The 115,343-nt window shown below is 53.9% G+C and carries 97 protein-coding genes, 1 tRNA gene and 2 pseudogenes (2 of these 100 cut by a window edge); 39 read left to right on the top strand and 61 right to left on the bottom strand.

Going from position 1 to position 115,343, the window contains the following annotated elements:
- A protein-coding gene (locus MUU46_RS16710; protein ID WP_258966101.1) for an MBL fold metallo-hydrolase crosses the window boundary here: on the bottom strand, nucleotides 1–410 show its beginning. The gene continues 691 nt to the left of window position 1, outside the view; 410 of the gene's 1,101 nt are visible here — the first part of the coding sequence; its start codon is at nucleotides 408–410; its stop codon lies off the left edge, out of view.
- A gap of 193 nt (nucleotides 411–603) precedes the next feature.
- Between MUU46_RS16710 and MUU46_RS16705 the strand changes: the two genes are divergently transcribed.
- The 3 genes from MUU46_RS16705 (at nucleotide 604) to nfsB (ending at nucleotide 2,324) form a co-directional block, all read left to right on the top strand.
- Entirely contained in the window at nucleotides 604–1,185 is a 582-nt protein-coding gene (locus tag MUU46_RS16705; protein ID WP_159754684.1) for a TetR/AcrR family transcriptional regulator, read from the top strand.
- On the top strand, nucleotides 1,182–1,550 hold the full coding sequence (locus MUU46_RS16700; RefSeq protein ID WP_159754687.1) for an MmcQ/YjbR family DNA-binding protein: 369 nt from the start codon (nucleotides 1,182–1,184) through the stop codon (nucleotides 1,548–1,550). The genes MUU46_RS16705 and MUU46_RS16700 overlap by 4 nt, the downstream gene beginning before the upstream one ends.
- Nucleotides 1,551–1,670: 120 nt before the next feature.
- Nucleotides 1,671–2,324, top strand: coding sequence for an oxygen-insensitive NAD(P)H nitroreductase (gene nfsB, locus MUU46_RS16695; protein ID WP_258966100.1), 654 nt, complete (start codon nucleotides 1,671–1,673; stop codon nucleotides 2,322–2,324).
- 37 nt (nucleotides 2,325–2,361) lie between these two features.
- On the opposite strand, the gene MUU46_RS16690 is transcribed toward nfsB, so the two are convergent.
- From MUU46_RS16690 to MUU46_RS16680, 3 genes are all read right to left on the bottom strand, one after another.
- Nucleotides 2,362–2,649: a helix-turn-helix domain-containing protein gene (locus MUU46_RS16690; protein WP_159754693.1), complete on the bottom strand. Its 288-nt coding sequence runs from the start codon at nucleotides 2,647–2,649 to the stop codon at nucleotides 2,362–2,364.
- The gene (locus MUU46_RS16685) at nucleotides 2,630–2,959 is read right to left on the bottom strand and encodes a type II toxin-antitoxin system RelE/ParE family toxin (protein WP_159754696.1); all 330 of its coding nucleotides are present in this window, start codon (nucleotides 2,957–2,959) and stop codon (nucleotides 2,630–2,632) included. The genes MUU46_RS16690 and MUU46_RS16685 overlap by 20 nt, the downstream gene beginning before the upstream one ends.
- A 258-nt stretch (nucleotides 2,960–3,217) precedes the next feature.
- On the bottom strand, nucleotides 3,218–4,087 hold the full coding sequence (locus tag MUU46_RS16680) for a helix-turn-helix transcriptional regulator (RefSeq protein ID WP_258966099.1): 870 nt from the start codon (nucleotides 4,085–4,087) through the stop codon (nucleotides 3,218–3,220).
- Nucleotides 4,088–4,195: 108 nt separating this feature from the next.
- On the opposite strand from MUU46_RS16680, the gene MUU46_RS16675 reads away from it, so the two are divergent.
- On the top strand, nucleotides 4,196–5,614 hold the full coding sequence (locus MUU46_RS16675) for an MFS transporter (RefSeq protein ID WP_258966098.1): 1,419 nt from the start codon (nucleotides 4,196–4,198) through the stop codon (nucleotides 5,612–5,614).
- Nucleotides 5,615–5,737: 123 nt separating this feature from the next.
- Nucleotides 5,738–6,979 carry a mechanosensitive ion channel family protein gene (locus tag MUU46_RS16670; RefSeq protein WP_159754705.1) on the top strand — a complete coding sequence of 414 codons (1,242 nt, stop codon included), beginning with the start codon at nucleotides 5,738–5,740 and terminating at the stop codon, nucleotides 6,977–6,979.
- An 87-nt stretch (nucleotides 6,980–7,066) separates the two neighbouring features.
- Here the strand turns inward: MUU46_RS16670 and pheP are convergent, their stop codons facing one another.
- The 10 genes from pheP to MUU46_RS16620 all read right to left on the bottom strand — a co-directional run bounded on the left by pheP (nucleotide 7,067) and on the right by MUU46_RS16620 (nucleotide 29,295).
- A complete protein-coding gene (gene pheP / locus MUU46_RS16665) occupies nucleotides 7,067–8,458 on the bottom strand; it encodes a phenylalanine transporter (protein ID WP_258966097.1) in 1,392 nt (463 codons plus the stop codon).
- A 105-nt stretch (nucleotides 8,459–8,563) separates the two neighbouring features.
- Nucleotides 8,564–10,759 (bottom strand): TonB-dependent receptor, encoded by a 2,196-nt coding sequence (locus MUU46_RS16660; protein WP_258966096.1) that lies wholly within the window; start codon nucleotides 10,757–10,759, stop codon nucleotides 8,564–8,566.
- Nucleotides 10,760–10,817: 58 nt separating this feature from the next.
- On the bottom strand, nucleotides 10,818–11,891 hold the full coding sequence (locus tag MUU46_RS16655) for a YncE family protein (RefSeq protein ID WP_159754714.1): 1,074 nt from the start codon (nucleotides 11,889–11,891) through the stop codon (nucleotides 10,818–10,820).
- Nucleotides 11,892–12,064: 173 nt separating this feature from the next.
- Nucleotides 12,065–13,237: an OmpP1/FadL family transporter gene (locus MUU46_RS16650; protein WP_159754717.1), complete on the bottom strand. Its 1,173-nt coding sequence runs from the start codon at nucleotides 13,235–13,237 to the stop codon at nucleotides 12,065–12,067.
- A gap of 196 nt (nucleotides 13,238–13,433) precedes the next feature.
- A complete protein-coding gene (locus tag MUU46_RS16645) occupies nucleotides 13,434–14,546 on the bottom strand; it encodes a DUF4056 domain-containing protein (RefSeq protein ID WP_159754720.1) in 1,113 nt (370 codons plus the stop codon).
- Entirely contained in the window at nucleotides 14,546–15,676 is a 1,131-nt protein-coding gene (locus MUU46_RS16640; RefSeq protein WP_258966095.1) for a BamA/TamA family outer membrane protein, read from the bottom strand. Before MUU46_RS16640 ends, MUU46_RS16645 begins: the two co-directional genes overlap by 1 nt.
- Nucleotides 15,676–16,677, bottom strand: coding sequence for a hypothetical protein (locus MUU46_RS16635; protein ID WP_159755264.1), 1,002 nt, complete (start codon nucleotides 16,675–16,677; stop codon nucleotides 15,676–15,678). The genes MUU46_RS16640 and MUU46_RS16635 overlap by 1 nt, the downstream gene beginning before the upstream one ends.
- A 30-nt stretch (nucleotides 16,678–16,707) precedes the next feature.
- Nucleotides 16,708–17,829, bottom strand: coding sequence for a BamA/TamA family outer membrane protein (locus MUU46_RS16630; RefSeq protein WP_159754726.1), 1,122 nt, complete (start codon nucleotides 17,827–17,829; stop codon nucleotides 16,708–16,710).
- Nucleotides 17,826–19,436, bottom strand: a complete 1,611-nt coding sequence (locus MUU46_RS16625; RefSeq protein WP_159755267.1) for a mechanosensitive ion channel family protein — start codon at nucleotides 19,434–19,436, stop codon at nucleotides 17,826–17,828. The genes MUU46_RS16630 and MUU46_RS16625 overlap by 4 nt, the downstream gene beginning before the upstream one ends.
- 118 nt (nucleotides 19,437–19,554) lie before the next feature.
- On the bottom strand, nucleotides 19,555–29,295 hold the full coding sequence (locus tag MUU46_RS16620; protein ID WP_258966094.1) for an autotransporter-associated beta strand repeat-containing protein: 9,741 nt from the start codon (nucleotides 29,293–29,295) through the stop codon (nucleotides 19,555–19,557).
- Between the two features lie 282 nt (nucleotides 29,296–29,577).
- Between MUU46_RS16620 and MUU46_RS16615 the strand changes: the two genes are divergently transcribed.
- The 11 genes and pseudogenes from MUU46_RS16615 to MUU46_RS16565 all read left to right on the top strand — a co-directional run bounded on the left by MUU46_RS16615 (nucleotide 29,578) and on the right by MUU46_RS16565 (nucleotide 41,507).
- Entirely contained in the window at nucleotides 29,578–30,678 is a 1,101-nt protein-coding gene (locus tag MUU46_RS16615) for a GGDEF domain-containing protein (RefSeq protein ID WP_258966093.1), read from the top strand.
- A 476-nt stretch (nucleotides 30,679–31,154) separates the two neighbouring features.
- Nucleotides 31,155–31,491, top strand: a pseudogene (locus MUU46_RS16610) (fumarate hydratase); the annotation flags it as partial.
- A 193-nt stretch (nucleotides 31,492–31,684) separates the two neighbouring features.
- The gene (locus MUU46_RS16605) at nucleotides 31,685–33,262 is read left to right on the top strand and encodes an arylsulfatase (protein WP_159754735.1); all 1,578 of its coding nucleotides are present in this window, start codon (nucleotides 31,685–31,687) and stop codon (nucleotides 33,260–33,262) included.
- Nucleotides 33,263–33,381: 119 nt separating this feature from the next.
- Nucleotides 33,382–34,677: an anaerobic sulfatase maturase gene (locus tag MUU46_RS16600; protein WP_159754738.1), complete on the top strand. Its 1,296-nt coding sequence runs from the start codon at nucleotides 33,382–33,384 to the stop codon at nucleotides 34,675–34,677.
- A complete protein-coding gene (locus MUU46_RS16595; RefSeq protein WP_159754741.1) occupies nucleotides 34,674–35,672 on the top strand; it encodes an AAA family ATPase in 999 nt (332 codons plus the stop codon). Before MUU46_RS16600 ends, MUU46_RS16595 begins: the two co-directional genes overlap by 4 nt.
- Nucleotides 35,672–36,577 (top strand): DUF58 domain-containing protein, encoded by a 906-nt coding sequence (locus MUU46_RS16590; RefSeq protein WP_159754744.1) that lies wholly within the window; start codon nucleotides 35,672–35,674, stop codon nucleotides 36,575–36,577. Before MUU46_RS16595 ends, MUU46_RS16590 begins: the two co-directional genes overlap by 1 nt.
- Complete coding sequence (locus MUU46_RS16585; protein ID WP_159754781.1) at nucleotides 36,578–37,018, top strand: DUF4381 family protein; 441 nt, start codon at nucleotides 36,578–36,580, stop codon at nucleotides 37,016–37,018.
- The gene (locus tag MUU46_RS16580; RefSeq protein WP_159754784.1) at nucleotides 37,011–37,988 is read left to right on the top strand and encodes a VWA domain-containing protein; all 978 of its coding nucleotides are present in this window, start codon (nucleotides 37,011–37,013) and stop codon (nucleotides 37,986–37,988) included. Before MUU46_RS16585 ends, MUU46_RS16580 begins: the two co-directional genes overlap by 8 nt.
- Nucleotides 37,985–39,502, top strand: coding sequence for a tetratricopeptide repeat protein (locus MUU46_RS16575; protein ID WP_258966092.1), 1,518 nt, complete (start codon nucleotides 37,985–37,987; stop codon nucleotides 39,500–39,502). Before MUU46_RS16580 ends, MUU46_RS16575 begins: the two co-directional genes overlap by 4 nt.
- Nucleotides 39,499–40,515: a BatD family protein gene (locus MUU46_RS16570; RefSeq protein WP_159754790.1), complete on the top strand. Its 1,017-nt coding sequence runs from the start codon at nucleotides 39,499–39,501 to the stop codon at nucleotides 40,513–40,515. The genes MUU46_RS16575 and MUU46_RS16570 overlap by 4 nt, the downstream gene beginning before the upstream one ends.
- Nucleotides 40,512–41,507, top strand: coding sequence for an HAD family hydrolase (locus MUU46_RS16565; RefSeq protein ID WP_258966091.1), 996 nt, complete (start codon nucleotides 40,512–40,514; stop codon nucleotides 41,505–41,507). Before MUU46_RS16570 ends, MUU46_RS16565 begins: the two co-directional genes overlap by 4 nt.
- 455 nt (nucleotides 41,508–41,962) lie before the next feature.
- Here MUU46_RS16565 and MUU46_RS16560 read toward each other — a convergent pair whose 3' ends face one another.
- The 3 genes from MUU46_RS16560 to MUU46_RS16550 form a co-directional block, all read right to left on the bottom strand.
- Nucleotides 41,963–43,504 carry a DHA2 family efflux MFS transporter permease subunit gene (locus tag MUU46_RS16560; protein WP_258966090.1) on the bottom strand — a complete coding sequence of 514 codons (1,542 nt, stop codon included), beginning with the start codon at nucleotides 43,502–43,504 and terminating at the stop codon, nucleotides 41,963–41,965.
- An 11-nt stretch (nucleotides 43,505–43,515) separates the two neighbouring features.
- Complete coding sequence (locus MUU46_RS16555) at nucleotides 43,516–44,532, bottom strand: HlyD family secretion protein (protein ID WP_258966089.1); 1,017 nt, start codon at nucleotides 44,530–44,532, stop codon at nucleotides 43,516–43,518.
- Between the two features lie 186 nt (nucleotides 44,533–44,718).
- Nucleotides 44,719–45,732, bottom strand: a complete 1,014-nt coding sequence (locus MUU46_RS16550; protein WP_258966088.1) for a LacI family DNA-binding transcriptional regulator — start codon at nucleotides 45,730–45,732, stop codon at nucleotides 44,719–44,721.
- A 202-nt stretch (nucleotides 45,733–45,934) separates the two neighbouring features.
- Here MUU46_RS16550 and MUU46_RS16545 point away from each other — a divergent pair, with 202 nt between their 5' ends.
- Nucleotides 45,935–47,023 (top strand): cellulase family glycosylhydrolase, encoded by a 1,089-nt coding sequence (locus MUU46_RS16545; protein WP_159754805.1) that lies wholly within the window; start codon nucleotides 45,935–45,937, stop codon nucleotides 47,021–47,023.
- Between the two features lie 58 nt (nucleotides 47,024–47,081).
- The gene (locus tag MUU46_RS16540) at nucleotides 47,082–48,476 is read left to right on the top strand and encodes an MFS transporter (RefSeq protein ID WP_159754808.1); all 1,395 of its coding nucleotides are present in this window, start codon (nucleotides 47,082–47,084) and stop codon (nucleotides 48,474–48,476) included.
- A gap of 54 nt (nucleotides 48,477–48,530) precedes the next feature.
- Here the strand turns inward: MUU46_RS16540 and MUU46_RS16535 are convergent, their stop codons facing one another.
- Nucleotides 48,531–49,652 carry a ribosomal protein uL16 3-hydroxylase gene (locus MUU46_RS16535; protein ID WP_159754811.1) on the bottom strand — a complete coding sequence of 374 codons (1,122 nt, stop codon included), beginning with the start codon at nucleotides 49,650–49,652 and terminating at the stop codon, nucleotides 48,531–48,533.
- A gap of 184 nt (nucleotides 49,653–49,836) precedes the next feature.
- Between MUU46_RS16535 and MUU46_RS16530 the strand changes: the two genes are divergently transcribed.
- From MUU46_RS16530 to MUU46_RS16520, 3 genes and pseudogenes are all read left to right on the top strand, one after another.
- Nucleotides 49,837–50,235 carry a DUF1090 domain-containing protein gene (locus tag MUU46_RS16530; protein WP_258966087.1) on the top strand — a complete coding sequence of 133 codons (399 nt, stop codon included), beginning with the start codon at nucleotides 49,837–49,839 and terminating at the stop codon, nucleotides 50,233–50,235.
- A gap of 350 nt (nucleotides 50,236–50,585) precedes the next feature.
- On the top strand, nucleotides 50,586–52,223 hold the full coding sequence (locus MUU46_RS16525) for a GGDEF domain-containing protein (RefSeq protein WP_258966086.1): 1,638 nt from the start codon (nucleotides 50,586–50,588) through the stop codon (nucleotides 52,221–52,223).
- A 75-nt stretch (nucleotides 52,224–52,298) separates the two neighbouring features.
- Nucleotides 52,299–52,397, top strand: a pseudogene (locus tag MUU46_RS16520) (DUF6016 domain-containing protein); the annotation flags it as partial.
- Between the two features lie 108 nt (nucleotides 52,398–52,505).
- On the opposite strand, the gene lafU reads toward MUU46_RS16520, so the two are convergent.
- The 9 genes from lafU to lafA all read right to left on the bottom strand — a co-directional run bounded on the left by lafU (nucleotide 52,506) and on the right by lafA (nucleotide 59,900).
- A complete protein-coding gene (gene lafU / locus MUU46_RS16515; protein WP_258966085.1) occupies nucleotides 52,506–53,513 on the bottom strand; it encodes a putative lateral flagellar export/assembly protein LafU in 1,008 nt (335 codons plus the stop codon).
- The gene (gene motA / locus MUU46_RS16510) at nucleotides 53,510–54,373 is read right to left on the bottom strand and encodes a flagellar motor stator protein MotA (protein WP_159754840.1); all 864 of its coding nucleotides are present in this window, start codon (nucleotides 54,371–54,373) and stop codon (nucleotides 53,510–53,512) included. The genes lafU and motA overlap by 4 nt, the downstream gene beginning before the upstream one ends.
- A gap of 43 nt (nucleotides 54,374–54,416) precedes the next feature.
- Complete coding sequence (locus tag MUU46_RS16505) at nucleotides 54,417–55,130, bottom strand: FliA/WhiG family RNA polymerase sigma factor (RefSeq protein WP_159754843.1); 714 nt, start codon at nucleotides 55,128–55,130, stop codon at nucleotides 54,417–54,419.
- A gap of 32 nt (nucleotides 55,131–55,162) precedes the next feature.
- Nucleotides 55,163–55,624 (bottom strand): flagellar basal body-associated FliL family protein, encoded by a 462-nt coding sequence (locus MUU46_RS16500; RefSeq protein ID WP_159754846.1) that lies wholly within the window; start codon nucleotides 55,622–55,624, stop codon nucleotides 55,163–55,165.
- 8 nt (nucleotides 55,625–55,632) lie between these two features.
- Nucleotides 55,633–56,748, bottom strand: a complete 1,116-nt coding sequence (locus MUU46_RS16495) for a flagellar hook-length control protein FliK (RefSeq protein ID WP_258966084.1) — start codon at nucleotides 56,746–56,748, stop codon at nucleotides 55,633–55,635.
- Nucleotides 56,745–57,062, bottom strand: a complete 318-nt coding sequence (locus tag MUU46_RS16490) for a flagellar protein FliT (RefSeq protein ID WP_159754852.1) — start codon at nucleotides 57,060–57,062, stop codon at nucleotides 56,745–56,747. The genes MUU46_RS16495 and MUU46_RS16490 overlap by 4 nt, the downstream gene beginning before the upstream one ends.
- Nucleotides 57,063–57,068: 6 nt before the next feature.
- The gene (gene fliS / locus MUU46_RS16485) at nucleotides 57,069–57,461 is read right to left on the bottom strand and encodes a flagellar export chaperone FliS (protein WP_159754855.1); all 393 of its coding nucleotides are present in this window, start codon (nucleotides 57,459–57,461) and stop codon (nucleotides 57,069–57,071) included.
- Nucleotides 57,462–57,490: 29 nt separating this feature from the next.
- Nucleotides 57,491–58,792 carry a flagellar filament capping protein FliD gene (fliD, locus tag MUU46_RS16480; RefSeq protein WP_258966083.1) on the bottom strand — a complete coding sequence of 434 codons (1,302 nt, stop codon included), beginning with the start codon at nucleotides 58,790–58,792 and terminating at the stop codon, nucleotides 57,491–57,493.
- Nucleotides 58,793–58,994: 202 nt separating this feature from the next.
- Nucleotides 58,995–59,900: a lateral flagellin LafA gene (gene lafA, locus MUU46_RS16475; RefSeq protein WP_258966082.1), complete on the bottom strand. Its 906-nt coding sequence runs from the start codon at nucleotides 59,898–59,900 to the stop codon at nucleotides 58,995–58,997.
- A 348-nt stretch (nucleotides 59,901–60,248) separates the two neighbouring features.
- On the opposite strand from lafA, the gene MUU46_RS16470 reads away from it, so the two are divergent.
- A complete protein-coding gene (locus MUU46_RS16470; RefSeq protein ID WP_258966081.1) occupies nucleotides 60,249–61,070 on the top strand; it encodes a C40 family peptidase in 822 nt (273 codons plus the stop codon).
- Here MUU46_RS16470 and MUU46_RS16465 read toward each other — a convergent pair.
- From MUU46_RS16465 to MUU46_RS16430, 8 genes are all read right to left on the bottom strand, one after another.
- Complete coding sequence (locus tag MUU46_RS16465) at nucleotides 61,067–62,038, bottom strand: hypothetical protein (protein WP_258966080.1); 972 nt, start codon at nucleotides 62,036–62,038, stop codon at nucleotides 61,067–61,069. The two genes, MUU46_RS16470 and MUU46_RS16465, sit on opposite strands and share 4 nt — an antisense overlap.
- A 62-nt stretch (nucleotides 62,039–62,100) precedes the next feature.
- On the bottom strand, nucleotides 62,101–64,194 hold the full coding sequence (locus tag MUU46_RS16460; protein ID WP_159754870.1) for a flagellar biosynthesis protein FlhA: 2,094 nt from the start codon (nucleotides 64,192–64,194) through the stop codon (nucleotides 62,101–62,103).
- Nucleotides 64,184–65,317 (bottom strand): flagellar biosynthesis protein FlhB, encoded by a 1,134-nt coding sequence (flhB, locus tag MUU46_RS16455; RefSeq protein ID WP_159754873.1) that lies wholly within the window; start codon nucleotides 65,315–65,317, stop codon nucleotides 64,184–64,186. Before flhB ends, MUU46_RS16460 begins: the two co-directional genes overlap by 11 nt.
- Nucleotides 65,310–66,083, bottom strand: a complete 774-nt coding sequence (gene fliR / locus MUU46_RS16450) for a flagellar biosynthetic protein FliR (RefSeq protein WP_159754876.1) — start codon at nucleotides 66,081–66,083, stop codon at nucleotides 65,310–65,312. Before fliR ends, flhB begins: the two co-directional genes overlap by 8 nt.
- 1 nt (nucleotide 66,084) lies before the next feature.
- Nucleotides 66,085–66,357: a flagellar biosynthetic protein FliQ gene (locus tag MUU46_RS16445; protein WP_159754879.1), complete on the bottom strand. Its 273-nt coding sequence runs from the start codon at nucleotides 66,355–66,357 to the stop codon at nucleotides 66,085–66,087.
- 16 nt (nucleotides 66,358–66,373) lie between these two features.
- The gene (gene fliP / locus MUU46_RS16440) at nucleotides 66,374–67,087 is read right to left on the bottom strand and encodes a flagellar type III secretion system pore protein FliP (RefSeq protein WP_374685020.1); all 714 of its coding nucleotides are present in this window, start codon (nucleotides 67,085–67,087) and stop codon (nucleotides 66,374–66,376) included.
- 41 nt (nucleotides 67,088–67,128) lie between these two features.
- A complete protein-coding gene (locus MUU46_RS16435) occupies nucleotides 67,129–67,491 on the bottom strand; it encodes a FliM/FliN family flagellar motor switch protein (protein ID WP_258966078.1) in 363 nt (120 codons plus the stop codon).
- Nucleotides 67,484–68,353, bottom strand: coding sequence for a FliM/FliN family flagellar motor switch protein (locus MUU46_RS16430; protein ID WP_159754888.1), 870 nt, complete (start codon nucleotides 68,351–68,353; stop codon nucleotides 67,484–67,486). Before MUU46_RS16430 ends, MUU46_RS16435 begins: the two co-directional genes overlap by 8 nt.
- A 398-nt stretch (nucleotides 68,354–68,751) precedes the next feature.
- Here MUU46_RS16430 and MUU46_RS16425 point away from each other — a divergent pair, with 398 nt between their 5' ends.
- The 10 genes from MUU46_RS16425 (at nucleotide 68,752) to MUU46_RS16380 (ending at nucleotide 77,402) form a co-directional block, all read left to right on the top strand.
- Nucleotides 68,752–69,759: a sigma-54 interaction domain-containing protein gene (locus tag MUU46_RS16425; protein ID WP_159754891.1), complete on the top strand. Its 1,008-nt coding sequence runs from the start codon at nucleotides 68,752–68,754 to the stop codon at nucleotides 69,757–69,759.
- Between the two features lie 41 nt (nucleotides 69,760–69,800).
- Nucleotides 69,801–70,163 carry a flagellar hook-basal body complex protein FliE gene (gene fliE, locus MUU46_RS16420; RefSeq protein WP_159754894.1) on the top strand — a complete coding sequence of 121 codons (363 nt, stop codon included), beginning with the start codon at nucleotides 69,801–69,803 and terminating at the stop codon, nucleotides 70,161–70,163.
- A 5-nt stretch (nucleotides 70,164–70,168) separates the two neighbouring features.
- Nucleotides 70,169–71,830, top strand: coding sequence for a flagellar basal-body MS-ring/collar protein FliF (fliF, locus tag MUU46_RS16415; RefSeq protein ID WP_374685012.1), 1,662 nt, complete (start codon nucleotides 70,169–70,171; stop codon nucleotides 71,828–71,830).
- The gene (locus tag MUU46_RS16410; RefSeq protein WP_159754900.1) at nucleotides 71,808–72,815 is read left to right on the top strand and encodes a FliG C-terminal domain-containing protein; all 1,008 of its coding nucleotides are present in this window, start codon (nucleotides 71,808–71,810) and stop codon (nucleotides 72,813–72,815) included. The genes fliF and MUU46_RS16410 overlap by 23 nt, the downstream gene beginning before the upstream one ends.
- Before the next feature lie 5 nt (nucleotides 72,816–72,820).
- A complete protein-coding gene (gene fliH / locus MUU46_RS16405; RefSeq protein WP_258966077.1) occupies nucleotides 72,821–73,540 on the top strand; it encodes a flagellar assembly protein FliH in 720 nt (239 codons plus the stop codon).
- Complete coding sequence (gene fliI, locus MUU46_RS16400; RefSeq protein WP_159754906.1) at nucleotides 73,533–74,879, top strand: flagellar protein export ATPase FliI; 1,347 nt, start codon at nucleotides 73,533–73,535, stop codon at nucleotides 74,877–74,879. Before fliH ends, fliI begins: the two co-directional genes overlap by 8 nt.
- Nucleotides 74,876–75,316: a flagellar FliJ family protein gene (locus MUU46_RS16395; protein WP_159754909.1), complete on the top strand. Its 441-nt coding sequence runs from the start codon at nucleotides 74,876–74,878 to the stop codon at nucleotides 75,314–75,316. The genes fliI and MUU46_RS16395 overlap by 4 nt, the downstream gene beginning before the upstream one ends.
- Nucleotides 75,317–75,320: 4 nt before the next feature.
- Nucleotides 75,321–75,716 (top strand): FAD synthase family protein, encoded by a 396-nt coding sequence (locus MUU46_RS16390; RefSeq protein ID WP_159754912.1) that lies wholly within the window; start codon nucleotides 75,321–75,323, stop codon nucleotides 75,714–75,716.
- A gap of 305 nt (nucleotides 75,717–76,021) precedes the next feature.
- Nucleotides 76,022–76,921, top strand: a complete 900-nt coding sequence (locus MUU46_RS16385; protein ID WP_258966076.1) for a winged helix-turn-helix domain-containing protein — start codon at nucleotides 76,022–76,024, stop codon at nucleotides 76,919–76,921.
- Nucleotides 76,899–77,402 (top strand): hypothetical protein, encoded by a 504-nt coding sequence (locus MUU46_RS16380; protein ID WP_159754918.1) that lies wholly within the window; start codon nucleotides 76,899–76,901, stop codon nucleotides 77,400–77,402. Before MUU46_RS16385 ends, MUU46_RS16380 begins: the two co-directional genes overlap by 23 nt.
- On the opposite strand, the gene MUU46_RS16375 is transcribed toward MUU46_RS16380, so the two are convergent.
- The 12 genes from MUU46_RS16375 to MUU46_RS16320 all read right to left on the bottom strand — a co-directional run bounded on the left by MUU46_RS16375 (nucleotide 77,394) and on the right by MUU46_RS16320 (nucleotide 87,464).
- Nucleotides 77,394–78,404: a flagellar hook-associated protein gene (locus MUU46_RS16375; RefSeq protein ID WP_258966075.1), complete on the bottom strand. Its 1,011-nt coding sequence runs from the start codon at nucleotides 78,402–78,404 to the stop codon at nucleotides 77,394–77,396. The two genes, MUU46_RS16380 and MUU46_RS16375, sit on opposite strands and share 9 nt — an antisense overlap.
- A 50-nt stretch (nucleotides 78,405–78,454) precedes the next feature.
- Complete coding sequence (gene flgL, locus MUU46_RS16370; protein ID WP_159754924.1) at nucleotides 78,455–79,384, bottom strand: flagellar hook-associated protein FlgL; 930 nt, start codon at nucleotides 79,382–79,384, stop codon at nucleotides 78,455–78,457.
- A gap of 15 nt (nucleotides 79,385–79,399) precedes the next feature.
- Nucleotides 79,400–80,776 (bottom strand): flagellar hook-associated protein FlgK, encoded by a 1,377-nt coding sequence (gene flgK / locus MUU46_RS16365; protein WP_258966074.1) that lies wholly within the window; start codon nucleotides 80,774–80,776, stop codon nucleotides 79,400–79,402.
- A gap of 99 nt (nucleotides 80,777–80,875) precedes the next feature.
- A complete protein-coding gene (locus MUU46_RS16360) occupies nucleotides 80,876–81,187 on the bottom strand; it encodes a rod-binding protein (protein ID WP_159754929.1) in 312 nt (103 codons plus the stop codon).
- Nucleotides 81,187–82,245: a flagellar basal body P-ring protein FlgI gene (locus MUU46_RS16355; protein ID WP_258966375.1), complete on the bottom strand. Its 1,059-nt coding sequence runs from the start codon at nucleotides 82,243–82,245 to the stop codon at nucleotides 81,187–81,189. Before MUU46_RS16355 ends, MUU46_RS16360 begins: the two co-directional genes overlap by 1 nt.
- Nucleotides 82,246–82,324: 79 nt before the next feature.
- Nucleotides 82,325–82,990: a flagellar basal body L-ring protein FlgH gene (gene flgH, locus MUU46_RS16350; RefSeq protein ID WP_159754935.1), complete on the bottom strand. Its 666-nt coding sequence runs from the start codon at nucleotides 82,988–82,990 to the stop codon at nucleotides 82,325–82,327.
- Nucleotides 82,991–83,054: 64 nt separating this feature from the next.
- A complete protein-coding gene (flgG, locus tag MUU46_RS16345; protein WP_159754938.1) occupies nucleotides 83,055–83,840 on the bottom strand; it encodes a flagellar basal-body rod protein FlgG in 786 nt (261 codons plus the stop codon).
- 33 nt (nucleotides 83,841–83,873) lie between these two features.
- On the bottom strand, nucleotides 83,874–84,608 hold the full coding sequence (locus tag MUU46_RS16340) for a flagellar basal body rod protein FlgF (protein ID WP_159754941.1): 735 nt from the start codon (nucleotides 84,606–84,608) through the stop codon (nucleotides 83,874–83,876).
- Nucleotides 84,609–84,617: 9 nt separating this feature from the next.
- Nucleotides 84,618–85,814 (bottom strand): flagellar hook protein FlgE, encoded by a 1,197-nt coding sequence (gene flgE / locus MUU46_RS16335; RefSeq protein ID WP_159754944.1) that lies wholly within the window; start codon nucleotides 85,812–85,814, stop codon nucleotides 84,618–84,620.
- 35 nt (nucleotides 85,815–85,849) lie between these two features.
- Entirely contained in the window at nucleotides 85,850–86,686 is an 837-nt protein-coding gene (locus MUU46_RS16330) for a flagellar hook capping FlgD N-terminal domain-containing protein (RefSeq protein WP_258966073.1), read from the bottom strand.
- A complete protein-coding gene (flgC, locus tag MUU46_RS16325; RefSeq protein WP_159754946.1) occupies nucleotides 86,683–87,114 on the bottom strand; it encodes a flagellar basal body rod protein FlgC in 432 nt (143 codons plus the stop codon). Before flgC ends, MUU46_RS16330 begins: the two co-directional genes overlap by 4 nt.
- A 2-nt stretch (nucleotides 87,115–87,116) precedes the next feature.
- Nucleotides 87,117–87,464: a flagellar basal body protein gene (locus MUU46_RS16320; protein ID WP_159754949.1), complete on the bottom strand. Its 348-nt coding sequence runs from the start codon at nucleotides 87,462–87,464 to the stop codon at nucleotides 87,117–87,119.
- Between the two features lie 88 nt (nucleotides 87,465–87,552).
- Between MUU46_RS16320 and flgA the strand changes: the two genes are divergently transcribed.
- The 5 genes from flgA (at nucleotide 87,553) to MUU46_RS16295 (ending at nucleotide 92,851) form a co-directional block, all read left to right on the top strand.
- Nucleotides 87,553–88,308, top strand: a complete 756-nt coding sequence (gene flgA, locus MUU46_RS16315) for a flagellar basal body P-ring formation chaperone FlgA (protein WP_258966072.1) — start codon at nucleotides 87,553–87,555, stop codon at nucleotides 88,306–88,308.
- Between the two features lie 85 nt (nucleotides 88,309–88,393).
- Nucleotides 88,394–88,702 carry a flagellar biosynthesis anti-sigma factor FlgM gene (flgM, locus tag MUU46_RS16310; protein WP_258966071.1) on the top strand — a complete coding sequence of 103 codons (309 nt, stop codon included), beginning with the start codon at nucleotides 88,394–88,396 and terminating at the stop codon, nucleotides 88,700–88,702.
- Nucleotides 88,703–88,717: 15 nt separating this feature from the next.
- A complete protein-coding gene (locus MUU46_RS16305) occupies nucleotides 88,718–89,146 on the top strand; it encodes a flagella synthesis protein FlgN (protein ID WP_159754954.1) in 429 nt (142 codons plus the stop codon).
- 147 nt (nucleotides 89,147–89,293) lie between these two features.
- The gene (locus MUU46_RS16300; protein WP_258966070.1) at nucleotides 89,294–90,241 is read left to right on the top strand and encodes a lysine-N-methylase; all 948 of its coding nucleotides are present in this window, start codon (nucleotides 89,294–89,296) and stop codon (nucleotides 90,239–90,241) included.
- A gap of 60 nt (nucleotides 90,242–90,301) precedes the next feature.
- Nucleotides 90,302–92,851, top strand: coding sequence for a glycosyltransferase (locus MUU46_RS16295; RefSeq protein WP_258966069.1), 2,550 nt, complete (start codon nucleotides 90,302–90,304; stop codon nucleotides 92,849–92,851).
- A gap of 38 nt (nucleotides 92,852–92,889) precedes the next feature.
- Here MUU46_RS16295 and MUU46_RS16290 read toward each other — a convergent pair whose 3' ends face one another.
- From MUU46_RS16290 to MUU46_RS16240, 11 genes are all read right to left on the bottom strand, one after another.
- Entirely contained in the window at nucleotides 92,890–93,708 is an 819-nt protein-coding gene (locus tag MUU46_RS16290) for an EAL domain-containing protein (protein WP_258966068.1), read from the bottom strand.
- A gap of 267 nt (nucleotides 93,709–93,975) precedes the next feature.
- Nucleotides 93,976–95,085, bottom strand: a complete 1,110-nt coding sequence (locus MUU46_RS16285; RefSeq protein WP_309582943.1) for an AI-2E family transporter — start codon at nucleotides 95,083–95,085, stop codon at nucleotides 93,976–93,978.
- A gap of 242 nt (nucleotides 95,086–95,327) precedes the next feature.
- On the bottom strand, nucleotides 95,328–95,627 hold the full coding sequence (locus MUU46_RS16280) for a hypothetical protein (protein ID WP_159754969.1): 300 nt from the start codon (nucleotides 95,625–95,627) through the stop codon (nucleotides 95,328–95,330).
- A 562-nt stretch (nucleotides 95,628–96,189) separates the two neighbouring features.
- The gene (cobA, locus tag MUU46_RS16275; RefSeq protein WP_258966066.1) at nucleotides 96,190–97,044 is read right to left on the bottom strand and encodes a uroporphyrinogen-III C-methyltransferase; all 855 of its coding nucleotides are present in this window, start codon (nucleotides 97,042–97,044) and stop codon (nucleotides 96,190–96,192) included.
- Nucleotides 97,041–99,707: a nitrate reductase gene (locus MUU46_RS16270; RefSeq protein ID WP_258966065.1), complete on the bottom strand. Its 2,667-nt coding sequence runs from the start codon at nucleotides 99,705–99,707 to the stop codon at nucleotides 97,041–97,043. Before MUU46_RS16270 ends, cobA begins: the two co-directional genes overlap by 4 nt.
- Nucleotides 99,704–103,903, bottom strand: a complete 4,200-nt coding sequence (gene nirB / locus MUU46_RS16265) for a nitrite reductase large subunit NirB (RefSeq protein ID WP_258966064.1) — start codon at nucleotides 103,901–103,903, stop codon at nucleotides 99,704–99,706. Before nirB ends, MUU46_RS16270 begins: the two co-directional genes overlap by 4 nt.
- A gap of 21 nt (nucleotides 103,904–103,924) precedes the next feature.
- Nucleotides 103,925–104,722: an ABC transporter ATP-binding protein gene (locus MUU46_RS16260; RefSeq protein ID WP_258966063.1), complete on the bottom strand. Its 798-nt coding sequence runs from the start codon at nucleotides 104,720–104,722 to the stop codon at nucleotides 103,925–103,927.
- Between the two features lies 1 nt (nucleotide 104,723).
- Complete coding sequence (gene ntrB, locus MUU46_RS16255; RefSeq protein ID WP_258966062.1) at nucleotides 104,724–105,626, bottom strand: nitrate ABC transporter permease; 903 nt, start codon at nucleotides 105,624–105,626, stop codon at nucleotides 104,724–104,726.
- A gap of 12 nt (nucleotides 105,627–105,638) precedes the next feature.
- Entirely contained in the window at nucleotides 105,639–106,901 is a 1,263-nt protein-coding gene (locus MUU46_RS16250) for a CmpA/NrtA family ABC transporter substrate-binding protein (protein ID WP_258966061.1), read from the bottom strand.
- Between the two features lie 267 nt (nucleotides 106,902–107,168).
- Nucleotides 107,169–108,398: a nitrate regulatory protein gene (locus MUU46_RS16245; RefSeq protein ID WP_258966060.1), complete on the bottom strand. Its 1,230-nt coding sequence runs from the start codon at nucleotides 108,396–108,398 to the stop codon at nucleotides 107,169–107,171.
- A 387-nt stretch (nucleotides 108,399–108,785) separates the two neighbouring features.
- Nucleotides 108,786–108,862: transfer RNA gene (locus tag MUU46_RS16240), tRNA-Arg, on the bottom strand.
- Between the two features lie 409 nt (nucleotides 108,863–109,271).
- On the opposite strand from MUU46_RS16240, the gene MUU46_RS16235 reads away from it, so the two are divergent.
- On the top strand, nucleotides 109,272–109,946 hold the full coding sequence (locus MUU46_RS16235; protein ID WP_258966059.1) for a response regulator transcription factor: 675 nt from the start codon (nucleotides 109,272–109,274) through the stop codon (nucleotides 109,944–109,946).
- An 897-nt stretch (nucleotides 109,947–110,843) separates the two neighbouring features.
- Entirely contained in the window at nucleotides 110,844–111,476 is a 633-nt protein-coding gene (fimZ, locus tag MUU46_RS16230; protein WP_258966058.1) for a fimbria biosynthesis transcriptional regulator FimZ, read from the top strand.
- A gap of 48 nt (nucleotides 111,477–111,524) precedes the next feature.
- Here the strand turns inward: fimZ and sfmF are convergent, their stop codons facing one another.
- The 3 genes in view from sfmF to MUU46_RS16215 are tightly spaced (at most 37 nt apart) and all read right to left on the bottom strand, a layout consistent with a single transcriptional unit that may run on beyond the window.
- Entirely contained in the window at nucleotides 111,525–112,022 is a 498-nt protein-coding gene (sfmF, locus tag MUU46_RS16225) for a fimbria assembly protein (protein ID WP_374685019.1), read from the bottom strand.
- 37 nt (nucleotides 112,023–112,059) lie between these two features.
- Nucleotides 112,060–113,025, bottom strand: a complete 966-nt coding sequence (gene fimH / locus MUU46_RS16220; RefSeq protein WP_258966374.1) for a type 1 fimbria D-mannose specific adhesin FimH — start codon at nucleotides 113,023–113,025, stop codon at nucleotides 112,060–112,062.
- 31 nt (nucleotides 113,026–113,056) lie between these two features.
- Nucleotides 113,057–115,343: the 3' portion of a fimbrial biogenesis usher protein gene (locus MUU46_RS16215; protein WP_258966056.1), read on the bottom strand. Its footprint extends 305 nt past the window's final position; only the last 2,287 of its 2,592 coding nucleotides appear in the window; its start codon lies off the right edge, out of view; the stop codon is at nucleotides 113,057–113,059.

Below are 115,343 nucleotides of genomic sequence, written 5' to 3'. Positions count from 1 at the left end.
AGGAATGAGAACGGCGCGGCGTAGCTGCTGAACACCGGGTCAATCAGGATGCGCTTCCCGGCGAGCTGCAAATACCAGGACGAATGGCCGAGCCAAATCATCACATCCTGCTGCACCGGCAGGTTCGCGAGATCGGTTTTGACCATCGGCAATGGCTGCTCTGGTCGAGCGTTCGGACGTTTAGTGGTCAGAAACTCCCAAATTGCGCGCGGCATACTTTTCTGCCCGGACCAGCTTGGCGTCGGCTGCTGGTTATGAAACTGACCGTCGTGATAGTGCGCGGAGCTTTCCACAGCATTCAACTGTGCGCCCTGCGGCGCCTTGCCGAAACCGGCATTCAACACGAACGGTAAACTCGCTGCACTGGCAATTAACATAATGACAACCACACTTAAAAGAGGACGCTGCATATCCTGGCCCGATGACACGCTCCATCCGGCTGGAGACAATTAGGAGAAAACTTGATTATGAGTGAGTAAGCACTCATTATAGGAAGGACGCGAAAGTCGTCAAGCCGATTTTCAATTTTTGACATTCAACATTGAAGTGCTGTCAGGGGCATGTTTCAATCGGTGTCTTTTCTAACCTGAGAGGTAAGGTGTAGTGGCTCGTCCTAAGAGTGAAGACAAAAAACAAGCGTTACTGGAAGCCGCGACGGCCGCTATTGCTCAGCAAGGTATCGCCGCCTCAACGGCCCTGATCGCCCGCAATGCGGGGGTTGCCGAGGGAACGCTGTTTCGTTATTTCGCCACCAAAGACGACCTGCTCAACACCCTTTACCTGCATCTGAAAAGCTCGCTGTGTGAGACCATGCTGACGGGCATTACCGATGCCGTCACGCCGAAAGATTTCACGCGCTGCATCTGGAACAGCTACATTTCCTGGGGCGTACGTAATCCTGTCGGCCATAAAGCGATTCGCCGTATGGCTGTCAGCGAAAAAATCACCGCAGAAACCAAGCAGCAGGTCACCGACATGTTCCCGGACCTGCACAAACTGTGTCAGCGTTCGGTGCGCAATATCTTCCTCACTACCGCCTTTCAGGCCTTTGGTGACGCGCTGTTTTTATCGCTCGCCGAAACCACCATCGAATTTGCCAGCCATGAACCTGAGCGCGCAAACGATTTAACCGCCCTCGGATTTGAAGCCATGTGGCTGGCACTGGCCGAAGAAACCACCGCATGAATGGCGACGCATTAGTCAAACACGCGCACCAGTTTGCGCTGGAACTGCCCTTCACCGAACAAAGCTGGCCATTTGGCCCGGAATATGATGTGTATCGCGTCGGCGGTAAAATCTTCATGATCGCCATGACCCTGCGCGGAAAACCACTTATCAATCTGAAAGCCGACCCGCAGAAAGCCCTGCTGCATCAGGAAATTTATAAAAGCATTGAGCCGGGTTATCACATGAACAAAAAGCACTGGATAACCGTTTACGGCGGTGACGACATCAGCCCCGAACTGGTGGAGGATTTAATCACCGACTCCTGGCACAAGGTGGTCGATAAACTGCCGAAGCGCGCTCAGAAACACCTGCGCCCGCAGTGATTTTCTGGCGCAAACGATAAGTGTTATCGCATTTTTGACACTTATCATTTGCCGACACTCCCTGTACTCTGCTCCCACTGAACGCGCTTAAGGCGCTGTAATCCTTGAAGGGGAGTCATCATGGACATTATTTCTGTTGCGTTAAAACGCCATTCAACCAAAGCCTTCGACGCAAGCATGAAGCTGAGCGATGAACAGGCCGAAAACCTGAAAACCCTGTTGCAGTACAGTCCCTCCAGCACCAACTCTCAGCCGTGGCACTTTATCGTTGCCAGCACCGACGAAGGCAAAGCGCGCGTCGCGAAATCTGCCGCCGGTGGTTTCGTGTTCAACGAAAGCAAAATGCTGAATGCATCCCACGTGGTGGTATTCTGCGCCAAAACGGCGATGGACGATGCATGGCTAGAAAAAGTGGTCGATCAGGAAGAAATTGACGGCCGTTTTGCGACCCCGGAAGCAAAAGCAGGCAACCAAAAAGGCCGCGTGTTCTTTGCCGATTTGCACCGCAAAGAGCTGAAAGATGATGCACACTGGATGCAGAAACAGGTTTACCTGAACGTCGGTAACTTCTTGCTCGGCGTAGCGGCAATGGGTCTCGATGCCGTACCAATTGAAGGTTTTGATGCGGCGGTGATGGACAAAGAGTTTGGCCTGACCGAGAAAGGCTTCACCAGCGTGGTGGTGGTGCCGGTTGGCCGTCACAGCGTGGAAGATTTCAACGCCGCGCTGCCGAAATCTCGTCTGCCGCAGAGCACAACGCTGACTGAGATTTAAGGTTACAGCCCGGTCTGTGTACTGCGACCGGGCATTTTCAGTAAAGCTGGATCAGCGGTGATTCCACGCCGCAGGCCAACGCGTACCGCGTCAGGGTATCCAGACTGGCGCGTGTCACATTAGCTTCCATTCGCGATACTGTCGGCGCGCTAACGCCCATGCGCTGGGCGACCTGAGAACGGGTTAAGCCCGCGTGTGCCCGCCATTGCGCCAGCATTTCGCGCAATCTTTCCTGACGGAGTTCTGCATCGTAAGCCACCTGCACGCCTGGCAGCGCCAGCATCTCTGCTCGCACATCGTCCCAGTTAATGATTTTCTTGCTCATCCTGCATCTCCTTTAACCGTTTCATCGCCAGCGACAGTTCCGCTACAGGTGTTTTTTGCGTCTTTTTCACAAACACGCGCAGCAGCCAGATAGTTCTGCCATGGCGATACACATAAATTCCACGGATGTGAAAAAAGCCCACCGTACGGATCTCAAACAGGCCGTTACCCAAAGGCTTAGTATCCGGCTCTCGCAGCGCCGTTGGATTCTGACGTAGCTTGTCCAGTTGGCGTATTATTTTGCCCTGTACACTGGGCGGCAACGCAACAAGTTCATCACGTACTGCACCGTGCATATCTAATATGAACATCCTGTTCTTTCTCCCGAAGAGATTAGCATATAAGGCAAATTGCATTAAAGGCTAAATGCAGCCCCGTGCCCGAAACGTAGCGTATCGGACAAACGAAGTCACAACGGGTGAACAGAACGTGAAACACGCTCGAGAAAAAACGTTTACACGGGGGTTTCTGGGGAAATTACTTTGTAAGTCGAACGTCACCATATGCAGCGTGCCTGTTTGCGGGCGACGTTCATCTCTTTCCTTCGATTGTCATCGGGTTATTGCGACTCAGCCCTGCTGTGCAAACCACGCCAGCGCTTTCTCACCTTCTTCGTCTACCGGTAAATAGACCAGCAGACGCGAACCGTTGCGCGGCGCGGAATACCAGTACATCTGTTGCAGGCTAAACGCACCGAGTTCAGGGTGGTTAAACCGTTTGATTTGATTCTCGACGCCGCGCACTTCGTAGCGCTGATGCCACAGGGCTTCGAATTCCGCCGAGGCCGCGAAGAACCGCGCCAGCTTGTTTTCCCACTCCGCCTCCCCACGATGTTCAACCATTGCAGCACGAAAATAGGACACAAACATCGGCAGCACATCCGGGTTCGCCAGGCGACTGCGCCAGTGGTCATTGGTGAGATAAAGATAGATGCAGTTGCGATCTTCCTCCGGTATCGTCGCGAAATCGACCCCCATCATGCGGCAAAAGCTGTCGTTCCACGCCACGATATCAAAACCGGGTGTCTGGATGCTGGCAGGCTGTGGCATCAGGCTGTCGAGCATTCGGCGTGTACCGGGGCTGATGCCTTCACATTTCGGCACCTGTAACGATTCCAGCGGAGCCAGCCCGGCCAGTACAAACAGATGGCGCGTTTCCAGCGCGCTGCACTGCAACGCCTGCGCCACCGCCTGCATCACAACCACTGACGGATTCACTTCCCTGCCCTGCTCCAGCCACGTGTACCAGGTCACGCCGACGTCTGCCAGCATCGCCACTTCTTCCCGTCGCAGACCCGGCGTGCGCCGTCTTCCACTGCGGGGCAATCCGAGCCGCTGTGGATCCAGACTTTCTCGCCGTGAACGTAAGAATGCGCCGAGCTGTTTACGGTTGTCGTCATAGCGCGTGGCAACGCGTTCAGGCTGTGTAATAAGTGACATGTCACCTCCAGCAGGGTAGTGCCAATACCAGTATAAGTAAGAACTGGTACCCGTTTATTTATTCAGCGATGCTACGTCCGATCCCTGAATGACGCAATGGAGAATCCCATGAAAACGTCTGCTGTTTCACCCGGTCGCGCCGGTCTGTTGTTGCTCTTAACCGGGCAGATGTTACCGCTGATTGATACGTCCATCACCAACGTGGCGCTGGATTCCATCACCCACTCGCTGCACACCAGCCCGACTCAGCTAGAGCTGATTGTGGCGCTGTATGGCGTGGCCTTCGCCGTGTGCCTGGCGATGGGCAGCAAGCTTGGCGATAACTACGGTCGTCGACGCCTGTTTATGTGGGGCGTGGCGCTGTTTGGCCTGGCCTCCCTGCTGTGCGGCATGGCGAACTCGATTCATTCGCTGCTGGCGGCTCGCGTGTTGCAGGGCGCGGGGGCGGCGCTGATCGTGCCGCAAATCCTCGCCACCCTGCACGTCACACTGAAAGGCTCCGCCCATGCCCGGGCGATTAGCCTATACGGCGGCATCGGCGGAATTGCGTTTATCGTCGGGCAAATGGGTGGCGGCTGGCTGGTGTCGGCGGATTTCGCCGGGCTGGGCTGGCGTAACGCCTTCTTCATTAATGTACCGATTTGCCTGCTGGTACTGGCTTTTAGTTATCGTTATGTGCCCGAAACCCGCAGCGAAACGCCGTCGGGCATCGACTGGCCTGGCACGCTGTATCTGGCGGCGATCCTTTGCTGCCTGCTGTTCCCGATGGCGCTCGGCATGGAGCTGCACTGGCCGTGGGCGCTGAAGCTGCTGCTGCTGGCGCTGGTGCCATTGGTCTGGCTGATGCGCGCCAGCGCGCGGGAAAAAGAGCAGCGCGGGCAAACGCCTCTCCTGCCGCCACGGCTGTTGAAACTGCCGAGCATCCGCTTTGGCGTGCTTATCGCCCTGCTGTTCTTCAGCGCCTGGTCCGGCTTTATGTTTTGTATGGCGCTGACCATGCAGTCGGGTCTTGGCATGGCGCCGTGGCAGTCGGGGAACAGCTTTATCGCGCTCGGTATCGCCTATTTTATTTCTGCGCTGTACGCCCCGAAACTGATTGCTCGCTACAGCATGGGACGCATTCTGCTCACCGGGCTGACGGTGCAAATTAGCGGCCTGCTGTTGCTGATGTTTACCTTCTGGTATTTCGGTATGCACACCTACGCGCTAACGCTGGCCCCGGCTACTGCGCTGGTCGGCTACGGTCAGGCGTTGATTGTGAATAGCTTTTACCGGATTGGGATGCGTGATATTGACGCCCGCGATGCGGGAGCCGGCAGCGCCATTCTCAGCACATTGCAGCAGTCGACGCTGGGACTCGGGCCCGCGGTATTAGGCAGCGTGTTTCTGGCGCTGGCGTCACAGGGCGATTACACCGCCGCCATTGTCGGTTTCCTGGCGCTGGAAGTGGTGATGATGCTGGTCCTCGCCGCGCTGGTGCTGAGCTACCGTCGTCATTTAAATCGCAGTCCGCTGCCGTCAATATAATCCCGCCTGATTTGCATCTCTTTCTGTCAGCGGTCATTATGACTTTTCAGATGCCCTTAATAATTCGAGTTGCAGGTGCGTTTGCGGCGTGAAGGATGAAGGGCAGAATAAAAAGGAGATGTTATGCAGGAAATTATATTAGCCCTCAAACAGTGGGGCCTTGAGATAAACCACACCACATCGCTGATTATTGTGTTCGCCATTATTATTCTGACGGCAATAATCCTCCACGTTATATTGCACCGTATCGTTCTGCGCGCCTTTGAAAAACGCGCTCAGGCCAGCCAGCACTTCTGGCTGCAAATTATCACCCAGAATAAACTGTTTCACCGGGTGGCGTTTACCCTGCAAGGGATCGTAGTCCAGGTTCAGGCCGCGCTATGGCTGCAAAAAGGCAGCGACGCTTCCAGCATTCTGATTAACTGCGCCCAGCTGTGGGTGATGTTGTATACGCTGCTGGCCTTTTTCTCGCTGCTCGACGTGTTGCTGAATCTGTCGCAGAAATTCACCTTTTCCTCACAGCTGCCGCTGAAGGGCATTTTCCAGGGCGTCAAACTGGTCAGCGCCATTCTGGTCGGTATTCTGATTATTTCACTGCTACTGGGGCAGTCGCCAGCCATCCTGATCAGTGGTCTGGGCGCCATGGCCGCGGTATTAATGCTGGTGTTTAAAGACCCGATCCTCGGATTGGTGGCCGGCATTCAGCTTTCTGCCAACGATATGTTGCGCCTCGGCGACTGGCTGGAAATGCCAAAATACGGCGCGGACGGCGCGGTGACTGATATCGGCCTGACCACCGTTAAAGTGCAGAACTGGGATAACACCATCACCACCATTCCGACCTGGTCGCTGGTGTCTGATTCGTTTAAAAACTGGAGCGGAATGTCAGCGTCCGGTGGGCGTCGAATTAAGCGCAGCATTAATCTCGACACCACCAGCATTCATTTTCTGGATGAGCAGGAACAGCAGCGCCTGATTCAGGCCAAGCTGCTGAAGCCGTATATGGATAGCCGTCACCAGGAAATTAGCCAGTGGAATGAACAGCAAGGTGGCGATGAGTCGATTCTCAATCGACGTAAAATGACCAACATCGGCACTTTCCGTGTGTACCTGAATGAATATCTGCGTAATCACCCGAGAATACGTAAAGATATGACGCTAATGGTGCGCCAGTTAGCGCCAGACGCCAACGGTTTGCCGCTTGAAATATATGCGTTTACCAACACGGTTGTATGGGCAGAATATGAAGGGATTCAGGCCGATATATTCGACCATATTTTTGCAGTAGTGGAAGAATTTGGTTTGCGCATTCATCAGGCACCTACCGGAAATGATATTCGCGCACTTTCCGCCGCGCGCGTTTAAGTCTCATGTACCCGGCGGCGCGTTGCTTGCACAGGTCTACGGCGTCAACGTAGGTCCGTTCAAGCGTCAGCGCCGCCGGGCAATCAATCAGGCACGTTTTCTCAACGTTTTAAACGCTACAAACAGGAACACCACCCACACCGGCAGCAAAATGGCCGACAGACGCATACTTTCCATCGTAAGCATCAGGCCGAGGATCATCAGCAAAAACGCGATGCAGATGTAGTTGCTGGCCGGAGCCCACAGTGCACGGAATTTTGGCACGCGCCCAATTCGCCGCTGGGCGGCACGGAATTTCAGGTGCGCCAGGCAAATCATCACCCAATTCAGCAGCAACGTCGCCACCACCAGCGCCATCAGCAGGCCGAACGCTTTGTGCGGCAGGACATAATTCACCAGCACCACCAGCGAGGTGATCGCCCCGGACAGCAACAGCGAATTAACCGGCACGCCGCGACGATTCACGCGGGTGAGAAACTTCGGCGCGTTGCCCTGCACTGACAGGCCAAACAGCATTCGGCTATTGGAATAAACGCCGCTGTTATAGACCGATAACGATGCCACCAGAATGACGAAATTCAGCGCTGAGGCCACGATATTGCTGTCGAGATTATGGAAAATCATCACGAACGGGCTGCTGTCAGAAGTAACCTTCACCCACGGATACAGCGCCAGAAGCACCACCAGCGAACCGATATAGAACAGCAGAATGCGGTACACCACCTGATTCACCGCTTTCGGAATGGAGGTTTCCGGGTCGCGCGCTTCAGCGGCGGTAATGCCAATCAGTTCAAGGCCGCCAAAGGAGAACATAATCACCGCCAGCGATAGCACCAGGCCATGCCAGCCGGTGGCAAAGAAACCGCCGTGTTGCCATAGGTTGTCGAAGCTCGCATGTTCGCCGCCGTGACCGGTAAACAGCATCCACAAGCCGAAACCAATCATGGCGAGAATGGCGAACACTTTAATCAGCGCGAACCAGAACTCCGTTTCGCCATACAGGCGCACGTTCACCATATTCACGGCGTTGATAATAATAAAGAACGTAGCGGCCCAGATCCACGTAGGCACTTCGGGTAGCCAGTACTGCATGTAAATTCCGGCGGCGGTCAGTTCTGCCATGCCGACCAGCACGAACATCACCCAGTAATTCCAGCCGGAGAGGAAGCCTGCGAACGGTCCCCAGTATTTATACGCAAAGTGGGCAAAGGAGCCTGAAACCGGTTCTTCGACGACCATTTCGCCGAGCTGGCGCATGATCAGAAAAGCGATGATCCCGGCGATAGCGTAGCCAAGTATGACGGCAGGGCCAGCCATTTGAATGGCGGGGCCGATGCCGAGAAACAGACCGGTGCCGATAGCACCGCCGAGGGCGATTAACTGAATATGGCGGTTTTGCAGGCCGCGGTGAAGCGTCGGTTGAGTTTCCGACGCAGCATCCGTTGGCAATTGGTCGGATGCCGATGACGCGTTTTTCACGTCTTTCCCCTGTAGCGTTTTTTAGAAGGGGCACCTTTTAACACTTCGACAGACGTGTCGCAAGTTTCGTTCCGGCGCGTTACCCCGCCGGAACGAGGGTCACACTTAGAAATCGTAGCTCATGGACACTTTCACCGTGCGCGGTTCGCCCTGGAAAATGTACGTGCCGTAGCTCTCCACTCCGGACCAGTATTTCTCATTGGTCACGTTATCTACGCCGACGCGCCAGACCATGTCGTTCTGGTCTGCGTTGACGCGCATACGATAACGCACGCCGAGATCAAGGGTGGTGTAACTGTCGAGTTTCTTGGTGTTGGCCGCATCCGCGTACTGCGAACCGGTGTGGTTCACTTTCGCCGTCGCCGTCAGGCCATCAACCGGTTTGATGTCATATTCTGCACCGACCACCGCGTAGAAGCGCGATACACCAATCGCATCGTGACCGTCGTTGGTGCCGTTGGCGGTTTTGGTCATCTCAGGATCAAGCCAGGTGGTACTGCCATTCAGACGCAGGCCGAGAACCGGCTCGCCAAATACATTCAGCTCCAGGCCACGGTTACGCTGCTCGCCATCGAGGACGTATTTGTTGTCGCTGTTAAGCAACGCCGACGGCTTTTTGATTTCGAACAGCGCCAGTGAACCGCCCACGCGTGCGTAATCGATTTTAACGCCGACTTCGTTCTGCTTCGAATGCAGAATGCCCATGCTCTGGCCGTAGTTCGACGCGCCTTTCGGGGCGTTGTCGCCCGGCTGCAACGCTTCGGTGTGGTTGGCGTACAGCGAGACCTCTTTCCACGGTTTGTAGACGATGCCGTACGTCGGCGTCCAACGGCTTTCGGTGTAACGCGACGTCGTGTCTTCATGGCCGGTAGCATTGCTGTAGTTACGTACCACCACTTTCTGGTGACGCGCAGCGGCGGTGAACAGCACCTGATCGTCGAAGAAGCCGAGGGTGTCGCTCAGCAGCCAGCCCTGCGTACGGCTGCGCGCGGTGGTCAGTGGGTCATAATAGTTGCCACCGAAGTACGCATTATCCGGCTTCGCGACATCGCGGTTGTCATAGATGTTGGTGGTCGGATTGTTGGCCGACATCCGCCATGACGTCGCGTCAGTGCGAATCTGCGCCGAGTAGCCGACGTTTACTTTGTGAGAGATTGGGCCGGTATCGAAATTACCGCGCAGGCCGCCCATACCGCTCCAGGCGTCGATGATGCGGTTGGTATCGAGACGACCGATGGTGGCGTCGCCGCTCTTATCAATCAGCTTCGGTGCGGAATAGGTGCCGATTTCATGGGAGTGCTGGCCGCCGAATGCGGCGTAGGTCGTCCAGTTATTGGTCAGGTCGTATTCGGCTTTCGCCATACCGAATTCACTTTCGATATTGCTGTAACCCCATTTCTGGCTGTAGTTGTCGCCGTTGTCCGGCACATCAGGAATGAAGTCCACGCCGCTGATATTGATGCCCATCTCGCCGCCGTGGAAGGTTTTCTTCTGATAGCCAAAGTCGAGAGAGGTACGCAGGCGCTCGCCACGATAATCGAGACCAACGGAAGCCAGGGTGGTACGGCGTTTATCCGCGTCGATAGCGGTTTCCCCTTCCCTGTCGACGAGGTTCACGCGCACGCCAAACTGGTTGTCATCGCCAAAGCGACGGCCCAGATCCAGCGTACCGCCGACCTGAGAATCTGAGGTGTAATCGACGCCAACGCTGGCGGTTGGGGTGTCTTCCGCATGCTTTGGCTCAAGGTTGATCATCCCGCCGACGCCGGAGCTCGACGCGCCGTTCAGCAGGCCGTTTGCACCTTTGAAGATTTCTACGCGCTCAAGCATCTGGGTGTCCATCACCTGGCGCGGAACCACGCCCGACAAACCGCCCATGGTCATGTCCTCGCCGTCCAGTTCAAAGCCGCGGATTTTGTAGGTTTCGGCAAAGTTACCGTAGCCCTGAACCGGCTGCACGCTGGCGTCGTTGCTGACCACATCGGCGATGGTTTTGGCCTGCTGGTCTTTTACCAGTTTGGAGGTGTAGCCGATAACGTTGAACGGTACATCCATCGCGTTTTGTTCGCCGAGCATCCCCATGCGCCCGCCGTGGGCGATTTGCCCGTCGAGGAATGCCGGAACCAGATCGTCACCGCCGGATTTGAAATCGCTTCCTTCGGTGGCCTGCACCACCATGGTTTCTTCGTTTTTTTTGCTGGTGTTACCTGAAGCGTCCGCCGCAAAGGCGGAGTATGAAACTGCGCTGATGGCGAGCGCCAGCAGCGTTTTACGAAACGCAGTTGTGTTGGTGTTTTGCATAATTTTTATTAACGAGGCTTAAGTGAAACAAAATGGCCCGTTGCCGGGCCGGTCTTTTTTATTTGTTCAGCGCAATGCGCACAACGCTGTCGGGCCCGGTGGTGGAGTGATCTTTGTTGAAGGCTTGCTTGACGGTGACGTACAGCGTCTGGCCATCGGCGGAGAGCAGCAGGCTGTTCGGGTTCGGCTTCAAATCCCAGCTCTTTTTCACCACGTAGGTGGTGGCATCGAGGCTCAGCACTTTGCCGGACTCGCGCTGCGAGACGTAGATTTCATGGCGTTTCGGGTTGAACACCACGCCGAGCGAATCGCCGATATCCAGCGTCTTGATCACTTTGCCACTGTGAATATCCAGCACCAGTGTGGTTTTGGCTTCGGAGTTGTCGGTGACGAACAGGCGGCCGGTGGCGTTATCTTCGGCGATATTCAGCAGCAGCGCCGGTTTGTCGCCGAGCGGCTTCCAGCGCTGTTCGATGCGATTGTTACGCGGGTTGATCACCAGGATTTCGCCGCCGCCGTTGGCCGCATAAATGCGCCCGGTATTCGCGGAATAGTGCAGGCCGGTCATCCATTTACCGGTGTTTTTGATGCGGGTTTTCAGCTTCAGCGTTTTCGCATCAACCACCCAAACCACCGCCGGGTCGGCTACCGCGCCGATGTACAGCGTGTCGTTGTGCAGCAGGATCTGGCGCGCGCCGTACGGCAGGCCTTTTTCGTTACGCTCCGGGAACAGCAGACGGGCTTTCACCTTGCCGTCGGCGGTGTTCAGCGCGCTGATGCCGCCGTCGAGGGAGTTGCTGACGTAGACAGTTTGGCCGTCGTCAGAAATGGCCATGCCGAAGTTTTTCAAATCAGTGTGGCTGGCACCGACGGTTTTCAGCGTTTGTGGGTCGAGTTTGTATACCACCCCGCCCTGCACGTCTTTAAACCCTTCCGCGCTGGCAACATACAGCGCATCGCCTTTCGGGCTGAGCGCCATTTCGTACAGGCCGTCGGCCAGTTCGCGTTGAGTCAGATTTTCAGCGGCAGCCGGTGCTGTGGCCTTTGGCGTAGTTTGCGGGGCCGTTGTGCTCTGCGAAGCACACCCTGCCATCGCGAAAGCCAGCGCTATCGCGGTGAGTCGACGAATCATAAAAAGTTCCCTGCAAAATATGAATAAAAAGGAAAATGAGAACTATACGCATTATCTTCATTGTTTCAAGCATAAATCTGCAGGGGTTTTTAGGGCAAAAGAAAAGGCCCCACAAAGGGGCCTTGAGGCAATTCGAGCCGTTCTCGCCCGGCACACCCGCCGGGCAACGTTCATCAGAACTGGTAGCTGTAGTTGACGCTCGCAAACCAGAAATACGGATTGTCGATATGGCCAGAGAAGACCTCCGGTGAGGAGACCTTCGACGACTGCATATGCAGATATTCCATCGCGAAACCAATGTTGCTGGCCGGGGTAATTTGATACTGCGCCCCGGTCGCAAAGCGCCATTCATCGCCAGTTGGCATGGCGAGTGAGATATCGCCCTGATCGTGATACGGGGTGCTGTCGAAGGCCACACCGCCGTTCAGACGCCATTGTTCAGTCGGTCGATACTGCACACCGAGTGCGGTATGCCAGGTATCTTTCAGACGGCTATTATTGTTGACCTGCTGACCTTCAACGGTGATTTGTGGCGCACCAAACTGGCTCCAGTCCTGCCACCCCAGATCGCCCATCACCGACCACTGTTTATTAATATCATGCACCAGGCTCAGCATAATTTGCTGTGGGGCGCGAACCTGCGCGGTCAACGGCAGATCAAAATTACCCTGTGGCAGACGCACCTTACCGTCGATATCAAAATCGTAATCCGTTTTGCTGTTCCAGGTAATACCGGCACGGGTCTGATCGGTCAGCTGCATTAACAGCCCAAGACGGTAGCTGGCGGCCCAGTCATGATCCTTCTGCGTTTTGTCGTCACCATCAACGTTGCGCGTCAGACTGAAAAAACCGTAGTTAGCATTCACGGATGCGCCGACGGAAACACGATCGCTGAGTTTGTACGCCAGTGACGGGCTGATAGTCAGCGCCATCATGGTGCTCTTTTTGATCAGGCCATCGCCCGCCCAGTCACCGTAATCAATGCCCAGGCCAAAGTTACCGTACATGCCTATCCCGGCGTACAGGTTATCAGTCACTTTTTGGCTATAGAATGCGTTGCCGTTGGGCATCACATCCAGGACGTTACCAGGGCTTTTTCTGTCATTATCAAGCTGATAATCGATATTACCGCCCAGCGCCTGTAAGCCACCGGTAAACATGTGGTCTGGCAAGCGGGTCATACCCGCCGGGTTGCTGGCGATAGTCGACGCATCCTGCGCACGTGCGGCCTGCCCGGCGCCAGCCAGAGCGGTATCTTCAGTACCGATTTCATAGAAATAGAGGGCACTAGCGTGTGCAAGCGATGTACAAAGCAATCCAGAGCACACGAGGGCGATTTTTTTCATTTGCTACCTGCCAAAAAATAAGCGTTCTATACCCAGAGGAGAGTATGCATTGTTATTGGTAAAAAAAGCATAGTTACCCACGACGAATTTGCCAGTAACAAATTGGCGGTTAACCCCTTCATTTGAAGGGGCAAAAGAATAGCAAAGGGGTGCTTACTGCTTCAGTAAAAGATCTATTTATAATTAAATGCCGTGACTATTTCAGCATACGATCAAGCTGGGTTTTATCGGCGGCCTGAGCTTTTTCGGCCAGCGGTGGGAACTGAGCCGACGTGTAGTAGTCGAGCGGCGCCGGCAGTCGTTCCATATCGCGCCCTTTATAGATTTGCAGCTCGCCAAGCGTGGAGAGTCTGATGCCGTCGATCACCGCAGGCATGTGCAACTGATAGGGATGCGAACGTTCAAACGGAACTGCGGTCGGGAAGCGGTTTTCACTGAGTGAATAATTACGCTTGAGCACCAGGAATTTGTCCGGCACCCGTCGCTTACTGTTCCACCAGTCGCCATCTACGTCACGGAACATTCTTTCCGTTTCCTCGCGGCTCACCACGCCCAGGCCGACCAGCGCCTGATGGATTTGCTTGTCCATCGCTTTGTTGTAGGCATCAATTGAACCGGCGTTGCCTTGCAGAATCACATTAATGGCAAGCCGTGCGCCGAGCAGGTTGGAGTAGAGATCTTCCGGCGAAAACGCAGATATTTCCTCAGAGAAGCCGGGCACCGACTGGAAGCCATACCACTGGGCAATCTCATGCCACTGCGCCAGTTCAAAAGCAATTTTCCCTGCCAGCCACGCCGCCAGGGTGTAGCGCTGTGGCATCGATGCCGGAGGGGTAAAGGCATTGAGCTGAATACGACGCAGGCCGAGTTCTTCGCTGTAGAAGAATCGCCATTGGCTGCCCAGCTTCGGGTAAATCCGCGAGAAAATATAGAAGGTGTTATCGGCGGTATCGCGCACGTGGGCGATGTCGATAAACCCACCGCGATGGGTATAAATCAGCCCGCTTTTCTCATCGTTCAGGCCGATCAAATCTTTTACCGCCGCCAGCGCGCTGTCGTTGTAATGATGATGCCCGAGCGTGTCGATGGTCAGCACGTTGCCAATCTGATACACCGGGATAGGCACGCCAATTGCGCGCACGTTAAGGTCATAGCCAAACGCACAGCACGGGCGCAGCGCCTCCGGCGCGACCAGATGGCCGATGACCGGTGACACGCGCCGGGCCTGTTCCACCGGCAGCAGCGTGTCGCTTGCCATCACCGTGCTCGTTATCAACAGCAAACTCAAACTCAACAGCCAACCCCGCATCAAAACGCCTCCGCAACCTGGAAATAGAAACCGGCACTTTCCCGGCCAAAGCCTAAATCAAGCCGGATATTCATCGCAGGCTTCACTTCAAAACGGTACCCCACGCCAACCGATGGCAGCAGCGGGTTATCACCTAAATCTGACGGCGAACTGCCCAGCGCGCCGACGCCAGCCCACAGCACATAGCCGTTACGCCAATTGAGTTTTTGCCGGTACTCGACCTGACCGCTGACCACGTCGTTATCACGATAGCGTCCCTGATAATAACCGCGCAGACGATTGTCGTCTCCCGCTTCTGAGAGCCGGTCCCAGGGCACATCACCGTGGGTGAAACGGCCCCACAGGTCAAACGCCAGCACGCGTTTATCATCGATCGGATGATAGTAATTGTATTGCATTTTGGTGGCGGTGAAGTGCGTGTCCGAACCTAAGGCCGGGTCGAAATAGCTGTACTCCACGCTGATGTACTGCCCGTGATGCGGCTGTGTGATGGCATCACGCGAATCGTAGTTCACGCTGACTGTCGCGCCAGAACTGAGCGGATTGGTCGTATCGGTGTACTGCGAGAATTTGTCATCTCGCTTGCGGTCATCGACGTTGGCGTTCATCGACGAGAAATCCCAGCCGACGCCGAGATAGAGGTTATCCACAATTTGGCGCATCAACTGTGGATGCACCTGGATTGAGTTATCGTCATATTTCTGCGAACTGCCCTGCGCCGCGTCGTAGCCAATGCCCCAAAATTTGGTTGGCACTTTGGCGATACCGCCGTCAACAAACAGACGCCAGCGGTCATCGGTAAAGAAAGTGTAGTTATGCAGCCCAAGGCCCAGCGCACCGCTGGTACTGACGAATCCGGTGAAGGAGATGGATGAGTTTTGGGTTTTTTTGTCGTTGGGATCCATGCGATAAATCCCCGCCACCGCCATGCCGAGCCCGAGCCTCAGTTCCGGGGTATAAAACGGTCCGGGCAGCACGCTCCAGTCGATGCCTTTGCTGGGATCGTAGTGGTTATCGGCACCGAGTTTTCCCAGAAAATTATCAATCGACTGCTGACTGATTTCGGCTATGGCCGGTGTCGCCATTCCTGCGCTCACCAGCCCCGCCAGCATTGCTAACCATTTGTTCATCAGAAGCGATATTCACCCGCGACAAAGAAGCTATTACGATCGTTAAAGCCGAACTCGGTCAGGACGTTGAAATTCTGAGTGATTTCGTACTGCGCACCCACCAGCATATTCCACGGCGAAGTCAGGTGCTGCTTGACGTCAAAGCGCCCGTTTTCCACCACGCTGTCCAGCGCCGACGGCAGATTCAGGTCAGAGATGTTGCCCTTAAATTCCTGCTGAACGTCCTGATACATACTGCCGACCCACAAGCTAAGGTGCGATGGCCCGGAAATGCCCTGAAACTCAAAGCGATAGCCTACACGAGGCGACACGGTAAGCGCAGAGATTTTTCCGTCGAGAATATCAAAATTGGTCTGGGTGTAGTTGGTATCGAGGATAGTGAACCAGTTGCCGTAGCCGCCCGCCAGTGTCACACCAGCCCCGTAAGTGGTGCCTTCGAAGTTCAACTTGAAGTCGAGATCCTGTAACGCCCCGCTCTCATATCCGGCATGAACCGCCTGGGCAATAATATGGTCCGGGTTAGGGTGGAGAATGCTGCCAGAATCGTAGCGTGACGGGTCGGAATCCACCGAGATATTCGATACCGACGAGCCTTTAGTGTGGCCGAGAATGCCGTAGACGTTGAGGAACGGAAATACCCACATGTCCAGACGCAGGTTTTCGGTTTCACTCCGCTCGCGAGTATCGCCGATACCGATGTTGAACATGTCATCCGGGATCGGCATGCCGCCCACTTTCAACCCGGTCAGCGCGATGCTGTCGACGTTAATGTTCTGGCGCATGTTCATGTAGCTGACGTTGACCCCGAACGGCAGCGGAATGGAGTACCCACGTGCACGCGCCTCGTCACCCCAGATAGGAAACATGCTGTCGCTGGAGGACGAGTCCTCGGTGCTGAGCGTGCTGTCGCTGCTGCCGCTCGCATCAGCCGGAGGAGTAGTTGCACCACAGGCTGCGCCGGAAATCAGCAGCAGCGGGACCAGAGTTTGACTCCATTTCATCATCTTATTCTCAATTGCGCCTTGCCCCGGTTACAGACCAGAGCCAACATTAAAATAGACCGCCTGATCGCCATCACTAAAGGCGATATCTACACCGGTATAGAGCCCATATTTGCGGGCAACCAGGTAACGAAAACCGGTACCCCAGGCCACTTCACTCGAGCTGAACAAATCACTGCTGTCATTGGCAGCACTTCCCGCGCCAACAAATCCTTGTAGGATCCAGCGCGGCGTGACCTGCCACGCCAGTTGGGTTTGCACCGTACCCACGTAATCACCCTGATAGCGATAACGTGAAATTCCTCTCAAATTAATATCAGGCCGCGTCATCGGCGGCAGATGCTTATCGCTGTTGGTCAGCGCCTGATAATCACCGGCCAGCGCCAGGGTGAGCGATGAGGTAAGCGGCAGAAAATATTTACCGTCGAGCGTTAACTGATTGTAGCGATAGTCGCCACCCAAAAACGAACTGTAAAAACGGTATTCTGCGCTTAATGCCAGCCCTTTGTGAGGATAGAAAAAATTATCTGTGGTGTCATATTCCGCAATCAACCCGACGGCAGACGAGGTACTTTCGCTACCAAACACCCGCTGCCAGGCCGCATTAATCAGTTTATTATCTGCCGTAATCTCGGTGCGGGCATAAATCTGCGTAACCCCCAGAAAAACGGGCGAATCATTAACACGAAACTCCAGTCTCTGCAGGCCGCCATAGCCTTTGGTGTGGGTGTGAATCGCCCGATTTTTGCCAAAGCCCAACACATCACCGCTGTAAATATCGAGGTTGACATTGGCGTAACCTGCCCCGACGAGGTAGCGGATATGATCGTTGTTCCAGGTATGGCGATGCCCGGCCCCCGCAAACCAAGTGCCGTTTTCCGTCGCCCCGCCGCCGAAGCCCGATAGGTTCGGCGGTATGAAACGATCGCCGTCCATCGAGCCTTTGCCATGCAAAAACAGACCAAACAGCCCGCCGCCGTAGCCAATCGCCGGTTCAGTGATCATCATCGGAACCGGTAAAAAACCGTACTTGTTATCACGCAAGTAGTCGCTCATGTCGAACATACCGTCCTGCGGGTCGAACATGCTCGCGGCAAAGCTGTGGATGCTGGTGAACAGCAGCCCCAACGCTGCCAGCCTGCGCAAGATCATGCTTCCGGCCTGCCCGGCGGCGTTGCGGGTGCCGCGTACCAGTTCTCTTTCGCCACCATTACCGCGTCTTCCGGCTGCAGCACGAAGTTCGGCGACATAATCTGCACGCCAAATTCGTTGAATACGTCCTGAATGTTGCTGTGCAACGCGTTACGCGCCACCGCCAGCGAAGTGCCCGGCAGCAGTCGCACCTGAAGTTCGTAGGAGATGTACCAGTCCATCAGGCTAAGCTGACGCACCAGCGGTGCCTCGGCATGATCGACGATCCCATCGGTACGACGGGCCGCCAGCTCCAGCATCGCGTGTACCTGTCGCCACGGCGTGTCATAGCCGATGGTGACGCCGGTCGTGAGGTTCACACCGCCGCCAGGGTTTTGCGCGCTGAGGTTGGTAATTTTGCCGCTGACCACTACCGCGTTGGGCACCGTCACAACGTAGTTTTCGCGGGTAATTATTTTGGTGGCCAGCAACCCGATTTCGCTGACCTGACCTTCATTGTCTGCAATTCGGATAATGTCACCTTTGTGCAATGCGCGGGAGTAGATAAGCACCAGCCCGCTCATGGCATGGTTCATCACGCCCGCAGAGCCGAGCGTCAGCATCAAACCGAAGAAGACGCTGATCCCTTTGAACGCCAGCGAATTTGCGCCAGGCAAGAAGGGGTATGCGGCTGAGAGAGCGAATAACCAGACCATGACCGAAATCAGTTTGCGCGTAGTGCCAACCGTCTCCGGATGTAAACCAGGGAGCTGCACTTTACCCGCCGCCACTTGGTTAAGTAAAACCTTCAATAATTTAATAATAAACGACGTAATCAGGAAGATAATCAAAACGATAAGCAAGCCGGGCAGCGCTGAAGCAATCGACAGCGTGATTTTTTGCAGCACCCGGTAAGTCCAGCTGCCAAGCGATTCGCCCCAGACACGCGTCCAGGGAAACAGGCTGAATGCCCAGCCGAGCCACAGGTACACCGCCACCAGCGACACCAGGATCATCAGCAGGCCGTACAGCCTGGATTCAATCGCCCCTAAAAAACGTCGCCAGCTAATAGGAATAATTCCGCGTTTTTCCAGCAGCATCATCAGGTTATAGCGCCTGACCCAGCGCCATGTGCGGTACGCGCCGTAGCATAAAAGGGCCACCGCCAACGCGCCCGCCACGGTTTTCAGCACCGCCAGCACCAGATATCCAGTGTTGTACTGGTCGCTTAATGCCGTGCGTTGCCGTTCCATGCGTGCCAAAACTCGCTCAGCGGCCTGATCGAGGGTTAAATCATCCCCGTCATCCAGATCGGCCTGGCTCAGTAACATTATCGGTTTGCCGTTCATCAGGAACAGGCGAGCGGGCTGGTTATAACGGGTAATGGGTTCGACGGTCAGCGGTTTGCTAACGTCGTCATGGGTGAATGCGCGAAGAGTATTACGAATGCGCAGTACGCGCTCTTCCGGCGTGCTGAGGCCAAATGTTGCCTGAAGCATGACAATCGGCTGGTGGAAAATATAGACCGTCCGCGCCCGCTCCTGCTCCGTCGGCTGTTGCCGAGGTTCCGCAGCGAATAAAGGAAAAGCAAGCAACAGCGAAAGCCACGCCAGTAAAACATGCCGCATCCTGTTCATAGTCAACACCCGCAGAAGTAAAATTATCGTTATTATTCAGAGCACAAAAGCAAAAGGCTGGTCTGCTCTGATTTGAGCATAGACCAGCCTTAGGCTAATTCAAGACACCTTAGAAGCGGATTTTCATCCCCAACGAAGCGGACAGATTTGCATCCACGTTGGTGTTGTCGCCGTTATCCCAGGTTTTGCCTACTTCGGTATATGCCTGCACATCATTGGTCACCGCCCACGTCGCGCCCACTGCCGCTTCCGTCGCGCTGAATTGCTGATTAGCCTTGAGGGTCGTTTTGCCGTGGCTGTTCCCCCCATTGCTGTAGGTCACCGAATCCTCACCATCTGTCAGCTCTTTCCAGAAGTTTACCCGCACGTAAGGTTTCACTTTACCCATATCGGTATCGTAATCCGCCGTGAGACGCGCACCGAGACGGCCAATCACTGCGCTGTCTGCATCAGTACTGACGTGCGTATCGACCCCGTCGTTAAGCGTCACATCATCGAAGTTGCTCCACTGCCAGACCAGCTGTGCCTGCGGCTCAATGGCCCAGTTACTGTCGCCCAACTGCCACGGTTTACCCACTTCAACAGAGGCGGTCACCGTGTTGCCATTTGGATGATAAGTATCGGAACTTCCTTCGCTTTTCAGGTCGACGGAATGGTAACCGTACTGCAACACATTATCAACATAGAAACCATTGGTATCGGTCCAGGTCGCGTAGCCGCCAATGTAGGAGGAGAAGGTGGAGTTATACGCCGAGCCGCCACCCATGCCCGTGTTGCCACTGACCGAACTGTCGAGATCCATAAAGGTCGTGTAGATCCCTGAACGCCATTGGTCGTTCTGCCACAGATCGAAGCCAATCTGCATCCCGTCATACTGTGAATGGCTTTTACTGCTGGTCGCATCATCCAGATGTATGTCCACGGTTTTGGTCATATAACGTGCCCAGAAACGCCCTTCCTGATCTTCCGGCACATCTGCACGCCACGGCTGTTCATCACCGACACGCTGATGCAGCGTGCCGAGCACGAACAAATCAGCCTGACGAACAATCGCGGCCACCGTATCGAAGCCTGGCACTACCGGGCTGTAGCCTGCGCGCAGGAACCAGTCTTCCCCGGCACCACTCGCACTTCCGGCATACAGTTGGTACTGCCATGCGCCAGCGATCAGTTTGTCACCGCCAATGTTGAACGCATCCTTGGTGGTTTGTGCTGTGGTGGTCGCGCCGTTTTTGGCCTCCACGACCATAATGCCGTCACCCGTGGTCGGTTCCCCGAGCTGGCTGACATCGATATCCAGCATCGTGGTACCGGTCGCGGTGCCACCGTTGATCACCAGTTTGTCGGCAACGCCCGGACTATGCTGCTGGGCCGCAATTTTGATCGTACCCTCCATCCCTACATAGTCGCCGTTAACAGTCAGCGTCGAACCGACATTACCGCCGCGCAGGTTGACGGTGCCCTGGTTGACCAAGTTCGCGACCGTCTGATTGTGACCGCCGGTATCCAGGGTCGCATCCCGGCTGACGATATGCGAGGACTTCGCGCTGAAGCGTGAGACGCCTCCTGCCAGCAACGTGCCATTTTCCACCAGCGTGTAACCACTCCAGTTATTCAGGCCATTCAGTACCGTAGTGCCACTCCCGCGCTGGATAAAATCACCGGTACCGGATATGACACCATCAAGATCAACCGTGTTATTACGGTTCACCACCAGCGTATCCAGGTTGAGAATATTGCCGGCAACACTGCCGGTGCTACCACCGTTTCCGAGCTGGAGGGTGCCGTTACGGATGGTGGTCAGACCGCTGTAACTGCTGTCTTTTGTTAACGTCAGCATGCCATCGCCCGCTTTGGTTAACCCACCGCTACCGCTGACCGCGGAGAGCAGAGAGACATCATTACCGTTGGTATCAATGGTGCCGCTGTTGTCGCCGACGGTCCACGCCCGCGCGGTATCGAACGCCTCGCCGTAGCGGAAGGTCCCGCCGTTCAGCGTAATGCTTGTGTCTGCGGCGCCGAGGTTCTGGTCGCCACTGACCTGCAATACGCCGCCGCTGACGGTGTTACCGCCGCGATAGCTGTTGTTACCGTTCAATATCAGCGTACCCACGTCGGTTTTGTCGATCCCGCCGCTGCCGGTGATTTGCGAATTGATGGTGGCAGTATAGAGCTTGCCGAGCGCGGTGCCGTCGCCGACGCGGATCACCGTGTCCGCGGTATTGGTGGTGATCACCCCGTCGTTAATCACGTAGCCATTAGTGGTGAACTGCGCGCCGCTGATCAGCACCTCGCCGAGGCTGTTATCGACGGTGACGTTGCCTTTTCTACCGCTGAATACTGCAAACGCGCCATCGCTGAACGGCGCATTGATGGTGCCATCCGGATCGGTCTGATCGGTGCTCCAGTTGTCATTGCCGCCGCTGTTCTGCCAGACGCCGTCGCCACCGTCAATTTTGCCGTTGCCTTTCAGAATGCCATTGACGCCACCGGTGCCGTCCCAGAAGTTCAGTACCAATCCACTGGTGTTGACCAGGTTAACCTGATTCGCCACCGACGTCTGGACATACAGCTGATTTGCCGCATCCGGCACGTTGCCGAGCAGCAGGCTGTTGTTGATCAGGTTACCGCTGTAGTTGATGACGCGGTACACGCCGATGTCAAACTTCCCGCCCGGCGTCTGAGTAATGTTCAGCCTGCCGTCGAGGGTCAGATCGCCATTGACCACCAGCAGATCGTTCAGCGGATCGTTGGCGTCCGGGACGTTCGATTTACCAAACTGGAAATCGAGCTGCGAGTTATTAGCAAGCGTCAGATTGTTCATGGTCAGCACACCGACGCTACTCAGATCTTTACCCGGCGTCAGGTGGCCGTTATCCGCCACGGTGACGTTGGCCCCGAGGGTCCCTTCCCCGCCCAACGTCGCGTTGCTGGCCACGCTGGTCGCGCCGGTAGCCGCGCTCTGATCGCCGTTAATCAGCAGCACGCCTTTCATCACTGATGTCGCGCCGGTGAAGGTGTTATCCGCAGTCAGCGTCAGAATGCCACTACCGACTTTTTCCAGCCCGCCACCGACACCAGAAATCAGGCCGCTGATGGTGTCATTCAGATTGAGATTGCCTTCGCTGAGGGTGTTATCGCCCAAGGACACGCTTCCCGCGCCGGAGAGTGAACCGACGGAGGTTTTACCGGCTGAGTCATCCAGAATAACGCGCGCGCCGCTCAGGTTCGCCACCCGTGCATTAGCCGCCTGAGCCTCTCCTGCGAAGGCCACCAGACCGCTGTTGGTGGTGACGCTGGTGCCGCCGTCGGCACTGCCTGACATCAACATTTGTGAATCTGCATCGACGTTAATCGCTGCGCTGCCGGCATTACTGCTGCCGGTAAATCTGGCGGTGCCGTCGGTCAGGTCGATGGTGCTTTGGCCCGCGCTGGCGCTGTCATTGAACGTCAGGCTGGCGCCATCAACGTCAAAGGTGTGCGCCTGGGCATTGGCGCTGCTGCGGAAATTCACCCGCGCATCGTCGTTGAGCGTCACCGTGCTGTCCTGTTTGCCGAACGCGCCCGTGGCATTTACGTTCACATCCAGCGTGCCGGTGCCATTTTTACCATTGACCAGGGTGTTACCGAGATAGGTATTGGCAGTGTTGAGCACCAACTGGCCTGCACCGGTTCCGGTAGAGGTGTCTTCAATCGTCAGATTGCCGTCGCCGCCTATCACACCGGTCGGGGTGAAGATATGACCGTACGCATCCAGCGTGCCGCCGCCGGTTTTATCGAGGAAGATTTTACGGTTAGTGGTGAGATCCGCCCCGGAGCGCAGAGTTGCATCGTTTTTCAGCGTCACAGAGGTTCCGGCGTTGCCAAGGCTACTGTCTTTCGATACCTGCAACGTGCCGTTCCACACTTCCACACCGCCGTTAATCCGGTTGTCGCCATTGAGTACCAGCGTGCCCGGATCGGTTTTCAGCAGACGGGTGACGTTCAGATCCCCGTTGCTGTCACGGTCACCACTCAACGCAGGGGTCGCACCCAGGGGGTCCGTATCCTGCACCAGATTGGCGTTGATGGTGGTGGTTACATCTTCACCCGCCCCGCCGTCGCCGACGCGGATCAGGAAGTAGCGGTTGGCTACCGTTTCGCCTTGCGCGCTATAAGTATTCGTCGGGATCAAACCGGTTGCAGCATTGGTGGCTACAAACTGCAGTTCGCTGCCGTCAACCGGGTTCAGACTATAGCCGTCCGAAGTGAACTGCATCCCGGAAGTCACCACCTGCGTCAGCTTGCCATCGACTTCCTCCGGCGTGATATTCACCGCGCTGCCCGCGCCCTGGAATACCGCAAAGGCATGCTGCGCCCAAGGCGCATTGCCCACACCACTGCTCTGGGTCCACTTGTTAGCAACCCCGGTTAACAGAGGAGACCAGTTGCCGACGCCGCCGTCGACCTTGCCATTGCCGTCGACACCGTCGCTGCCGTGGTTAGCCGCCGCATCACCGTCCCAGAACTGCAACGCATTGGTCGGGTCAAGGAAGTTAAGTACCAGGTTAACCTGCTGCGGTACGTTGGTCTGGACCTCAAATTTTGAATCCGTTGGCGGCAGGGCCACGATATTCAACCCGTTTCCACTCAGCGCACCGCCGTAGTTATACAGACGGTAGACACCCGGGAGGAAGGTGCCGCCCTCTGCCAGGCTAACATCAAGATTGCCGTTAAGATCTAAATCCTTGCCGACGTTCACTAAGTCGTTGTATGTCCCACCCGGCACATACGCTTCGCCCAGTTGGAACTCACTGGTGGTATCGCTCGCCAGCGCTAGGCTGCCGCCAATGGTGAATTTCCCGGTACCCAGATCGCCCGGGGTGATTTTCGCACCACCGGTATTAAAGGTGACGTCACCGCCCAGCGCACCCACGCCGCCTAATGTCGCGCCGCCAAACACCGTTGTTGTGCCAGTGCCGGTTTGCACGCCGTTGACCAGCAGCGTGCCCGCCTGTACTCCGGTTAATCCAGCGTAGCTGTTGGCGCCGCTGAGGCGCGTAATCCCTGTGCCAATCTGACGGAAGTTACCCGCGCCGGAAATCACGCCGTTGAGCGCGACGTTATCGGAGTGGTTAACAATCAGATTGCCATCGTCGGTGATGTTGGTTTGGGTCGAAAGCAAACCCGTGGTGCCGCCGTTGCCCAGTGCCAGCGATGAACCGCCGCCGATATAGGTATTGCCGGTATAGGTGTTGTTGCCGAGCAGGACGGTGCTCCCGTTACCGACGCGCTCCATGCCGCCGGTGCCGGAAATCACGCCGCTGTAGGTCTGGTCCGTTCCGTCGAAGGAAACCAGGCTGTCGGCGCCTGACGTCGAAATATTGTAGTTGTGGATCGTCGCCTGCTGCGGCGTACTTGGAGTGATGCTGTCACCGCTGCGCAACGTCGCGCCATTATTGACGTTGATAACCGGCGTTCCGGAAAGCGTCAGATCGTTGACGATGCGCATGTCTGTGGTCGCGCCATTCAGCGTCAGCGTGCTCCAGCCGGTGCCAATGTTGGTGCCGGTCGCTACGTTATCCGCCAGAAGGCTGCCGATCGCCGCCGGCGCGCCTGCTTTGTTGGTACCATTAAAGGTCAGCGTGCTGCCGGTGCCACCCTGGCTGAGAATATGGGTGGTCGTTCCGAGATTAACATTGCCGACCGTGGCGTTGTCCTGGCCGTCGCTGCCGGTGAAGGTCACACCGCCGTCAAAGGTGCCACTGTTCCAGGTGAAGCGGTCGCTACCGCTTCCCAGCGTCAACTCCCCACGTGTACTGCCCCCGCTGAGCGTCAGAGAGTCATTCCCGCTGCCGGTGAGAACCGCCTGCGCCGTAGATGACGCGGCGCTGAGCGTGCCACTATTGGTGATAGTGTTGTTGCCGCTGCCGGTGGCATCAATGAGCTTCGCGGTCTGGCTGCTGCTGGTGATAGTGCCGGTATTGCTGATGGTGCGGTTCGCCGCACTGCCGTTAAGCACAATCAGTGAACTGGAGTTGCTGGTGCTGCTGGAATTAATGGTCCCGCTATTGCTGAAGGCTGTGGTGTTGGCCGCCAGAATAGTACTGCCGGTGTCGCTGGAGGTCTGGATATTTCCCCGGTTGGTCAAGCTGCTGGCGTTGGTGGCGTCAATCGCCGCACCCGCGTTTGCACCCATGGTAATACTGGTGCCAGAGTCAACCGCACCGCTGGTTTTCGCCAGTATCCCGATACTACCAGCCCCTGGGCTGGGATCGACGTTACCATTGATGATGTAGCCGGTACCGATGGTCAGATTCCCGGTGGTGGCCGAGCCGTCCTCTTTCATAAAGGCGAAGCCGCTGCCGCTGCCGCTGACATTGAGTACGTTCCCGCTGCCCTCAGCCGAGAAGGTGACCGCGGTACGGATCGCCGGGCCATCGTCAGCATTGATAGTGACATTGGTCAGATTAATGTTGCTGGAGTCAGCATTGTTGTTAATCCCGGCGCCGCTGTCGGTGATATCGATGGTGGTATTGCTGGCAGTGAAAGAGGACGCGCCGGTACTGTCGATGAGCACCCCATCGGCCCCCCTGCTGGCGCTGATATGGTTGTCGGTCCCGTCGACTGTCAGTTTTGCACCCTCCCCGGTGAGTTGTACCGCCGCCAGGCCGCCATTCGCCGAAACATCGCCCAGTTGATGGACAATGGCTCCGGCCCCCTGAACCCGCACCCCAACGTTTTCGCTGCCCTCTACACCGGAGACGGTAATGGCGCCGGTGTTGGTCAGTTCACCGGCATTCTGGATATCCACACCGATATTACCCGTACCAGGCGCCACTGACGTACCCGCCACACTGACATCCGAATTGATGATTGCTACGCCGCCATCATGCAGCAGTACCCCGGTACTGGTGTTGCCATTCAGGATGAGATCCGCCCCGGTATTGAGGGTCAAGTCCCCTTTATGCGAGACGTTGTAGCCGACAATGCCGGTTTGTCCCGCTGCTGACCCGATTTTCGCATCAGAACTGACTTTGGTATCAAGCGCATCATCATCACTGCCAATATCGCCACTGATGCTGTAATTACGCCCATCCACCTGTACGGCAGTGGTGTTATTACCATTCAGATTGATTGCACCATCGCTGATGGTGCCCACCGCGCCGCCAGTCACTTTCACCCCAACGGCGTTCTTGCCGCTGACATTGATCAGCGCACTACCGGTTTCCAATACGGTATTCACTGTACCATCTTGCGAGAGACCATTAGCAAAGACCCCGGTAGAACTTTCACCGGCAACCGTCAGATTGTAGGCCCCTCCCGTCGTCGTACCGGTAAAGGTCGCCCCTCCATCAACTGCGAACAGAATAGACCTGGCTTGCTCATCATCCGTGACGGTCGGGTTGGCGATATTGATACTCGCACCCTGCCCCCAGGCGTAGTAACCAATCTGGTCGGTATTTTCAAACGTTAAGGAAGCAGGCGCGCCAACGTTAATGGTCGCATCACCACGCGCATGAGCACCAATCGCCCCCGCAGCAAGCAGGCGCACAGTCGAATCCAGTTGCACCGTCGCCTTTTTGCCACTATCACCTTCGGCATACACCGCATAGTTACGATAGGCATACGGGTTTTCCTCGGTGCCGCCCAGGTCCCCCTCCGCGCCGACGGTAATGGTGCTGTTGTTGGTGGATGTCATTGTCGCGTTAGCGGTACTCGCCTGTACGCGCAGTGCGATATTGTTGTCGCCATCAACCTGAATATCACCGTTATTGGTAACGGTGCCGGTATTATCTTTAACGTACATCCCGTAGTTAGCCGCGGCAGAGTCATTAACCAGCCTGCCCAAGACGTTAATATTCCCGTCGTTGGTGACCGTTGCACCACCGCCATTGACCAGGATCCCCGCCGCATTACGGGTATTCTCCATCAGGGTAATTTCCCCGGTGGTATCGTTGAGGACAGTCCCGTCGCCAATGGTGACGATCGCAGCCGTCAGATCGCCACTGCCTGCCAGATTGACTGCCGTAGGTTTTGTATCATTGATGACGGGAGTGCTACCCACATACATTGCGCCCTTGTTGGTGAAATTGGCGGTGTTGCCGGTGAGCACGCCATAGGCACCGCCTTTACCATCGGTATTGTGACTGTTGCCGACAATCGCGATAGTGGCGCCTTCGGCGTTAATCACATTAGTGGCATCTGCCGCGATTATACCGTAGGCGTTATGCGTCGCCGTGTCAGTAATGGCAACGTTAATATGGCCGTTGTTAGTGACGGTACTGTCGCCAAAAGCGTTAATAGCCACAGACCCGACGTTATTTACGTTTTGGTTGCTACCGTTTTTTTCGAGGAACAGGCCGGCATTGAGTACACCGTTATTCGTGGCCGTTGAGTCGTAAGCCTGCATACCTACCGTTACCGGGCTGTTGCCGCTACTGCTCCAGGCGTTGATTGCACCGTCATTGGTAATCGTCGCCCCATTCTCAGCGTCCATCACCGCCGTTGCCCCATCCACCGCCAGGCTTCCAATCTCCGTCACTGTACCGCTGGCATTGGCTCCGGTCGCATAAATAACTCGTAGGTCACCGGTACTTAGCGTCGCGTTATTCGTGTGTCTGCCCAAATCATCCCAGACGTTATACGTCACGTTGATGGTGGTGCTTTCCGCCTGACCCAGCATATCGGCAATGATGCCGTTGTAGACCGTTTGCGCCTGCACAGAAGACGTTATCGCATCGCTGCCATCCACTGACGCCCCCGCCAGCAACCAGTTCTGTACCTGTGACTGACCGGCATATGCCCCCTGACCCACCAGGTAATCGTTAACATCGGCAATATCAGCGGAAGAGGAGATGTGGAATTCTTTGTCTGCAAGCTTAATGACACGTCCTGTATTCGCAATTTCCTGATACTGCGGCAAAGTCAACGTGTAGTCGTATTGCGTACTTTGTACGCTGGTTGCGCTGGACTGTTCGCCGATAACCGCCGCCGGGCGGAAATGGATGTAGTTATCAGATTCCCAGTTCGCCGCCCCCGCATTTCCGCTGTCAGCCGCCACAAACGCCAGCGTCGAATTCTTCGCCAGTAAATCGATGGTGTTAGTGGGCGCTGAAATAGCCGTATTGCCAGTGGTATCCGCACCGACGTTGATATTGGCCGTGCCACCACCTTCGCTGACGTAGACGATGCCAAAATCATTCAATATACGCACCGAATTATGATCGTACACCGGTATCTGCATATTGGAGACGGGCACATCAGCGGCCGATGTAAAGGAACCAGAATCATAGACACTGACCACTTCATAGCTGCCGTCCAGTCCAGGCACTTCAACATTCAGCTCCTGATTTTGCTGTGGACGCGCCGGGCTGGGGGAGTAGGTAAAGTCGGCGATATTATCGGCCGTAATCGGTGTGGTAACGCCGTTCGAGTCCGTTGCGCTAATGGTCACGATACGGTTACCTGTACCGGCTGGCAACGCATTAACCACCGCTACCGGATTATTGCTGACACCGTTGTTGGCATAGGTCGGGAACGTCGGGATACTACCGCCAATATTCAGCGTGGTGCCAGCCGGATAATTGATCTCTCCTGAGCTGGCATCAATGTTGTACGCTGTACCCGTACTGATAACCTGATCGGTATTCCCAGGGAATTGGTATATCGGATAATTATCCGCCCACAGCACATCAACAACATCAGCGAGAGCAGCGGCAGGCATCAACCCAGTGACCAGTACCCCGGAGAGCAGAAGTTTTCGCCGTCCAGCGCGTGATGTTTTTCCTCTATGTCCGGCAGTAAATTCTGCGACTGGGATAAATGCGGAGGCAACGTGGCTCCAGACAAGACGATAAATTCTGTTCATACGCATTCCATTAAAAATCAAGCAGTTGAATAAAATAAGCACAAGGACAAGCAAAAAGGCAGGGCTGTTACTTTTTGTAAAAGTAGTACACGTCGTTTGAATCGGCCTTCCTAAATGTGAAAAAATGAAGCAATTTGTTGCAGCGCAGTAAATCAACGAAGCGCAAACTCACCGCAGAGTCTGCTGCCATTGCGTTCGTCGTTGAGATGATTTTTAGGTGCCGAATTGAGCAGGTGGAAGGGATCCACTATTATCAAAGGTAGTCAAAACGGGAGTGATTTCATGGATATCAAGCACAGCACCGGAGAAGTGGCGATCGCCAGCGTGAAGGGTTACCTCTGGTTTTTGTGCCTGAACATTATTTTTGCCGCCTGGTTATTGGTGCGCATTCTGAGCGGCGATTCGGTTACCTTCAACACCCAGCACTACATGCTACCGCTGTGGAGTATTATCGGCTTTTCCGTGATCAATTTATGTACCACTATCACCTTACGTGACGGTATCAATGAAGGGCTGTATCAAAAATGTCTGCCGCTAATCGTGCTGACCTTTAGCGTGTTATGGTCGATCCTCTTTTTTAATATGCTGAATGATTTTAAGCAGCCGACGATCACGATAGTGATATTGGTGATCATTCTGCTGCCCGCCACCATTACTTTTTATATCTCCGGTTTACTGCTGACTCTTTTTTGCATACCCATCATTATTTCAATGGTTTACGGCGAAATAGTGTCGCCACTGGAATTTCCTCTGCTTCTGTGGGCTGGAACAGTCATTATTCTGGCAGTAGTACTGTCGGCTCGCTATATTCTGCTGGAATCCTATTTGCGCACCCAGCGCAGCGAATACGAAAGAAATGTACTGATTAAAAAACTGCTCAGGCTCGCAAACTACGACACCCTGACCGGCCTATTTAACCGTCACAGCCTAACGGAATCCTTTGCCCGCAGCTCTCGCCAACTGGAGCACGGTAAAAAATCGCTGTTCTTGATCGTACTGGATATCGATTTTTTCAAGCAGTACAACGATATGTATGGCCACGTTCAAGGAGATAAATGCCTGATCCAGGTGTCTCGCTGCATTGAGCAATCCCTGCGTAAAGCCAGCGACGCTGCGTTCCGCTTCGGCGGCGAGGAGTTTGTGGTACTGGCGGTGTGCGACCGATTGCCGAATGCGATAGATATCGCCAAGCGTATTCAACACGCGCTGGCCGACGCGCGCATTCCGCACAAAGGGTCGAGCGTTGCACCGCGCGTGACGATCAGCCAGGGTATCGCCCAGTGGCATCAGGGTATGCCGCTAGAGGGTCTGCTGGAAAGTGCCGATAAACAGCTTTATCAAGCCAAACGTGACGGGCGAAACCGGATCTGCTGGGAGCGTTAGACGCGGGGAATGAACCAGTAATATCAATTCATCACCACAAAAAAGTCACTCCGGCGCGAACGGAGTGACTTTTTTGATACGGCAGCCATATGCGTCACTTCCATCGCGCCCACCAGTTTGAGCAGAACGGGGGAGCCCATTAATACCGCAAAATAGCTATAGACCGAATCGTCAATTGGCTTGGCGTTTATACCCTCACCCTAGCCCTCTCCCTAAAAGGGAGAGGGGATCTATTGAGCCCCTCTCATCCCTTTTCCCCTCGCCCTCAGGAGTGGAAGTGTTTCTTTTCCCCCTCGCCTTCAGGAGTGGAGGTATTTCTTTTCCCCCTCGCCTTCGGGAGTGGAAATATTTCTTTTCCCCCTCGCCTTCAAGAATGGAGAGGTTTCTTTTCCCCCTCGCCCCTTTGGGGAGAGGGCCGGGGTGAGGGGAAATATTTACCGCAGGGACCGAACCGCTGTCTGTTTATGGCGTTGAGTATGTCGAATAAACCGTCTGTTTATCAGACTCCTTTCGCACTCTCAAAGACGAAACCGACGATGTCCTGCGGAGCCGTGAACATGCTTCCGTGGCCGAGTGTAACGGCCAGTCGATGCTGAAAGTAGAGCTGCAAGCGCAAACGCGGCTTGCCCAACAGGCGTTCCACGATGCGGAATTTATGCTACGCGTGTCGCATCAGAAACAGGTCGCTGCCATTCTGACCGACCGGGAGCCTGCGACAACGATAAATACGTGACGCTGCAGTTCCTGCGCTATTCGCAAAATGCGGCGCTGGATATGTATAAGGCAGTGAATACCGGTATCAACCTGCCCGCCGTACCATCGTTGCCGGCACCTCTTAAACTCTCTTTTTTTATGCATAAAAGTGCGTCAAAATCGCGTGTTATCTGGTGGACTTTGTGCACAAAAGTACATGATCGTAATCATTTATTTTTATATCAAACACAACTTTGCATTAAGCAAGGCTTGACTATACTGAAGGGGACCTTAACGAACGGAGTCCCTTTCCATGTTTAAACATGTCCCTTTCAAGAGGACGATGCTGGCCAGCATGCTGACGCTGGCTTCTGGCGCTGTAACGTCTGCTTACGCAGCGCCTGCGACAGCCTCTCCAAAACAAGATTCTGCTAAACCAAACATTGTTGTCATCTTCGGTGACGATATCGGTTACTGGAACCTGAGTACCTACAACCAGGGTACGATGGGTTATGACACCCCGAACATCGACAGCATTGCTGCTCAGGGTGCAAAATTCACTTCTTACTACGCTGAACAAAGTTCCACCGCGGGTCGTTCTGCGTTCATTACCGGCCAGATGCCATTCCGTACCGGGATGAGTAAAGTGGGTATGCCAGGTGCACCACAAGGTCTGCAAAAAGAAGACCCGACCATTGCTAACGTCCTGAAACAGCTGGGCTATGCAACCGGTCAGTTTGGTAAAAACCACCTCGGCGACCGCGATGAGTTCCTGCCAACCGCGCACGGTTTCGATGAGTTCCTCGGTAACCTGTACCACCTGAACGCAGAAGAAGAGCCAGAGAACCCGGATTATCCGAAAGACCCGGCCTTCCGTAAGCAGTTTGGTCCGCGTGGCGTTATTAAGAGCTCCGCAGATGGCAAAATTGAAGATACCGGTCCACTGAACATTAAGCGTATGGGCACTGTTGACGAAGAAACGTTAGCGGCGAACAACGACTTCATGGAACGTCAGGTTAAGGCTAACAAGCCGTTCTTTACCTGGTTCAACACCACCCGTATGCACAACAAAACTCACCTGAAAGATGCCAGCATTGGTAAAACAGGCTTGGGTACGTATGCCGACGGTATGGTTGAACACGATAAGATGGTCGGCGACGTGCTGAAGAAGATTAAAGATCTCGGCATCGAAGATAACACCATCGTTATCTACACCACCGACAACGGCCCAATGACGGCAACCTGGCCAGATGCGGGCGAAACCCCGTTCCGTGGTGAGAAAAACACCGGCTGGGAAGGCGGCTTCCGCGTTCCTGCGATGGTTAGATGGCCGGGCCACATCAAGCCAGGTACCATCGTAAAAGACATGTTTGCAAGCTACGACTGGTTCCCAACGCTGGTAGCCGCAGCAGGCGATCCGAACATCAAAGATCAGCTGTTGAAGGGTTACAAAACCCCATCCATCACTTACAAAGTGCATCTGGACGGTTATAACCAGCTCGACTTCCTGCAGGGTAAAGGCGAAGATCAGCGTAAAGAGTTCTTCTACTGGAGTGATGACGGTGATCTGCTGGCGATGCGTTACGGTCGCTGGAAAGCACACTTCATGATCCAGGAACACGAAGGCCTGGATCTGTGGCGTTATCCGTTCACCAAACTGCGTGCTCCACTGCTGTTCGATCTGGAAGTGGATCCACTGGAGAAAGGTGACAAAGGTATGGGCTACCAGAGCTGGTTCTACGACCGCATGTTCCTGATGGGCGGTGCGCAGAAATACGCGAAAGAAATGCTGGCAACCTTTAAAGAGTTCCCACCACGCCAGAAGCCAGGCTCATTCACCATCTCTGATGCATCAGCGATGTTGGAGCAAGGCTCTAATATCAACAAATAAAGTTGATATACTGAGGCATTGAACCTCATGCTCAGAGCGGGTTGCGATTGCAATCCGCTCTGCATTTTGAACTACGCTAATTGTGCGCTTTGTCGGTTATTACACCTTAGGGGTTTGCTATGAAGTACAGCACCACACTACCTGTAAAAGCATTACCGTCTGCGGAAAAATATGACGGCAAAGGTCCAGAGTACAAGCGCCGCTTCCACGTAATGGCCAAACCCTCCGGCTCCACCTGCAACCTCGACTGCACCTACTGTTTCTACCTGTCTAAAGAACAATTACTCCATCAGGACAGACACACCGGGATGAGCGATGAAGTGCTGGAAAAATTCATTCGTCAGTACATCGACGGACAGGATGGCGAGCAGGTTGTCTTCTCCTGGCAGGGCGGCGAACCGACCCTGATGGGACTCGAATTTTTCGAAAAAGTGGTCGCATTCCAGAAGCAGTACAAAAAACCGGGCCAGCAGATTGAAAACGATTTGCAGACCAACGGCGTACTGATCAACGACAAATGGGCTGCGTTCCTCAAAGAACATAAGTTTCTGGTGGGCATCTCGATTGATGGCCCACGAGAATTGCACGACCGCTATCGCGTCACGCGCAGCGGCAAACCGACCTTCGATAAAGTGATGGAAGGCGTGGATGCGCTCAAGCGCCACGGCGTCCCGTTCAACGCGCTGGTAACCGTCAACCGTACCAACGCCCGCTTCCCGCTGGAAGTGTATCGCTTCATGACCCGCGAACTGGGCGCGACCTACGTGCAGTTCAACCCGTGCGTCGAACCTGTCGATTTCAAAAGTACCGCGCCACAATTCTGGCAAGACGATTCAATTCCGATTACCGGCAGCCGTCGCGCGCGCCCGGGTGATTTAGACTCCATCGTCACCGACTGGTCGGTTGATCCCGAAGACTGGGGCACCTTCCTGATTGCGGTGTTCGAAGAGTGGGTCAACAACGATTTAGGCCGCGTGCAGGTGAACCTGTTTGAAACCGCCGTGGCGCAGACCATGGGGATGCCGGCGCAGATTTGCACCGCCTCCGAGTTCTGCGGCAAGGGCCTCGCTATTGAAAAAAATGGCGACATTTTCTCCTGCGACCACTACGTCTACCCGGAATATCAGATTGGCAATATCGAGAACAGCGAACTGTCGCATCTCGCTTTCTCCGAACGCCAGCAGGCTTTCGGCATGGGTAAAAAAGATACTCTGCCGGAATACTGTAAAACATGTCCTTACCTCAAATTGTGCTGGGGCGAATGTCCGAAAAACCGTCTGGTGCGGACTCCCGACGGCGAACTGGGCCTGAACTACCTTTGCCCTGGCATCAAGGCATTCTTTAACTATGCTGAGCCGATTCTGGTTGGGATCGCCACGCTACTGAAACGTGATTTTGCAGGAGTGAAAAAATGAATAGCAGGGAAAAACTGCTTCAGTTAGAACAACGCATGAACACCCAGGTACTGGGTCAGGAAGAGCTGGTGCGCATGCTGATTATCGCTCTGCTCTGCGATGGGCACGTGCTGCTCGAAGGCCTGCCAGGCCTGGCGAAGACCCGCGCGGTACGCGAGCTGGCCCGTCACGTTGAAGGCGAGTTCCGCCGTATTCAGTTCACGCCTGACTTGCTGCCATCAGACATCACCGGTAGCGAAATTTATCAGCAGAACGCCACCCGCGAAGAGGACCAGTTCCGCTTTCGTCCAGGGCCGGTGTTCGGCAACGTTATTCTCGCCGATGAAATCAACCGTGCGTCTGCCCGTGTTCAGTCGGCGCTGCTCGAAGCGATGGAAGAACGCCACGTAACGGTTGCCGGGAAAACCTGGCCGCTGCCGGGCGTCTTCATGGTGCTCGCCACGCAGAACCCGGTGGATCAGGAAGGGACCTGGCCGCTTCCGGAAGCACAGCTCGACCGCTTCCTGATGAAAGTTCTCGTCGATTACCCGTCGAAAGAGAACGAGCAGAAAGTCATGCAGATGGTGCGCGCCGAACAGCAGGCCAAATATCAGGCCCTGGCGAAGAGCGAAACCGCACAGCCAGAAGAGAGTTTGACCCTTTCGCAGCAGGAAATTGCCGCCAGCTGGCAGGAGATTTCCGCCGTATACGTGGCGCCTGCGATTGAGGAATACATCGTCAACCTGATTGAAGCAACCCGTTATCCGCAGAACGTCAGCGACACGCTGGCAAGTTACATCCACATCGGCGTTAGCCCGCGTGGTTCTCTGGCGCTTGACCGCTGTGCTCGCGCGCAGGCGTGGCTCGAAGGCCGCGATGCGGTACTGCCGGAAGACGTGCGCCGCATCGCACCGTCGGTTATCCGTCACCGCCTGATGCTAAGCTACCAGGCCAGCGCCGATAACTGCACCGCTGATGACGTGGTGAAAATGTTGCTCGACGCCGTGGTGGCGTAATGGACAGCCGCCTCAGTGTCGACCGTGAGACGCTGCTTGCACTGGTCAACGACGCGCGTCTGATTGCCAACCCGCCAGGGCAAATTCCCCCGGGCGCGCTGGCAGGTGAACGCACCTCAAAACAGCAGGGGCGCGGGCTGAATTTTGACAGTCTTCGCCGCTATCAGCCAGGCGACGACGTACGTCTGATTGACTGGCAGGCAACAGCCCGCCTTCGTCAGCCGTGGATCAGACTGTACAACGAAGAGCGTGAGCGCCCGGTGTTTCTGCTGGTCGATCAGCGCCTCGATATGTTCTTCGCCACGCGAGGACAGACCAAATCCGTCGCCGCAGCAAAAACTGCGGCACTGCTCGCCTGGCGCAGCTGGCATGACGGCGACCGGGTCGGCAGCCTGGTATTTAACGATACCGACATGGCACTGCAAAAATGTCGTCCTCCGCGTACCAGTCTGAATCCAATCCTCGATACGTTGCAGCACTACAACCAGCTGCTGCCGGAGCAGTATCCGACTGAACCCGTCGCCACCGTTACGCTGTCCGATGCCCTTCTGCGTGCCAGCGGAGCTATCCCCAACGGCGCATGGGTGGCGGTGCTCAGCGATTTCCACGATCTGGACCACAACTGCGACGCCCTGCTTGCCGGGCTGCGCCGTCGCTGCGAAGTCAGCGCCTTTGTGGTACTGGATGATTTGCACAAGCGTCTGCCCTCTTCCGGCGCGCTGGCAGCCACCTGGCAAGGTCACGAGGCGGCGTTTACGCTCACCCCCGGGTTAAAGGCTGACATTGAGCAAAGCACCACGACTCGTCTTGCCCGCCAGCAAAGCCGCCTGACACGGCTCGGCATTCGCGTGAATCATCTGGTGGTCACTCAGGATCTGATTAAGCAGTTACAAAAAGGTATCTGAATGCTCGAGAAAGGATTTACCGTGCCCGCGCTTTCGCAGCCGGTGCTACCTCCCTCTCCTTCCTGGTTCCCTCTACCGCCGGGCTGGCTGGTCCTGGGTGCCCTGCTGCTCGCGGTTCTCATCGTTTATCTGTTTTTCTACTGTGCCCGCTACCGCCGCAATCGCTGGCGTCGCGACGCGTTGTCCGTTTTGCCTGCATCACACAGCGTCGACAGCTGGCTGAATTTGATTAAACAGGTGCTGCTGGTTCACCAGCCGCGCGCGACGGTCAGTAACTGGCTGACCGCAGAAGCGTTGTTACAGCAGGTTCCCCTTGAAAACGGATTGCGCCAGCAAATGTGTGCCAAATATTGCCAAAGAGATAACCGGCTTGCGGACGATGATGAATCACGGTTGCGCCAACAATTGGCACAATGGCTGAAGGAGCTGCCTGATGTCTGAGCTATTTTCACGGATTGATTTTGCCTGGCCGTGGGCATGGCTGTTACTGCTGTTGCCGCTGCTGGGCCGCTATCTGCTATCGCAGGACAAACAGCAGAAAGAGCACGTTCGCGTGCCGTTTTTGCCCAATCTCATCGACGAATTAAAACTCGACAGCCAGCCGGTACGTGACGGTTGGCTACGCGGGGCGATGTTCTGGCTAGTGTGGGCGCTGTTGGTTTGCGCCCTGACCCGTCCGGAATACCTCACGCCACCGCAGCATATTCAGAAGCCGATGCGCGACATGGTGCTTATCCTCGACGTTTCCGGCTCGATGCAAAAAAACGACGTTGAAGGCGGCATCACGCGTTTGCAGGCGGTTCAGGCGTCGGTGCGCAAATTCGTGACGGCGCGTAAATCTGACCGCATCGGGATGGTGATTTTTGCCAGCAGCGCCTGGCCGTTCGCGCCGGTGAGTGAAGATAAGCAGGCGCTGAACATGCGCATTAATCAGCTCGCACCGGGGATGATCGGCCAACAAACAGCGATCGGCGATGCCCTTGGCGTGGCGGTAAAGGTGCTCGATTCCGGTACCGATAAAGAGGCCAGCAAACTCGCTATCCTGCTGACCGATGGCAACGATACCGCGTCGCAGCTTTCGCCGGATCTCGCCGCACAACTCGCCGCTTCACACCACGTTCAGGTGCATACCATCGCCTTTGGCGATACGCACAGCGTCGGGGAAGATAAAGTTGACCTGCCGCTGTTGCAGCAGATTTCCCAGACAACTGGCGGCAAATCGTGGACCGCCGCCAACTCCGGCGCGGCACTCGACAGCGTCTGGAAAGAGATTGATGCCATCACGCCGGTACAGGTGAAAAGCATCGGCTGGTCGTGGCATCTGCCGCTATTTGCCTGGCCGCTCGGAGCTGCCATGCTGCTGTTGTTCCTGCTGGCTGTGGTGCGACTTATCAGGGAGAAACGGTCATGAGTGACTTCCACTTTATCTACCCGTGGCGTTTGCTGGGGCTGATTGTTGCCGCCCTGCTGGCATTTCTGCCCTTCGCCGGGGCCAGTGCCTGGCAGCGCATCATGGACAAACCGTTCGCGCAAGCGCTGATTATCGGACGTTCAAAACGCCTGACCCAAGTGCTGCCGTGGCTGTTCGCGCTGGGAGTGATTGCCCTCGCCGGACCAACCTGGCAGCGTGAGTTTCCCGCAGCCCTGACGCCGGAAAGTAACGTGATGGTGGTCATGCAGCAGGACCTGGCGATGTACGCTCAGGACCTGACGCCGAGTCGCAACGAACGAATGCAAAGCAAAATCAGCAGCTTGATGGATAACGCACCCGGCGCACGATACGGTCTGGTGGTGTACAGCAATCAGGCATTTGTTACCACACCGCTGACCCAGGACCCGCAGTTCTTCTCGCTGTTCCTGCACGCGCAAAACCCGTCGCTGATGCCGGAAGGCCCTGGTTCTGGCCTGAAGGCCGCCATTGAACTGGCTATCAAAAACAGCCCGGCCTCGCCGCGCAGCCTGATTCTGGTGGCAGATACACTGACGGACGCCGACGTGGCCTACCTCGAAAAGCTCAAAGCACCGATTCAAATTTGGGTGCCGGGTACCGCCGCGGGCGGCACGCTGCCGGAAAAATACGCCAGCCGTGGGATAGACACTCGACTCAACGTTGAGCGTTTCAGCTCAGTGCGCGAGGCCGGCATTCCGGTCACGCTGGTCACCGCCGATGACAGCGATTTGCAGGTAGTGCAGAGCCATATTCAGCAGTCCGTCACACAGCAAAACAACGCCCGCAGTGACCTGCACTGGAAAAACAGCGGCTGGCTGCTGGCGATCCCGATGCTGGTGCTGCTGTTCTTCTGGCGTCGCCAGCTGATTTGTATCGCCCTGGTGATGCCGATGATGTTCTGGTCTTCCCACAGCGACGCCGCCTGGCTCGACGCATGGGTGAACCCGGACGTTCAAGGCCAGCACGCGTTTGAGAAAGGCGACTACCAAAAAGCCGCCGAACACTTCCGCGATCCGCTGTGGCAAGGCATCGCCTGGTACAATGCCGGAAACTTTACCGCCGCTGTGGGCGCATTCCACCGCGCGCCGCAAACGCCGGAAACCTTGTTGTGGACCGGCAATAGCCTTGCGCAGCAGAAGCAGTGGCAGCAGGCGCTGGACACCTACGATCAGGCGCTGAGCCTGCGCCCGGACTGGAAAATGGCGCTGGAAAACCGCGAAAAAGTGTCGCACATCGTCATGCAACTGCGGCTGAAACAGCGCGAGGCTGAGCAGGAGCAAGGGGATGACATGGATGATGGACCAGACAAAGTGCTGAAAGACTTGAAAAAAGGCCAGGGCGTGAAGCAAAAAGACATTGGTGCCATCAAAGGCACTTCGCCGCAGCTTAATCAGTGGTTTGAGAATTTACAGGTGTCACCATCCGGCCTGCTGGAAAGTCTGTACCGCAACGGAGCCCAGGAGACGACGCCATGAAACGCCTGTTAGCACTGCTGATGGTGGCGATGCTCCCGGCCCATGCGGCAATGGACATCACTCGTGAAATCGTGGCCCCGAAAAGCATTGTACCGGGCCAGCCGGTGACCGTGGCAGTCACGTACTGGACCGACAGCTGGTTTAATCCGCCACCAGAATGGCCTGAGTTTAAGGTTCAGGAAGGGGTATTACTCAATACGCCGCTGCCAAACCAGTTAATTACCCGCCAACAAAACGGCATCTCCTGGAGCGGCATTCGTCTTGAACGCCAGTTGATGGCCTGGGATCAAGGCACAGTGCGTCTGCCTGCGATCGACCTGACCATCACCTCTGCTGGCCAGCCACCGACGACGGTGCACCTGGATACGCTTGAATTGCCCGTCAACTGGCCGAAAGGTGTTGAGCAGCCAGACCGCTTTTTACCCGCTCGCGGCCTTTCACTGACGCAGACCATCACCCAGTACCATGCCGGAAAAGATAAAACCCTGCGGGCGGGAGATGCGGTCGAACGTGTGGTCACCGTCAAGGCTCAGGATATTTTACCCGCGCAAATCCCGCAGATTCTGTACGCCATTCCTGGCGATGAGAGCCAGCGTCTGACGCCGGAAAATAGTTTTATCAAAAGTGGACGCGGTGATATCGAGGGCGCAATCCGCGTGGAAAAGCTGCGCTACATGCCAACCGACTCCGGTACCCTGACGCTGCCGCCAGTAAAACTGCGCTGGTGGGATACCGAACACCATCAGTGGCAACTGGCGGAGCTGAAAGGCGAAACACTGAAGGTCGAAAGCGCCCGCGCCGCAGGCAAAGAATCTGCCCTACGCGGTAGCACTGGCGACACGCCGTGGCATGTTGCCATCGGCCTGCTGGTTCTGCTGATTCTTGGCGCAACCGGCTGGTATGCCCGTCATCAGCTACGCCAAAGTGCGAACTGGTTACATCACCGCTGGCTTCGCTTCTGGCAGCCAGTCACATTGCCTGAACTTGCCCCCGTTGAAAGGAAAAAACGATGAAAAAATCACTTCTGACCTGCATGCTAATGCTGGGTTGCAGCACGCTGGCGCACGCCGACCCGCTTTCTGCCTGGAATGACACTGCGGCCAAACAGTCGATCGAACAGTGGGTAGAAAACTCGACGAAACAGGGCAGTAACTCATTTATTCCTGAAGATAAGCGCTATGTGGTGTTCGACAACGACGGCACTCTGTGGCCGGAAGCGCCGCTGACATTCCAGATCCAGTTTATTATTGATGAAATCAAGCGCCAGGCACCGGAGCATCCGGAATGGAAACAGGACCCGCTCGTTAATGCCGTTCTGACCAATGATCTGAAAACCGTGGTCAAAGCGGGAAATAAAGGGCTCCTGAAACTGCTGGCGATGACCCACAGCGGTATGACCACCGACGATTTCGACAAGCGTGTTTCCAGCTGGCTTGAAACCCATAAAGATGCGCGTTTTGGCTGTCGCTACGACCAGATGGGCTACCAGCCGATGCGCCAACTGCTCGATTATCTGCGTGAAAATGGCTTCAAAACCTGGATTATCTCCGGCGGTGGTATCGACTTTATGCGCGTGATGTCGCAGAAAATGTACGGTATTCCACCAGAGCAGGTGGTCGGTTCCTTTGCGTTGGGTGAATTCTCTCTTACTGACAACGGTACGCAAATCCGCAAAACCATGAACGGTGCGTTTAACGACGACGAAGCCAATAAGCCAGTGGCAATTCATCTGTTTATGGGGCATCGCCCGGTGGCGGCCTTTGGTAACAGCGACGGCGATTTGCAGATGCTGCAATACACTGCCGCTAACCCAGATTACAAAACTTTCGGTCTGCTGGTGCATCACACCGATGCGACGCGTGAGTATGCCTATGACAGCCATCCACCCGCCAGCGGGAAACTGGAAGCCGCCCTGCCCGTCGCGAAAGCCAAAGGCTGGACGGTGGTGGATATGAAGCAGGACTGGAAAACGGTATTTGATCCGGCAATGTGTCCGGCGAAGTAATGGCGCAGTCGCTGCCATAAGCGATCTCGGGGCGGAGGGTTCTTAGGCTGGTAGTGTTGACTTCGGTTCGCCGATTTCAAGCGAGGGCGTGAATTGCCATGCTGAAGGTCTGCGCGCTTTTGCTGAAGGTCTGCGCGCTTTTAGTGGCATCAAAATCGCTGGAGCGTTCTCTGAAGGCCGGGTCAGCCCGCAGGGATGCGGGCTGAGGGCGCGACTTACAGGGACGTTGCATCGCGCCCGACCCGATAGCCGGAAGAGATAAGCGAAAGGCACCGCAAAGCGGCGATTTTGTTAGCCAAAGCCCGGGGGTGAAGGGGGCGGCGGCGACTGGCCGCCCCTTTCGCGCTCCTGTTGCCGGGAACATCATAAAAGTACTGGACGAAAAGGAGCGCAACAGTCCGCCATACTGAAAAGGTGAACGGAACAAACCTCCGCTCCCGGGAGCAATCGAGCGCCTACTCCAGAATTGTCTCACCCACTTTCGTCGGTTTCGAAAACAGCAGTACCAGCGGCAACAACAGGAAGCATAGAAACATCATCAGGCGGAAATCCTGATAGTAAGCCATGACTGTCGCCTGACGGGTGACTTCGTTGTTAATAGACATCAGCCCGGCCATATTGTGCAGGCTATACATACCGTGATGAATGTCATGCTGAAGCGCTTTGTTAAACGGATTGATAAACCCGGAGAACACACTGTGATTACGCTGGCTCTGCTGAGCGAGGTAAGTGGTCACTACTGAAATACCAATACTGCTACCGATATTACGAATCAACGAGTACAGCGACGTCCCTTCGGTACGATATGAGGGGGCCAGGGTTGAAAAGGTGAGCGTCGAGAGCGGCACAAACGTCAGACCCATGCCGATACCCTGCACAACCCCGGAGCTGATAATTTCCCACTGGCTCATCCACATACTGAACTGCGTCATCTGCCACAGAGAAATCGCCATCACCACCACGCCAAGCGCAATAACGTAACGCAGGTCGACTTTACCGGCGATGCGTCCGACGATCATCATGCTGAACATGGTGCCGAAGCCGCGCGGGGTCATCAGCAGGCCCACGTCGATAACCGGATAGTTCATGAAGTTTTGCAGCAGCGGCGGCATCAGCGCCATCGTGGCCAGCAGGATAGTGCCCATCATAAAGCTGAACAGTAGCCCAACCACAAAGTTCTTATCGCGGAAAATACCCGGCTCGATAAACGGCTTTTTGGCAGTGAAAATATGCGAGACGAAAAGATAAAACGCCACGCCCGCCAGCACTGCTTCGATGATGATTTCACCGCTCGAGAACCACTCTTTCGACTGGCCCCGGTCGAGGAACAGCTGCAGGCTGCCGATCGCCACGCTCAGTAAGAAGAAGCCCAGCAGGTCAAATTTACGTTTTGCATCAATCGCCGTTTCGCTGACGAAGGTGCTGATCCCAAGCCAGGCCAGCGCGCCAAACGGGATATTGATGTAAAACACCCAGCGCCAGCTGTAATACTCGGTAAGCCAGCCACCGAGCGCCGGGCCGAGGATGGGGCCGACCATCACGCCCATGCCCCACATCGCCATCGCCGATCCGTGCTTCTCTTTCGGCCAGGCATCCAACATTACCGACTGTGACAGCGGCACCAGGCTTGCGCCAAAAATCCCCTGTAGCAGACGGAAAATCACGATTTGATCGAGAGACTGTGCGGCCCCGCACAGCATTGAAGCCACGGTAAAACCGACTACAGACCACGTGAACAGGCGCTTACGCCCGATTCGCGCGGCAACAAAACCGGTCATCGGCATCGCAATCGCGGCAGCGACAATATACGAAGTCAGCACCCACGACGTCTGGTCCTGAGTCGCGCCCATTGCGCCCTGCATATGCGGCAACGCCACATTGGCGATGGTGGTATCCAGCGCCTGCATGATGGTTGCCAGCATCACCGAGAAGGTGATCAACAATCGTCTGTCGGCAGTACGCTTCAGTGGCTGCGGAGCAGCTATCACATCAGACATAACGGACCTCCTCAGGACGCGCGGTTGGTGCTGGCCTGGGTATCAATTTTAATGGTGGCGCTTAAGCCCGCGCGCAGCTGTGGCTGCTTAGCGTCGGTTTCCAGACGGATACGAACCGGCACGCGCTGGGTCACTTTTACCCAGTTCCCGGTGGCGTTTTCCGCCGGGATAACGGAGTACTCAGCACCCGTCGCCGGGCTGATGCTGCTCACTTTGCCATGCCAGGTCACGCCCGGGGCGTAGTCGACGCTGATTTCAGCCGTTTCGTTATCACGGATGTGGGTTAAATCTTTCTCGGTAAAGTTCGCTTCGACATATAGATTCTGATCGGAGACCAGCAGCATGGCGGTGGTCCCGCCCTGTACATATTCCCCGGTCTGCAATACTTTGGTGATATTACCGGACGATGGCGCATATTCGTTAACGTGAGTCAGGTCATTCTTAGCCGTATTCAGATGCGCCAGCGCTTCTTTATAGCGCGGGTGTTTTTCCGCCGGCAGAGAAATATCGCCGCCGAAACTGTCGACCACTTCCTGCAATTGCTTTTGCAGCATGTTCACTTCCAGCGCCATCAGCAGGGTTTTCTGATGCGCACCATCGAGTTCCGACGCTGACACGTAGCCCGGGCCGCTCAGGCGATGCAAACGACCTTCTTCACGCTTCGCATAGGCATACTGACTTTTGGATACCGCGATGTTGGCGAGCTTGCTCTGATATTGCGATTTAATGGTATTTAAATCGATAACGGTATTATTCAATTCAGACTTCGCCTGCGCTACCGCTAATTCATACGGTTTAGGGTCGACGCTAAATAATAAATCGCCTTTATTCACATGCTGGTTTTCTTTTACCGCCACGCGTAATACACGACCGGACACCTCCGCGCCGATAGTGGTTTTATCCGCTTTCACGTAAGCATTATCGGTTTCAACATAACGACCGCCGGTTAAATAGAGCCAGCCGCCCGCCGCAACGCCCAGAGTCGGAACGACAAGTAATAAGATAAAACGTAATTTTTTAATATTCATGTGCAGGTCTCATTATTTGAGCGATACCCACGTCGAAAGAGAAACAAAAAGAAACGCAGATGCCCTGCGCGACGGACAGGTTGCATCTAAGTTGAAGTGTTCAGGTATCAGCAGAGTTATTGATGAGATGAATAATACTTAGCTTGCTTATAATGAACTAAGCACGCTGTGCTATTGGGGGTTTAATTATAAATTTGATTGGCTGGAACGCCTTATTTTCAGGCGTCCGGCGAGAGTCAGATGGGTGGCGGCATCTTCGGCATTACAGAGATATTCGACCGCCAGTCTGCCGAGCTCACCATAAGGCAGCTGAATACTTGTGAGTGGAGGGGTCATCTGTTCAGAGATTTTCTGATCGTCATAGCCCGCCACCAGCATCTCGTCCGGAATCCGCACCCCGAGCGTGGAAAGAGCCTGATAACAACCAATCGCCAGCCAGTCGCTGGCACAGAAAATCGCGTCAGGGCGCGACTCGAGCGCCAGCAGCGTCTCTGTCGCCTGGTACGATTCGTTAAACTGCCAGTTAGTCTGCTGCACCCACTCCGACTGCGCCGCAATTCCCGCCTGCGCCAGCGCGGCCTGGTAACCTGCAAGACGCTGTCGGGTAGCCTCCATCCAGGATTCGCCAGTAATATGCGCGATGCGCGTCGCACCTTGGTTTATCAGGTGCCGCGTGAGCTGAAAGGCATTGGCGTAATCGTCCGGCACGAACGATGGCAGTAGCGGCGAATCCGGGTCACGCTGATTGAGCAACACCAGCGGTAACGTGGTGCAGTCCTGAAACGCCGTCATGTCAACCATCGTCGTCACCGGCGAGGCAAGGATGATTCCCACGCAGTTGCGCTTTTCCAGTTGACGAATGATGTTCAGCGCCAGTTCGCTGTCATCGCCGTAGTCGTACACCGTGAGCAGCACTTCGTTACGCCACGCCGCATCCCGCGCCTGACTGATGGCATCAACAAACGGATCGTAGCTTTGCAACGAGCTTATCAGCAGCGCGATTTCTTCCTGATTACGCGGGGAATGAATGGCCGGCAGGCGGTCATAGCCCAGCTCGCCCGCCACGGCGAGAACCCGCTGGCGCGTCTCTTCACTGAGTTTTATATTGCGCGACTGATTTATCACCAACGACACCGTGGCCTGTGAGACCCCGGCAGCGCGAGCGATTTCGTTCATCGTGACCTTATTTTTGCGCTTCATTTTCCCTGCCCCACGGCTAACAGAATCAACATCATACCTGCCCTTGTCCGATTTCGGCAGGGGTGTGCGCTCTGCGTCACGTTTCCTGGCGCTCTGAGCATCGACTTTGTGACGCTGTTCGCTTTTTTACCACTCGCCATTTGCTCATTTATCCGTCGGCTAATATTTATTAGCTAAACATTATCAGTCAATGAGGTTAACAATGAAATCACAATGGACTCAAGCGCAGGCGCAAGCGTGGTATCAGCAGCGTGGCTGGCTGTGCGGCTTTAACTATCTGCCGTCGAGCGCGGTGAACTGGACCGATATCTGGCAGAAAGAGACCTTTGACGCGCCGACCATCGAGCGCGAACTCGGTTGGGCGGCGGAGGCGGGCTACAACTCGCTGCGCATCAATCTGCCGTTTATCGTTTGGGAGCATGACCGCGACGGGCTGATGGCGCGTATCCATCACTTCTTACAGATTGCCGACGGCCACGGTTTCAGCACCATGTTGACGCTAATGGACGACTGTGGCTTTTCCGGCGACGAGCCGTATCTCGGCCAACAAAAAGCCCCGGTGCCGGGAAAACACAACAGCCAGGCGGCGGCGAGTCCGGGCCGGGCGAAAGTGTGCGATCGCGACGAATGGCCGCAGATTGAACGCTACGTGCGTGACATCGTGCGCGAATTCCGCAGCGATAAACGCGTGCTGTTGTGGGATCTGTACAACGAGCCGGGCAACCGCGGGATTTTCGCTACCGGCACCGTCGAAGTGCAGTATGACGAAAAGCTGGAAAACTACGCGCACGAACTGATGCAGCGCGCGTTTGAGTGGGTGCGCGATGAGGATCCTGAGCAACCGCTCACCGTCTGCGCGTGGCGTTTGCCACCGGAAGAGGAAAACGAAACTTACTATCAGCATCCGCTGGACCAGACCGCGCTGGCACTCTCCGACGTGGTCAGCTTCCACGCTTACACCAACACCGCGCGAATGGTCGCCATCATTCACCAACTCGAGCAGTTGGGCCGCCCGATGTTCTGTACCGAATGGCTGGCACGCCACGTAGGCAGCACCATCGAAGAACAGTTACCGCTGATGCATGCCGCCAACGTCGCGCCGTACCAATGGGGACTGGTGCGCGGGAAAACCCAGACCTGGCTTCCATGGCCGGTAGTGATGACTAACTCACCGGACTATTGCCGCCTGTGGTTCCACGACGTCTTTGAAGAGAACGGTATTCCTTTCTCAAAAACGGAAATGGATCTGGTGCGGAAACTGAGCAAAATCGGCTTGCACCCTGCTCGTTAATAACACGAATAATGTTAGCTAACCCGGTGGTTCGCCACCGGGACGAAAGGTACGCACTATGGCAATTACAATGAAAATACCGTCACGCGAGTTGTGGTCCTATTTTGGCTATGGTTTAGGTCAGTGTTTTAGCTTTGGTTTAGTGGGTTCGTTCATTAACTATTTTTATACCGATGTGCTGGGGATTTCCGCCCTCGCCGCCAGTACCATTTTCCTTATCGCCCGCGCCTGGGATGCGATTCACGACCCGCTGTTTGCCAGCATCATGGACACCATCAACAGCCGCTTCGGCAAATTCCGTCACTTTATGCTGATTGCGCCACTGCTGATAACCGGCGTGACCCTGCTGTCGTTCTATAAAATTGAGGCCGACACCACCACCAAAATTCTGTACGCCGGGGTGACCTATATTTTGTGGGGCACACTGTACGCCATTTCCGATATTCCGTTCTGGTCGATGTCATCAGTGATGACCAACGACTCCGCCCAGCGCACGCGTGCAGTGACGGCCGCGATGCTCGGGGTCAATACAGGTATTGCCTGTGCCAATATCTTCTTCCCCAAACTGACGGCCTTCTTCGCGCAATACAGCAACGATAAAGGCTACTTTATGGCGGCGCTGGTAATGATGTTGGTTGGTCTGCCGCTGATGCTCAACGGCTTTATGCAGATAAAGGAGCGTGTACCGCCGAGCCCGGAAAAGGTCACCATGCGCGACACGTTCCACAACTTACGCCAGAACAAGCCACTGTTTATCATTCTGCTGTCATTCTTTTTCTGCGTGTTCCATAACGTCGCCAACGGCATTTATATTTACTTCTTCATCTACAACATGGGCGATGCCAGCCTGCAAATGATTATCGGGGTGATGGGAATTGCCGCGGCGGTTATCTGTCTGGTCGCGCCGATGCTGACGCGCAGGATGCAGAAGCGGAAGCTGTTTATGCTCCTTTGCGGACTGGATGTCGCGGTGCGGGTGGTGATGTGGTTTGCCGGGTATCAGCACACGGTGATACTGTTCCTGCTGCTGGGGCTGAGCACCATCTTTGTCATGATGACCAACCTCCTGACCTCCTCGATGATTGCCGATACCATTGAGTATGCCGAATACCACACCCATAAACGCTGTGCGGCGATTACCTTCTCCGGGCAGACATTTACCGGCAAGATGTCAGTGGCAGTGGGCGGCGGCCTGATTGGGGTTTTCCTGACCATGATTGGCTATGTGCCGCAGGCGCAAAGCCAGAGTGACTCGGTCCTGAACGGCCTTTTCTTTGGGATTTGCCTGTTGCCCGCTATCGGTTCGTTGATTCGTTTAGGGTTTATGTCGCGCTTTACCTTCACCGAGGAGAAGCACGCAGAGATTTGTCGCCTGTTGGCAGAACGGCGTCATGCCCGTGAGGATGAAGCGGAAAAACCGGCGTTGGATCCGCGCCCGGTTTCAGCGAATTAATTTGAGAGAAATGCCCGGCGGTACTTCGTTTGCCGGGCACTCGCTTCAAAAATCTTACTCGTCGAAGTACCAATAACCCTGGTTAATGAAGGCTGTCAGCTCGGCGATAAACGCCGGGTTTTGCAGCGCATCGCCCAGTTCCTGTTGGCCGAGTTCGGAGAATCGGCACAGCGCGTCGGCGGCTTTGGCGTCTACCGCCTCCCAGCCTTCGCCATTGATGAAGAAGCTGTCACCAATGTGCAGTACGCGCAAACCGCTCAGACGAACCAGCATTTCACCGCCCGTCAGCGCATCCAGCACTTCTTCTTGCGCATAGGGTGGCTCTGCCGGGGCAATATCCAGCTCGTGGCGCGGCGTAGATGCGAAACGGCCAAACCACTGCGCGAAATCTTCCGGCTGGCTGATAACGTCGATCATCATGTTACGCAGACGCTCAAGCTCATGTGCTTCAACCTTGCCCGGATGCTCGCGGACGGTCAATTCCGGGTCGCCGTAATGCGCGCCACCGAGATCGTTTTCCAGCGCGTAATCAGCAAAGCTGCTGATCAGGTCGCGACCGTTCGGTCCACGGAAGCCCACGGAGTAGTTCAGCGTGTTTTCAAATGTGTATCCGTCATGCGGGAATCCAGGTGGGATATAGAGAATATCGCCAGGCTCCATTTCAACATCGATAATCGGTTCAAAGGGATCAACGTGCAGCAGCGCTGGATGCGGGCAGAACTGACGCATTGGGATAGCATCACCCACGCGCCAGCGGCGGCGGCCCATGCCCTGAATGATAAACACATCGTAGTTATCGATGTGCGGGCCAACACCACCGCCCGGCACCGAGAAGGAGATCATCAGGTCGTCCAGACGCCAGTCCGGCAGCACGCGGAACGGACGCACCAGCTCCGCCGACGGCGCATGCCAGTGGTTGACCGCCTGAGCCAGCAGCGACCAGCCGGTTTCGCCCAGACCGTCGAAATCCTCGAACGGACCATGGCTGGCGTCCCATTGTCCGTCAGTTTGACGGACCAGACGGCTGTCGACTTCTGGCTCCATTGCAAGGCCTGCCAGCTCATCTGGCGTGATCGTGTCAACAAAGTTTGGGAAGGCATTTTTCAACACAACGGGCTGTTTCTGCCAATATTTCTCTAAAAACTCGGGCCAGTTAAGGTTCAGTTGGTTAACCATACAATCACACCAGTAAGAGGATAAACGGTGGTGATTATGCAAAATGTGGCCAGGGACGACCTTGTTGAGGGTCAAGGGTTGGCGAAAAAATGAATCATCCCGTATTTTTTAGGGGGATTTAAGAAATCATTAAGAACTGTCGGGTAAGATAATCCTCACGTTACTGAACACGGAGTGTAAAACCATGACGTTCGCTGTTATCACCAGGAAAACAACCGTTGCCCTGCTTTTGCTGGCACTGCCCGTCGCCTCTGCCTTTGCCCAGTCAAACCTGACCGGCTGTGCCGCGAAGAAAGACGAGATCCAACAGCAGATAGACTATGCCAAAGCGCATAACAACAGCTACCGCATTGCCGGGCTCGAAAAAGCGCTGTCAGAAGTTTCTGCCAATTGTACCGACGCGTCACTGCGCGCAGAACGTGAAGCTGACGTGCGTAAAAAAGAGCAAAAGGTTGCCGAGCGCGAGCAGGAACTGACCGAAGCAAAAGCGTCGGGACGCACGGATAAGATTCAGAAAAAGCAGGAAAAACTGGATGACGCTAAACACGAATTAGCCGACGCGAAAGCTGAATTGAATAAATAACGAAATCGCCTTCGGGCGATTTTCTGTTCGTTACCCTCTCATGAAAAAATAAGACACTTCCGGCCAACCATTTAATTATAAACAACTCCAGTCTCAGGCCACCTCTTCATCCATTATATAATCATAGGATAGTGTTTATATTAAACGACTTACTGTCAGCGCCTCTGTTTTATCTCGCCTGACACCGTTAAACCTTTTCTGAATATTCTCTCAGTGGCAATCTTTATTGTTTATGCAATGCGTTGATTTCCGCTTTCCGTTAGACAGAAGGTACTCACCGCTTTCATTTCCAGGCAAACGCACGCATGAGCAAAAGTAAGAAAATTTTAAAAAATGCCGAGATAATGAGGATGCTCATTGCCCTGTCCTGCGCGGTGGCACTGATTTCAACGGTGCTGAGCTGGTGGCAAATCTCGACGGTCTCCCAGCACTACATTGCCGCCCGCGAGCGCGCCGAGAAATTCAACACCATCAAGATGATGCTGAATGCCAATCACCTGATGGGCAATGAACGGGGTTACTCGAACGAATATTTGCTGGAATCGGCCCAGGATGCGCTACACGCCAAAACCGCCCTGACGATGGCTCGGGAGAAAACCGATGAATCCCTTAAACAGCTCAAAGCGATTCCCGAACTCTCCGATGAGGTCGCAGATGCCGAAGAGGGTCTGAGCATCGCCCGACGCAAAGTCGATGACGTGATGACGATGCCACATAAAACATCGACTGAAGTCTACCGTGCGATGAACGTCCTGCTGGACGCCACCGGAGCCTTTAATAAACTCACGATTTCGGTATCGATGAATTATGCCAGCAGAGACATTGCGGGCACCGGTTATTTCTATACTCTACTTTCCCTTGGCGAAATCAGGGATACGCTGGGCCGAATGGCGACGCCCTATCTGTACTCCCTGCGTTATGACATTCCCATTTCGTCAGCCGATCTGACTGCCACCACTAAACGCCAGGCGCGTCTGAACGTATTGTGGCTGATGCTTGGCAGCCTGAAAGAAAACCCGGCGCTGAGCGGTGATTTGCAACGCGCGCGCGATGATTACAATAACAAAACCGAATTTCTGATTAAGTCCGTCGACAATCAGATGACCTATAACGGCCTTAAGCATATCGATGCGGTGAATTTTTCGATTCAATATCGCGAAGGCTTGAGCAGTTTCCAGTTCCTGGAACAAAAATATCTCGACAATTTGGGCAACTTTTTCGCGAACCAGACCGAACAGTCCTTCTCACGTCTGGTCGAGGTTATCGTCTCTCTGATTGCCCTGTTGTGCATCATTATCACCATCTGCATCTTTATTAATTTGCGGGTGCTGAAACCACTCCTGACGCTGAACGAAACCATCCGCAATGTGATTGATGACAACATCAATAAAAAAGGCACCGACGCGGAAGATGCGGCGGAAATCCAGAATTTGTTCAAATCCATCGATCTATTAGACGGCGTGTTTAAGCAGCAAAAAGCAGAAACCAAAGTGCTGACCCGCAAGATGAATGAAGATCCGTTGACGGGGATTGGCAACCGTCGTTTCTTCAATGAACAGGTCGCTCAACTTCCGGAACAACTTCCAGATGGCGCCTCAATCTGGCTGGCGATTATCGACGTCGATCACTTCAAACGGGTTAACGACACGTGGGGCCATCCCTTCGGGGACGAAGTGCTGATTGGCCTGGCGCGCACGCTGCAAAGCAACTGCCGCACCGGGGACTTTGTCGCCCGCTTCGGGGGTGAAGAGTTCGCGGTGATGTTCAACGCCGGTTCAGACGTGCTGGCGCAAAAAATTCTGGCTCGTTTCCAGGAGAATATTCGTGCAATGCGCTTTGTCGCGCCCGATGGCAATCAGGTCGGTATCACGACTAGCTTCGGTGCTGTTCAGGTTGATGATGCGTCTATCGAAACGCTGCTGGAAAAAGCCGACACGGCGCTATATCAGGCAAAATCCGATGGACGCGATCGCGTATCGTGGGCTTAAGCCTGCTTAAAACTTGATAACCCCCCCCCCCCAGGAATGCCCTGTTCCTGGGGGGCTACATGCCAATTGTAACGATCACCCCGCGTTCAGCGTCTGGTGATTGCCATGGAACCTGGCACCGCCGAGAGTCCTCATCGTCACCCGCACACTGTTGAGCTGCTATTCCCGCTAAGCGAGTGGTTAGATACCGCCGCAGTAGTCTGCATTCGCCTAAAAAAAAACGGCTTTCCCATTAGAGAAAGCCGTACCAGAAGGTAAATGAAAAGAAAAGTCAGACTATTTTTACCGATGAGCGACCGGAATATTGGCCGCTGTGGCAGGTGGAATAATGGCTTTTACACTCTGTAGCGCAGGCGTTGCAGGATGCGCGACTTTGTCCCCATCCTGGCCGAAGAAGTCTTTTAAGGTATCTGAGGCGGTTTTCGTAAGGATCATGATTTCAATACGACGGTTCGCTTCATTCTTCGGGTTGGCTTTATCAAGCAGCATCTGATCTGCCATGGCGTTAACCTGCAAAACCTTCCCATTTGGCATACCCGCCTCTTCCAGGATTTGGCGCGCCGCCAGCGCACGATCGCCTGACAGATTCCAGTTATTGTAATGGCCACCACGGTACTTCAGTGCATCGGTATGTCCGGTGATGATCATTTTGTTATCCAGCGAATCAAATACCGGCGTCAACTGCGTCAACAGCGTTTTAAAATACGGTGAAATCCGGGTGCTGCCGACGGAGTACATTTGGTGATGGTTATCATCTTTGATAAGCACGCGCAGGCCTTGAGGCACAATTTCAATCTCGAGGTTCGCTTCCATCTTTGCTTTCTGAGCAATGTTATAAATAGTGGTCGCCAGCTCCCCTAATTCATGCGCATTCTTTTGCTTCAACAGGGCTGTGTTTTCCGTGCTTCTGATAGGCATATTCAGCTGGTTGTTCATGACCGTACTGGGATGCGCATTGGCGTGCGCAATCCGGTTTGCCAACGCCCCGTGGACGCCCTGGGAATGAATCGGGTGCAGCGTGGCGGAGATGTTGTTGAGTGGCGTCATGCCGCCGCCGTGAAAGATGGACTGGTTATACAACGCAGCCACGACCTGCGCGCGCTCTTTCTTGCTGACGCTGCCGACAATCCACAGCGTCATAAATAGCGCCATCATGGCGAGGGTGAAGTCAGCAAACGCGACTTTCCACGCCCCGCCGTGGTGGGCCGCATGGCCTTTTTTGACCTGTCGGCGGATGATGGTTTTGTTGGGCATTCGCTCCCGACGGCCGGGTCTGTTTCTTACACTCATTCCTGCTCCAGCATCGTGTTGACCCAGGAGTCAAGATTGGAGAAGGTCGGCTTCGAGGCCAGATGCAGTAATTTACGACCGGCGTCCACCGCCAGCAGTGTGGGTTTGCCCGCCGCCTGCGCCACCAGCACGGTACGCACGCACTCCAGCAGGGAGTGTTCAGCACGCGCCTGCAGTTCCATGGCGTTGGAAAGGGGATCCATGATGCAGTAACAGATGAAGACGCCCATGAAGGTTCCCACCAGCGCCGCCGCCACTTTCAGACCAATCAGCGCAATCGAGCCATCGATTGACTGCATGGTGATGATGATGCCCAGAACCGCCGCACAGATACCAAAACCCGGCATCGCTTCCGCTGTACGTTGTAACGAACGGGATGGCGTCAGCAGGGATTCTTCTGCGGTTTCCAGTTCCTGATCGAGAATACTTTCCAGCTCGTGGGCGTCAATTTTTCCCATCGCCATCAGGCGAAAGTTATCGGCAATAAATGTCACCAGACGCTGCTGAGTCAGCACCAGCGGGTATTTCTGGAAAATGGTACTTTCCGCTGGCTGTTCGATGTGCTGATCGAGCGCACGCAGGCCGCCGTTCTGCACGGTTTCCAGCAGTTCATACAGGCACAACAGCATCTGACGCTGAAATTCCGGCCCCATTTGCTTTTTGCTGATAACGCCTTTGATCTGGTGGAAAATTTCCTTCAGGACGTGCATAGGGTTGCCAATGATCATCGCCCCTGCCCCCGCACCAATAATGATGATCATTTCCGCAGGTTGCCAGATAGCCACCAGCTGTCCACCGGCTTCAAAATAACCACCGAAGACACAAACCAGCACTACGAGTAACCCCAATATTTTTTGCATGACACCCTCAATTCAATCACTGACAGCGGTTAATCGCTGCCGTTTATTCCTGATAAAAAAATGCACGGATCTTTTCCATGATCCGTTTATTCATTTGGCACACGCGGGATTCAGTCACCCCTAACACCAGCGCTATCTCTTTAAGATTCATGCACTTCTGGTAGTACATTGCCAAGACTTGCCCTTCGACCTCCGTCAGCTGCGCGAGCGCCTTGCTGAGGAGATCCTGAGTAATGAATTGTTCTTCAAGCCGACGGCCATGGAACACCTGCTCGTCCTGATCGGTGGACAACAGTTCATCCAGGCTGGACATTGTTTCCGCGTTTTCCAGCTGTAGATATTCCTGATACTCGTTGGCATCAATCCCGTGGGGAGCCAGTTCGCTCCACTCCGGTTCATGACCGAGTTGCTGACGTAGCGTTCGGATCAAGTCTTTGATGCGATGGTATTTTTGTCGTAGCTGTCGCGGACGCCAGTCAAGACTACGAAGTTCATCGAGGATCGCCCCTCGAATGCGTTGGCTGGCATATCCGGCAAAGTTTTCATCCGGTACGCCATAACGGCGAATAGCGCTGAGTAAACCCATCAGCGCTATCTGCTCCATATCCTGTCGATCAATGATGTGACTGCATTGATGCGACAGCTGGCGAACTATTTTGCGCACCAGAGGAAGCCAGCCCATAAGGTGCTGATTTTCTTCCTGTGGTGTCATCTGGAGCGTTACCTGGAACGCTTGCCCTTCATACTCTTGCTGCATCGTTTACTTTCACATTTCTCTACGGCCGGCTGCTACTGGAAGACTGCTTTCGTCACCAGAACATCACAGAATGGGGGATCCATATGGCGGTTTTGCAACTCACTTCTCAGCGCCTTCGCCAACAGATCGCGAATATCGGGAACCGTCATGTACTGAATATCGTCAAAGCTTTTCTGCGATAACGTGCTGACGATAATGCTCTGATACAGCGACTCGTCGTCACGGACGATGTTCTGCTTCTCTTTCTCGCTCACGCCCAGCGCCAGCGCCATCAGCACGTAGTGGTGCCCACCGTTGCTGTCGTTGAGCGTCACGACCGTTTCCGGAAGCGAAATGAACGTCAGGTTAGCCTTGTCGACTGGCGCTTCTTTTTGGACTGAGACCGACGTCATGTGGCCTAACTTGCCCGATTTCATGAGGTAGTAGCCCGCACCACCGCCAATAAGGACGACGAGACAGGCGCTGATAAGGCTGGCGGCAATAATCTTTTTCATTGTTTTATTTAAACTTTAAGCAGAACGTTTTCGTTCTGGGTCAATTCGGGAGCGTCGTCAAAATCCTTGGATGACAGAATGGTGACATCTTCATCCTGACGCTGTTGGTGTTGCTGCTGAGACTGTCCGTCAGGCGAAACCTGTACGTTCACCTGCATGAAGTTTTGCTGAACCAGGTGCTGACGCAGATGATCGGAGAACTGTTGCAGGGTCTTCATCACTTCCGTCTGGCTCGCCCCGATGTGCACATTCAGGTTCTGATTGCCGTCAAGATGCACGACGATCTCCAGCTTGCCCATCGATGGCGGATCAAGACGAATGGTGGACATCTGTTGCTGGTTATCCAACTGGAACTGGATCCGGTCCTTGAGCATGTTGTTGAGCTTCTCGCCCAAATCATCCATATCGGTATGAGTGACCGGCGTCGCCAGCACTGGCAACGGTGAATCCGTTCCGCTAACCGGACGTGAAGAGAGATCGTTCATCGCGGCAATGGTCATCAACGGCGTCTCGTCTGGCTGACGGCTGACATTTACAGCATGGTCGGATGACGTAGTTTTCAATGCGGTATGCAGACTCTCATGAAGCGTGGCGTTGTTTGTGGCTGCCGCTGTTGTCGTTCGCTGAGCGCTGCCGATACTGTGCAAATTCTGTACAGCAAGTTTTGCGAGCTTCGCCTGCTGGGCTGCGTTGCCTTCCGGCGCCCGATCGCTGGTTTTACTGAGCAGCGCCTGTAACGCCTGAGGCAGCATAGCTTCCGAAGAGCCTGCGTCACCCGCTTCGCTTTTCGTGGAAACCATGCCCATCAACTTCACCAGTGAACGCGCATCCGCACCAGCCAGCGCGGTGGTTTTCAGCATTGCAGAACCCGGGCCTGGGGCCTGGCTCTCTTTCGTTGCAGCGGGTGGGGTTAACAAGGTAGCCATAAGCGCACTGAGATCCTGAGCGATAACATCCTCTTTCTGGCTCTCTTCTTTAGCAGGCTGGGCACGATGCCGGGATACCACGCCAGATGCCGTGTTATCGAGAGAAAAATCACCCACGGCATCGTTCTGCGGCTGAACCGCGGTCGAAGACTCCGTTTTTTCCAGCAGCGCAGAGACTGCCGGCTGTACTGAATTCATTCCTGCTCCGTGAATAAATTGACCATCGAATAAGCCAGCATCCCTTCTTTATTACTTTGATGCTCTGACATACGTTTTTTCAGTAGCGCGGCTCGAGATTCCCGGCGCTCAATGAGGCTGCCGAACGCGTCATGCAGCATTTCTTTGGTCTGTTGCAACTGAAGCGCAGAACTTTCCTGCGCTTCGTATTCGGCAAATACCGCCATAACCTGCTGATGTAGTCCTGGCATGCGACGCCAGCGCTGCTGATCAAGCGCGACGCTCATCTCATCAATTAAAGCCCGCAGCTGGCTGCGTAATGCTTCACTGGACATTCAGGCTTACCCCAGCTTCTTCGAGAGACCTTCCCAACCTTCATGCAGGTTGCGCAGGATCTGCACCACCTCGTCCACTTTTTCGATGCTCAACTCGCTGCTGGCTTCGTACAGGCGGTAGACGCAGTGGTCATATAAACGGGCCAGATTCTGTACCAGCTCCCCACCGGTTTCGAACTCCAGTGAACTGGTCAACGCATTGAGAATATCGATGCATTTGTTGATGCTTTGCGCTTTTCGTTCGTAACGTTTGCCTTCAATGTGGCTCTTCGCACGTTCCAGCTCATCGAGCAGCCCGGAGTACAACACCAGCACCAAATCGAGCGGTGATGCGGAGGCGGTTCTTGACGCCAAATCCATCTCTTTATATTGCGAATACCCGTCTTGGGAGCCGTACATAATCTTTTTACCTTTTATTCAATGCAGGGTTAGCCGAACGCCGCCATGCTCATTTTCATGCTGTACACTTCAATCATGGTGTTGGTGTACTCGGACAGATAGCGCTCGTAATCCTGTTCGTAGGTCTCTTGCAATTTGTCCGTCTGGGTGTCGATTTTGTCCTGTTTGTCGTCAAGCGACTGCTGACGGGTAGTGATGATGCCGTCAGAGGAGTTGGTGTAGGTATCCATCAGGTCATCGAACTGAGCAATCATCCCGTCATCACCCACAAAGATGTCGGTCAACCCTTCCGGATTCTCTTTCATCGCTTCGTCAAAGGTCGAAGAATCAATGGTCAGGTGCCCATTGGAGTCGAGAGTGATGCCGTAATCGATGATGGAATAACCGTTGTAGTCGGCGTGAACAATCTGGTTCATCTGACTGCTCAGCGACTTCAGGCCAGCATCACCGGCGAATACGCCGCCGGCAGATCCACCGGAACCGACATCGGTCAGGTCATCGATGGTATCGGCCAGGGTGTTATACGCGTCGACAAACACTTGCACCTGCGCCTGAGAAGCAGACGTATCCTGAGCCACGGTAATAGTGACGGGCTCATCGGTGGTGACTTCCGAGAAGGTCATGCTGACGCCAGGAATCACATCGTCAAAGGTGTTAGTACTGCTACTGATTTGCGGGCCATCGGCCGTACCGAGATGAAGGACCGCATCCTGGGCTGAACTCAGGGTTTGTCCGGTGGTGTCGACGGCCGATTGCAGATCGTTGTTGCCGGAAACAGAAACGGTGAACGCACTGGCTGCACCGCTTTGATCGGAGGAGAGCATGATGGTGTTGCCATCATCCGTTTTCATCAGTGTCGCGGTGACACCCGGGTTTTCATCGGAGTCATTGATCGCATCCACCAGCTCATTGCCGTCCAGATAGCCATCACCATCGCTGTCCGCTGACGCCAAATCGATGTCCATCGCAGAATCACCCATCGTAAGGGTCACGGTTCCCTGAGCAGGAATGGTGTCATCCGCCATCGCGAAGGAGTCCTGCTGCGTTTGCGCCAGCTGTGTCACATAGAAGGAGTACGTACCTGGCTGCGCTTCAGAGTTCGCCGAGGTCGTAACAGACTCATCGCTGGCGGTCGCGGTATTGACCACAACACCATTTTCAGCACTGTTCAGCCCGTCTACAGCCGTCTCAAAATCATTGATTGAGGTTGAAAGCGTATCCAGACCGGCATTTTCTGCATCGACATCTGCTTGCTGTTTCTGGACCTGGCTTGCCTGAGTCGCAATGTCGGCATACGCCACTTCTTTCGCAATAGTTCTTGGGTTAATCATGATGACTCCGTGGGTGATTTCTTATTAAAGCAATATCCGTGCCAATAATTTTATCTTTATATTTCATGCGGATATTTCTTAAAGGAAAGATCCCTTCCGTCCAGAGGAAGGTCCGGGAAGCCTGACATGGCCGAAAAAAAACACCGCCGCTGGCGGTGTTTTGATATGACGTTAAAGCGCCATGTAAGCCTCGGAAGAGGAATTACTGCAGCAGGCTGGAGATCATGCTGCTGGTGCTGTTGGACTGCTTCAGCATGGTGATACCGGTCTGCATCAGAACCTGCTGTTTGGTCATGTTAGACGCTTCAGTTGCGTAGTCGGTATCCATGATGTTACCGATAGCCACGTCAGTGTTGTCTTTCATGTTGGTCAGGTTAGCAGCGGTGTCGTTCAGACGGTTGATAGAAGCACCCAGGCTGGACTGGATGTTGCTGATGTCATCCATTGCAGTAGAGATGTTGTCCATTGCTCCGTGCGCATCGCCGGAAGCAGTCAGTTCTAGACCACCGGAAGCGGTGTTGGTAGTCTGATCAGCGGAGAAGGACTGGCTCACTGCACCCAGATCGGTAACCAGCTTACCCAGCTGCGCAGAGATGTCTACGGTGATGGTGTCAGAAGATTCTGCACCTACCTGGAAGGTCACGGCGCTCTGGAACAGGCCATCTTCACCGGTGTTGCTGTTAGTACCAGAAGTACCGAACAGGTTGGTGCCACCGTAGGTGGTGTTCTGCAGCATGTCGGACATCTGCTGACCCAGTTCGTCGTACTCGTCCTGCATTGCCTGCAGATCGTCATCGTTGTACGTTCCGTTCGCTGCCTGAGTAGCGAGGTCGTTCATACGACCCAGAACGTCAGTCATTTCATCGAACATGCCATCAGCGGTCTGCAGCATAGCGGTTGCATCGCTGATGTTACGCTGTGCTACTGCATCACCGTCAGACTGAGTCTGCAGACGAGTTGCAATCTGCTTGCCAGCAGCATCATCTGCAGAAGAGTTGATGCGGTTACCGGTAGCCAGACGCTCCATGGAAGTTGCCAGGGAAGCGTTTGATTTGTTGATTGCGTTAACTGCAGCCATTGAGGCAACGTTAGTATTGATCGATAACATGATACTGCTCCTTGTTGAAAATCATTTATTCATCGTTTCGGTACTCCAGAAATGCGGCAGGTTATTCAGAAAACTTAATAAAGTTTATTATTAAATTCACATCAAGCTGTTTTTAAAGGAAAAATAAAACAAACAAAAATTCAATGACGTCCATAGAGGATATTTTCTGGCACCATCCAATGTATTATTTAGCTGAAACAATCGCCATAATTTATTTATAAACAGGACGCCACACTAAAATAGAAAGCGAGGAGTTAAAGGTTAGTCGAAAATAATGGATAATAAACATCCAGCATTGCCGGAAATGTTCCCCGGTTGCGTAAAAGATGTGTGAATAGATTTTCAGTGATGCCAACGTTATCTTCATTATTCAGATGCAAAGTCCCTATCCTGCTGCTGACACTCGCTTTACTCCCTGCCACCGCGCTGGGTGCAAAAAGCACGGTTAAGACACCACAGAGAGGCCATCGCCATAAGCATGCGGTGCATCATCCCCATTCCGCTCCGGTGGACACCCTAAGCTATGCCGCGCGTTTACGTATGTTGAACCGGGCCAGGCTACTGAATCACTACCGGGTAGACTATAAAAAGGCCTCGCCAAAGGAAATCGCCGCGTTGGAAACCTCCACTCGTGCACAACGGGCTGAGAACCGCCGTCAGGTAAAAGCGCATCCTGAATGGTTCCGTGGCCCTTGGAAACTGGGCGATAGCCGTTGGGATGCTGTAGAAGAACATGAAGGATTTCTCAGCCACGATCATCTGCATAACATGACTGAGGTGGCTATCCACCGAATGGAAGTGCAATTAGGTAAGCCCTATGTCTGGGGTGGTACTACACCTGATACCGGTTTTGACTGTAGCGGGCTGGTGTTTTATGCCTATAACAAAGTCCTGACAGACAAACTGCCCCGCACAGCCAATCAGATGTATCACTATCGGCGGGCGATAAAAGTTGCTGGAAATGATTTACGTCGAGGGGATTTGCTGTTTTTCCACGTTCACTCTCATGGTGAATTTGCCGATCATATGGGGGTCTATCTCGGCCATGGACAGTTCATTGAGTCACCGCGCACCGGGGAGTCAGTGCGGGTGAGCCAGCTTCAGGACGTCTTCTGGCAACAGCATTTCCTTGGTGCCAGACGCATTCTGACCAATAACACCGTGATCTAAAGATTCAGCACCAGCAAAATAATGACCAACAGGGTGGCAAGCAGGCTGACCACCACCGCCGCTAACAACCCTGCCGAGGCTTGCTCTGGCGAATCAGCGGTGGCTGGGGGAAATGGGTGCCACGTCGGTCCATTCCTTTCGTCATTTTTATCACCAATGCCGGGGGCATCCGCCCACTCCTCTAAGGCTTGTGCTCCTGGCTGTTTGTCTCGCTTATGCCAGAAGAAGGTTTTCCCCTGAACAATCCCCTCCTGCTCCGTCGTTGGATGCCGCTGCTCTGGCGTGACATTCGCCGGTAGCTGCCGCTCCTCCGACACCAATTTAAGTAATTTTTGGGTCAGCGTAAGTAGCGATGTGCCCGGTTTTTCTTCTGCGGATTGCTTTTCCGAAGAGGGGGAGCGTGGCGTGTTCTCTGGCTGCTGCCGCACCTTGCCGTCCGCATACTGAAAACGGGCTGACATGATTTCCCGTTCTTCATCAGCTACCAGCGCCGCCATTAAGCGGGCTGGCGATTCAAATAACCGCCCCTGCACTGGCAATGCACTCTGAGTCGGCTGTTCCGGAAGGTCTTCAACCAAGGGAACCGGAAACGCCAGTGTCCTCTTGCCTCGATTTGCGTCGGGTTGGCGAGGCGGCAGCGCAGGAGCATCAGGAAGCACTGTCCGAGGATCGGCATTTTCAGCCATCGACTCCGGTGCGGCGGGCAACGGTTCGGGATTCACTTTTTGAGGAGGGATTAACGCTTCGCTGAATGGAGCATTCGGTACTGATTCGGCAGGCATCTCCTGCGGCCTTCCCTCTTCTGTACTTTCAAGATAGGCAAGCGCAGCGTTCAATATCTCTTTTTTTACCAGGGAAGGCATGGAAGGGGATGTAGAAGGCCGCTCGAGAGGCGTCGAAACCGCAGAGGCAGAAGAGGAGACCTCCCCCTCTGCCTGGGTACTTTCAGTCTGCACACTGTCCAGCATCTCGCCCAGTGCCTGCGGTACCGCGGTGCTCAGATTGTGTATGCCAGAACGTAGCAACGCGATTAGCTCAGTGAACCAAGGATTTTAAGTTCAAGTTCATCCGGCACTTCATTGTAAGACAGCACCTGCAATCCTGGAGCAAACAGTCGCGCATAGCGGGCCAGCAGCGGACGCAAGATTGGCGCCACCAGCAGCACAGGATTACGCCCTGCCGCTTTCATCTGCTCTTTAATCTGCGGCATATTATTCTGGAACTGACTGAGCATATTGGGATCGACCGAGACGCTATCCAGCGCCACTTTCCCACTCTGCTGCGCCTGATTCACTACGCTTGTCAGCAAGTTTTCCAGTTCATTATTGAGGGTATAGACTGCCAGTTCTTTATCACGTTGCAGATCGGAGGTAATGCTGCGACGCAGCGCCAGACGCACATCCGAGGCTAATAGCAGCGGCTCTTTCGTTACCGCACTGCTGGCAACCAACACCGTAGCAATGGTGACAATATCACGCAGCGAAACGCCTTCCGTCAGCAAGAGTCGATATACCTTCAACAGTTGGCTGTAATTCAAGGCGGCATTCAGATCCTCTGCCAGTCGCGGTGCCATTGAGGTGAGACGGTTATGCAACAGCGTAATGTCGTCGTAGTTGAACAGATCCGGAATAAAGTTACGCACCACCTTATTGACATGGGTGGCGATAATACTTGCGCTGTCCACCACCTGATAGCCGAGATTCAGGGCCTTGGCCTTTTGTTCATTTTGGATCCAGGTCACCGGCATGCCATACGCCGGGTCATTCCCCAGCGCGCCCTCAATTTCGCCGTACACCTCGCTGGACGGCAGCGCCATCAGCTTGCCCGAAGGGATATTCCCCTCTTCCGCCATGATACCGTTGATAAAAATGGCATATTCCGTCGGCTTCAGGCGGAAGTTTTCCCGTACCCGAATTTCCGGAAGCAGCACGCCATTGCTGTCTGAAATGACCTGCCTAACCCCACGGATACGCTGCGTTAACGGGTTACCTTTCTCTTTATCAATCAGCGAAACCAGCTTATACCCGAGACTTAGACTTATCGGCTCAATAAGCGGAATGGTTTGCCAGCTGACCTGCTGCTCTGCCGTTTCGGTGATGGTCTTGGTCAGCGTTTCAAGATTCTGGGTATCCTCTTCCGCTTCCTGAGGACGTTTGCTCATGCGCCATGCGCCAAATGCCAGCAGCCCCGTGAACATCAGGAAAGGCAGATGCGGCATGCCCGGCACGATGGCCATGATAAACATGATACCCGCCGCGGTGTACAACACCGATGGCGTCGCCAGCAATTGCTTTCGGACTTCGCTGGCAATATCCCCGGCATCGCTGACTCGCGTCACGATGATCGCGGCGGCAGTCGACAGCAGCAGAGAAGGAATTTGGGCGACAAGGCCGTCACCAATGGTCATCAGCACGTATTGCTGGAAGGCGGCTTCGGCACTCAGATCGTATTTGAAGATACCGATACAGGTTCCGCCGATCAGGTTAATCGCCAGGATAAGCATCCCGGCGATCGCATCCCCACGCACAAACTTCGAGGCACCGTCCATCGCACCGTAGAAGTCTGCTTCACTGGCAACCTCTTTACGGCGCGTCTGGGCCTGGGTCTGATTGATGAGGCCGGCGTTGAGATCGGCATCAATCGCCATCTGCTTACCTGGCATCGCATCAAGCGTAAAGCGGGCCGAGACTTCAGAAATACGCTCAGCCCCCTTGGTAACCACGATGAAGTTGATGATCATCAGAATGACAAACACCACAAAGCCCACGACGAAGTTACCGCCGATGACCACCTGGCCGAATGACTCGATCACCTTACCCGCGGCTCCCGCCCCTTCGTGGCCAAACAGCATGACCACACGGGTTGAGGCAACGTTAAGCGACAGACGTAATAACGTGGTCACCAGCAACACAGTCGGGAACAGGCTGAATTCCAGAGGGCGCTTGGCGGAAATCGCAACCAGCAACACCATGACCGCAAGGACGATGTTGAAGGTAAACAGAACATCCAGCAATGCCGGCGGCAGTGGCAGGATGATCATCGCCAGGATCGAGAGCAACACCAGAGGTATCGCCAGATGTCCTTTGCTTAGGTAGGTCAGTAATTGCTTACTTTTAGTCGTCATCCGTTTTCAGAACCTCTTTAGGGATGGAGATATAGCGATTGAGCTGCGGGCGCTGCTGCGAACCAGAACGCCAGTTCTTTAACTGCAGGACATAGGTCAAAACGTGGGCGATGGCGCGGTAGAGCTGAGAAGGTATCTGCTGATTCACCTGGGTGGTGTAATAGACCGAACGGGCCAGTCGCGGAAACTCCACGATTTCAATGTTATGTTCACCCGCCACCTGCCGAATAAACAGCGCCACTTCTTCAGTGCCTTTGGCAACCACAAATGGGGCCTGCGCACGATCCTGATCGTACTTTAATGCCACGGCAAAGTGCGTTGGGTTGGTTATCACCACATCGGCATTGGGTACCACTTTTCGGATCTGCCCCATGGCCATCTGACGCTGTAAGCGGCGAATACGGGCTTTAACCTCAGGCTTACCTTCCTGATTTTTATGCTCTTCTTTAACTTCCTGCTTGGTCATCTTCATTTTGTTGGTGAACATTTTTTTCGCCAACGGGACATCGACGAGGGCGAAGAACACAAACAGGATCACAAAGTTGAGCATAATGCTGTGGTACATCGACAGGCCCTGGCTTACGGCGCGCTGGAATGACATATCCTGCAAGCGTAAGAAAGCCGTAAAATTGTTGCGTACGCTCAGCCAAATCAGCAGCAGCACGACCAGCGCCTTCAACACCATTTTCCCGGTTTCAACCAGATGCTCGGCCGAGAAAAAGCGACCAAAACCGGAGATAGGGTTAATTTTGCCGAAATCGGGTAGCAGCTTTTGTGGCAAAAGCACAAATCCACCCGGCACCATTGAGGCGAGGATCGCTGCGGCAGGGATCGGTATCAGGGTCACGCTAAACTTAAGCATGATCAGCAGATTATGCTTAAGGAATTGCGCAATGATACCAGGCTCGTTGATGTGCACCCCATACTGATGGATGGTAATGAAACACTCGCGGATAAAACTGGCGTACAGCGGGAACGAGTTGCTGACCACGATGAAAGAGACCAGCAGCGTGGAGGCTAATCCCATATCTTTCGAACGCGCTATCTGCCCATCCTTACGGGCCTTACGAAGTTTTTGTGCCGAGGGTTTCTCTGACTTTTCTTCGGTGCTGCTCTCAGCCATGCGCCACCTTCAGCTTATCGAGCTGATGCAGTACGGCATTAACCAACTGCAAATAGTGATCCGGCACGCTGTACATCAAGGCCGCAAAACAGATCAGTCCCGCTAACATGTTGATGGGAAAACCGAGCGAATAGAGATTCAGCGACGGGGAGATGCGGTTCAACAGACCGAAACACATTTGCACGACCAGCATGACAAACGTGGTGGGCAGCGCCAGCAGCATGGCTGACGACAACACCCACGTGAATGCCATCGCCACCGACATCAGCGATTGTGGCGTCAGCGCGTTGCCAATCGGCCAGTAAGTGAACCCTTTGTACAAAATGCTGACCAGCAACAGATGCCCATCCATAATGAAAAACAGCAGGATGGCGAAAATATTGATGAACTCGCCCAGCACCGCGACGTTGGCCCCGCTGCTAGGGTCATTCATGGTGGCCATACTCATCCCCATGTTAAAGGAGAGGATTTGCCCGGCCATTTGTAAAATCTCAAATACCAGTTGCAACATCATGCCAAACAACATGCCCCAGATGAACTGTTCCAGCGTCAGCAGCACGGTCGTGAACAGTTGATCCGGAACAGGATGCGGGATCATCGGGGTGATGATCAGTGTCAGCGCACCGGACAACATAATCCTCACGCGAATGGTGAACGCGTGGTTATTGAAGACAGGGCTGAACTGGAAGAAGGTCATGATGCGGACGAACGGAAACCACATCCCGAGAATCAGGTTTGTGAATTGTACAATGTCAGTGTGTGCCATCTTAATGCACCAGCACTGCCGCCTGAGTGAACAGATGCACACAAAGATCGTCGAGGGTGGTAATCATCCACTTGCCGGTAATGCCCAGTACCACCAGGGTGACAATCAGGCGCGGCAGAAAGCTGAGCGTTTGTTCATTAATTTGCGTGACAGCCTGGAAAATACTCACACACAGGCCGACCAACAGACTGGGAACCACCAGCACGCAGACCAGCATGATCACCACTTTTATTCCGCTGCCGACAATGTCCGCCGCGACATCTACCGTTAACATGTTGCCATTCCCATTGTTATCCCAGCCCAAGGCCGCGGATGCTGGAGGTAAGCGTGCCGACAGTTAACGACCAGCCGTCGATCAACACAAACAACATCAGCTTGAACGGCAAGGAAACGATCAGCGGGGAGAGCATCATCATCCCCATCGCCATCAATACGCTGGCAACGATCAGGTCAATGACCAGGAACGGGATGTAGATCATGAAGCCTATCTGGAATGCGGTCTTCAACTCACTCAACACATAAGCCGGTATCACAATGGTCAGATCTTGCGTCGCAGGATCCCCTTTGACATCCGCGATAGTCATGATCTGCGCCATCGCCTTTTTATCGGTTTGGGCGAGCATGAAACGTTTTAACGGCTTAGCACCGGTCGCCAACGCTTCAGAGAGCGTTATCTGGTCGTTTTCAAACGGCACTACCGCATGGTCGTAGATGTTAATACCAATCGGGCGCATCACCAGCATGGTCAATGACAACGCTATCCCAATCAAAATACGGTTGGGCGGTGATTGCTGTAATCCCATAGCCTGTCGTAACAAGGAGAGCACGATGATGAAACGGGTAAAACAGGTCATCATTAACACCAGCGTCGGCAGTAAGCCCACCAGGGTCATGAGGATAAGCACCTGTAGCTTTACGCTGTATTCCTGGGTATCACCGTGATTAACAACGCTCAACAACGAGATATCTCCCCCCTGCGCAAAGGCATGGGAGGAAATAAACATCAGAGCGAGTCCTGCCAGACAGGCAATGAGAGGACGGGATTTCATGGCTTCAGGTCGTTGATTTCGCGAGAATTGAATTCCAGAACGCGAAGACCGTACTTTTCGTTCACCACCACCACTTCAGCTTTACCCAGCAGAATGTTATTGACCTTAATGTCCAGCGGTTCGCCCGCCAGTTTATCCAGCTCAATCACGGTGTCGTCGTCCATGTTCAGCAGGTCCGCCAGCATCACTTCGACGGAAGAGACTTCAAGCGTCAGCGTGACCGGGATACGTTTTAACAGAGACATCGAATTCTTCTGCGTGGCGTCTACTGCCGGCGCTGGGCTGTTTACTGCTTCAGCGGCCGTGTCGTTGGTGTTGAGTTCAAAACCTTGTTCAAGTAAATCTTCATGCTCATTCATAGCTATTCTCTGACTTTGTTCCGGCAATTTCCGACAGATAAAGTTTGTTTTTGTCTTCAACGAGGAGGGCGCTAAACAGCTCAGCCTTGCCAATGTTCACCGAATAGCGCTCAGGCAAACCGATCGGCAGAATGTCGCCAGGCTTAATGGTGGTCAGTTCAGCGACATTGAGCGAGATCTCAGCAATTTTAACCGTCAGGGTTAATGGCAGCGTATTGATAACCTCGCTCACCACAGCCTGCTTTTTCTCTTTGCGGGCACGCGTATCGAGCTGCTCGCTAGAGTTGCGAATATCCTGCTGACGTAAGGCGTTCAGGACGAAATCCGTATGCGCGTCATCAAGGAAAATGTAAAAACAATTCCCTTCCGCACCGTCCAGGGTAAAAGTGACCTTGTATGTCCATTGCGTTTGCACGCCCATATTATCGGGCGAAATGGAAAGGGCTAATCCTGAGCTGTCTTTATCAAAAATCATCCCGAGAAGATCGTTCGCGAGGCGATTTTTCAGACGGGCTTCCGTTTTGGTTGGAAGTTCATTCTCATCTGATAATTCAGATTCCAAATCCCCCTCGAGACCATAGAAATTACCCAGCAAGGTCAGCAATAAAGGCCGATCAATATCAAACGCAAGTTGTCCGACATCTGAAATGAAAAGCTCAGCAGTTTTATTGATGACGTCCATTTCACAATCAATGCGTTTCAGCGAGATATAAGAACGATGTTTTTTGAGGAAATAATTGTTCAGTCTCGAATCGAGCGTATCGAATTTGCTGACAAAGATAGTCTGCAGACGATGGTATGGACGACCGAGCCGGTTCCCTTCCAGTTTGAAGATGCCCGGTGTTTGACTGTACTTTAACATAGTACGCGTTCTCTGCATTTTTCTCTGTTTAGCAGATTATCGGCATCAGGTTAGTGATGAAAACAATTTGCTTTCTTTAATAATACATCAGTGAATAGAGCCGCCGCGTCTGCGGCTAGTGGCACATAAAAAAACAGGACTGGCATTTAACCGCAGGTGCCGAGAAGTCGCAATGGGATTTTATTATTAATGCATAAAACGAACAAATAATATATTGAGTTAAACCAGATAAAAACTTGATGGATACGACGTAGCACACTGCTTTTAAAGGATAATATTTTTTTGATGCATTTATATAATCTTTGAATGAAAGACAATGATAGTATCCACCCTCTTTTTCCACCTCTTTATATAGATCGACTAATGTCGCTGTACTCACGCAAATAAGAGAGGCGTTTATGCTAGATATTATTGCCACTGACAATCGTACTCTGAACGTACTGACGCTCGCAAAAAAAGTGGCAGCTTTTAACGTTCCTGTATTGATTCAAGGAGAGACGGGAACAGGGAAAGAATGCATTGCCAAATATATTCACACTAACGCCTTTGCGGAATGTCAGGATGCGCCGTATATCGGAGTGAACTGTGCTGCCATTCCAGAAAACATGTTGGAGTCTACCCTATTTGGTTATGAGAAAGGAGCCTTCACCGGGGCCGTTAATACTGTGGCAGGCAAGCTGGAATTAGCCAACAAAGGCACATTATTACTTGATGAAATCGGTGAGTTACCTTTAGCACTGCAGGCAAAACTTCTACGTGTGTTACAGGAGAATAAAGTTGAACGTCTGGGCGGTCATCGCCAAATTCACCTTAATTTTCGCCTGATTGCCTGCACCAATAAAAACCTCGAAACCGAAGTGGCGGAAGGCCGTTTTCGTGAAGATTTATTCTACCGTCTGAATGTGGTGCATATTGATGTGCCGGCCCTGCGCGAACGCCGGGAAGACATTATCCCACTAGCAACCCACTTCATTCAGAAATACACCCCAATGCTTGGGCGAAACGTAAAGCTGTCTGAATCGGCAAAACGTTCCCTCGCCACCCATCAATGGCCGGGAAATGTCCGCGAGCTGGAAAATGCGATCCAGCGCGGCATGATCATGAATCGCGACGGTGTGGTGTACCCCGATATGTTAGGGATCCCGCAAACGGCTCCCATCAGCCATGCCGAACCCGCGCTTTCTGAAACGTCTGTTATCGCCCCCTCCACCTTGAGCACCGTGACCGCCAGTCAGGGCGATCTGCGCCTGCATGGCCGCTTTGCGCAGTACGAATACATCGCCGATTTGATGCGGAAGTACCAGGGAAATAAATCCAAAATTGCCGATTTACTGGGAATTACGCCCCGCGCCCTTCGCTACCGCCTGGCCTCCATGCGGAAATATGGAATCGAAATTTACTCTTAAGTTGCACATTCACCTACAAGGATTGTTTTTTAAGGCATGCCATGAATACGTTAACCATTACTCCGGGAAGCACCATGCAGTCGCAGATGCTGCAAGACATGACGCAAATGAGGGCGGTAGCTGATGCTCCCGTCCTTCCTGCATCAAACGTCAGCCTCAGCGAAGGTGCTTCCTCTGTCGCCACGCCGTCCTTCAGTCACATCATGAGCGCCTCGCTACATCGCGTTGACAACTATGAACACACTGCACAGGCACGTCAGACCGCCATTGATACGGGAAAAAGTGACGATCTTGCCGGGGCGATGATTGCCAGCCAGCAGGCATCGTTGTCGTTTTCCGCCCTTGTCCAGGTGCGCAATAAAGTCGCCTCTGGCATTAACGACCTGATGAGTATGTCCATTTAATCGCCATGAATCAGAATCTCCTCGAAAAAGCGCGTCAATGGCTGGCTGTTGTGATGGCTAAGCTGGACGGTAAAAAGCGTATCGCTCTGTTTGCCGCCGCAGCGATTGCCGCGACGGCCATTATTTCCGCCATTCTCCTCGGTGGAAACTACGGGTATGTCGCCCTCTACGGTAGCCAACAGAATATCCCCGTCTCCGAAGTGATCTCGGTGCTGGATGAGAGCAAAGCAACCTACCGAATCGATCCCAGCAGCGGACAAATCCTGGTTCCTGAAGATGCGTTATCGCAGATTCGCATGACGTTGGCAGCCAAAGGCGTGCAGGCAATCTCTCCTGACGGCTACAAACTGATGGATAAAGATGAGGTCCTCGGTGCCAGCCAGTTTGTACAGAACATCCGCTACAAACGCAGTCTCGAAGGCGAAATGGCCAAGAGCATCATGTCCCTGGATGCGGTGCAATCGACGCGTGTACATTTAGCGCTGAACGAAGACAGCTCATTCGTCGTCAGCGAACAACCCAAAAACAGCGCATCGGTCGTGGTTCGTCTGCATTATGGCAATACGCTGAGCCTGGATCAGGTCAATGCGATCATTCACCTCGTCTCCGGTAGCGTCCCCGGCCTGCTTCCGTCTCAGGTCAGTGTGATTGACCAGACTGGCGCCCTCCTTTCGGATGGCGTGAGTGACGGCGAAGGCTCCCGAGCCGTCACCCGCAAAAACGACCAGGTGCTGAAAGATATTCAGACCAAGACCCGGGCGAGCATTGAAAACCTGCTCACTTCACTGGTGGGTAAAGGCAATTTCCGTGTCAGCGTGATGCCAAAGATTGATCTCAGCACCGTCGAAGAGACTCAGGAAAATTACGGCGATACACCGAAAGTCAGCCGTGAAGAAAAAGCGGAAGACAAGAATACTGATCAGCTGGCCATCGGCATTCCAGGCTCACTGAGCAACCGTCCACCGATGGCGACCACTCCACCGCAACAAGGGAACCGTCAACCTGTTCAGCTTTCACAGCATACGGAAAATAAGAGCGATTACGCTTATGACCGTAATGTGAAGCATATCAAGCACCCAGGCTTCACCGTCACCCGACTTAACGTGGCCGTGGTCCTGAACCGAAACGCGACCTTCGTTAAAAACTGGCACGCCCCTCAGGTTCAGCAGGTAACGACCATGCTGAATACCGCGGCCGGGATCGACAGCCAGCGTGGCGACACGCTAACCCTCGAGTTAATGAGCTTCGTTCCGCCTTCAGAGAGTGATTATCCGAAACTGCCATGGTGGCAGGATGGCGACATCCTCAATTGGGCGTATCTGATTGGCTATGGCCTGCTGGCTCTGTTAGTGCTGCTGTTCGTCGTCCGTCCGTTGATGAAGCGCATGACCGTCGCACGTGACGAGCGCAAAGCGCTGGCTGCGGCTGAGACGGCTGATCAGGCAGCATTGCAGCTCGATGAGAAATCCGATACCCGGGATGCAGCAACCCAGGTGCGTGAATTCGAACTGCCGACTCTGCCAGTGGATGAACCTCTCCCGTCGCCAAGCTCTGGGCTTGAAGCGAAACTGGAATACCTGCAGAAACTGGCGATTGAAGATACCGATCGCGTAGCGGAAGTCATCAGACAGTGGATTACAAGCAATGAGCGAATTGAAAACAAGTAAAAACAACCTGTTAGAGCAATCTGCAATCTTGTTACTCTGTCTGGGTGAAGAAGCAGCTGCGACAGTAATGAGTAAACTGACCCGTGAAGAAGTTGTGCGCCTGAGTGAGCACATGGCGCGTCTATCCGGGGTGAAAATCACTCAGGCACGTCGAGTCATCAACAACTTCTTCGATGAATTCAGCGAGCAGAGTGGCATCAATGGCGCGTCACGCGCCATGTTGCAGGGGATCCTCAACAAAGCCCTCGGCAACGAAATCGCCAGCGGCGTCATTAATGGTATCTACGGGGATGAGATTCGTTCCCGCATGGCACGTCTGCAGTGGGTGGAACCCCGTCAGTTGGCATTGTTGATCGGCGAGGAACACCTTCAGCTCCAGGCCGTATTCCTGGCCTTCCTGACGCCAGATATTGCCGCAGAAGTCCTGCTGTATATGACCGAGTCGGTGCGTAATGAAATCCTCTATCGCGTCGCCAAACTGAACGACGTCAATCGCGAAGTGATTGATGAACTCGATCGCTTAATCGAACGCGGTCTGGCCGTACTTTCTGAGCATGGCTCGAAGGTGAAAGGCATCAAGCAGGCGGCCGATATTGTGAACCGTATTCAGGACGACCAGCAGATCATTCTGGAACAACTGGCCGAACGCGATGGCGAAATCCTTATCCAGCTGCAGGATGAGATGTATGACTTCTTCATCCTTGGCCGTCAGAGTGAAGATGTTCGTCGTAAGCTGCTGGAAGAGATCCCGATCGAAGAGTGGGCTGTGGCGCTGAAAGGGACCGAAGCCCCACTGCGTCGTTCCATTTATGCCGCCATGCCACGCCGCCAGGTGCAACAGCTGGAGAGTATTACTGCCCGTCTTGGACCAGTACCGATCAGCCGTATAGAACAAATCCGTCGTGAAATCATGTCGGTAGCACGTGAACTGGAAGAAGCTGGTGAAATTCAACTGCAGCTGTTCGCAGAACGGACTGAGGAGTAAGCGACATGGCATTAGACACATTGCGCGGTCGCTTTCGTCAGTACCGCTTCCCTCCTCTGGATGCCGAAACGGCCCAGCCGCAGGATGACGAGCAGCAGCATCTGGCGCTGGTAGAAGAACACCAACTTCAGCTCAAAGAAGGCTACCAGCAAGGCTTTAAGCGTGGGCTGGAAGAGGGGCAAAAAGAAGGTCTGGAGCAGGGCTTACACCAGGGCACTGAGCAGGGATTCAACGAAGGGATGCGCAAAGGCTACACCGATGGCAGCCTTTCAGCGCAAAAAGAGGGCCAAAAGCAGTTTGCTCTCGCCGCGAAACCACTGGACGGCATCGCCAATCAGGTGAATGACTATCTGGGGAATATCCAACGCAAACAGCGTGACGATCTGTTACAGCTGGTTGAAAAGGTCACCCGTCAGGTCATCCGCTGCGAATTGGCCCTGCAACCCACCCAACTACTCTCGATTATTGAAGAAGCGCTCTCTGCCCTGCCATCCGTACCGGAATCATTGCAGGTGTTGCTCAGCAGCGAAGAGTTTGAGCGCATCCAGAATGTCGCGCCGGAAAAAGTCAGCGAATGGGGATTAACCCCTGCCGCCACGCTGCAATCCGGTGAATGTCGGATTGTCACTGAAAGTTCAGAGCTGGATGTCGGCTGTGAACACCGCCTTGAGCAGTGTATGAAAGCGATTAAAGAGACGCTGACGCCGGAGCAGAAGGATGCATGATTTGCCTGGGGTAGCAGATGCGTTGCGCTCTCTTGAAGCTATCCCTCTGGCGCGTCAGTCGGGCCGCCTGGTCCGCGTCAGCGGCATTCTGCTGGAAAGTATTGGTTGCCAACTGGCAACGGGTCAGCTGTGTCGCATTGAAGGGGCCGAAGGCGAAGCGATCGAGGCGCAGGCCGTGGGCTTCGACCGTGAAGTCACTTTTCTGATGCCCTTCAAACTGCCGGTCGGCCTGATGGCCGGCGCTCGCGTGTTCCCTCTCGATAACGCCCGTGATGTGTTGATCGGCGACAGCTGGCTCGGACGCATCGTCAATGGCGTCGGTGAGCCAATGGACGGTAAAGGGCGCCTCGGTGGGACTGAGCTACTGCCCGCTCAGCCGCCAGCAGTAAATCCCCTCACCCGTCAACCGGTTAGCGAACCACTGGACGTTGGCGTGCGTGCCATCAATGGGCTTCTGACGATTGGCAAAGGCCAACGCGTCGGCCTGATGGCGGGCAGCGGCGTGGGAAAAAGCGTCTTGCTGGGAATGATCACTCGCCAGACCGAAGCACAGGTGGTTGTCGTCGGGCTGATCGGTGAGCGAGGCAGAGAAGTAAAGGAATTCATCGACCACTCGCTCGGCCCTGAGAGTCTGGCCAAATCGATTGTGGTGGCCGCGCCTGCCGATGAGTCGCCGCTGATGCGTTTGAAAGCCACCGAATTGTGTCACTCCATTGCCGCCTGGTTTCGCGACCAGGGCAAAGACGTGTTGTTGTTGATTGATTCCCTGACCCGTTATGCGATGGCTCAGAGGGAAATCGCCCTCTCGTTAGGTGAGCCTCCGGCGACTAAAGGCTATCCACCTTCGGCGTTTGGCATGATCCCCCGACTGGTAGAGAGCGCCGGAAATAGCGAAAGCAGCGGATCAATGACCGCTATCTATACGGTTTTGGCGGAAGGTGATGACCAACAGGACCCGATCGTCGACTGCGCCCGTGCGGTGTTGGACGGCCATATTGTTCTGACCCGTAAGCTTGCCGAATCCGGACATTATCCAGCGATTGATATTGGTCAGTCGATCAGCCGCTGTATGAATCAGGTGACGCCGCGCGAGCACCAGCTGTCAGCTCGTCAGTTCAAGCAGAACTACGCCAGCTATATGGAAATTAAGCCGCTGATCCCACTGGGCGGGTATGTTGCCGGTTCTGATGCCACCGTAGACAAAGCGGTGAAGAACTTTCCGGCCATTGAACGTTTCCTGCGCCAGGATGTGAGCGAACCCGCAGCACTCACCAGCGTTCAACACAGTTTGCAAACCCTCTTCCCGGTCGGGAAAAGCGCGAAGGCTAAGACGACATGAATCAAATGATTGACACCCTCAGGCAACTGCAAAAGCTGCGCGATAAATCGGTGCAGGATTTTACCGTTCAGCTCGCCAAACAGAAGCAAGTAGGGATTGGGTTTGAAAACAACATTCGTTCACTCACCATGCTGCTGCAAAAAACGGTCCCTGCTTCCACAGAGGTGCAGTGCCCGGAAGAGCTGAAAAACATTAATGCCTATAAAGGCAGCCTGCGCCGGGTTCTGGCCTGGCAGGAGCAAGAAAAATCACTGGCTCAGCTGAAAGAAGATCGTATCCAGAAAGATCTCATCAGTGCGGCCTGTCAGGAAAAGGTGGTCAGCATGACCCTCGACGTTCAACGTGAACGTCTGGTCCAGGAAGCCAATGTCCACCAACAAAAAGTGCTGGACGATATGGCTGGTCAGTGTTGGTTGCGCCAACGCGGAGTGAAGTAGCCACATGAAAACGGTCATCACCTTTGGCACTTTTGATCTGTTTCACGTCGGGCATCTGAACATTCTGACCCGTGCACGCCAGCTCGGCGACCGGCTGGTAGTGGGCGTCTCCTCGGATGCCCTGAATATCCACAAGAAAGGCCGCGCGCCGGTGTACGATCAGCAAGACAGAATGCACATTCTGGAAGAACTTAAATGTGTTAATGAGGTGTTTCTTGAGGAGTCGCTTGAATTCAAAAGCGACTATATCCGCACCTTCAACGCTGATCTGCTGGTGATGGGTGATGATTGGGCGGGCCGTTTCGACAGTTTATCCTGTCTTTGCGAGGTTATGTACTTGCCCCGTACCCCGTCGATTTCAACAACATCGGTTCTGGAAATAGTAAAAAGACAGAAATAGAGCACGAAGGTAATATTTAAATTTAAATTTTAGGCGTATCTAAATTTAATTTTTCACCTTCCATCGCCTATATTAAGCGGGGTTTATTGCTCACATCTAAAAACCCTCATTACAGCTGCAACATCATGTTACACGTACACGCTCTCTGAATTATTGTCATCAAAATTACTTTCCTATAAATTCACTCCACTAATGGACTGCGGGCCCTTGTGCCACGAACGGAAGGTATATCTCTGCGCACTCAACGTGAGTGTCCGATTGTTTACTTTTAAATTGGGCCTGCATTCTGCAGGTTATAGTCAACGATGATTATCATTAACAACTGGAAGATGGATGCTTCCCGCTGTACGCTGGCTCATCAAGGAACGGGAGAAACGTTACGACTGGGGGAATTTCATTTTCTTTTGCTTGAAGTTCTCATAACGCACCCAGATACCGTACTATCTCGTGAATACCTGATTGCTGAAGTCTGGAAAAATCGCGTGGTCGGTAGTAATAGTCTGCCCACCGCTATTCATGCCTTGCGCCTGGCATTAGGTGATGACAGCAAACAGAAAGAAGTCATCCAAACCATACCCAAAAAAGGGTATTTTCTTAATAGCGAATTCATCTCTTATGCTGAAGAAGAGCCTGTTTGTGAGCCAGCATTAAATGATGTCGAACTGATCCTAAATGAACAACATACAGGCAATAACTTAGAGACTGAAAGCGCCCCACAAATTCCTGCCAGCCCACTAAACAGCAAAAAATTTTCGCTGTCGGGAAATGTGGGGATATTATTCGCGATCATCATTATTACGGCAGCGCTGGGGACATTCCTGTGGTCATCATCCAGACAGGAAATAAAAACTGCCGAAGGAACTCAACTGAAATACATTGATTTCCCTAATATAACGCATCTTAAGATTGGTTACTTGTTCGAGCCTGATACCGATGCGGCAGGTACCTCAGCTATCAAGAAAAATTGGAATCCTGTCCTCGTGAACCTGGACAAGCTCATGGCTGAAAACAACGCCAGCATGAAGATATATGCTTATCCTTCAATGAATAAACTGAGTCTTGATTTCACCATTACCAATCGTTGTCATCGAACCTGGCAGGTCATGCTGACCGTTAGTCACTGGCAGCATGATATGGAGAAACTTAATAACGTTATTTCTAAGCATACCAGGAGGACGTTACATGAAATGCCAGCATGTGAATAAGGTCTGCACATTGTTAGTGACCCTGTTATTTTCTATTCTGATATTCTCCGGGCAATCCATCGCCGGAGATAAAATAGAACATACTGAACAGGTCCATTATGACATGAAGAGTGGTGAAGAGAGCATTTACACGGTTGAGGTGAGTGAGTCCCGCGATCGGGTCAATGTGCTGATCGCTGAAGTTAGCCCGACGCTGAAACCGTATTCAGAGTTTCACTTTACACCCTGCCTTAAGCAAAACAGCGCCGGCAGCGTGCAGGGAACCTATCACCTGGAATCGGCCAACGTTGAGGAGTCTGATGCACACATGAGCCAGATTGCCTCGTTTATGCAGTTACAAAACTTAGGGGTCCAGCTCACCGAATTGTCGGCAGGGGAAGATCTGCTGCTCATGAAGCAAAACAACATGTTGATCTCCCTCAATACTACCGACCCCTTCAAGACGTTAGCGACCTGCAACCCGCAGACAAAATCAGGATAATAAGCTTCTGACCGTCAAGCTGGAAAGACTCGCCTGACCGTTTACCGCTTCTGCCAGAGTCTGATAGTTATGGCTCGCCCGGTTGAGCATTTTCGCCAGTGCCTGGGAAGCCTGTTCCGCACTCTGGCTTTGCGAATAACGAGCCATCCCGTCAATCATCTGCCGTGCTTTTTCCTGCTGCGTTGCCAACTGTTCCCGCGATTGACCAATACTTTCCAGAGTGTGCTGTAAAGTGCTACTCAGGCGTGCCCCTGGGGTATTAAGCGCCTTGAGCAAATTATCTGACTGCGTCGGGAGCGAGGTGGTCATGATGGCCGTGGTACTTCCGGCGGAAAAACGCTTTCCTCCTCCAATCGCCGACAGCGACGTCTGCAATTGCGACCAGTTATCCTCGTGCGTTGAGAAATGTACCTCACCTTTGTCGATGTGGCTTTGGATCCCAACCCGGCGCAATGCATTATTCATCGTCGCCCGATACTGACGGGGATCCATATCTTCCTCAACGTGCACAGCGGCCAGCAACTGCTCTTTGTCTTTACTGGCACTGAACAGCAGCGACTCTTCGCCCTGCTGTTGGATAGCGTGGCTAATCTGCGGTGCCAGAAAATTGACCCGTGCTTCCCCTTGCAAAACGGGGCGCAGTTGATTATCGACCGTGCCTGCAGAAAGCTGTGGACGTTTCTCCAGCAGTGACTGTAACGCCTGCTTTTGCGCCTTCGCGGCCTCCCCTCCCCGCCGGGATTGATGGCGATAGTCCAGCAACTGTTGCTCCAGTTTGCCTAAATAACTGTCGGCCTCCTGCAAACAGGTGAGCTGATCGTTCAGCTGAACGCTATAGCGTTGCGGACGAGCGCTAATCAAAGGCGATGCGGGATAATCCGTGTTCGCCATTGCGGTCTTCATATTGGTGGGGACAATCTGACTCGCGGGTTGCTGCTTGATGACACTGCTGCCTAAGGCATCAGCGCTGGAGAGTGAAGAGGTATTAAGACTAACCTGCATGGTGTTTCCGCTCATGGCATCGGCAGCACGCGGCTGCCGACAATTCAAGATTAAATAACGCTGAACAGATTGAGTTCGCTTACTTTAGAGTACGTTTTCATCGTAGCCTCCATCGCCATCTCGAGACCGCTAAAAGTGATGGACGCCGGACCGTAGTCCAGATCACCCAGTTGGCCAATCAGCGCATCGTTGGTCATTGAGACCGTGCTTTGTGCATCATTGAGCATGGTGATGGTGTTCTGCGTCTCACCCAACGTCCCGATGGCGGTGTTGAGAGAGGTCGACACCTGATCCAGCTCGTCGATGGTACTTTGAATATCGCTCTGCAGCTGTGGATCGCTCGGGTCAAGATTCGGGTCCTGCATCTCCTGTGACAGATCGTTCAGATCGTTCAGCAGATCCAGATTCGGCCCGAAAATTTCGCCGACGGACACGTTGGTGTCTACTTCAACGCCATTGGATACGGTCGCGCTACGGTGCTCGGTATTTCCCTGATAAACATAGGTGTCCGCCGTGCCATCGCCGTCTGTATCCTGTTCGACAATCGGTGGCTTATCGTTGATGGTGCCACCAAAAATGTAATGACCGTCGCCATCCTGGTAGTTCAGCGCATTGACCATCGCATCCGTCAGCGAACCGATTTCCTGCCCGATGCTCGCCAGCGATTCGGCAGAGTTGGTGCCGTTAGACGCCTGAAGCAAGTCGTCGCGAATGGACAATAAATCGTTGCTTACGCCATCTAACACCGACTCCTGCTGGCTAAGACTGGCGGTGACGGCTTCGATATTGCCCTGATACTGCTCAATAGACGCCTGCTGACGATTTAACTGGGTGATACGGGTCGCGGCAATTGGATCGTCGGACGGTAACAGAATGCTTTTTCCGGTCGCCATCTGGGTCATGACATGCGAAAGCTGATCGGACATATGGCTGAAACTGTTGTTCATGGTCACGTAGGACTGTTGGGTACTGACTCGCATGATTCTCCCTCGGGGTTAGCTGGTCATCTGCAGCACAGAGTCAAACAGGTCTGCACCGGTAGAGATAACTTTCAGATTGGCCTGATAAATCTGGGTAAAAGTGATCAGATTTACCGCTTCTTCGTCCATGCTGACGCCGCTGACGCTGCTGCGCTGGTTTTGCGCTTCGGTATAGACATTTGCAGAGGCCTCGGCTTCGGTTTGGTTCTGACGGCTGTAGATCCCGATGTTACTGATAATCGCGGAACAGGCGTTGCCAACGGTCACTGTGCCAATATTGGCAATGTCCAATGGATCATTCGCAATACCAATCAGTGCCTGCAGGTTGTCCCCATTACCACTCTCATCCGGCGAGCTGGAGAAGGCCAGCTGTTCGGGAGTGATGTCCGGGTTCACCAACAGCGGACCGTTAGGATCGGTAGGGTCGTAAATAAACAGAGGGACACCCGGATCACCATTCAGGTCATAGCCCTGTGTCAGCTGGTCGTTGACCGCCGTGCTGAACTGCTCCGCGATGCTGTTGGTGGTCTCCGTCAGCGGGTCCAGCACGTCACTTTGATAGTCGAAAAGCGCACCCAGCGAACCGCCGGTATCCATGCTCATATCATACGTGGTGCCCGCAAAGGTCAGGGTCATCGCCTGAGAACCGTCGTCATTGTTGTCCAGTGCAATTGTCGCGGCGTCGGTACCGCTGACCAGCGGCTGACCATTTTTCAGATAGACGTTGTAGTTACCTTTGTCATCGATGTTGACCTGCACATCCACCAGCCCGCTTAAATCTTCCACCATCTGATCGCGTTCGTCGTACAGCGCGGATGCATCCTGACCGGTGGCTTCTGCTTGGGTAATCTGCTGGTTATAGCTGGCAATCCCGGTGGTAAGGGTATTGATTTGCGACACCATCGCCTCTTCCTGACTCACGAGCTGGCTGCTCTGAGAGTCAATGTAGGACGCGGTGTTATCAAAGCGCACCGCCAGTGCCGAAGATTCGCTCAGTACCTGCTGACGCAACGCCATGTCATCCGGGCTGGAAGACGCCGCGCTCAGGGCGGCGAAGAAGTTATCAAAGCCGGTGCTCAGGCTGCTGTTATCATCGCTAAGCACCGATTCCAGCTGCGTCAGATAAGTTTGCTGCGTGCTGTAATAGCCATTATCACTGGCGGCGTACCATACCTGGTTTACCAGGTACTGATCGGAGACGCGGCGGATACTGTCCACTTGTACCCCATTACCTGGGCTATTCGCGGAACCGGAGCTGGCGCCCATCGCACTAATCTCGACAACCTGGCGGGTGTAGCCCGGGGTCATGGCATTCGCGGTGTTCATCGCCGTCGTGTTCAGCTCAATCTGAGCTGCCGATGACCCGCTATACCCAATGTTAATCATATCCATCAGCGTTTCCTTACTGGCTCAGGGCCGGTAAATTCTTTCGATTGTTTGATCTGTTAAGCGGCGCAAAGGCCGCATTACTTAAGCCGTGACCACACATTCTTATTTCTGATGTCGAGGCGAGAGCTGTTTAACGATCATTTCTGCAATACCGATGCCTTGCTGTTGCGACAGCACATTACACAGGGTGTCGTCGTAGAATCCCTGCATGGTGCGGACTGAATCACTGTTAAACGGGTTGTCCTTCGAATCAAAAAGTTCGTTGGTCTTACGCATCTCTTTCAGCATGTTGCGCAGAAAGATGGCTTCAAACTGCTGCGCAGCTTTGTGCAGATCGTTGGCCTTAATTTTTGGCGCCATCAGCGGGTCGCTACCTTTAAGGCCTTCGGTCACGGCAGGTAAAATTTTATCCATCAGATGACCTCCAGATCGGCATCCAGTGCACCGGCTTCGTGGAGCGCCTGCAGAATCGACATGACATCGTCTGGAGATGCGCCAAGCCCGTTGAGCGCACTGACCAACGTGCGCAGGCTGGTCGATTCCGGCAGCGTAATCATTTGCGAATGCGGACGATTCACCGTCACGTCACTTTGTGCAGCATTCACGGTCCGGCCATCGGCAAAGGCATTCGGCTGACTTACGTTACGGCTTTCGCTGATGGAAACCGTCAGGCTGCCATGGCTGACGGCAGCGGCATGCAGACGTACGCCATCTCCCAGCACTACGGTGCCTGTCCGTGAGTTAAAGACCACACGAGCACGAACGCGCTCCGCATTCACCTGCACATCTTCCAGCCGAGACATAAACGCCACCCGCTGACCGGGATCGGTCGGCGCCAGTACGGAGACACTGGTTGAGCTTTTGGCCGACGCCACGCCGCCGCCAAAGCTACTGTTGATAGCCATAGCGATATTGTTCGCATCTTTAAAAGAGGGACGCTTCAGGTTGAGGGTAACGGAATCACCCATGTTGAAATCACTTGGAATTTCACGTTCCACCGTCGCGCCATTGGGGATAAGCCCAGCCGTTGGGGTATTGGTGGTCACGCTGGAGCCGCTTTTACCGGCTGCACTCATTCCGCCGACCACCACGCTGCCCTGGGCCAGCGCGTAGACTTCACCATCTGCCCCGTGCAATTGCGTCAGCAATAGCGTCCCGCCACGCAGGCTCTTGGCATCACCAATGGAAGAAACCGTAATATCAATTTTCTGCCCACGGGAATACATCGGTGGCAGCGTGGCACTGACCGCAACCGCCGCCACGTTTTTCACTTTTGGGTCGATTTTTCCCGGTAACTGCACGCCAAATTGACGCAGCATGTTGGTAATGGTCTGGTTAGTGAATTTCACCTGATTGCGGTCACCAGTGCCATCCAGGCCAACCACCAGGCTGTAACCTACCAGCTGGTTATCACGGACCCCGGCCACACTGACCAGCGATTCAAGGCTCTGTGCTGAGGTCGTGAAAGGCATCAGCAAGCAGGTTGCGGCCACCGCAGTCAGAAGCCCCTTTATCCAGGGACGATTGCGCTTTTGCATAAAACTCTCCGGATTAAACAGGGAACAGCGGGTGGTTAAAGATTCGGGTCAGCCAGCCTGCGGCATTGGCATCGCTAAGCGCCCCACGTCCGGCATACGAGATGCGTGCGTTGGCAATACGCTGGGAGGAAATCGAGTTATTGTTTTCGATATCATCAGCGCGTACCAGGCCACTCAGGCGGATGTATTCATCGCCTTGATTAAGCGTCAGCCATTTCTCACCACGCAGTTCCAGCACGCCATTAGGCAGAACACGATGGACCGAAACGGTTATCGAGCCGCGCAGGCTATTTTGCTGGCGCGAAGTGGCGCTGCCATCGAAATCGCGATTGGCGTCAATCGAGCCGGATAATTTGCCTTTGGTTTTGCCAAACACCACCGGAGGCGCAATATCGACGGTGTTGCTCTTACCAAACTGGGTGCCCGCTTGTTTGCTCGACTGAGTTGATTCTTCCAGGATCACGGTCAAAATGTCGCCCACGCGATACGCGCGGCGATCGGCCGTTAACGACCAGTTATAACCCGATTCAAAAACACCCCCTGCCCGGCCTGCGGCAGTGACATCACTGTCGGTTTTCGGGGGAGCATAAAATTCGTCGTCCTTTTTCACCAGGATGGTCTGGGATTCACATCCGGCAAGCAGTAAGACAGCTGCCATAAGCCACAGGTACTTTTTCACACGTGTTCCACTAACGGTTTTTGGTGACCACATTGAAATGTGGCCACCGGCTACTGATACCCTGTTACAGGTTCTGATTGATGTACTGCAGCATGTCATCCGCTGCAGAAACCATCTTGGCGTTCATTTCGTAGGCACGCTGGACGGTGATCATTGCCACCATCTCGTTGACGATATCGACGTTTGAGCCTTCCAGCGCATTGTTCTGAATCGTTCCCATGCCATCCTCACCCGGATCGCCTTCGGTCGGTTGACCGCTGGCTACCGTTTCCAGATAGAGGTTGTCGCCTTCGGCCTGCAGGCCTGCCGGGTTGGTGAAGTTCACCAACGTCAGCTGACCCAGCACCGTGGCATCACTCTCTCCCGGCAGCAAAGCGGTAATCGTGCCATCCTGACCAACGGCGAAACTCGTTGCCCCTTGCGGGACATCGATTTCTGGCTCCAGTGGCAGCCCCTGCGCATTGGTCAGGACGCCATCGGCATTGACCTCCAGAGCACCATCACGGGTGTAGGCGATATCACCATTGGTCTTTTGCACCTGCAAAAAGCCCTGTCCCATGATCGCGATGTTCATCGGGTTGTCGGTGGTTTCGATATTCCCTTCGGTGAAGATCTTCTGGGTGCCCACAATGCGGACACCACTACCGAACTGGATACCGGTTGGCATCAGGTTGTCCTGATTCAGCATCGCACCCGGGGCGCGTTGCGTCTGGTAGAACAGATCCTGGAACATGACACGATCGCGCTTAAAGCCATCGGTATTCACGTTGGCAATGTTGTTCGCAATCGAACTCATTTCCGCGTCTTGCGCGGACAGACCTGTTTTACTGATCCATAATGCTGCATTCATAAATCTATGATCCTGAATTCATGAGGCTGCTCATTAGCCTTCTAATAGACGGTTACCGTAGTCACTCAAATCTTCAGCCGCTTTCATCATTTTGATCTGCGACTCGAACTGACGATTGAGGGAGATCGACGCCATCATTTCACCGATCGCCGAGACGTTACTGCTCTCCAGATACCCACCGCTGACTTTAATGTCTTCGTCGACGCCTGCCGGAGCACCGTTGGCGGTCACTAGCATCCCTTCTGGGTTTTTCGCCAGGTTATTCACTGGGATATCCACGAGCTTCAGACGATCAACATCCATCGTGCCCTTTACATCGCCATCATCTGGCGTGACGGACAGCGTGCCGTCGCTACCAAAAGAGGCCATGGCATTCGGCGGCAGGATGATAGGTCCGTTATCGCCTAACACCGGATGCCCGTTGATCGTCAACTGGCCCTGGTCGTTCTGCTGGATATTGCCGTTACGGGTGTAAACTTCGTTGCCAGAGGAATCGAGCACCGCGATATAGCCTTTCCCGGAAATCGCGACATCCAGTGGACGGTCCGTTTTTTCCGGGATCCCGGTGCTGTCGTTAATCCCGCTCTGGTTTTCCGCACTCATAAAACGCGTCGCAAAACCCCGCCCCTGAACCTGGTCGGACTGCGATAACGCAATATCACTCCGAAACCCACCGGTGTTGACGTTGGCGAGGTTGTTCGCGCTTATCTGTTGTTCCATCAACGAATGGGTGGCCCCACTCAGGGCCGTATAAATCAAACGATCCATTTATCTGCCTTACATTGCCTGGAACAGCGCCTGATCGAGCTGCGTGTCCGTAGAGATAACTTTGGTATTGGCCTGATAGTTACGCTGCGCGGTCATCAGGTTAACCAGCTCCTGCGTAATATCGACGTTGGATTGTTCCAGAACCCCCGCTTCCAGCGTGCCGGTGGTGCCGGTACCCGGAACGCCGATCAAAGGCGCACCAGACTGGCTGGTTTCAGTCCAGGAGGTGCCGCTCACGGCTTCCAGACCGGACGTGCTCGGGAATTCAGCCAGTACCACCTGGCCTTCCAGCAGGCGTTCGCCATTGCTGTAAGTCGCATACACTTTGCCGTCTTCATCTACCTGCACACCGTTCACCTGTGCAGAGGTGTAGCCATCGGCATTGTTGGTGGTAACGGAGAAGTCAGAGCCGTACTGCGTGCAATCGCTGTAATCGATAGTCATATCGATAGGTGCCGCGCTGTCGGTCGGGAAGTTCAGCGAAATCGGTGCCGTCGGGGATGTCAGCTTGCCGGTATTCGGATCAAAGCTCAGCGTGGTGGTGGTGCTTTGCTCTTCGCCATCGAAGGTGTAATGCACATCCCAGCTGTTATCACCGGTTTTCACGAAGTACTGGTTAACGGTGTGCTCGTTACCCAGAGAGTCGTACACCTTGGTGGTGTAAGTATCGTTGTAGGAATCCATATCAGACGGGTCAAACGGATTCACGCTGCTGTCGATTGGCTCATCGCTGGCATTCATGTTGGCGGTAAAGGACATGGTCGTGGTCGCTTCTGCTGGCAGACTTTCAGTCGAAATCTGCAAATCGGTCACGTTACCCTCTTCCAGGCTGTTGCTGTCATCCACTGGATAACCCTGCACATAGTTGCCTGATGGGTCGACCAGATAGCCGTTTTTATCAGTCGTGAACGATCCCGCACGGGTGTAATACGTGTCCCCTTCGCTGTCTGCGGTCACGAAGAAGCCACCGCCATTGATCGCCAGATCCAGAGAGCTGCCCGTGGAGAGGAACGAACCACCTTTCGAAATGCTCTGTGCGGTTCCGGCAACGCTGACGCCCATCGCCTGGGTGCCTGCATACATAGCAGAGAACTGGGTGGTGGTAGATTTGTAGCCAACCGTACCGGCGTTAGCAATGTTGTTACTGATGCTGTCCAACTGCTGATCGACAGCATTCAGGCCAGAAGTGGCAATTTCATAACTCATGGTTTAATTTTTCCTGGTGTTCTGGTAACTCAAATTCAGATAACGTCTTCAGAAGGCGTTTCACCGCCATCGGAAGACGAGGAGTCAGGGATGCCGAACTGGCTAATTGCCGTAAACGGCACTTCGCCCACGCCGGTAACGTCCAGCAACGGCGTGCTGCCATCCAGTGGAATACGCACGTCTTTCACTTGGCCGGCTACTTCGATGGGAACTTCTTCTTCCCCGGTATCCGTCACGACAGACACTTCGTAATCGCCAGGCGGGATGCCGTAGTCTTCCGGCTTAACGTCGAAATAGATTTGCCCATTGCTTTCGCTGCTGACATCCAGAGGAACCGTATAGTCATCGCCCGCGGCATCGGAAAAGTGCAGGGTTGCGGTGCTGCAACTATTCGACAACGTGATACGGCCCTGGATGTCCCCTTCACCAACGCTCATGGTGGTGGTCTGGACCATAATGTCCTCGCCGACCATCTTGCCGAGCGCCATCACCTGCAGGTTGCTCATCAGAATGGCGTTAGTGTTCATTTCGACACACTCCGCCTCACCCATGGTGACCAGCGCCATGGTGCCAAGCTGGCTGATATATTCGGTCGCGTCCGTCGGATCGGTCGGGTCCTGGTTTTGGATCTCCGCCACAAACATCGTCAGGAACATATCGGTTGCGTCGCTGGTGGTATTCGTCGTGGTTGTCGGCGTGGGTGACACATCACTGGTGTCCGTTCCGCTGGTGCTGTCCGTTGTGCTCTCAGCCCCCACCTGATACTGCGTCTCTTCTTCGCTTGAAACCGGCGCGGCCGCAGAAACAGCCTGCTGAGTGCTGACCTTGCTGCCTTGATGTTGCATATAGGCCCGCATCGCTAGTCCATTCATACGTTTTCTCCGAGCTTAAGCAGGCTCTGCTGCATGCTTTTCACGTTGTTGAGCACATCAACGTTGGTTTCAAAGTCACGGGATGCAGACATCATGTCCGCCATTTGTTCCGCGACATTGACGTCCGGATAAAAGACATAGCCGTCCTTATCCGCCAGCGGGTGGTGCGGCTCATAGCGACGCACCGCGCCACCGCTCTGCAACACATCCTGGACTCGAACACTGGCGCCATCGATATCGTGGCGCTGATGATCAATAAGGCTGTTGTTATAAACCGCCGCAAACACAGGGCTACGGGCTTTATAAACCGCGCCCTCGCTTGTCGCCGGTGACTCTGCATTCGCCAGGTTACTGGCGACGGTATTCAGGCGCACGGTTTGCGCCGTCATGGCAGAGCCTGAAATCTGATAAATATCAGCAAAAGACATGCTTACTTCCCTTCTATCGCTGTTTTGAGCCCGCTGATCTGCATATTCATGAACGCCAGACTGCTTTGATAATCCATACTATTTTGGGAAAAACGCGCCTGCTCGCTGTTGAGCTCAACCGTGTTCCCATCTTCTGAAGGCTGCATCGGGACGCGGTATTTGACCGTCGGCGCCGAATGCACATCTTCTTGACTTGCTCGTTGCATCTCAGCGGCAAAATCAATATCTTTAGATTTAAAGTTCGGCGTATCGACGTTTGCCAGATTCGCAGTCAGTAACTCAGTCCTCGCAAGACGCAACTGAACTGCTTGTGCATGTACACCGAAAACCTGCTGAAAACTTATTCCCATCGTGTTTGATATCTCGTGAATAACCTTGCCTCTGATTTAATAGCAACAATCGTGCCAACTACGTAAATCACTAAGAGGTAAGGCTTTTATGTTTTCTGACCACCCCGGCGGGAAGGTTGTTTTCCGCTGTCTGTTTGTGGCGTTGTTCGCCAGTCTGTTTGTCGTTCATGCTCATGCAGCGACGAAGAGCCCTCGCGCGCAAATCAACGCCCTTGTGCTCAGTACGGCCGGAAAAGACGTCGATAAAATGGCGCAGAAAAAGGGCTGGAAGGGCTATCACTACAAGCTGAATGTGTTCATTCCCTCCTATGCGGCCACCGAAACGCCGTGTCCGACCGCGCTCAAAGCCAACCGCTCGAGTGTTGAACTGACCTCTGTAAACCGCATTAGCTATGACGTGAGCTGTCCTGGCAGCCAGGGCTGGCATCTCAGCGTACCGGTACATGCCGACCTGTATGTTCCGGTGGTCATGGTGAATGGTGTCGTTGAGCGTGGAGAAGTGCTGGACGAAGACCTGCTGATATTGAAACCTTATAACGTCAGCAATGCGCACGGTGAAGTGCTGACCCAGCTCGACCAGGCGCAGGGCCTGAGCAGCAAACGCACGCTGAGACCCGGTAAGCCCCTCACGCTCTCACAGCTGGAAATGCCACTCTGGGTCAAACGCGACCAAAGCGTGATGCTGCAATCACAGATGGGTGGGATTACCGCGCAGACTTCAGCCGTGGCGATGAAAAATGGCCGCAAGGGCGACACTATCAAAGTCCGCAACGAAAGCAGCCAACGGATAGTCAGCGCCCTCGTCACCGGTCAGGGTGTCGTGAAAACGCTGAACAGCGAGTAACGGAAATATTTTTTCTCTTCTGGGTTAAGTTTTCCTTCGAATGTGTCGCCTGTTTGTTTGTGAAGAGCGAGGAAGACACACCCGGATGGTTAACAGGCTTGAGGTCAAAATGAAGATTGCCCCGATGTCAGTAGAGAACATGGCCGCTACAACGCAGTCAGGTTCTGGAACTAAATCGAAAAAAAACAATGATGTGGCAACGGTTGCTCCCCAGCAATCTGCCGATGAGCTGACCCAAAGCTCGCTGCATTCTGCACAGGTTGCACTGAACAACGACCCACAGGACGACGTGGATATGGACAGTGTTACCCAGATGCAGGCCGCGCTGGCTAACGGAAGCTTTACCGTCGATAACGATGAACTTGCAGCATCAATGCTGAGTTTCTTCAATTAAAGAGAGTTACCTGAAGTGAGTGACAAACTCGTCCTGGTTAAAGCATTACTGCGCGGCATCCGTCTCGATGAAGAGCAATACGGAAGCTTACGCCAGCTGCTCGAACAGCAAAGACTGTGCATGATCCGTCGCGACTGCGATGAATTACAAAGCGTTAATCACAAAATCGAACAGCACTACGCTGAGCTGAGCGAACAGTCCAGGGCACGCAGAAATGCCCTTCAGGCGCTGGGATTAACCGTCGACCGGAACGGTATCGAGACAGTTTTTAGCTGGCTGCCCACGCCGCAAAAAACGGCCGCGATGACCGCCTGGAAGCAGTTGGAAAATCAGGCCAGACGCTGCAAATCCTATAATGAAAAAAACGGTGAGTTGCTGATTCGCCAACAAGAATTTGCACAAACCTTTTTAGGTAACAAACCGGATTACCTCTACCATCCCTGATACGCCTTCCTGAGGTGGAAGCTACGTTTCCACCTCTGTCCCAGCTATTTTTAACTCATTGAATACTCACACATTAAAATTGGCATGAATATTGCGAAAGGTTCCCTGTACCTTAATTCATAATGCCGGTTAGTTGCAGAGAACGTTATGCCACAGATTGATTACCACCAACCCGAATTCGTTCGTCATTACCAGAGCCTGCCTGATACCAACTCTGAGCAGGTAATGGCCCTGAAGTGGTCACAGGAAACTCGCCTGAGTTTACGTCTGGACAACACCGTCACCTGCGGCGCGCTGCTGCAAAAGCCGGATGCCTTTGTGCTGCACAGTGAAAAGCGCGACACCAACGACAACGCCGAGGTGCTATCCCCGCGGGCGCGCCTGCTCAACCAGGCCTCCTTCGATATTTTGACCCTGCATCCTCTGTCAGCGGATATTCGCCTGTACGCCCTTGGCATTTTGCTCTCTTTCGCTGAGAAAACGCCTGGCGACAGCGATGAGACCCTCGCGCTACTGGCGACGCTGCCGGAGAAAATGCGTGAGCATTTACAGCAGGGTGCGCTGCAAGCCCAGTTCCAGCAAATGCCTTCCGTGCCTGCCTTACAGCGCAAGCTGATTTCCGGCCTCGCGGGACAGGAATTTAACTGGGATCTGCTGCCAGAAAGCCAGCGTAAACAGGTTCTGCCACTGCAAATCAGCCTGCTGGCATTACAGGATGCAAATAGCGAAGCGCTGCTGCAACAGCAGCTGGCCGATCTTTGGGAAACCTCCGCCTCTGCCAGTTTCGATACCCAGCCGTGGATGATGGAAAACTACCTGCTTTATCGTCTCTATCACGACGTTTTCCCATTCCACGAACATGATTCCGCCCTGGAACGTTATCTGCTGCTGAATGCCGATTTCTTCATGCTGAAATCGCTTTTCAGCCTGTGGGTAATGGATGGTTCTGCTTTGAGTGAAGATGAGATTGTTGCGCTGGTCGCGATGTTCGAACAATGGCGCCATACGCCAGCGGCGCAGGATTACTACCAGCTGCTTCTGGCCTCGCCTCCAGGTGGAGCACTGCTCAGCGCGTTCTCCCTGTTAGTCCGTTAACTTTCCCGTCGGGGCGAGTACCTCACGCCCCGGTGCTGCGAGCTTGATGAAAAACTGAATATGTCATTACCCCCGACCCTGAATAAAAGTCCGTTATCGATGGTGAAAACTCTGGATTCTGGGCGTGAACTGCCGTTTGTCAGTGTGGTCACTCCCACCTGGAATCGTGCCGCTTTTTTGCCGTATCTGTTGTATATGTTCCGCTACCAGGACTATCCGATGGACCGCCGCGAACTGGTTATCCTTGATGACTCACCGCAGAGCAATGAGAAGATCATTCATGCGCTGACCCAAGGTAAACCGGAGGCGTTTAACATTCGCTACGTCCATTCGCCGGAACGGCTGGATTTGGGACGCAAGCGCAACATGTTGAACGAGCTAGCACAGGGGGAATACATCGTCTGTATGGATGATGACGATTACTATCCTCGCGATAAAATCTCCTACACCATCGGTATGATGCAGCGCCACCGCGCGCTGATTTCAGGTTCCGATCAGATTGCCATCTGGTACAGCCACATTAACCGCATCTTTAAAACGCACTCGTTTGGCGAAAATCACATCCTCAACGGGACGTTCTGTTATCACCGTAATTACCTGAAAAAGCACCGTTATGACGATGACTGCAATCTGGCGGAAGAAAAAGGCTTCACCAACAACTTCACGGTGAAACCGCTGCAACTGCCTGCCGAACGCACGATCCTGTGTGTCTCTCACAGCCAAAACACCTTTGATAAAGATTTTGTCCTCGGTAGCAGCCAGGCCATGGAGACGACGCTGGATGAGTGGGTCAGCGACCCGATGCTCAAAACCTGGTATCACAGTTTGCATAATGCAGCACACGGGCAGAGCCTCAACTGGAGCCACGTCGATCAGTTTGTGGTAATCAATCTTGATAAGCGTGAAGACCGTTTGCAGCACATTCGAAACGAGCTAAGCCTGCTCGGCGTACCGGCGGAGAAAATCACCCGTCTGAGTGCCGTGGAAGAGAGACATGGCGAGAGTGGACGCCGCCAGTCGCACCTGCGGGCGCTTCAAATGGCGCAGGAGAAAGGCTGGAAAAACTATCTGCTGCTCGAAGATGACGCCGTCATTCTGAAGCAGGAAAAACATATTCAGGCGCTGAAAAAACTGCTGAATGCCTTACCGGTCCTGCCGTGGGAAGTGATTTTGCTGGGTGCCAACGTCCAGACCGGCAGCGAGCTGAAGAGCTTTGATAACCTGGTACGCGCCAGCAGCTGCGATCATATCTGCGCCTATCTGGTTAACGGCCCTTCTTACGCCACGCTGCTGCGTCAGATGCAGGAAGACCTTTCCATCACCCTCGAAGAACAGTGGCAGCCGCTGCTTCGCCAGGGAAAATGGCTGGCCTTTTATCCAAGTGTTGCTTACCAGAAGCCTGGCATCAGTGACATTACCGGCGAATACAGCGACATGACTCAGCACTATTTTAGCCGCCTGCCGCGTAATACCGACAGCATGACAAAAACCGCGCCAGCTGAACAAATGCTCAGTAAGACCATTGGCTTCTTTATGGAAACGGCTTTCCATTACCAGGTCTATAAACCGCTGCTGGAGGTGCTGCTGGCTCAGGGCTATCAGTGCGAATTATTAATCAACGACCGGACGCCAAAGGAATTTATTCACGAGATGCAGGACTGCCTGTCATCGCTGGGTAACACTCAGCTGCGCGGCAGCTTGCTGTCGAAAGTGGCCGAGCGTCGGCAGAAATATGGTTGCCTTGTCAGCCCTTATTATTCGCCGGTAATAAACGGCCTGGCCGAGGTTCACGTGCGCGCCATGTACGGCCTGGCAAAAGAGGAATGGAACCACGCCTGGTGGAACACGTTCTATCAGCACATTCTTTGCTACAGTCACCACTCACAGCAGGCGCTGAACATTAACGGCAGCGCAGTTCTTGTCGGTAATCCCCGCTTCGATGCCTGGCACAATCAGCTGTTCGAACGGGAGCTCCCGGCATCGCTCCGAATCGATCCGGCGAAGCCCACGCTGCTGTATGCCCCGACCTATGGTGCTCTCAGCTCGATCCCACACTGGGCGGAGAAGCTGCATAACCTTAGCCATCAGTACAATGTGATTACCAAACTCCATCACGCCACGCTGTGCCGCGCGGAAGAGAAATCCTCTCTGAGCCTGGTCAAACGGTATCTGAAACGTTATGTCAGCGAACATCAGCACACCCTGGCCCTGCTGGAAAAAGCAGACTTCGTGATAACCGACAACAGTGGCTTCATCTTCGATGCCATTCATGCCGGGAAGCGCACTATCCTGCTGAACTGGGAAGGAATGGACGAGCTATTAAAAGACGGGGCCAGCTATTCCACGGCCAACAGCGCAGATCAAAAGATTCGGGAAATCTTGCCCAATGCGGGAAATATCGAAACGCTGGTAACTTTGCTGAAAGCAGAAACGCGCTGGTCTGCAATGGATAAGGCGATGCAGGAATGTCGGGAATATTATTGCGATGCGTTCCTCGATGGCCAGGCGGCAGCCCGTGCGGCGAAAGTGATAACTAACGCGCTTGAGCAATCATCGACGTCTGGACATAACACCCTGTTAGCCAGCATTCAAAAGAAATTATTTAGCTAAAAATAACGCCCTTCAATGCAGAATGAAGGGCGTTATTATTACGCGTCGGTTTCGCTATTCTCGTCTACATCAGGCTCGAAAACTTCGTCATCTGCATATTTTTCGAGGAACATTTCTTTTGTTATCGGGCGCGAGAATAAATACCCTTGTCCAAGCGACACATTCTCTTTCAGCAGGAATGAAACCTGCTGTAAAGTTTCAATCCCTTCCGCAATCACTTTAATATTATTACGGTGAGCTTCAAGAATAATTTCCCGGGTTTCATTCAGGCGGCTTTTGGCCATCAAACGGCGATCCAGCTTAATATAGTCAGCTTGCCATGCATTATTTTTAAGCTCCAGCATTAACAAACTATAAATATCACCCCAGGCAATAGTAAAGCCATGCTCTTTGAGCGTTCTCAGATTAGCAATCATCTGTTGAGTCAGAATGGCATCTTCACCCGTTATCTCCAGAATAATCTGTGGCGGAGAAATGGAGTAACGTGCCGCCTGCGCAATCACTAGCTCAGAATAGTCAGCCCGCAATAACTCTGTTTTAGAGATATTGATGTTATAGAGCCTGTCGTCATCGGTCTCAGGGAAGTAGCGGTTGATGTACTCGAATGACTCGTTGACCAGGTAGTGCCCGAGGTTAACGATGCCAGTGCCATGGCGCTCAAGGCTCGCGATAAACCGGAACGGAAGAATAGTTTCCCGCAGGTATTGCCCACGAATGAGGATTTCTCCGCCGGTACATTTGAACAACGAGAGATCAAACAGCGGCTGGAACCAAATATCAACAGGGTAAGGCTTCTGATTGTTAGATATTCGTTTGATAATGATGTCAGATATTATTTTTTCGCGGGATTCGTTCATTATATAAAATTTCGCTGCGGGAATATTCTTAGTGTGGAAAGATAAATTGATTATGCTGAAATACTAAACTTAATGCCATGGGAGCGCAAGTTTTAAACTCACTGTAAGTGTAAGGGAGATAAGATGGGTATATTTCGCCATCGGTAAAATTTATTTTAAATAAACCTCACCATTGACAAACATTGATATTAAGACGGTCTTAATAAAAAGGAGGGATAACACTATGTAGTAAGACGCCCCGATCATTCGGGACGTCCGGAAAATCAATTACTGTGATGCGTTCTCAATTGACGCCTTCTTCAGACCTTCATTTACCCAGGCCATAAAGATGAGATAGCCAATAGACAGCAGCGTTGCGCCGATGAACATCCCCAGAATACCGTTGGTCGCCATGCCGCCCAGCGCGCCGAGCAGTACGACAGGCATTGGCACATCAACGCCACGGCCCAGTAGTATTGGCTTAAGCACGTTGTCGACCATGCCTGCCACAATCAACAGCACGGTATAAACAACATTCATTGCTGTACCGTGGTCACCCGTCAACCACATGATGGCGATTGCCGGCAAACTCACCAGCAGAACCGGAACCTGTGCAATACCGAGGATAAGCGCAGCAACGAAGAAGATACCTACCGCCGGAATGCCGGCCAGCGCCATGATAATACCTACCAGCAAAGACTGAATCAGTGCCACACCAATGACACCCTGAGCAACAGCACGAATCGTACCGGTACAGAGTTTGATCAGTTCAACACCTTTTCTTTCATCGGTGATGCGCATCGCGATACGCGTCGCGCTATTAGCCCCTGCGCTACCCATGGCCATCATGATGCCCGCAGCGATAAAGGAAATAATGAATCCGAACAGACCGCCACCCATACTTGCCAGTACCGCAAGCACCAGCTTGGCCGCGTGGGCAACTTGAGTGTGGTACGTGCTGATGAGGCCAGGTAAATCTGTCGACGCTTTTAACCATAAAGCGTAAATCTTGTCGCCGATCACAGGAATAGTCCCGATACTTGGTTTTGGTGGTGGAATAACCAAGTGAGTTTGGGAAGCTTGTGCAATCAGAGTCGTGGCGCTTTCGCCCAAAGACGTGACCATGATAATGGTCGGCACGACAATGAGCAGTATGCCAAGCAGCACCAGAATGACGGAGGCCCAACCCTGCTTACCCCCCAGACGTTTAGCAAAATACTGATGCAGCGGATACAGCGTCACTGCCAGAATCAGCCCCCACATAATGACATTGAGGAAGGGGGAGAAAACGGTAAAACAGAAAGAAGCCAGCGCCAGGATAAGTCCAAACTTAATGAACATATCCAGAAATCTGGTTACGAGTCTTCTTTCAATGGTAATTAAATCATTACTTTCCATAAGGGGTTCTTCCAGTGGCAATTGATATTCATCGCCTGCTTGGCGAGTGAAAAACGAATTATTATAGTGGAGTGGTGGAAGCAATAAATCCAGAAAGTTATTTAAAAATAAAAAAACACTTCATGAAATGAGTGGTGAATTCCACCAGCGAATACTTTCCCTTTATAAAAACAAAGCGCCATCCGATGAAGGATAGCGCTTAGGTGACTGCCAGAATGCCTTGTGTTAAGGAACCTGGAGAATCAGTTGTGTCCAGTAACAGCTGCTGCGGCAACAGGGTTGTCAGAACCCGCAACTACTGCTGTGCGCGCGACAGGATGCGAGCCGCCAGAGGTTGCTACTGCCATCTCAGCTGGATGGTCAGAAGACACAACTGCTGCTCCGCGGGCAACAGAGTGTTCGCCGTTACCGCCAGTCGCTGCAGTCATTGCGACAGGATGGTCAGATGATGCCACGGCGGTTGTTCTTGCGATCGGGTGATTACCTGCAAAAGCAGAGAGGCTCACGGTAGCAAATGTTAAAGCCAGAATAATTTTTTTCATAATATTACCTCTGATAAACAAAATATAAATGAGGGCCTGGAGCGATAATCGACATCCCAGTCAGAAACCAATACGCAGCCAAAACTCACCAAAGGAATTAATTCCGCAGAACCTTCCATCCGTTTTTATAAAGGAAATGCACAGATGAAAACAGATTATTTTTGTTTTAATTTGGACTTTACCAATAAGTTAATTTTAAATTCCCATCATTTTTTGCCCATTGATTGAAAAAGACTTAAAGGCCGGAATGTATCAATTTGGTTCTACAACACAAGTAGGCGTTGACCCAGACTGCTGTAACGAAGAAGCGCGGGGGAAACATCCAACAGGTATGTCGCTGCCTGTCGCTCACGCGCCGTGCATTTTACGCCCGGAGTGGTCAGCCAGCCCTCAGAGCCGATGTGCTTATGCTGCATGCGGCGGCTAAACATATTCATGCTGAAATGAATGCTATATATGACAGTCGGCGCATGTGTATTGCGTTGCGCGAATAAGGTTTTAACGTTGGCCGATACCGTGTCCGCTTTAATTGACCATTATTCCCGCGCCTCGGTATCGGATATTAATTAGTGAGGAGGGCATATTCAGGGCTGTCCATTTGCGGAAAAGTCATCTCAGGCAGTCCGGCAATCGGACGGTACATTCCGACCACATCCCCAATGATTAACAGGGCCGGCGACTCGACATGCTCTTGCGCAATGATTTCTCCTAATGCATCCAGGGTGCTCGTCAGCACACGCTGCTGTGGCTGCGTCCCGCGTTCAATCACCGCCACGGGCGTTGAGCCAGGTAATCCATGAGCGATCAATCGCTGACTGAGCACAGGACTGGTGGCGATGCCCATATAAAATACCAGCGTCTGGCGCGCCGCCGCCAATACAGACCAGTCAACGTCCGGCTCCCCATCGGGGCCATGACCAGTGACAAACCTGACAGACTGCGCCAGATGTCGGTGGGTGAGTGGAATACCACTGGCGGCAGCACACCCCATCGCTGCCGTAATACCGGGCACAATGTGACACACAATACCCTGCTGTTGGCAGTAGGCCATCTCTTCCCCACCCCGCCCAAAGATGAACGGATCACCGCCTTTCAGACGCACCACTCGATGCCCCACCAGCGCAAGATCAACCAACAACAGATTGATTTCGTTCTGCCCAAGGCGATGATTACAGGGTGATTTTCCGGCATCGATCTGCAATGCATTGTCCGGTATAAGCGCCAGCACCGCATCAGACACCAGTCGGTCATAGACCACGACATCCGCCTGCTGAATGACGCGCAGCGCTTTTAGGGTCAAAAGTTCAACATCCCCCGGCCCCGCCCCCACCAGCCAGACCTCTCCCCGGAACACCGGACTGCGTTGGTTTGCCAGAGTTATCATTTGCGCTATCGGTAACATGTCGCGAGTATTCATTGATGTTCCCCTGTCGTCAGCGTGGCCATATGGCCGGCAATAATCTTTTTAAGTTCAGGAATGCATGAGCCACAGTTGGTGCCACATTTCAGCTTGGCGCCAAGCTGCTGTGCACTGCTGCACCCTTGTCGAACGGCTTCGACAATCTGTGTTTCACCCACAGCAAAGCAACTGCAAATCATCGCGCCTGTCGGGGGTTTATCGCTTCCGGCGATCCCTGCCAAGAGGGCCAGACGTTGTTGTGCGGTATCAGGTGCCTGCATGAACGCAGACAGTACCGCCTGTCGGTCCGGTAATAACGGCTTGCGGCGCGCGTAAAATGCCAGCTGCAGTTCACCCTGCTCCCAGACAAGCAGATTGAATCCGTCATCGCCCATACGCGCGACCTGACATATTTTGCCGTCCGTTGAGTAATGCTCATTCAGCCACGCCATCCAGTCGTCAGGGAGCGATGAGTCGGCCAGCGTAAAATGCGTCACGCCAGGTTGGGTAATTAGGCTCCAGTACGCGGTGGCGGGCAGCATGATACCGTCACCCCGAATAAACAATTCAGCATGCCATGCCGCTTTCCATTGCAGGAGCTTGACCGGCATATGTTTGCTTTCAGGCTGACCTGACAGGGGATCAGTCAGAGGGGCAATCAGTGCGTCCACTCTGGCTTGCTGGCTGAATCGACTGCTCCAGTGGATCGGCACAAAAATGCTGCCTCGCGGCTGAAGATTATCGGGTTGTGCGCGCAGGAGCAGCCAGCCGTAGGCTGAGGAAATACGTACCAAATCGCCACGCGTCACGCCTGGTGCATCATCCGGGTGAAACTGACAATACGGCTCGCTGATATGCTGCATCAGACGCACTGATTTCCCGGTGCGCGTCATCGTATGCCACTGGTCACGGACTCTGCCGCTGTTCATCAACAACGGATATGCCGCTGTCGGTTGATTGGCTGGCAGCCCAGGCGTGATGGCGACCAGTCGTGCTTTACCGTCGGCGTGAAAGAAGGTTTTATCGGTGAAAAGACGAGGTGTGCCCTGTGGGCTGGCGGCATTCACCGGCCACTGTATCGGCTGCAGTGCATCCCATTGTTGATTGGACAATTGTGCCAACCCACTGATATCGAACGCACGTTGCCCTGCGTTCTCAAAACCGGACAGCGCCGCGTGCTCGCGGAAAATTTCGGCCGGATGCTGCCAGGCAAACGCGTCCGCATAACCCAGCCGCTGCGCGACCTGGCTAAGGATCCACCAGTCTGGTTTAGCCTCTCCCGGTGTGGGCAAAAATGCACGCTGACGTGAAATACAGCGCTCCGAATTCGTCACCGTGCCATTTTTTTCCCCCCAGCCCTGCGCAGGCAGCAGGATATGTGCCGCGCGGGTGGTGTCGGTTTCACGCATAATGTCAGAGACAATAACCAATGGACAGCGGGCGAGACCGGCACGCACACGGTCGGCATCAGGCAGTGACACCAACGGGTTGGTACCCATAATCCATACCGCTTTGATTTCTCCGCTCTCAATCGCACGAAACAGGTCTATCGCATTAAGTCCCGCAGATTGCGCGACCGTGGTGCTTTGCCAGAAACGCCCGACCCGATCAATCTCTGCAGGCGTGAAGCCCATATGACACGCCAGTTGATTCGCCAGGCCCCCTACTTCACGTCCACCCATAGCATTCGGCTGGCCCGTTATCGAAAAGGGTCCGCAACCTTCGCGTCCGATCTGGCCAGTTGCCAGATGCAGATTGATGATAGCGTTGCATTTGTCCACCCCGGAACTGGATTGATTGATCCCCATTGAATACAACGTGACCAGTCGTGGGCTGTTGGCAAGCATCTGATAAAACGATTGCAGCTGTGACACCGACAATCCGCAAAAATCAGCCGTCGCATCGAGCGTCCATGCTTTTGCCGCCAGTAAGGTCTCTTCGGCTCCCTGTGTGTGTTGGCGCAAAAATTCGGCATCCAGTTTTCCACACTCGGCCATGGCGTTCAGCGCCCCAGAGAACAGGCCCGCATCGCTGCCGGGACGCAATGCCAAATGCAAGTCGGCAATGTCACAGGTTGCCGTATTACGCGGATCGATAACGATGATCCGCATTTCCGGGCGCTCGGTTTTAGCTTTCACCAGCCGTTGATACACTACCGGATGCGCCCAGGCGGTATTGGACCCGGTCAGGATCACGCAGTCCGCCAACGTTAGATCCTGATAATTACAGGGCACCGCATCGGCACCAAAAGCTCGCTTGTAGCCCACGACGGCGGAGGCCATGCAGAGCCGCGAGTTGGTATCCATATTGCCCGCGCCGATAAATCCCTTCATCAGCTTATTGGCGACGTAATAATCCTCGGTCAGTAGCTGGCCGGAGCCGTAGAATGCAACCGCCTGCGGTCCATGTTCGGAGATAACGGCCTGCAATCCCTGCGCAACGGCATCTAATGCCTGATGCCAGCTCACCGGTTGATGGTTTATTTCCGGCTGTAACAGGCGGCCCTGCAGATCCAATGTTTCGCCTAATGCGCTGCCTTTCACGCACAACCGCCCGTGGTTCGCCGGGTGATGGCGGTCTCCCGTGGCGATAAAGCCGTGATCCTGCATCTGCATATTGACGCCGCATCCCACGCCACAGTAGGCGCAGGTGGTTTTAACGACCGGGGACTCTGCTTTCATAGGCTGACCGTCTCAATGATTTTGGCCGACGCAATACTCTGTGCATGCGCCTGAACCCAGATGCGGCCTCCTTCCACTTTCACCGGCCAGGTTTGCAGCGCCAGCGGCGAATTATCCAGGCTGTGCCCATCCTGTAAACGGAAGCGTTGTTTATAGAGCGGGGAAATCACCACCGGTTCGCCGTCAACATCGCCCACCAGGCCACGCGCCAGCACGTTAGCGTCGCTGTCTGGTTCATGATTGCTCAGGGCAAAAACCTGCTGCGGGTGGTCCGGCAGATAGAACAGCGCAATCTGCTGGTTTGCCAGCCGCGCGGCCATGCCGGCATTCTCTGGTATGGCACTCAGGTCGCACACATCAACCCACCCCTGCACGGCAGAACTCGCGTTCTCCCCACTCGCAGCAGGTCGCATGGCGCGCTCCTGGTGTGTGGCAGGCCGCAGCTGATGGCGCTCAGAGATCATCACCACACCTTCGTCTGGTTCAGGGCTGTTCACAAAAGGTGTGAACAGAGCCAGTCGGTCAGGAGATGCCAGGGTGGTCTGCCATTCACATTGATACGTCGCCACCACCGCATTCATTTCGCTGTCCAGTTCATCGCCGATATGCAGGCTGTCTTCCAGCACGACCTGGCGCAAGTACGCCATGCCTCCTTCGAGATTATCCATCCAGGTGCTGGTACGTTGCAGTCGATCGGCCGTGCGGATATAGAACATCAGAAAACGGTCAACGGTGCGGATCAGGGCTTCGGTGCTCATATCCTGAGCCAGCAGATCAGCATGACGTGGTTTCATTCCCCCGTTACCGCAGACATACAGATTCCAGCCCTTTTCGGTGGCAATAACCCCCACATCTTTGCTCTGGGCTTCGGCGCATTCCCGGGTGCATCCCGACACCGCCATTTTGATTTTATGAGGTGAGCGTAGCCCTTTATAGCGGTGCTCCAATTGCAGGGCGAGAGAAGTTGAATCTTGTACGCCGTAGCGACACCAGCTGGAGCCAACGCAGGATTTCACCGTCCGCAGAGATTTACCGTAGGCATGACCGGTTTCGAATCCCGCATCCACCAGTTGCTGCCAGATTTCCGGCAAGTGCTCCAGACGCGCACCGAACAAGTCGATACGCTGACCACCGGTAATTTTGGTGTACAGGTTATAGCGCCTGGCCATCTGGCCGATGGCAATAAGTCCCTCAGGGGTGATCTCCCCGGCAGGAACGCGTGGCACCACGGAATAGGTCCCGTCTTTCTGAATATTGGCAAAATAACGATCGTTGGTGTCCTGTAACGGTAGATGCTGCGGTTTCAGCAGATACTCGTTCCAGCACGAAGCCAGAACCGAACCGACCAGGGGCTTACAGATTTCACACCCACTGCCGCTCCCGTGTTTGGCAATCAATTCAGCAAAGGTGCGGATATTGCCGATGCGAACTAAGTGATAGATCTCCTGACGCGAATACGCAAAATGCTCGCAGATGTCTTTTCTCACCTCGACACCCATTCCGGACAGCGCAAACTCCATCACTTGTTTGGTCAACGCTGCGCAACCCCCGCATCCCGTCGCCGCTTTGGTACATGATTTTATCGCCGCCATATCGTGGCAGTTATTCTGCACGGCATCACAGATATCGCCCTTACTGACGTTGTGGCAGGAGCAAATTTGCGCACTGTCTGGCAACGCGGCAATACCCAGCGCCGGTTTATCTGCGCCCGATCCTGCAGGCAAAATCAGGGTTTCAGGTTTGGCAGGCAGTGGCATGTCGTTGAGCATCATCTGCAACAACGTGCTGTATTCGGTGCTGTCCCCCACCAGCACCGCCCCCAACAGACGTTTGCGGTCCTGCGATACCACAATTTTCTTATACACTTCCGCCGGACCGTCAACCCAGCTGTAACTCTGGCTGCCCGGCGTACGACCATGCGCATCACCGACAGAGGCCACCTCGACACCCAGCAATTTAAGTTTGGTGCTCATATCTGCGCCTTTAAACGCCACGTCGCTGCCCGTCAGGGTGTCTGCCAGTGTCCGGGCCATTTGATAACCCGGCGCGACCAGACCAAAAATCTGACCGTTCCACAGCGCGCATTCGCCTATTGCATAGATGGCCGGATCAGAGGTCTGACACTGATCGTTAATCACAATGCCACCACGCGGCCCCACCTCAAGCCCGCTCGCTTTGGCAAGTTGATCGCGCGGGCGGATGCCGGCAGAGAACAACACCAAATCGGTTTCCAGGTGGCTGCCATCGGCAAACTCCATACGATAAGGGCTGCTTTCGCCCGCGACGATAGCGCGAGTTTCTTTTCCGGTATGTACCTTCACATCCAGCGCTTCAATTTTATGGCGCAGCATCTGGGCCCCGCCTTCATCAAGCTGAACCCCCATCAACCGTGGAGCGAACTCCACGACATGAGTCGCCAGTCCTAACTGTTTCAGCGCATTGGCCGCCTCCAGCCCCAGCAGTCCTCCGCCGACAACCACACCGGTTTTCCCGTTTGCCGCGCAGGCCTGAATGGCCGCGAGGTCGTCAAGAGTGCGATAAACCAGACAACCCGGCGCATCGTTACCCGGGATCGGGGGCACAAACGGATACGATCCTGTCGCCAGCACCAGTAAATCGTAGGCGGTCTGTCGCCCCTGATGATCGACAACAAAGCGATGCTTCGTATCAATGTGTCCGATGCAATGTCCCAGACGCAGTTCAATACCACTGGATGCAAAGAATCCCTCTTCCACCATCGAGAGTGATTCCGCCGTACGGCCGGAGAAGTACTCGGACAAATGGACACGGTCGTAAGCGGGCGATGTCTCCTCGGCAAAGACAATCACCTGATATTGCAGATGCAACTCACGCTCGACCAGTTGCTCTAAAAAATGATGACCAACCATGCCATGTCCGGCCATAACCAATACGGGTTTCGACATTGAATGACTCCTCGTCACCTCGACGGGCAACGGTTCTGAATTAACAGGCTGAAAGCCAGATATCCCCGGTTCATCACCGGGACTGAAGACGCTGAATGGCGCCTGTTGAACAGAGGGATTGCTGATGCGCAACAGATAGTCCGGGCCGTCACTGATATCGCCCCACAACAACACGCCTTTCAATTGGTTATCGGCAAGCACCAGACGGCGGTAATGCCCATCAAACGGGTCAAAGGTGGTGTGGATCTGTGCGCCTTCGTCGCTGTGCAGTTCACCAGCACAGAACAAATCGATCCCGGTCACTTTGAGACGCAGCGGTACATTCTGGACATCGAACGATGCGGCCTTATCGACGCCAGCCAGCCGCAACGCCACCACTTCTGCCTGCTGCCAGCACGGCGCCACCAGGCCAAAATTCAGTTCACCCAACTGGCAACATTCGCCGATTGCCGAAATATCGGGATCAGAGGTTTGCAGGTGATGGTTCACCAGAATGCCGCGCCCACACGACAACCCCGCGTCCTGCGCCAGCGCGATTTCCGGCCGGACACCCACCGCGATAACCACGCGCTCGGCCGCGATTTCGCATCCATCCCGCAGTTTCACCGCACTGACATTGCCAATAGCATCAGCGGCGAAGGAGACGGTTTCGGCCTGTAAAATGACGTTGATGCCCCGCAATGACAGTCTGGCGCGCAACAGCTCTCCGGCCTGAACATCAAGCTGTTGATCCATCAAATGCGTACCACGGTGCAGCAGGCTCACCTGCATCCCCCGTAATGCCAGTGCCGCAGCGGCTTCTACGCCCAGCACACCGCCACCGATCACCACCACCGCCTGGCCGGCGTAAGTCCCGCAGAGAATATTTTCAACATCCTGCTGCGTGCGAAAACCCTGAATCCCCGGCAATTCCACCCCGGGTAATGACGGAATAAAAGACCGTGAACCGGTGGCTATCACCAAATGGTCGTAAGGATAGATCTGCCCGTCCGCCGTGACGGTGCGAGCCAGACGATCGATCGCCGTCGCCGTTACGCCCGTAATTAATGTGACGTGGTGATGGGCATACCATTGCGCGTCGTGCGTCACTATCTGATCAACGTTTTTCTCACCGGACAGGACCGGCGTCAGTTGAATACGGTTGTATGCACTGTACTTTTCATCGCCAATCATCAGAATGCGATAGCCTTCAGGAGCGAGGTCAGACAAGTGTTCCACCAGTCGTATGCCTGCCATTCCATTGCCGATAACGATCAGAGTCGGTTTAGCCATGACGCTTATCTCCTCGCTGAATCAGGCCACAGCCTTGTGTTTTTCATAGAGAAAATGCAGCACCTGCTGGCGGTACTGATGGAACAAAGGTTCATTCGACAGCGCCAGACGATAGCGTGGGCGGGCCAGTTCAACCTGTAACACCTCCCCGACTTTTGCGGCGGGACCATTGGTCATCATCATCACCCGATCGGACAGCAGCACCGCTTCGTCAACGTCATGGGTTATCAGCAAAATGGTGGTTTTCAGCCGCGCCTGAATATCCATGACCGCATCCTGAAGATGGGCACGCGTTAATGCATCAAGCGCGCCAAAGGGTTCGTCCATGAGCAAGACTTTTGGTTTCATTGCCAGCGCACGGGCAATACCGACCCGCTGTTTCATGCCGCCGGAGATCGCGCCTGGACGCTTATCGGCCGCGTGCTCCATATGTACCAGTTCGAGGTTGTACAAAATCCAGTCGTGCATTTCGCTTTTACTCATCTGGTCTTTAAAGACCTGCTGAACCGCCAGTTCGACATTCTCAAAGGCGGTTAACCATGGCAGCAGCGAATGGTTCTGGAAGACCACACCACGCTCTGGCCCTGGCCCGGTAATTTCTTTGTTATCACACAGCAACACACCTTCCGTCGGACGACTCAACCCGGCAATCAGGTTCAGCAAGGTCGATTTTCCGCAACCTGAATGGCCAATCAGGCTGACCGTTTCACCCTCTGCAATATCAAAACTGACGTTATCGAGCGCCAGGAATGTCGTTTTGGCGGATGGGAAACGCTGACTGACGTTTTGCACGCTGATAATGGCTTTATCTTTTTTCATGTCAGGCTCCTGTATTGTCGTAACTTAAGCGGCGGGCTATCGCCATCAGCCCCTGCTCCAGCAGCATCCCTACCACTCCAATCAACAGAATGGCGATGATGATGTTTTCCACATTGAGGTTGTTCCATTCGTTCCAGATCCAAAAACCGATTCCCACACCCCCGGTCAGCATTTCAGCGGCGACAATAACTAACCACGCGATCCCGATAGACAATCGCACCCCGGTGAGGATGTACGGCAGCACCGCGGGAAACAGGATCTTGCGCATGACGGTGAATTCACTGAGCTTCAGCACGCGCGCCACGTTGAGGTAATCCTGTGGTATGCGCATCACGCCTTCTGCGGTATTGAGTATCATCGGCCAGATAGAGCAGATGAAAATGGTCCATGACGAGGCGGGTTCTGCGCGCTGGAACAGCAGCAGGCCAATTGGCAGCCACGCAAGGGGGCTGACCGGACGCAGCAATGAGATAATGGGATTGAACATTCGGGCGACAAAACTGAAACGTCCAATCAGAAAACCGGCCGGGATGCCAACCAACGCCGCCAGCCCAAAGCCGATGGCAACACGTTCAAGTGAGGCCAGCACATTCCAGCCAATCCCCATATCGTTTGGTCCGTCGATATAAAATGGATCCGCAAATATCACTTTCGCTGCTTCCCAGGTCTGAGCCGGGGTCGGAAAACCTTTACTGCTGATTGCGGCAATCTGCCAGACGGCAATCAGAACCAGAGCGCCCAACATCGCCGGGATCATTCTCTGTATCATCCGCCGGCAGACGGCCCTAAAACGGGTAACGGCTGGAGGCCTTGTCGCGACCGGTCCTGCGGTTTTGAGTGGAAGCACCTCGGCACTCACCGGCTCGGTCAGCGTGACCACGTTGGTTTTCGAATGCATCGACATCTGTAGCCTCTCTTAACGTTTCATCGCAAAACTGTTGGCATATTCAGCAGGGTTGCTGCCATCCCAGACTTTTCCGTCAATCAACGTACTGCTGCGCATGTCGCTGGAGGGTAAATTGATCCCCCCAACTGCGGTGGCGGCCTGCTTGTAGACGTCAATACGGTTGATCTTTTTGGCAATTCCCAAATAGTCAGGATCGCTGTCCAGTAATCCCCAGCGTTTATGCTGAGTCAGGAACCACATGCCATCGGAGAGATACGGATAATTGACCGCGCCATCGTTGAAGAAGCGCATGCGGTGCGCATCTTTCCACTTTTTCCCCAGACCATTTTCGTAATCGCCCAACATCCGACCCTCGATCGTCGCTACGGGGGTGTTGATATAGGCCCGCGCCGCCACGACCTGAGCGGTTTCAATACGGTTTGCGTCGGATGTGTCTATCCAGCGAGAGGCATCCAGCACCGCAGCAGTTAGCGCGCGGGCCGCATTCGGGTTCGCTGAAACCCAGGCTGAGGTCGTACCGAGAATTTTTTCCGGATGATCCGGCCAGATCTCCTGTGAGGTGACCGCCGTATAACCAATGTCATCCTGAATGGCGCGCTGATTCCAGGGCTCACCGACACAAAAACCGCTCATGTTGCCGATTTTCATGTTCATGACCATTTGCGGAGGGGGGACCACGACATTGCGTACATCGTTAAAAGGGTGAATCCCGGCATTCGCCAGCCAGTAGTTGAGCCACATGGCATGTGTGCCGGTCGGGAATGTTTGCGCGAAGGTATAGGTGCCTTTCTCGCTGGCATTGACCACTTTTTTCAGTGACGCTGCATCCGTGACACCCGCCTGTTTTAACTGGTTAGAGAGGGTGATGGCCTGCCCATTATTGTTGATCGACATCAGCATCGCCATCTCATGCTGTGGCCCTGAGACGCCAAGCTGTAAGCCATACAGCATTCCATAAAGGACATGCGCGGCATCAAGTTCGCCGGATACGAGCTTGTCACGCACCGACGCCCAGCTCGACTCCTTGCTCGGGATGATTTTAATCCCGTACTTCTCATCAAATTTCTTTACCGCCGCCATGACCACGGAGGAACAATCGGTCAAGGGAATGAACCCGACACGGATCGCTTTCTTCTCCGGTGCGTCCGACCCCGCGGCCCAGACGCTGTTCATAAAACCGGGGATGAGCATGCTGCCCCCCAGCACAGCACTCCCCGCAAGAAAGCGACGGCGGGATAATTGCCCCTGCATTTTTTTATCGTCTTGTGTCATTACGGCTTCCTGGTATGTTGAAAATGAACAAAAAAAAAGCGTCCAGTTAACGCTCAGTTTCCTGAACGCTAACGGACGCCTTTATCCGTAATCCTGACTAAACCGCCATTGGTTTAGTACTTATGTAATATGAACGATGCAGATTGTGTGCCAATCTTTGGCATTAAAACAAATCAGAGGCTTAGCCTTATGTCACTCTGCGAGGGCCTCTTTCGGTGCACCGCAACAGCACAGCGTGCACACCCTAATTGCACACGGAAGGTGCAACTATTGGCCTGCGTTACGCCCGTTTTTGCCTAACACCGCCGACACCGCCAGCATCGCATCGGCGATTTCTGATAGTTTCTTATTCTGGTTCATTGCCATCTCAAGCAGGGTTTTATGCGCCTGGGGTTCCGTTAAGCCATGATGTTGCATCAACAGGCCTTTGGCTCGCTCAATCAGTTTGCGCTCGGCCAGCATCACGCGAAGCCTTGAAAGTTCAGCATCCAGTGCCTGCAACTGGCGAGACTGCTGCTCGACGAGTTCAAGAACGGAACGGCTGAGCTGCGGCGGAAGGAGTGCGGAATAATGGCTCTCTGGCTGAGGCATTTTCTCGATATCCTGCAGCTGGAGTGCGAGAGAAGTCTGCGCCTCATGAATTCGCTGGCGACAGGACGCCATCAGGACATCTTCCAGGGTATCCTCCACCCTTTTCATGCCGTCAATGCGCGCGGTCGAGACGCTAAACCAGCGCAATGCCAGGTCAGTCGCCTCACCTTCCGGTGTGATCAGCGTGCAGGCAATACGCCTGAAACGTTCGAAATCACTGCTATCCTGGCCTCTTTGTTGCTGCCACAACGCCAGACTGCGGGCATCAGCAAACTCCGTGAATGTTTGAAAGCAGCGCTCCTGGCTGTCGATTAACCCTAAAAGTTGCTGGCGTGCTATATCGTCAAAATGCCGCGCCGCAAAACCAGCCGCAGCCGTGGCCCGCTCCTGACCGGCCAGCTCTTTACCCTGCATAAAACTGAACATAGCCAGTAATGCCCGAGATATTGACGGATCGCCGGAGATATCCGCCGTTTCGAATACCAGCGCCAAATGCGTGCGGATCACATCGTTGTACGCGCGCATGGCTTCTGGCTGGCTGATACTCAGGCCAAGAACCTGCTTACGTAACTGCGGTAAGGTACTGAGGCTATGCAAAACCGAGGCGATACGGCTGAACAACCGCGAGGCATTAACCATGTTCGGACCCGTAAGACCCTCTGACGTAAGCAACTGATTTATTGTCTTTTCTGCTACCTGAGCCTCCCGCGCCCGTTCACTCAGTGGCTCTCTCCAGGTTTCACCATGAGAGCATAAAAAAATGTTAGCCGTGCCCCGTTCACGTTGCAGTACGTGAATCATCTGACTCACAGCACCGACCAACTTGCCCAACTGTAAGAGTTGTTGCAGGCAGGCGATTTCACTTTTTTTCGACTCTTGTACGAAGCTGAGAGCGGAAAGGGTCATGGAAGAACCTGTTTTAGGAGTAGGTTCATGGGATAAGCAAAAAGTGTGCCGGAGACAGGAATAACCGCGTATCGATTCACCATGACAGGGTCAGCCCCGCGAGGTAGCCGGGGTAACACTCGCCAATGCATCGCAGGTGCCAGGAACAGTTTCATCTTGCACAGGTCAGTGCATATGAAAATAGCAAAAAAATAACGGTATAAAACCGCAGGGTTAACAGCGGGATTTATGTGTACAAAAAATACAGCGGTTATTTTTTAGGCTATTTAAGAAAGGAATTTACGTGCGGGAAATAGCGTTATGTCAAATTAATTAAACATACACGGAAATTTACACGGCTCGTTTTTTGGTTTGATGGGATAAATGTTGTGAGCATTTGAATTTAAATGGTACGCCCTACAGGGCTCGAACCTGTGACCTACGGCTTAGAAGGCCGTTGCTCTATCCAACTGAGCTAAGGGCGCACTGAGAAGGTAAACTTCGCGGTGTTGAACGCCGGGAATTATACGGTCTGGGACCAACGAGTCAATGGGTTTTACCTGCAAAGCCCACATCTCCTCCCTAACGTCCAAAATCGCCCCACATCAAATGATTAAATCGTAAGCACTGGCCTTAATCTCCCCTTCCTATACGAAATATCCCGCTACGGTTTAAGCAACGCCTGGTACCTTCAGATATTCCTTATAGCAACAATGAAGCATGTCACAGGACGGAGGGGAAACCGTCGTGACACCCCCTATTGCCGACTGTTCTCAGGCAATATTTCTGTGCTTATGCCGATATTCACACAGAGTGCAATGAGCAATTGCCCAACGTGCCGGGAGGGAAACGATGCGCGTGATGCTACGCAGGGAAAGGCGACGGCGAAATATCATGGAGTTTCAGGGGCATTCACTTCCCCTGCCTCATAATGCGCTGGTTGAACGCAGCGACCTGCTCAACCATACGGCGCGCTACTGCGAGTACCACATTCTCGTGACGCGCGATCACTATCTTGCCACTGGCGTTCGTCACAGCCCGGTTCCCTTGAGCCTGTGTCGCATCTTTGACGATATCGACGAGGCGTTGGACGTAGTTCACCTGACTCACCCGCTTGGCTTGATTATCGATCTCGAAGGTCAGATCCTGCCCGTCATTACGCTTCTGGATCGCCTGCGCATGTTGCAGCAAGACTATCCGGCGCTGGACATCGTGCTGATCACCCCTGACGTTGACCCTGCTGCACAACGGTTTCTCCAGGCGACGTGCCATTGTCGGGTGCTGGACAAACGCCTTGCACTGTTTCAGGCTCGGGCTGCGCTTCACCTCCAGAGTCAAGTCCAGACTCTTCTGCCCCGTTTATTCAAAGCCAAAGAGTGGAGCGTGCTGATGATGATGTCTGAAGGCTATACCTTGTGTCATATCGCCCGCCTGCAGGTTCGTCCGTATCACAGGATTATCTACCGTGTCGGCTGCGTTTTAACTCTGCTGCGGCTAAACCATCGCCACCAGCTGCTGCGACTGCTACAACGCGTTGGGGCCATTCGTGACACGAATCACTCGGGATAACCTGCTGAAGACGGGATGGTTTAAGAAATTACTTAAACTAGTGTTAATAAACGGTAATCTTTTAACCAAAAGCAAACAATTATAACTATTCCTAAGAATGTCCACTGAGCGCGATCAATCACCATGACAGATACAAATAATGGAATTTACATCTGCATAAAATGAATAATTATCACAGCCAACGGTGATTTGCTCGAGCATATTGTGAGCTAACCGACAAACCAGAATCCTTTCCGCACCCGTCTGGCAGAACAATCGATTGGTCAGTGCGACAAGTAGAACCCCCTAAGCTAAACTAAAAACCGCGCCTAAGTCGTTATCCAGTCAGCATTTATTACCCTCACCGCAACACGCTGCGTAACATCACAATTCATCATTAATTTAACAACCAGACAACAAGCAGTCGCATGTTTTGTTTTTTGCTATTACATAAACACTAAGCGTCAACAAATCGATGAACCGCAGAAATTAGGCCCAAAAGAAAATTCCTGGTCAATCCGCTACAGAACATCGTAATTAGTAAAGTTAATTGTCTTAATCTCAGACTTTTTCCTAAAACTTTACACGGTATAATCGGCCCCATTGAGATAAATAACAAAAACCACAACAAAATCATCTATAGATAATACGTTAATGACGACGATCTTGTCGTAACTCAAAAAAGGAAGCGCTGATCACATCAGTCGACAAATAAACAAGCATCAGAAATAACTTATGCAACCCACCGTTTTTACGAACGAATGGCCCGCCAGCCAGATATTGTGTTTTCTCTCACCCTGGACGTTGACCTTTAGGGTGTGACCGGGCGTTCCGAAATGAGAAAAACACACGCCGACGCTGGCAATGAAGTTCTCTCCGAACTCAGCACAACTGAATACATAATCTGAGGAATAGAAAATGAAACCTGCTTCCGTTGTTATTATGGATGAACAACCTATCGTTAGGATGTCGATAGAGGTTCTGTTGCACAAGAATAGCCAGATTCGCGTTGTCCTCAAGTCGGATGACGGAAGAGAAGTTATTGATTATGTAAGAAAAAATGAAACAGACCTGGTCATCGTTGACATTGAACTGCCTGGGACCGATGGTTTTTCACTACTCAAACGGATACATGACATCAGCCCTAAAACCAAGGTTTTGTTTTTATCCTCGAAATCGGAAAATTATTATGCCGGACGGGCGATCCGTGCGGGCGCCAATGGTTTTGTCAGTAAAAGAAAGGATCATAATGACATCTATAAAGCAGTGGACATGCTCCTGGCTGGTTATTCCTTCTTCCCGGCGGACACACTTAACTTTCTTAGCAACAATCCGGCAAGGCGCGGGGAATTGAATGAACTTCCGCTTTCAAATCGTGAAGTGACGGTTCTGCGGTATCTGGTCAATGGTCTGACGAATAAAGAAATAGCCGATCAACTTTTGCTCAGCAACAAAACAATCAGTGCGCATAAATCAAATATTTTCTCTAAACTTGGTGTACATACTATTGTTGAATTGATTGACTACGCAAAGTCCCACGAACTGGTGTAAGAGAATGTGCCGTGTCCGAAAAAAAATATCGGGCGCGGCATTATGATATTAATTGTAGTTAATCATGAACGTGGCGTCTGCATCGGCCTTACCGGGCTGCGGATTATCGGCTGTTGCAATATAGTTGGCATAAAACTGTAGCGTGGCGTTGCCCAGCGCGTCGACAGCCACTTCGCGACTCGCCTGCTGTAAAGGCAGACGGCTGCGGTCGGCATCACGGATTTCCACCGCCACTCTTGTGGCATTGCTGGTGCCGTTCAGCCCAAGCAGCGTGGGATCGTCATCATCGGCTTTTCCGGCAAAGGTTATCGACGCCGAACCCGACGGGCAGCCGGTCAGGTTCAACGTAAAAGGAATCACCGACGTGGTGCTTCCGGCGTTGCGCAGCTGTTTGGTCGCCCAGCGCCCCAGCTCGACGGATTTATCGCTATCGCTCGCTTCCACCACGCAGCTGTAATCCACCACATTACCAAACAACTCGATGTTCACTGCCCCCAGCGCATTATCGGCCCGCGCACTGTGGCTCATCGCCGTCGCGGCCATCATGGCCAGGCACAAATAAACTGATTTCATCGGCAGGTCCTTAGTCATAGTCCACGCGCAAATAGCCCCTGGCGGTGAATTTCCCTTCCGCAGGTTTGCTACCGGTGATGCTCACAGGCCAAGCGCGGATCCCCACCTGTGCCTGGGCGCTGCCGTCCAGGCGGAACGGGATTTTGCTGTTAATGTTGTTCGGGGTTAGCGGATTTCCGCTGCTGTCGGAAACGATAAAGCCCAAATCCGGGTTATCCGACACCATCGCGTTGCCCTGCGACTGTTCCGCTTCCACACGCAGGGTGAGATATGCCTGCGATTCCACGTTAGTGCATTTGATGCCGATGGTTTTCTGCTGCACCGGGATATTCACCGGACGGTTTCCGGCCCCCGCCTGGCTAAACAGCGATGCGCCGATATCGCCAAAATCAAACTGCACCACGGTACCCGCGTTTATCTCACAGGTTTGCGGCACGTTGATGGTGCCGCTGTAGCTGATGGTGTATACCGGCGTGGTGAGCGGATCGGCGCTGGTTGTGGTCACATAGACGTTAAACATGGTCTGTTTCGGGATAACCACCATGTTGATAAAGCGCCGCGTCACTTTCAGGCGGAACACCAGCTTCGAATCATTTACCGGAAACGCTTTTTGATTCGGCACATTCGGGTGGGAGCCCATCTGAATGTAGTTCTGTGGCGGATAAAAGACGCCGGCGGCGCTGTCGGTTATCTGCATCGCACCGTCGAGATAATCGTTAAGCTTAAGGTACTGAAATCTACTCTCAGTGCTGACCACCGGGAAGCTGGTGACGTAGCTGCGTTTGGTGGTGGTACCCGTGGTACCGCTCGGACAAATGGCGTTCACTCCCACCCAGCCGGATTTTTGGCTCAGCGTTACCACCTGCCCTGGCTGGTTGTTGGCGCTGGTAAAAGTATCGGTCAAATCGTAAAACACGTCCGATGCCACACCGTTTACGTTGCGGCAAACCGTGGCCATAGCTGAGGTAGACGCCATTACGCACCCCAGCAGTAAAACGGTGAAGATTTTATTGATCACAGCGAACCTCCGTGAGCGTGATCGCCTGTTGCAGGCTCTTTTCCGGAAGCGAGTAGCGAGCGCGACACTGCGCGCCTGAGCCTTCGCCCCATTGAATCAACAGCTCACCGCTGAGCGGCAAACCACTTAAGTAGATTTGTCCGTCATCGCCCACCATGCTGGTTACGCCGCTGGTCGCTTCCCGGACGATGGCACCAAACGGCACCGGCTGTGCGCCACGACGCACGGTGATCAACGCCCTTACGCCAATGCGTGTATCAAACGTCGCCCGCACCACTGCGCCCTCGGTTGGCACGACGCTACTAACGTTGTTTTCGACGTCGGTGCTATTGCTCATGGTGTTGGTATCGAGCGCGATGCGGTTGTAGCGATAGACGGTGGCGTACGGCATCACCGCGTAACCGCGCCAGTCGGTTTTGACCCCGGTCTGGTTTTCGATGCTGACGCCGCTCGCGCCCGGCGCTTTGATAAGCACGTTAGTGTCACCCAGCGGTTGGCTGAACGTGATGCCATCGGCGTGAGCCACAATGCCGCCGGATGCCTGCCAGTTCAGGGAATGCTGGTCGCGATCATAGTTGTAGGCGCCACTCAATGTGCCGTAGGTTGCCTGCCAGTTGGCGCTGGCGCTGCCGGTGTAACCCTGGCCGCTGGTGCTGCCCTGCGTCACGCTGTAGCTGAGGTTGTTCCCGTCAAGCAGCGTGCCGCTGACGCCACTCTGCCAGCTGTTGTCACCGTCACTGTTACGGCTGGCGGAAACGGTGGCATACGCCCGGTCAAACGCTGAGTTGCGGCGCGCCGCGCCATTGCTGAATATGCTGAACGGCACGGAGAGGTTAAATGACGCAATCTGATCAGTGCCCGGAATACCAATCGAACGGTTCCACGACATCGACACCGAATAGCTCATTCCGCGCCAGCCGCCGGAATAACCCACTTGATACCAGGTATTGGTATCGTCAGATCCCCAATAGGTTTGCTCACTGCCGGAAAGATACAGCGAGCCGTAATCGCCGAGCGATTGCGAAATGTTGGCCTGGAAGCGGCCTTTTTTATTCTGCGTCAGGTTGTGATAGCTGATGATGTCCGGCACGCCATCATCGTCCGTTTCCTTATCACTGTACTGATAACCGCTCATGTTCTTCCACGTCGTATCATCGAGGGTGAAGAAACCTTTGGTCGAGTAGCGATAACCGAGCAGCTGGAAGTTGGTGCCGTAGGTATTCAGGGATTTGGCGTATAGAAAACGCAGCGATTGCCCGTCGTGGGTGCTGTCATCCACCAGCCGACTGTGCGCGTGGGTAATATCCAGCGATACCGCGCCCCAGTCCCCGAGATTTTTCCCTAAGCCCAGCGCAACAGCGGTGTAGTTTTCCGCCAGCTGCGTGCCGCCGTACACTGTGTAGCCGCCGTTCAGGCCGGTAATCACCGTGCCCTGCGCAAAGAACGGCGTCTCCTGCTGGTTGTTACCGGAACGGTAATCCCCCGCCACGAGATCGTACTTCCAGCGGCCTTCACGTTGCAGTAAAGGAACCGAAGAATACGGCACGGTGTAGCGTTGCTGGCTGCCGTCCTTTTCGTCGACGGTCACTTCCAGGTCACCGCTCGAAGACGTCGGGTTCAGATCGCTGATGGCGAACGCCCCGCTCTGGACATAGCTCTGATAGACCACGTAGCCGTTCTGGCGAATGGTGATTTTGGCAGGCGTGCGGGCGATACCGCGCACCGTCGGCGCGAAGCCCTGCATGCTGTCGGGATACATGCTGTCAGAAGAGTAGAGCCGCGCCCCGCGAAAGCCGACGCTGTCAAACACGTCGCTGCCGGTGTTGCTGTCGCCCATTACCAGTTCACTTTTCCACGGCACAATCGATCGCTGCACCCAGGTAGCGACGTTACGCCAACGGTTTTCTCTCTGGCTATTGTTATCGGAATAGGTCCAGGTGCCACTGTTACGCAGTCGCCACGGGCCATAGTTGGCACCGCTGGTCAGGCTCAAAAAGTAGCTGTCATCGTCGCTGCCACGGTTGCCGCTAAAACTGTAATTCGCCAGCAGCGCCGGAATGCCTTCATCCCACTCTTCGGGTGGGATATAGCCGCGCGCGCTGTTGAACATCGCCACCTGCGGCAGACTGATGTTGAGCTTGAGCGCCGCAAAATCGAAGGCGATTTCCGTTCCCTGAATCACTTTTTCCAGCGCCACGCAGGATTCTGGCGCCTCTTTCGCCAGCGCAGGAAACGCCGCGGTGTTGACCCCAAGACGCTTGAGCAGCGCCGGTGTC

The sequence above is a fragment of the Scandinavium tedordense genome, assembly GCF_024764965.1.
Taxonomy (GTDB): Bacteria; Pseudomonadota; Gammaproteobacteria; order Enterobacterales; family Enterobacteriaceae; genus Scandinavium; species Scandinavium tedordense.
Note: the sequence above shows the minus strand (reverse complement) of the source record. Positions and strands in the feature narration are given on the sequence as shown.

Coding starts and splice junctions, on each gene's coding strand:
- MUU46_RS16700 (WP_159754687.1), top strand. CDS start 1,182: ATGAATGGCGACGCATTAGTCAAACACGCGCACCAGTTTGCGCTGGAA.
- nfsB (WP_258966100.1), top strand. CDS start 1,671: ATGGACATTATTTCTGTTGCGTTAAAACGCCATTCAACCAAAGCCTTC.
- MUU46_RS16690 (WP_159754693.1), bottom strand. CDS start 2,649: ATGAGCAAGAAAATCATTAACTGGGACGATGTGCGAGCAGAGATGCTG.
- MUU46_RS16685 (WP_159754696.1), bottom strand. CDS start 2,959: ATGTTCATATTAGATATGCACGGTGCAGTACGTGATGAACTTGTTGCG.
- MUU46_RS16680 (WP_258966099.1), bottom strand. CDS start 4,087: ATGTCACTTATTACACAGCCTGAACGCGTTGCCACGCGCTATGACGAC.
- MUU46_RS16675 (WP_258966098.1), top strand. CDS start 4,196: ATGAAAACGTCTGCTGTTTCACCCGGTCGCGCCGGTCTGTTGTTGCTC.
- MUU46_RS16670 (WP_159754705.1), top strand. CDS start 5,738: ATGCAGGAAATTATATTAGCCCTCAAACAGTGGGGCCTTGAGATAAAC.
- MUU46_RS16660 (WP_258966096.1), bottom strand. CDS start 10,759: ATGCAAAACACCAACACAACTGCGTTTCGTAAAACGCTGCTGGCGCTC.
- MUU46_RS16655 (WP_159754714.1), bottom strand. CDS start 11,891: ATGATTCGTCGACTCACCGCGATAGCGCTGGCTTTCGCGATGGCAGGG.
- MUU46_RS16650 (WP_159754717.1), bottom strand. CDS start 13,237: ATGAAAAAAATCGCCCTCGTGTGCTCTGGATTGCTTTGTACATCGCTT.
- MUU46_RS16645 (WP_159754720.1), bottom strand. CDS start 14,546: ATGCGGGGTTGGCTGTTGAGTTTGAGTTTGCTGTTGATAACGAGCACG.
- MUU46_RS16640 (WP_258966095.1), bottom strand. CDS start 15,676: ATGAACAAATGGTTAGCAATGCTGGCGGGGCTGGTGAGCGCAGGAATG.
- MUU46_RS16635 (WP_159755264.1), bottom strand. CDS start 16,677: ATGAAATGGAGTCAAACTCTGGTCCCGCTGCTGCTGATTTCCGGCGCA.
- MUU46_RS16630 (WP_159754726.1), bottom strand. CDS start 17,829: ATGATCTTGCGCAGGCTGGCAGCGTTGGGGCTGCTGTTCACCAGCATC.
- MUU46_RS16625 (WP_159755267.1), bottom strand. CDS start 19,436: ATGCGGCATGTTTTACTGGCGTGGCTTTCGCTGTTGCTTGCTTTTCCT.
- MUU46_RS16620 (WP_258966094.1), bottom strand. CDS start 29,295: ATGAACAGAATTTATCGTCTTGTCTGGAGCCACGTTGCCTCCGCATTT.
- MUU46_RS16615 (WP_258966093.1), top strand. CDS start 29,578: ATGGATATCAAGCACAGCACCGGAGAAGTGGCGATCGCCAGCGTGAAG.
- MUU46_RS16605 (WP_159754735.1), top strand. CDS start 31,685: ATGTTTAAACATGTCCCTTTCAAGAGGACGATGCTGGCCAGCATGCTG.
- MUU46_RS16600 (WP_159754738.1), top strand. CDS start 33,382: ATGAAGTACAGCACCACACTACCTGTAAAAGCATTACCGTCTGCGGAA.
- MUU46_RS16595 (WP_159754741.1), top strand. CDS start 34,674: ATGAATAGCAGGGAAAAACTGCTTCAGTTAGAACAACGCATGAACACC.
- MUU46_RS16590 (WP_159754744.1), top strand. CDS start 35,672: ATGGACAGCCGCCTCAGTGTCGACCGTGAGACGCTGCTTGCACTGGTC.
- MUU46_RS16585 (WP_159754781.1), top strand. CDS start 36,578: ATGCTCGAGAAAGGATTTACCGTGCCCGCGCTTTCGCAGCCGGTGCTA.
- MUU46_RS16580 (WP_159754784.1), top strand. CDS start 37,011: ATGTCTGAGCTATTTTCACGGATTGATTTTGCCTGGCCGTGGGCATGG.
- MUU46_RS16575 (WP_258966092.1), top strand. CDS start 37,985: ATGAGTGACTTCCACTTTATCTACCCGTGGCGTTTGCTGGGGCTGATT.
- MUU46_RS16570 (WP_159754790.1), top strand. CDS start 39,499: ATGAAACGCCTGTTAGCACTGCTGATGGTGGCGATGCTCCCGGCCCAT.
- MUU46_RS16565 (WP_258966091.1), top strand. CDS start 40,512: ATGAAAAAATCACTTCTGACCTGCATGCTAATGCTGGGTTGCAGCACG.
- MUU46_RS16560 (WP_258966090.1), bottom strand. CDS start 43,504: ATGTCTGATGTGATAGCTGCTCCGCAGCCACTGAAGCGTACTGCCGAC.
- MUU46_RS16555 (WP_258966089.1), bottom strand. CDS start 44,532: ATGAATATTAAAAAATTACGTTTTATCTTATTACTTGTCGTTCCGACT.
- MUU46_RS16550 (WP_258966088.1), bottom strand. CDS start 45,732: ATGAAGCGCAAAAATAAGGTCACGATGAACGAAATCGCTCGCGCTGCC.
- MUU46_RS16545 (WP_159754805.1), top strand. CDS start 45,935: ATGAAATCACAATGGACTCAAGCGCAGGCGCAAGCGTGGTATCAGCAG.
- MUU46_RS16540 (WP_159754808.1), top strand. CDS start 47,082: ATGGCAATTACAATGAAAATACCGTCACGCGAGTTGTGGTCCTATTTT.
- MUU46_RS16535 (WP_159754811.1), bottom strand. CDS start 49,652: ATGGTTAACCAACTGAACCTTAACTGGCCCGAGTTTTTAGAGAAATAT.
- MUU46_RS16530 (WP_258966087.1), top strand. CDS start 49,837: ATGACGTTCGCTGTTATCACCAGGAAAACAACCGTTGCCCTGCTTTTG.
- MUU46_RS16525 (WP_258966086.1), top strand. CDS start 50,586: ATGCTCATTGCCCTGTCCTGCGCGGTGGCACTGATTTCAACGGTGCTG.
- lafU (WP_258966085.1), bottom strand. CDS start 53,513: ATGAGTGTAAGAAACAGACCCGGCCGTCGGGAGCGAATGCCCAACAAA.
- motA (WP_159754840.1), bottom strand. CDS start 54,373: ATGCAAAAAATATTGGGGTTACTCGTAGTGCTGGTTTGTGTCTTCGGT.
- MUU46_RS16505 (WP_159754843.1), bottom strand. CDS start 55,130: ATGCAGCAAGAGTATGAAGGGCAAGCGTTCCAGGTAACGCTCCAGATG.
- MUU46_RS16500 (WP_159754846.1), bottom strand. CDS start 55,624: ATGAAAAAGATTATTGCCGCCAGCCTTATCAGCGCCTGTCTCGTCGTC.
- MUU46_RS16495 (WP_258966084.1), bottom strand. CDS start 56,748: ATGAATTCAGTACAGCCGGCAGTCTCTGCGCTGCTGGAAAAAACGGAG.
- MUU46_RS16490 (WP_159754852.1), bottom strand. CDS start 57,062: ATGTCCAGTGAAGCATTACGCAGCCAGCTGCGGGCTTTAATTGATGAG.
- fliS (WP_159754855.1), bottom strand. CDS start 57,461: ATGTACGGCTCCCAAGACGGGTATTCGCAATATAAAGAGATGGATTTG.
- fliD (WP_258966083.1), bottom strand. CDS start 58,792: ATGATTAACCCAAGAACTATTGCGAAAGAAGTGGCGTATGCCGACATT.
- lafA (WP_258966082.1), bottom strand. CDS start 59,900: ATGTTATCGATCAATACTAACGTTGCCTCAATGGCTGCAGTTAACGCA.
- MUU46_RS16470 (WP_258966081.1), top strand. CDS start 60,249: ATGCCAACGTTATCTTCATTATTCAGATGCAAAGTCCCTATCCTGCTG.
- MUU46_RS16465 (WP_258966080.1), bottom strand. CDS start 62,038: ATGCTGGACAGTGTGCAGACTGAAAGTACCCAGGCAGAGGGGGAGGTC.
- MUU46_RS16460 (WP_159754870.1), bottom strand. CDS start 64,194: ATGACGACTAAAAGTAAGCAATTACTGACCTACCTAAGCAAAGGACAT.
- flhB (WP_159754873.1), bottom strand. CDS start 65,317: ATGGCTGAGAGCAGCACCGAAGAAAAGTCAGAGAAACCCTCGGCACAA.
- fliR (WP_159754876.1), bottom strand. CDS start 66,083: ATGGCACACACTGACATTGTACAATTCACAAACCTGATTCTCGGGATG.
- MUU46_RS16445 (WP_159754879.1), bottom strand. CDS start 66,357: ATGTTAACGGTAGATGTCGCGGCGGACATTGTCGGCAGCGGAATAAAA.
- fliP (WP_374685020.1), bottom strand. CDS start 67,087: ATGTTTATTTCCTCCCATGCCTTTGCGCAGGGGGGAGATATCTCGTTG.
- MUU46_RS16435 (WP_258966078.1), bottom strand. CDS start 67,491: ATGAATGAGCATGAAGATTTACTTGAACAAGGTTTTGAACTCAACACC.
- MUU46_RS16430 (WP_159754888.1), bottom strand. CDS start 68,353: ATGTTAAAGTACAGTCAAACACCGGGCATCTTCAAACTGGAAGGGAAC.
- MUU46_RS16425 (WP_159754891.1), top strand. CDS start 68,752: ATGCTAGATATTATTGCCACTGACAATCGTACTCTGAACGTACTGACG.
- fliE (WP_159754894.1), top strand. CDS start 69,801: ATGAATACGTTAACCATTACTCCGGGAAGCACCATGCAGTCGCAGATG.
- fliF (WP_374685012.1), top strand. CDS start 70,169: ATGAATCAGAATCTCCTCGAAAAAGCGCGTCAATGGCTGGCTGTTGTG.
- MUU46_RS16410 (WP_159754900.1), top strand. CDS start 71,808: ATGAGCGAATTGAAAACAAGTAAAAACAACCTGTTAGAGCAATCTGCA.
- fliH (WP_258966077.1), top strand. CDS start 72,821: ATGGCATTAGACACATTGCGCGGTCGCTTTCGTCAGTACCGCTTCCCT.
- fliI (WP_159754906.1), top strand. CDS start 73,533: ATGCATGATTTGCCTGGGGTAGCAGATGCGTTGCGCTCTCTTGAAGCT.
- MUU46_RS16395 (WP_159754909.1), top strand. CDS start 74,876: ATGAATCAAATGATTGACACCCTCAGGCAACTGCAAAAGCTGCGCGAT.
- MUU46_RS16390 (WP_159754912.1), top strand. CDS start 75,321: ATGAAAACGGTCATCACCTTTGGCACTTTTGATCTGTTTCACGTCGGG.
- MUU46_RS16385 (WP_258966076.1), top strand. CDS start 76,022: ATGATTATCATTAACAACTGGAAGATGGATGCTTCCCGCTGTACGCTG.
- MUU46_RS16380 (WP_159754918.1), top strand. CDS start 76,899: ATGAAATGCCAGCATGTGAATAAGGTCTGCACATTGTTAGTGACCCTG.
- MUU46_RS16375 (WP_258966075.1), bottom strand. CDS start 78,404: ATGCAGGTTAGTCTTAATACCTCTTCACTCTCCAGCGCTGATGCCTTA.
- flgL (WP_159754924.1), bottom strand. CDS start 79,384: ATGCGAGTCAGTACCCAACAGTCCTACGTGACCATGAACAACAGTTTC.
- flgK (WP_258966074.1), bottom strand. CDS start 80,776: ATGGATATGATTAACATTGGGTATAGCGGGTCATCGGCAGCTCAGATT.
- MUU46_RS16360 (WP_159754929.1), bottom strand. CDS start 81,187: ATGGATAAAATTTTACCTGCCGTGACCGAAGGCCTTAAAGGTAGCGAC.
- MUU46_RS16355 (WP_258966375.1), bottom strand. CDS start 82,245: ATGCCTTTCACGACCTCAGCACAGAGCCTTGAATCGCTGGTCAGTGTG.
- flgG (WP_159754938.1), bottom strand. CDS start 83,840: ATGAATGCAGCATTATGGATCAGTAAAACAGGTCTGTCCGCGCAAGAC.
- MUU46_RS16340 (WP_159754941.1), bottom strand. CDS start 84,608: ATGGATCGTTTGATTTATACGGCCCTGAGTGGGGCCACCCATTCGTTG.
- flgE (WP_159754944.1), bottom strand. CDS start 85,814: ATGAGTTATGAAATTGCCACTTCTGGCCTGAATGCTGTCGATCAGCAG.
- MUU46_RS16330 (WP_258966073.1), bottom strand. CDS start 86,686: ATGAATGGACTAGCGATGCGGGCCTATATGCAACATCAAGGCAGCAAG.
- flgC (WP_159754946.1), bottom strand. CDS start 87,114: ATGTCTTTTGCTGATATTTATCAGATTTCAGGCTCTGCCATGACGGCG.
- MUU46_RS16320 (WP_159754949.1), bottom strand. CDS start 87,464: ATGGGAATAAGTTTTCAGCAGGTTTTCGGTGTACATGCACAAGCAGTT.
- flgA (WP_258966072.1), top strand. CDS start 87,553: ATGTTTTCTGACCACCCCGGCGGGAAGGTTGTTTTCCGCTGTCTGTTT.
- flgM (WP_258966071.1), top strand. CDS start 88,394: ATGGTTAACAGGCTTGAGGTCAAAATGAAGATTGCCCCGATGTCAGTA.
- MUU46_RS16300 (WP_258966070.1), top strand. CDS start 89,294: ATGCCACAGATTGATTACCACCAACCCGAATTCGTTCGTCATTACCAG.
- MUU46_RS16295 (WP_258966069.1), top strand. CDS start 90,302: ATGTCATTACCCCCGACCCTGAATAAAAGTCCGTTATCGATGGTGAAA.
- MUU46_RS16290 (WP_258966068.1), bottom strand. CDS start 93,708: ATGAACGAATCCCGCGAAAAAATAATATCTGACATCATTATCAAACGA.
- MUU46_RS16285 (WP_309582943.1), bottom strand. CDS start 95,085: ATGGAAAGTAATGATTTAATTACCATTGAAAGAAGACTCGTAACCAGA.
- MUU46_RS16280 (WP_159754969.1), bottom strand. CDS start 95,627: ATGAAAAAAATTATTCTGGCTTTAACATTTGCTACCGTGAGCCTCTCT.
- cobA (WP_258966066.1), bottom strand. CDS start 97,044: ATGAATACTCGCGACATGTTACCGATAGCGCAAATGATAACTCTGGCA.
- MUU46_RS16270 (WP_258966065.1), bottom strand. CDS start 99,707: ATGAAAGCAGAGTCCCCGGTCGTTAAAACCACCTGCGCCTACTGTGGC.
- nirB (WP_258966064.1), bottom strand. CDS start 103,903: ATGGCTAAACCGACTCTGATCGTTATCGGCAATGGAATGGCAGGCATA.
- MUU46_RS16260 (WP_258966063.1), bottom strand. CDS start 104,722: ATGAAAAAAGATAAAGCCATTATCAGCGTGCAAAACGTCAGTCAGCGT.
- ntrB (WP_258966062.1), bottom strand. CDS start 105,626: ATGTCGATGCATTCGAAAACCAACGTGGTCACGCTGACCGAGCCGGTG.
- MUU46_RS16250 (WP_258966061.1), bottom strand. CDS start 106,901: ATGACACAAGACGATAAAAAAATGCAGGGGCAATTATCCCGCCGTCGC.
- MUU46_RS16245 (WP_258966060.1), bottom strand. CDS start 108,398: ATGACCCTTTCCGCTCTCAGCTTCGTACAAGAGTCGAAAAAAAGTGAA.
- MUU46_RS16235 (WP_258966059.1), top strand. CDS start 109,272: ATGGAGTTTCAGGGGCATTCACTTCCCCTGCCTCATAATGCGCTGGTT.
- fimZ (WP_258966058.1), top strand. CDS start 110,844: ATGAAACCTGCTTCCGTTGTTATTATGGATGAACAACCTATCGTTAGG.
- sfmF (WP_374685019.1), bottom strand. CDS start 112,022: ATGATGGCCGCGACGGCGATGAGCCACAGTGCGCGGGCCGATAATGCG.
- fimH (WP_258966374.1), bottom strand. CDS start 113,025: ATGGCGTCTACCTCAGCTATGGCCACGGTTTGCCGCAACGTAAACGGT.